At 71.6% G+C, this 114613-nt stretch carries 100 protein-coding genes, 1 tRNA gene and 2 pseudogenes (2 of these 103 only partly in view); 44 read left to right on the top strand and 59 right to left on the bottom strand.

The window, feature by feature from the left end:
• The 11 genes from J3P30_RS14285 to J3P30_RS14335 form a co-directional block, all read right to left on the bottom strand.
• On the bottom strand, positions 1 to 410 hold the beginning of the coding sequence (locus J3P30_RS14285) for a glycosyltransferase (protein ID WP_210481668.1). The gene continues 658 nt to the left of window position 1, outside the view; only the first 410 of its 1068 coding nucleotides appear in the window; the start codon lies at positions 408 to 410; the stop codon falls past the left edge of the window.
• Complete coding sequence (gene ftsW, locus J3P30_RS14290; RefSeq protein WP_210481669.1) at positions 407 to 1660, bottom strand: putative lipid II flippase FtsW; 1254 nt, start codon at positions 1658 to 1660, stop codon at positions 407 to 409. Before ftsW ends, J3P30_RS14285 begins: the two co-directional genes overlap by 4 nt.
• Complete coding sequence (gene murD, locus J3P30_RS14295; protein ID WP_210481670.1) at positions 1632 to 3146, bottom strand: UDP-N-acetylmuramoyl-L-alanine--D-glutamate ligase; 1515 nt, start codon at positions 3144 to 3146, stop codon at positions 1632 to 1634. The genes ftsW and murD overlap by 29 nt, the downstream gene beginning before the upstream one ends.
• On the bottom strand, positions 3143 to 4240 hold the full coding sequence (gene mraY, locus J3P30_RS14300) for a phospho-N-acetylmuramoyl-pentapeptide-transferase (protein ID WP_210481671.1): 1098 nt from the start codon (positions 4238 to 4240) through the stop codon (positions 3143 to 3145). Before mraY ends, murD begins: the two co-directional genes overlap by 4 nt.
• The gene (gene murF / locus J3P30_RS14305) at positions 4225 to 5637 is read right to left on the bottom strand and encodes a UDP-N-acetylmuramoyl-tripeptide--D-alanyl-D-alanine ligase (protein ID WP_210481672.1); all 1413 of its coding nucleotides are present in this window, start codon (positions 5635 to 5637) and stop codon (positions 4225 to 4227) included. Before murF ends, mraY begins: the two co-directional genes overlap by 16 nt.
• Positions 5634 to 7112 (bottom strand): Mur ligase family protein, encoded by a 1479-nt coding sequence (locus tag J3P30_RS14310; protein WP_307807520.1) that lies wholly within the window; start codon positions 7110 to 7112, stop codon positions 5634 to 5636. Before J3P30_RS14310 ends, murF begins: the two co-directional genes overlap by 4 nt.
• Positions 7113 to 7191: 79 nt before the next feature.
• Entirely contained in the window at positions 7192 to 8946 is a 1755-nt protein-coding gene (locus tag J3P30_RS14315) for a penicillin-binding protein 2 (RefSeq protein ID WP_210481673.1), read from the bottom strand.
• 19 nt (positions 8947 to 8965) lie between these two features.
• Positions 8966 to 9577 carry a hypothetical protein gene (locus tag J3P30_RS14320; RefSeq protein WP_210481674.1) on the bottom strand — a complete coding sequence of 204 codons (612 nt, stop codon included), beginning with the start codon at positions 9575 to 9577 and terminating at the stop codon, positions 8966 to 8968.
• Positions 9574 to 10572 carry a 16S rRNA (cytosine(1402)-N(4))-methyltransferase RsmH gene (gene rsmH, locus J3P30_RS14325; RefSeq protein ID WP_210481675.1) on the bottom strand — a complete coding sequence of 333 codons (999 nt, stop codon included), beginning with the start codon at positions 10570 to 10572 and terminating at the stop codon, positions 9574 to 9576. The genes J3P30_RS14320 and rsmH overlap by 4 nt, the downstream gene beginning before the upstream one ends.
• A 125-nt stretch (positions 10573 to 10697) precedes the next feature.
• Complete coding sequence (mraZ, locus tag J3P30_RS14330) at positions 10698 to 11129, bottom strand: division/cell wall cluster transcriptional repressor MraZ (protein ID WP_210481676.1); 432 nt, start codon at positions 11127 to 11129, stop codon at positions 10698 to 10700.
• Positions 11130 to 11605: 476 nt separating this feature from the next.
• Positions 11606 to 11983, bottom strand: coding sequence for a DUF3040 domain-containing protein (locus tag J3P30_RS14335; RefSeq protein ID WP_210481677.1), 378 nt, complete (start codon positions 11981 to 11983; stop codon positions 11606 to 11608).
• 123 nt (positions 11984 to 12106) lie between these two features.
• On the opposite strand from J3P30_RS14335, the gene J3P30_RS14340 reads away from it, so the two are divergent.
• A complete protein-coding gene (locus J3P30_RS14340) occupies positions 12107 to 13162 on the top strand; it encodes a polyprenyl synthetase family protein (protein ID WP_246852784.1) in 1056 nt (351 codons plus the stop codon).
• Between the two features lie 58 nt (positions 13163 to 13220).
• On the opposite strand, the gene J3P30_RS14345 is transcribed toward J3P30_RS14340, so the two are convergent.
• Positions 13221 to 13586 (bottom strand): Rv2175c family DNA-binding protein, encoded by a 366-nt coding sequence (locus tag J3P30_RS14345; RefSeq protein ID WP_210482024.1) that lies wholly within the window; start codon positions 13584 to 13586, stop codon positions 13221 to 13223.
• Positions 13587 to 13821: 235 nt separating this feature from the next.
• On the opposite strand from J3P30_RS14345, the gene J3P30_RS14350 reads away from it, so the two are divergent.
• Together J3P30_RS14350 and pknB are read left to right on the top strand one after the other, a co-directional pair.
• Complete coding sequence (locus J3P30_RS14350; RefSeq protein ID WP_246852785.1) at positions 13822 to 14880, top strand: LysM peptidoglycan-binding domain-containing protein; 1059 nt, start codon at positions 13822 to 13824, stop codon at positions 14878 to 14880.
• A gap of 115 nt (positions 14881 to 14995) precedes the next feature.
• Positions 14996 to 16948: a Stk1 family PASTA domain-containing Ser/Thr kinase gene (pknB, locus tag J3P30_RS14355; RefSeq protein WP_210481679.1), complete on the top strand. Its 1953-nt coding sequence runs from the start codon at positions 14996 to 14998 to the stop codon at positions 16946 to 16948.
• Positions 16949 to 17102: 154 nt separating this feature from the next.
• Here pknB and J3P30_RS14360 read toward each other — a convergent pair whose 3' ends face one another.
• From J3P30_RS14360 to J3P30_RS14370, 3 genes are read right to left on the bottom strand one after another with little or no spacing between them, the layout of a single operon-like run.
• Positions 17103 to 18473: a class II 3-deoxy-7-phosphoheptulonate synthase gene (locus J3P30_RS14360; RefSeq protein WP_374058558.1), complete on the bottom strand. Its 1371-nt coding sequence runs from the start codon at positions 18471 to 18473 to the stop codon at positions 17103 to 17105.
• Between the two features lie 34 nt (positions 18474 to 18507).
• Complete coding sequence (locus tag J3P30_RS14365) at positions 18508 to 19206, bottom strand: 1-acyl-sn-glycerol-3-phosphate acyltransferase (protein WP_210481680.1); 699 nt, start codon at positions 19204 to 19206, stop codon at positions 18508 to 18510.
• A 12-nt stretch (positions 19207 to 19218) separates the two neighbouring features.
• Positions 19219 to 20211 (bottom strand): ROK family glucokinase, encoded by a 993-nt coding sequence (locus J3P30_RS14370; protein ID WP_210481681.1) that lies wholly within the window; start codon positions 20209 to 20211, stop codon positions 19219 to 19221.
• Between the two features lie 119 nt (positions 20212 to 20330).
• Here J3P30_RS14370 and J3P30_RS14375 point away from each other — a divergent pair, with 119 nt between their 5' ends.
• The gene (locus J3P30_RS14375; protein WP_210481682.1) at positions 20331 to 22157 is read left to right on the top strand and encodes a long-chain fatty acid--CoA ligase; all 1827 of its coding nucleotides are present in this window, start codon (positions 20331 to 20333) and stop codon (positions 22155 to 22157) included.
• A gap of 63 nt (positions 22158 to 22220) precedes the next feature.
• Here the strand turns inward: J3P30_RS14375 and def are convergent, their stop codons facing one another.
• The 3 genes from def to J3P30_RS14390 are packed head-to-tail and all read right to left on the bottom strand — an operon-like array spanning position 22221 to position 27766.
• Positions 22221 to 22712 carry a peptide deformylase gene (gene def / locus J3P30_RS14380; RefSeq protein WP_210481683.1) on the bottom strand — a complete coding sequence of 164 codons (492 nt, stop codon included), beginning with the start codon at positions 22710 to 22712 and terminating at the stop codon, positions 22221 to 22223.
• The gene (locus tag J3P30_RS15300) at positions 22705 to 24303 is read right to left on the bottom strand and encodes a MinD/ParA family protein (RefSeq protein WP_246852786.1); all 1599 of its coding nucleotides are present in this window, start codon (positions 24301 to 24303) and stop codon (positions 22705 to 22707) included. The genes def and J3P30_RS15300 overlap by 8 nt, the downstream gene beginning before the upstream one ends.
• Positions 24304 to 24361: 58 nt before the next feature.
• Complete coding sequence (locus J3P30_RS14390) at positions 24362 to 27766, bottom strand: pyruvate carboxylase (RefSeq protein ID WP_210481684.1); 3405 nt, start codon at positions 27764 to 27766, stop codon at positions 24362 to 24364.
• 77 nt (positions 27767 to 27843) lie between these two features.
• Between J3P30_RS14390 and J3P30_RS14395 the strand changes: the two genes are divergently transcribed.
• Complete coding sequence (locus J3P30_RS14395) at positions 27844 to 28677, top strand: ParA family protein (protein ID WP_210481685.1); 834 nt, start codon at positions 27844 to 27846, stop codon at positions 28675 to 28677.
• Between the two features lie 22 nt (positions 28678 to 28699).
• On the opposite strand, the gene J3P30_RS14400 is transcribed toward J3P30_RS14395, so the two are convergent.
• The 7 genes from J3P30_RS14400 to J3P30_RS14430 all read right to left on the bottom strand — a co-directional run bounded on the left by J3P30_RS14400 (position 28700) and on the right by J3P30_RS14430 (position 34644).
• Complete coding sequence (locus J3P30_RS14400; protein WP_307807521.1) at positions 28700 to 29611, bottom strand: cyclase family protein; 912 nt, start codon at positions 29609 to 29611, stop codon at positions 28700 to 28702.
• Between the two features lie 93 nt (positions 29612 to 29704).
• On the bottom strand, positions 29705 to 30250 hold the full coding sequence (locus J3P30_RS14405) for a MerR family transcriptional regulator (RefSeq protein WP_210481686.1): 546 nt from the start codon (positions 30248 to 30250) through the stop codon (positions 29705 to 29707).
• A 97-nt stretch (positions 30251 to 30347) separates the two neighbouring features.
• Positions 30348 to 31049, bottom strand: coding sequence for a MerR family transcriptional regulator (locus J3P30_RS14410; protein ID WP_210481687.1), 702 nt, complete (start codon positions 31047 to 31049; stop codon positions 30348 to 30350).
• A 2-nt stretch (positions 31050 to 31051) separates the two neighbouring features.
• On the bottom strand, positions 31052 to 31555 hold the full coding sequence (locus tag J3P30_RS14415; protein WP_210481688.1) for an FHA domain-containing protein: 504 nt from the start codon (positions 31553 to 31555) through the stop codon (positions 31052 to 31054).
• Positions 31556 to 31570: 15 nt separating this feature from the next.
• Entirely contained in the window at positions 31571 to 32206 is a 636-nt protein-coding gene (locus J3P30_RS14420) for a CDP-alcohol phosphatidyltransferase family protein (protein WP_307807522.1), read from the bottom strand.
• 52 nt (positions 32207 to 32258) lie between these two features.
• A complete protein-coding gene (locus J3P30_RS14425; protein ID WP_210481689.1) occupies positions 32259 to 32840 on the bottom strand; it encodes a hypothetical protein in 582 nt (193 codons plus the stop codon).
• Between the two features lie 154 nt (positions 32841 to 32994).
• A complete protein-coding gene (locus J3P30_RS14430) occupies positions 32995 to 34644 on the bottom strand; it encodes a S1C family serine protease (RefSeq protein ID WP_210481690.1) in 1650 nt (549 codons plus the stop codon).
• A gap of 155 nt (positions 34645 to 34799) precedes the next feature.
• Between J3P30_RS14430 and J3P30_RS14435 the strand changes: the two genes are divergently transcribed.
• The 3 genes from J3P30_RS14435 to J3P30_RS14445 are packed head-to-tail and all read left to right on the top strand — an operon-like array spanning position 34800 to position 36584.
• Positions 34800 to 35846 (top strand): M4 family metallopeptidase, encoded by a 1047-nt coding sequence (locus J3P30_RS14435; RefSeq protein ID WP_210481691.1) that lies wholly within the window; start codon positions 34800 to 34802, stop codon positions 35844 to 35846.
• Positions 35843 to 36088 carry a protealysin inhibitor emfourin gene (locus tag J3P30_RS14440; protein ID WP_210481692.1) on the top strand — a complete coding sequence of 82 codons (246 nt, stop codon included), beginning with the start codon at positions 35843 to 35845 and terminating at the stop codon, positions 36086 to 36088. The genes J3P30_RS14435 and J3P30_RS14440 overlap by 4 nt, the downstream gene beginning before the upstream one ends.
• Before the next feature lie 55 nt (positions 36089 to 36143).
• The gene (locus tag J3P30_RS14445) at positions 36144 to 36584 is read left to right on the top strand and encodes a hypothetical protein (RefSeq protein ID WP_210481693.1); all 441 of its coding nucleotides are present in this window, start codon (positions 36144 to 36146) and stop codon (positions 36582 to 36584) included.
• Between the two features lie 3 nt (positions 36585 to 36587).
• On the opposite strand, the gene J3P30_RS14450 is transcribed toward J3P30_RS14445, so the two are convergent.
• From J3P30_RS14450 to J3P30_RS14465, 4 genes are all read right to left on the bottom strand, one after another.
• Positions 36588 to 37481 (bottom strand): NUDIX domain-containing protein, encoded by an 894-nt coding sequence (locus J3P30_RS14450; protein ID WP_210481694.1) that lies wholly within the window; start codon positions 37479 to 37481, stop codon positions 36588 to 36590.
• Between the two features lie 59 nt (positions 37482 to 37540).
• Positions 37541 to 40228 (bottom strand): BTAD domain-containing putative transcriptional regulator, encoded by a 2688-nt coding sequence (locus J3P30_RS14455; protein WP_210481695.1) that lies wholly within the window; start codon positions 40226 to 40228, stop codon positions 37541 to 37543.
• A 137-nt stretch (positions 40229 to 40365) separates the two neighbouring features.
• Positions 40366 to 43128, bottom strand: a complete 2763-nt coding sequence (locus tag J3P30_RS14460) for a BTAD domain-containing putative transcriptional regulator (RefSeq protein ID WP_210481696.1) — start codon at positions 43126 to 43128, stop codon at positions 40366 to 40368.
• Positions 43129 to 43180: 52 nt separating this feature from the next.
• Entirely contained in the window at positions 43181 to 43570 is a 390-nt protein-coding gene (locus J3P30_RS14465) for a hypothetical protein (RefSeq protein WP_210481697.1), read from the bottom strand.
• 100 nt (positions 43571 to 43670) lie between these two features.
• Here J3P30_RS14465 and J3P30_RS14470 point away from each other — a divergent pair, with 100 nt between their 5' ends.
• The 3 genes from J3P30_RS14470 to J3P30_RS14480 are packed head-to-tail and all read left to right on the top strand — an operon-like array spanning position 43671 to position 47249.
• Entirely contained in the window at positions 43671 to 45194 is a 1524-nt protein-coding gene (locus tag J3P30_RS14470; RefSeq protein ID WP_307807523.1) for an MmgE/PrpD family protein, read from the top strand.
• Positions 45194 to 46105 (top strand): methylisocitrate lyase, encoded by a 912-nt coding sequence (gene prpB / locus J3P30_RS14475; protein ID WP_210481699.1) that lies wholly within the window; start codon positions 45194 to 45196, stop codon positions 46103 to 46105. The genes J3P30_RS14470 and prpB overlap by 1 nt, the downstream gene beginning before the upstream one ends.
• A 19-nt stretch (positions 46106 to 46124) precedes the next feature.
• On the top strand, positions 46125 to 47249 hold the full coding sequence (locus J3P30_RS14480) for a bifunctional 2-methylcitrate synthase/citrate synthase (RefSeq protein ID WP_210481700.1): 1125 nt from the start codon (positions 46125 to 46127) through the stop codon (positions 47247 to 47249).
• 20 nt (positions 47250 to 47269) lie between these two features.
• Here the strand turns inward: J3P30_RS14480 and J3P30_RS14485 are convergent, their stop codons facing one another.
• Together J3P30_RS14485 and J3P30_RS14490 are read right to left on the bottom strand one after the other, a co-directional pair.
• Complete coding sequence (locus J3P30_RS14485; protein WP_307807524.1) at positions 47270 to 49291, bottom strand: cytochrome c oxidase assembly protein; 2022 nt, start codon at positions 49289 to 49291, stop codon at positions 47270 to 47272.
• Between the two features lie 35 nt (positions 49292 to 49326).
• On the bottom strand, positions 49327 to 49590 hold the full coding sequence (locus J3P30_RS14490; protein WP_210481702.1) for a hypothetical protein: 264 nt from the start codon (positions 49588 to 49590) through the stop codon (positions 49327 to 49329).
• A gap of 132 nt (positions 49591 to 49722) precedes the next feature.
• Here J3P30_RS14490 and J3P30_RS14495 point away from each other — a divergent pair, with 132 nt between their 5' ends.
• Complete coding sequence (locus J3P30_RS14495) at positions 49723 to 50463, top strand: Pr6Pr family membrane protein (RefSeq protein ID WP_210481703.1); 741 nt, start codon at positions 49723 to 49725, stop codon at positions 50461 to 50463.
• On the opposite strand, the gene J3P30_RS14500 is transcribed toward J3P30_RS14495, so the two are convergent.
• The gene (locus J3P30_RS14500; protein WP_210481704.1) at positions 50414 to 51826 is read right to left on the bottom strand and encodes an NAD(P)/FAD-dependent oxidoreductase; all 1413 of its coding nucleotides are present in this window, start codon (positions 51824 to 51826) and stop codon (positions 50414 to 50416) included. The genes J3P30_RS14495 and J3P30_RS14500 overlap by 50 nt on opposite strands.
• A gap of 46 nt (positions 51827 to 51872) precedes the next feature.
• Between J3P30_RS14500 and J3P30_RS14505 the strand changes: the two genes are divergently transcribed.
• Positions 51873 to 52643, top strand: a complete 771-nt coding sequence (locus J3P30_RS14505; RefSeq protein WP_210481705.1) for a putative protein N(5)-glutamine methyltransferase — start codon at positions 51873 to 51875, stop codon at positions 52641 to 52643.
• Between the two features lie 78 nt (positions 52644 to 52721).
• A complete protein-coding gene (locus tag J3P30_RS14510; protein WP_210481706.1) occupies positions 52722 to 53699 on the top strand; it encodes an FKBP-type peptidyl-prolyl cis-trans isomerase in 978 nt (325 codons plus the stop codon).
• A gap of 66 nt (positions 53700 to 53765) precedes the next feature.
• Here the strand turns inward: J3P30_RS14510 and J3P30_RS14515 are convergent, their stop codons facing one another.
• A complete protein-coding gene (locus J3P30_RS14515) occupies positions 53766 to 54659 on the bottom strand; it encodes an FHA domain-containing protein (protein WP_210481707.1) in 894 nt (297 codons plus the stop codon).
• A gap of 322 nt (positions 54660 to 54981) precedes the next feature.
• On the opposite strand from J3P30_RS14515, the gene J3P30_RS14520 reads away from it, so the two are divergent.
• Positions 54982 to 55188, top strand: a complete 207-nt coding sequence (locus tag J3P30_RS14520; protein WP_210481708.1) for a cold-shock protein — start codon at positions 54982 to 54984, stop codon at positions 55186 to 55188.
• A gap of 58 nt (positions 55189 to 55246) precedes the next feature.
• Here the strand turns inward: J3P30_RS14520 and J3P30_RS14525 are convergent, their stop codons facing one another.
• Positions 55247 to 56128 carry a manganese catalase family protein gene (locus J3P30_RS14525; RefSeq protein ID WP_210481709.1) on the bottom strand — a complete coding sequence of 294 codons (882 nt, stop codon included), beginning with the start codon at positions 56126 to 56128 and terminating at the stop codon, positions 55247 to 55249.
• 72 nt (positions 56129 to 56200) lie between these two features.
• Here J3P30_RS14525 and J3P30_RS14530 point away from each other — a divergent pair, with 72 nt between their 5' ends.
• Both J3P30_RS14530 and J3P30_RS14535 read left to right on the top strand, forming a co-directional pair.
• On the top strand, positions 56201 to 56989 hold the full coding sequence (locus J3P30_RS14530; RefSeq protein WP_210481710.1) for a glycosyltransferase family 2 protein: 789 nt from the start codon (positions 56201 to 56203) through the stop codon (positions 56987 to 56989).
• A 28-nt stretch (positions 56990 to 57017) separates the two neighbouring features.
• A complete protein-coding gene (locus J3P30_RS14535; RefSeq protein ID WP_210481711.1) occupies positions 57018 to 57458 on the top strand; it encodes a nitroreductase family deazaflavin-dependent oxidoreductase in 441 nt (146 codons plus the stop codon).
• Between the two features lie 36 nt (positions 57459 to 57494).
• On the opposite strand, the gene J3P30_RS14540 is transcribed toward J3P30_RS14535, so the two are convergent.
• Positions 57495 to 58874 carry a protein kinase gene (locus tag J3P30_RS14540; protein ID WP_246852788.1) on the bottom strand — a complete coding sequence of 460 codons (1380 nt, stop codon included), beginning with the start codon at positions 58872 to 58874 and terminating at the stop codon, positions 57495 to 57497.
• Between the two features lie 101 nt (positions 58875 to 58975).
• On the opposite strand from J3P30_RS14540, the gene J3P30_RS14545 reads away from it, so the two are divergent.
• On the top strand, positions 58976 to 60253 hold the full coding sequence (locus J3P30_RS14545) for an APC family permease (RefSeq protein WP_307807555.1): 1278 nt from the start codon (positions 58976 to 58978) through the stop codon (positions 60251 to 60253).
• Between the two features lie 117 nt (positions 60254 to 60370).
• Entirely contained in the window at positions 60371 to 60619 is a 249-nt protein-coding gene (locus J3P30_RS14550; RefSeq protein ID WP_210481712.1) for a hypothetical protein, read from the top strand.
• A 66-nt stretch (positions 60620 to 60685) separates the two neighbouring features.
• Here J3P30_RS14550 and J3P30_RS14555 read toward each other — a convergent pair whose 3' ends face one another.
• Both J3P30_RS14555 and J3P30_RS14560 read right to left on the bottom strand, forming a co-directional pair.
• Positions 60686 to 60904 (bottom strand): hypothetical protein, encoded by a 219-nt coding sequence (locus J3P30_RS14555; RefSeq protein WP_210481713.1) that lies wholly within the window; start codon positions 60902 to 60904, stop codon positions 60686 to 60688.
• Entirely contained in the window at positions 60897 to 61235 is a 339-nt protein-coding gene (locus J3P30_RS14560; RefSeq protein ID WP_210481714.1) for an ATP-dependent DNA ligase, read from the bottom strand. Before J3P30_RS14560 ends, J3P30_RS14555 begins: the two co-directional genes overlap by 8 nt.
• A 100-nt stretch (positions 61236 to 61335) precedes the next feature.
• Between J3P30_RS14560 and J3P30_RS14565 the strand changes: the two genes are divergently transcribed.
• Positions 61336 to 61662 (top strand): hypothetical protein, encoded by a 327-nt coding sequence (locus J3P30_RS14565; protein WP_210481715.1) that lies wholly within the window; start codon positions 61336 to 61338, stop codon positions 61660 to 61662.
• Positions 61663 to 61674: 12 nt separating this feature from the next.
• Here the strand turns inward: J3P30_RS14565 and J3P30_RS14570 are convergent, their stop codons facing one another.
• On the bottom strand, positions 61675 to 61950 hold the full coding sequence (locus tag J3P30_RS14570) for a hypothetical protein (protein WP_210481716.1): 276 nt from the start codon (positions 61948 to 61950) through the stop codon (positions 61675 to 61677).
• Positions 61951 to 62086: 136 nt separating this feature from the next.
• Here J3P30_RS14570 and J3P30_RS14575 point away from each other — a divergent pair, with 136 nt between their 5' ends.
• The gene (locus tag J3P30_RS14575) at positions 62087 to 62782 is read left to right on the top strand and encodes an alpha/beta hydrolase (protein ID WP_210481717.1); all 696 of its coding nucleotides are present in this window, start codon (positions 62087 to 62089) and stop codon (positions 62780 to 62782) included.
• Between the two features lie 3 nt (positions 62783 to 62785).
• On the opposite strand, the gene J3P30_RS14580 is transcribed toward J3P30_RS14575, so the two are convergent.
• From J3P30_RS14580 to J3P30_RS14590, 3 genes are read right to left on the bottom strand one after another with little or no spacing between them, the layout of a single operon-like run.
• Entirely contained in the window at positions 62786 to 63754 is a 969-nt protein-coding gene (locus tag J3P30_RS14580; protein ID WP_210481718.1) for an NAD-dependent epimerase/dehydratase family protein, read from the bottom strand.
• Entirely contained in the window at positions 63751 to 66366 is a 2616-nt protein-coding gene (locus J3P30_RS14585; RefSeq protein ID WP_307807525.1) for an alpha/beta fold hydrolase, read from the bottom strand. Before J3P30_RS14585 ends, J3P30_RS14580 begins: the two co-directional genes overlap by 4 nt.
• Complete coding sequence (locus J3P30_RS14590) at positions 66363 to 67385, bottom strand: 3-oxoacyl-ACP synthase III (RefSeq protein ID WP_210481719.1); 1023 nt, start codon at positions 67383 to 67385, stop codon at positions 66363 to 66365. The genes J3P30_RS14585 and J3P30_RS14590 overlap by 4 nt, the downstream gene beginning before the upstream one ends.
• Before the next feature lie 157 nt (positions 67386 to 67542).
• Here J3P30_RS14590 and J3P30_RS14595 point away from each other — a divergent pair, with 157 nt between their 5' ends.
• On the top strand, positions 67543 to 67905 hold the full coding sequence (locus J3P30_RS14595; RefSeq protein ID WP_210481720.1) for an RNA-binding S4 domain-containing protein: 363 nt from the start codon (positions 67543 to 67545) through the stop codon (positions 67903 to 67905).
• Between the two features lie 12 nt (positions 67906 to 67917).
• On the opposite strand, the gene J3P30_RS14600 is transcribed toward J3P30_RS14595, so the two are convergent.
• Positions 67918 to 68931: a putative zinc-binding metallopeptidase gene (locus tag J3P30_RS14600; protein WP_210481721.1), complete on the bottom strand. Its 1014-nt coding sequence runs from the start codon at positions 68929 to 68931 to the stop codon at positions 67918 to 67920.
• A gap of 158 nt (positions 68932 to 69089) precedes the next feature.
• On the opposite strand from J3P30_RS14600, the gene J3P30_RS15305 reads away from it, so the two are divergent.
• From J3P30_RS15305 to J3P30_RS14615, 3 genes are all read left to right on the top strand, one after another.
• Positions 69090 to 69890 (top strand): DUF4097 family beta strand repeat-containing protein, encoded by an 801-nt coding sequence (locus J3P30_RS15305; RefSeq protein ID WP_210481722.1) that lies wholly within the window; start codon positions 69090 to 69092, stop codon positions 69888 to 69890.
• 279 nt (positions 69891 to 70169) lie between these two features.
• Entirely contained in the window at positions 70170 to 70337 is a 168-nt protein-coding gene (locus J3P30_RS14610; protein ID WP_210481723.1) for a hypothetical protein, read from the top strand.
• Positions 70338 to 70450: 113 nt separating this feature from the next.
• A complete protein-coding gene (locus tag J3P30_RS14615) occupies positions 70451 to 72274 on the top strand; it encodes a helicase HerA-like domain-containing protein (RefSeq protein WP_210481724.1) in 1824 nt (607 codons plus the stop codon).
• Here the strand turns inward: J3P30_RS14615 and J3P30_RS14620 are convergent.
• Complete coding sequence (locus J3P30_RS14620; RefSeq protein ID WP_210481725.1) at positions 72179 to 72955, bottom strand: hypothetical protein; 777 nt, start codon at positions 72953 to 72955, stop codon at positions 72179 to 72181. The genes J3P30_RS14615 and J3P30_RS14620 overlap by 96 nt on opposite strands.
• A 328-nt stretch (positions 72956 to 73283) precedes the next feature.
• On the opposite strand from J3P30_RS14620, the gene J3P30_RS14625 reads away from it, so the two are divergent.
• On the top strand, positions 73284 to 73427 hold the full coding sequence (locus J3P30_RS14625; RefSeq protein ID WP_210481726.1) for a hypothetical protein: 144 nt from the start codon (positions 73284 to 73286) through the stop codon (positions 73425 to 73427).
• A gap of 652 nt (positions 73428 to 74079) precedes the next feature.
• Here J3P30_RS14625 and J3P30_RS14630 read toward each other — a convergent pair.
• Positions 74080 to 74436 carry a DUF5997 family protein gene (locus J3P30_RS14630; protein WP_210482033.1) on the bottom strand — a complete coding sequence of 119 codons (357 nt, stop codon included), beginning with the start codon at positions 74434 to 74436 and terminating at the stop codon, positions 74080 to 74082.
• A gap of 41 nt (positions 74437 to 74477) precedes the next feature.
• On the opposite strand from J3P30_RS14630, the gene J3P30_RS14635 reads away from it, so the two are divergent.
• A complete protein-coding gene (locus tag J3P30_RS14635) occupies positions 74478 to 75125 on the top strand; it encodes a LysR family transcriptional regulator substrate-binding protein (protein ID WP_210481727.1) in 648 nt (215 codons plus the stop codon).
• A 6-nt stretch (positions 75126 to 75131) separates the two neighbouring features.
• On the opposite strand, the gene J3P30_RS14640 is transcribed toward J3P30_RS14635, so the two are convergent.
• Positions 75132 to 76067, bottom strand: a complete 936-nt coding sequence (locus J3P30_RS14640) for a 5'-3' exonuclease (protein WP_210482034.1) — start codon at positions 76065 to 76067, stop codon at positions 75132 to 75134.
• Between the two features lie 155 nt (positions 76068 to 76222).
• Between J3P30_RS14640 and J3P30_RS14645 the strand changes: the two genes are divergently transcribed.
• Both J3P30_RS14645 and J3P30_RS14650 read left to right on the top strand, forming a co-directional pair.
• A complete protein-coding gene (locus tag J3P30_RS14645; protein WP_210481728.1) occupies positions 76223 to 76480 on the top strand; it encodes a hypothetical protein in 258 nt (85 codons plus the stop codon).
• The gene (locus J3P30_RS14650) at positions 76477 to 77025 is read left to right on the top strand and encodes an AAA family ATPase (RefSeq protein WP_210481729.1); all 549 of its coding nucleotides are present in this window, start codon (positions 76477 to 76479) and stop codon (positions 77023 to 77025) included. Before J3P30_RS14645 ends, J3P30_RS14650 begins: the two co-directional genes overlap by 4 nt.
• 45 nt (positions 77026 to 77070) lie before the next feature.
• Here the strand turns inward: J3P30_RS14650 and J3P30_RS14655 are convergent, their stop codons facing one another.
• The 4 genes from J3P30_RS14655 to J3P30_RS14670 form a co-directional block, all read right to left on the bottom strand.
• Positions 77071 to 77265 carry a DUF1918 domain-containing protein gene (locus J3P30_RS14655; RefSeq protein ID WP_210481730.1) on the bottom strand — a complete coding sequence of 65 codons (195 nt, stop codon included), beginning with the start codon at positions 77263 to 77265 and terminating at the stop codon, positions 77071 to 77073.
• Between the two features lie 149 nt (positions 77266 to 77414).
• On the bottom strand, positions 77415 to 77582 hold the full coding sequence (locus tag J3P30_RS14660; protein ID WP_210481731.1) for a methionine/alanine import family NSS transporter small subunit: 168 nt from the start codon (positions 77580 to 77582) through the stop codon (positions 77415 to 77417).
• A complete protein-coding gene (locus J3P30_RS14665) occupies positions 77579 to 79171 on the bottom strand; it encodes a sodium-dependent transporter (RefSeq protein WP_210481732.1) in 1593 nt (530 codons plus the stop codon). The genes J3P30_RS14660 and J3P30_RS14665 overlap by 4 nt, the downstream gene beginning before the upstream one ends.
• Before the next feature lie 72 nt (positions 79172 to 79243).
• Positions 79244 to 79540, bottom strand: coding sequence for a hypothetical protein (locus tag J3P30_RS14670; protein ID WP_210481733.1), 297 nt, complete (start codon positions 79538 to 79540; stop codon positions 79244 to 79246).
• A 201-nt stretch (positions 79541 to 79741) separates the two neighbouring features.
• Here J3P30_RS14670 and J3P30_RS14675 point away from each other — a divergent pair, with 201 nt between their 5' ends.
• Positions 79742 to 80632 (top strand): TerC family protein, encoded by an 891-nt coding sequence (locus J3P30_RS14675; protein ID WP_210481734.1) that lies wholly within the window; start codon positions 79742 to 79744, stop codon positions 80630 to 80632.
• 154 nt (positions 80633 to 80786) lie between these two features.
• Entirely contained in the window at positions 80787 to 81311 is a 525-nt protein-coding gene (locus tag J3P30_RS14680; RefSeq protein WP_210481735.1) for a hypothetical protein, read from the top strand.
• A 61-nt stretch (positions 81312 to 81372) separates the two neighbouring features.
• Here the strand turns inward: J3P30_RS14680 and J3P30_RS14685 are convergent, their stop codons facing one another.
• The gene (locus tag J3P30_RS14685) at positions 81373 to 81807 is read right to left on the bottom strand and encodes an SRPBCC family protein (protein WP_210481736.1); all 435 of its coding nucleotides are present in this window, start codon (positions 81805 to 81807) and stop codon (positions 81373 to 81375) included.
• A 280-nt stretch (positions 81808 to 82087) separates the two neighbouring features.
• Here J3P30_RS14685 and J3P30_RS14690 point away from each other — a divergent pair, with 280 nt between their 5' ends.
• Positions 82088 to 83116 carry a glycosyltransferase gene (locus J3P30_RS14690; protein ID WP_210481737.1) on the top strand — a complete coding sequence of 343 codons (1029 nt, stop codon included), beginning with the start codon at positions 82088 to 82090 and terminating at the stop codon, positions 83114 to 83116.
• 67 nt (positions 83117 to 83183) lie between these two features.
• Here the strand turns inward: J3P30_RS14690 and J3P30_RS14695 are convergent, their stop codons facing one another.
• Positions 83184 to 85196: a glycosyltransferase family 2 protein gene (locus J3P30_RS14695; protein ID WP_246853465.1), complete on the bottom strand. Its 2013-nt coding sequence runs from the start codon at positions 85194 to 85196 to the stop codon at positions 83184 to 83186.
• Between the two features lie 224 nt (positions 85197 to 85420).
• Here J3P30_RS14695 and J3P30_RS14700 point away from each other — a divergent pair, with 224 nt between their 5' ends.
• Both J3P30_RS14700 and J3P30_RS14705 read left to right on the top strand, forming a co-directional pair.
• Positions 85421 to 88042, top strand: a complete 2622-nt coding sequence (locus tag J3P30_RS14700) for a PEP/pyruvate-binding domain-containing protein (protein ID WP_210481738.1) — start codon at positions 85421 to 85423, stop codon at positions 88040 to 88042.
• 90 nt (positions 88043 to 88132) lie between these two features.
• Positions 88133 to 88816: a hemerythrin domain-containing protein gene (locus J3P30_RS14705; protein WP_210481739.1), complete on the top strand. Its 684-nt coding sequence runs from the start codon at positions 88133 to 88135 to the stop codon at positions 88814 to 88816.
• A gap of 133 nt (positions 88817 to 88949) precedes the next feature.
• On the opposite strand, the gene J3P30_RS14710 is transcribed toward J3P30_RS14705, so the two are convergent.
• Positions 88950 to 89732: an SRPBCC family protein gene (locus J3P30_RS14710; RefSeq protein WP_210481740.1), complete on the bottom strand. Its 783-nt coding sequence runs from the start codon at positions 89730 to 89732 to the stop codon at positions 88950 to 88952.
• A 435-nt stretch (positions 89733 to 90167) separates the two neighbouring features.
• On the opposite strand from J3P30_RS14710, the gene J3P30_RS14715 reads away from it, so the two are divergent.
• The 3 genes from J3P30_RS14715 (at position 90168) to J3P30_RS14725 (ending at position 97941) form a co-directional block, all read left to right on the top strand.
• Positions 90168 to 90593: a CHRD domain-containing protein gene (locus tag J3P30_RS14715; RefSeq protein WP_210481741.1), complete on the top strand. Its 426-nt coding sequence runs from the start codon at positions 90168 to 90170 to the stop codon at positions 90591 to 90593.
• A gap of 1804 nt (positions 90594 to 92397) precedes the next feature.
• Positions 92398 to 97074: a tetratricopeptide repeat protein gene (locus tag J3P30_RS15670; RefSeq protein WP_210481742.1), complete on the top strand. Its 4677-nt coding sequence runs from the start codon at positions 92398 to 92400 to the stop codon at positions 97072 to 97074.
• 327 nt (positions 97075 to 97401) lie between these two features.
• Positions 97402 to 97941 (top strand): hypothetical protein, encoded by a 540-nt coding sequence (locus J3P30_RS14725; RefSeq protein WP_210481743.1) that lies wholly within the window; start codon positions 97402 to 97404, stop codon positions 97939 to 97941.
• Between the two features lie 369 nt (positions 97942 to 98310).
• Here the strand turns inward: J3P30_RS14725 and J3P30_RS14730 are convergent.
• Positions 98311 to 99474 (bottom strand): annotated as a pseudogene (locus tag J3P30_RS14730) (IS3 family transposase); the annotation flags it as partial.
• 306 nt (positions 99475 to 99780) lie between these two features.
• Between J3P30_RS14730 and J3P30_RS14735 the strand changes: the two are divergent.
• The 3 genes and pseudogenes from J3P30_RS14735 (at position 99781) to istB (ending at position 105269) form a co-directional block, all read left to right on the top strand.
• Positions 99781 to 100902, top strand: a complete 1122-nt coding sequence (locus J3P30_RS14735; protein ID WP_210481744.1) for a glycosyltransferase family 2 protein — start codon at positions 99781 to 99783, stop codon at positions 100900 to 100902.
• Positions 100903 to 102617: 1715 nt separating this feature from the next.
• Positions 102618 to 103854 (top strand): annotated as a pseudogene (istA, locus tag J3P30_RS14745) (IS21 family transposase).
• Positions 103854 to 105269 (top strand): IS21-like element helper ATPase IstB, encoded by a 1416-nt coding sequence (istB, locus tag J3P30_RS15725; protein ID WP_374058559.1) that lies wholly within the window; start codon positions 103854 to 103856, stop codon positions 105267 to 105269. The pseudogene istA and the gene istB overlap by 1 nt, the downstream one beginning before the upstream one ends.
• A 311-nt stretch (positions 105270 to 105580) precedes the next feature.
• Here the strand turns inward: istB and J3P30_RS14755 are convergent.
• Positions 105581 to 105654 (bottom strand) — tRNA-Pro (locus J3P30_RS14755).
• 286 nt (positions 105655 to 105940) lie between these two features.
• On the opposite strand from J3P30_RS14755, the gene J3P30_RS14760 reads away from it, so the two are divergent.
• Together J3P30_RS14760 and J3P30_RS14765 are read left to right on the top strand one after the other, a co-directional pair.
• Complete coding sequence (locus J3P30_RS14760; protein WP_210481745.1) at positions 105941 to 106462, top strand: sigma-70 family RNA polymerase sigma factor; 522 nt, start codon at positions 105941 to 105943, stop codon at positions 106460 to 106462.
• A gap of 43 nt (positions 106463 to 106505) precedes the next feature.
• Positions 106506 to 107303 carry a hypothetical protein gene (locus J3P30_RS14765; protein WP_210481746.1) on the top strand — a complete coding sequence of 266 codons (798 nt, stop codon included), beginning with the start codon at positions 106506 to 106508 and terminating at the stop codon, positions 107301 to 107303.
• A gap of 126 nt (positions 107304 to 107429) precedes the next feature.
• On the opposite strand, the gene J3P30_RS14770 is transcribed toward J3P30_RS14765, so the two are convergent.
• The 5 genes from J3P30_RS14770 to J3P30_RS14790 all read right to left on the bottom strand — a co-directional run bounded on the left by J3P30_RS14770 (position 107430) and on the right by J3P30_RS14790 (position 112708).
• Positions 107430 to 108542 (bottom strand): acyl-CoA desaturase, encoded by a 1113-nt coding sequence (locus J3P30_RS14770; protein WP_210481747.1) that lies wholly within the window; start codon positions 108540 to 108542, stop codon positions 107430 to 107432.
• A gap of 90 nt (positions 108543 to 108632) precedes the next feature.
• Entirely contained in the window at positions 108633 to 109298 is a 666-nt protein-coding gene (locus tag J3P30_RS14775; RefSeq protein WP_210481748.1) for a response regulator transcription factor, read from the bottom strand.
• On the bottom strand, positions 109295 to 110551 hold the full coding sequence (locus J3P30_RS14780; RefSeq protein ID WP_210481749.1) for a sensor histidine kinase: 1257 nt from the start codon (positions 110549 to 110551) through the stop codon (positions 109295 to 109297). The genes J3P30_RS14775 and J3P30_RS14780 overlap by 4 nt, the downstream gene beginning before the upstream one ends.
• Before the next feature lie 53 nt (positions 110552 to 110604).
• The gene (gene trxA / locus J3P30_RS14785) at positions 110605 to 110979 is read right to left on the bottom strand and encodes a thioredoxin (protein ID WP_210482036.1); all 375 of its coding nucleotides are present in this window, start codon (positions 110977 to 110979) and stop codon (positions 110605 to 110607) included.
• Between the two features lie 124 nt (positions 110980 to 111103).
• Positions 111104 to 112708: a succinic semialdehyde dehydrogenase gene (locus J3P30_RS14790; protein ID WP_210481750.1), complete on the bottom strand. Its 1605-nt coding sequence runs from the start codon at positions 112706 to 112708 to the stop codon at positions 111104 to 111106.
• 77 nt (positions 112709 to 112785) lie between these two features.
• Between J3P30_RS14790 and J3P30_RS14795 the strand changes: the two genes are divergently transcribed.
• Together J3P30_RS14795 and J3P30_RS14800 are read left to right on the top strand one after the other, a co-directional pair.
• Complete coding sequence (locus tag J3P30_RS14795) at positions 112786 to 113586, top strand: LamB/YcsF family protein (RefSeq protein WP_210481751.1); 801 nt, start codon at positions 112786 to 112788, stop codon at positions 113584 to 113586.
• Positions 113583 to 114613, top strand: partial view of an urea amidolyase family protein gene (locus J3P30_RS14800; protein WP_307807526.1) — the 5' portion only. Its footprint extends 532 nt past the window's final position; only the first 1031 of its 1563 coding nucleotides appear in the window; it begins with the start codon at positions 113583 to 113585; the stop codon falls past the right edge of the window. Before J3P30_RS14795 ends, J3P30_RS14800 begins: the two co-directional genes overlap by 4 nt.

Raw genomic sequence — 114613 nt, forward strand, 5'->3', positions numbered from 1 at the left:
CGCGCGCCGAGGCGGTTCGCCATCCCGGGCTTCGCGTTCGCCTCGTGCAGCGCGAGGTCGACGCGGGCGCGGCGCGCGGCGAGGTAGGCGGGAGCGGCCGCGTAGCCGCCGAAGCCGACGACGCCGTCGATGCCGCGCTCCCGGAGAGTCTCGGCGATGCCGCTCACCGTGCGCGCGAAGGCGGGCCCGAAGGACAGCGCGGCGCGATTCGGCCGACGCGGGAACGGCAGCCGCGGGATGGTGATGAGCTCGTAGCCGCGCGCGGGGACCAGGCGCGCCTCGAGGCCCTCGGCCGTGCCGAGCACGGCGACGGAGTCCTCGGGCCGGCGGCGCCGGATGGCGTCGGCGACGGCGAGCAGAGGGTTCACGTGACCGGCGGTGCCTCCGCCGGCGAGCAGCCAGGAGGTCACGCGACCACGTTCCGTCCGGGACGGCGCGAGGGCCGGACGGGCGGCGGCGCGTCGTCGAGCGACGGCGACGTGGACGCGCGCGCGACCGACAGCACGACGCCGATCGCGACCAGTGTCGTGATGAGCGAGGAGCCGCCGGACGAGATGAGCGGGAGCGGGACCCCGAGGACCGGCAGGACGCCGAGGATCACGGCGATGTTCACGAAGGCCTGGACGAGCACCCACACCATGATGGCGCTCGTCACGGTTCGCGAGAACCGGTCGGGGGCCGTGTTGAGGATCCGGATGAACGCGAAGCCGAGCACGACGAACAGCAGGAGCACGACGACGGCGCCGAGGAGGCCGAGCTCCTCGCCGATGACGGCGAAGATGAAGTCGTTGTCCGCCTCCGGCAGCCAGGACCACTTCGCCTTCGAGTTGCCGAGCCCGACGCCGAACACGCCCCCGGCGGCGAGGGCCCACGTGCCGTGCTTGATCTGCCAGCAGGTGTCGAGGTAGTCGGTCTCGCATCCGCTCAGCCACGCGTTGATGCGGTCCACGCGCGACGCGCTCATGCGCGACACGAGGATCCCCGCCACCGCGGCGACGGCGCCGGCGAGTGCCAGGTAGCGCAGCCGCACGCCGGCGAAGAACAGGGCGCCGAAGACGATGGACGCCATCACGATGACGGTCCCGAGGTCGCGGCCGACCAGGACGAGCCCGATCAGCACCGTCGCGACCGGCACGACGAGCCCGAACAGGCGCTTGCCGTCGTCGAGCAGGTGGTGGCGCGTGGACACCACCTGGCCCAGCCAGAGGACGAGCGCGAGCTTGGCGAGCTCCGACGGCTGGATGTTGACGAAGCCGAGGTCGAGCCAGTTGCGGTTGCCGCCGTACCCGTAGCCGAGCGGAGTGAAGACGAGCAGCTGCAGCACCACGGCGGCGAAGAGCACCGGCACCGTGATCCGCTGCCAGAAGCGCAGCGGGGCGCGCGACAGGATCAGCATGACCGGCAGTCCGATCACCGCCCAGCCGCCCTGCGTGAGGAAGGCGGAGAAGGGGTTCCGGTCGTCGACGAACGACTCGATCGAGGACGACGAGAGCACCATCACGAGGCCGAAGGCGACGAGGAACACCGTGGTCCCGAGCAGAAGGAAGTAGCTGCCGGACTCGGCCGAGAACGCCCGGCCGAGCCGGATCCGGGCGGCCATGCCGGCGGACGGGCTCCCCGGTGCGGCGGGCTCAGCCGGCGGGAGGGTGGTCCTCGTCATCGTCGCCGCCTCCCAGCAGGTCTCGGACCGCCGCCGCGAACGAGCGGCCGCGGTGGGCGTAGTCGTCGAACTGGTCCATCGACGCCGCAGCCGGGGCCAGGAGCACCACGTCGCCGGGGTGGGCGGCCGCGGCGGCGAGGCGCGCGGCCACCGTCATGACCTCTTCAGTCTTCCGCTCCTCGACGGGGTGGACGGGCACCCCCGGGGCGTGTCGCGCGAACGCGTCGAGGACGGGGGCGCGGTCGGCGCCGATGACGATGGCGGCGCGCAGCCGGTCCACGCGGCGCTCGATGAGCCCGCCGATGTCGACGCCCTTCAGCAGGCCGCCGACGATCCAGACCACCGAGGGGAAGGCGCCGAGGGAGGCGTCGGCGGCATGCGGGTTGGTCGCCTTGGAGTCGTCGACCCAGCGGACGCCGTCCGCCTCGGCCACGACCTCGATCCGATGCGGGTCGAGCCGGAAGGACCGGAGGGCGTCGCGGATGACGGCGGGCGGAACGTCGAGGGAGCGGGCGAGCGCCGCGGCGGCCAGGACGTTCGCGACGACGTGCGGTGCGGACAGGCCCGCCGCGTGGAGCTCCTCGACGGTCGTGAGCTCGAGCGCGCTCGTGCGGCGCTCCTCGAGGAACGCGCGGTCGCAGAGGATGCCGTCGACGATCCCGAGGTCGCTCGGGCCGGGGACGCCGAGGCCGAAGCCGATGGCCCGGGCGCCCTCGACGACGTCGGCCTCGCGCACGAGCTCCTCGGTCACCGGGTCGTCGAGGTTGTAGACGCAGGCGACCTTGGTGCGCTCGTAGACGCGCCCCTTCGCGGTCCGGTACGCGGCGGCTGAGCCGTGCCAGTCGAGGTGGTCGTCCGCGATGTTGAGGCACGCGCTCGCCCACGGCGACACGAGCTCCATCCAGTGCAGCTGGTAGCTGGAGAGCTCCACCACCAGCACGTCGAACCCGGTGGGGTCGCGGACGGCGTCGAGGACAGGCGTGCCGATGTTCCCGCAGGCCATCGCACGCCGCCCGTCGGCCTGGAGCATGGCGGTGACGAGGCGGGTCGTGGTCGTCTTGCCGTTCGTCCCGGTGATCGTCACCCACTCGGCCGGGGTGCCGGTCTTGTCCCGGACCCGCCAGGCGAGGTCGATGTCGCCCCAGATCGGGATGCCGGACTGCGCGGCCGCGGCGAGCAGCGGGTGATCCGGGTGGTACCCCGGAGACACCACGACGAAGTCGGGCGCGAACTCGGCGAGGGCCCGGGTCTGGGCGGCCGGGTCGCCGCCCTCGACGAGGCGGCCGCCGAGGACGTCCAGCAGCTCCGCCTTGTCGGCCGGGGCCCGGTCGGCGACCACCAGCACCGAGACGCCGAGCTCGATCAGGGTGTCCGCTGCCGCGAAGCCGGTGACCCCGAGCCCGAGCACGAGTGCCTTGCGGCCCCGCCAGTCGGCGTGCCAGCTCGTGAGACCGTCGAGCCCCTTCCCCGTGATCGCGTCCGTCATCGGGACAGCCACTCGAGGTAGAAGGCGCCGACCCCGGCCGCCACGAGGAGCCCGCCGATGATCCAGAACCGGACCACCACGGTGACCTCCGCCCACCCCTTCAGCTCGAAGTGGTGGTGCAGCGGGCTCATGAGGAAGATCCGCTTGCCATGCGTGATCTTGAAGTAGGCGCGCTGCAGGATCACCGAGCCGGCCACGATGACGAACAGGCCGCCGATGAGGACCAGCAGCAGCTCGGTGCGGCTGAGCACGCCGAGCGCCGCGAGGGCGCCGCCGATCGCGAGCGAGCCGGTGTCTCCGAGGAAGATCTGCGCCGGCGAGGTGTTGTACCAGAGGAACCCGACGAGGGCGCCGACGATCGCCGTGGCGACGATGGCGAGGTCCAGCGGATCGCGCACGTAGTACGCCTTGTACGCCACGTCGGGATCGAGGCCCACGGCGAACGCGTACTGGTTGTTCTGCCAGAACCCGATGATGATGTACGCCCCGATCGCGAAGATCGAGGACCCGGTGGCGAGACCGTCCAGCCCGTCCGCGACGTTCACGCCGTTCGAGGTGCTCGCGACGATGAGCGAGACCCAGACGACGTAGACGATGATCCCGCCGATCGCGCCGAACAGGAGCACGAAGTCGAATCGGGTGTCGCGGAACAGCGACACCGCGGTGGTCGCGGGCGTCAGGCCGTGGTTGTTCGGGAACTGGAGGGCGAGCAGCGCGAACGCCACCGAGACGATGACCTGGCCGAGGATCTTCGCCCAGCCGCCGAGACCGAGGCTGCGCTGGTTCCGGGTCTTGAGGTAGTCGTCCAGGAAGCCGACCGCGCCGAGCCCCACGAACATGAACAGCACCAGCAGGGCGCTGATCTGGATCGGCTCGCCGGCGGAGAGGATCCCGACGAAGTAGCCGATCAGGGTCGCCGCGATGACGACGAGACCGCCCATGGTCGGGGTGCCGCGCTTCGCATGGTGGGTGACGGGACCGTCGTCCCGGATGAACTGTCCCCACTGCAGGCGCCGGAAGAGCCGGATGAAGAGAGGGGTCAGGAACAGCGAGAAGGCGAGGGAGACCGCCCCCGCAGTCAGAAGCGCCTGCACGAGACCAATTCTCCCAGCCGGTCGCCCAGGAACCGGAGCCGCGCCGAGTTCGACGACTTCACGAGCACCGTGTCCCCCGGTCGGAGCAGTCCGGCGACGAGCTCCTCGGCGCCGTCGAGGTCGTCCACGTAGACGCTCTCGCCGTCCCACGAGCCCTCAAGACCCGCCGCGAGGTGGATGCGGCGGGCGCCCGGGCCCACGACGACGAGCTGACCGATGTTGAGCCGGACGGCCAGGCGCCCGATCCGGTCGTGCTCCTCGTCCGCGAACTCCCCCAGCTCGCTCATCTGCCCGAGGACGGCGACCGTGCGCCCCGGGGCGATCTGGGCGAGCGTCTTGAGGGCGGCGGCCATCGAGTCGGGGCTCGCGTTGTAGGCGTCGTTGATGACCGTCACGTCCTGACCGGGCAGGACCTCCATGCGCCACCGCTCGGCGCGCGTGACGCTCTCGAGTCCCGCGACGATGTCCCCGGCCGGGACGCCGAGCGCGGAGCTCGCGGCCGCCGCGGCCAGCGCGTTCATCACGTGGTGCTCGCCGATGACCGCGAACCGCACGGGCTGCGGCTCCTCCCCCGGGAGATGGAGCGTGAAGCTCGTGCCGGTCGCCTCGACCCGCACGTCCGCCGCTCGCACGTCGCCGCCGGCGAGGCCGAACCAGAGCACCCGCGCCCGGGTGAGCTCGGCCATCCCCGCCACGCGAAAGTCGTCCGCGTTGAGGACGGCGACGTCCTCGGGCAGGAGGTCGCGCACCATCTCCGACTTCGCCTCGACGGTGCGCTCGATCCCGCCGAACTCGCCGGCGTGCGCGAGGCCGACCTTGAGCACGATCCCCACGTCCGGATGCGCCATGCGCACGAGCCGGGCGATCTCCCCGTGCCCGCTCGCGCCCATCTCGGCGACGAGGAACTCCGTGGTCTCGGTGACCCGCAGCATGGTGTGCGGCCCGCCGACCGCGTTGTTGAAGGACTCGCGAGCGGCGACCGTCTCGCCGCGCCGTCCGAGGATGGCGGCGAGGAGGTTCTTCGTCGTCGTCTTCCCGTTCGATCCGGTCACCGCGACGATCTTGAGCCGGCCGCGGGCCTTCACCCGGCGCACGACCTCCGTCGCCAGCGCGCCGAGGGCGACCACGGAGTCCTCGACGAGGATCTGCGGCACCGGCAGATCGAGGATCCGCTCGACGATCAGCAGGGCGGCACCCCGCTCCACGGCGGAGGGCGCGAACAGGTGGCCGTCGGTCGCGTCCCCCGGCTTCGCGACGAAGATGCCGCCGGGCACGATCTCGCGGGAGTCCGTCTCGACGGCTCCGCTCACGATCGTCTCGCCGGAGGCGCCGGGCGCGCCCGCGTGCAGCTGTCCCGAGACCGCGGAGGCGATCTCGGCGAGCGAGAGCGCGATCACGAGGCGACGCTCCAGCCGGCTTCCTGGAGGGCGAGCCGGGCGTCGTCCCGGGCGGTGTAGGCGTGTTTCACGTCGGAGGTCTCCTGGTGGTGCTGGTGTTCGGGCCCCGCGCGGAGCACGGAGTCGCCGGGTTCGGCGAGGGAGATCGCGAGCCGCAGCGCCTGCCGCGGGTCCGGGATCTCGTGCAGCAGGACGGTGCCCGCTGCTCCTCGGGCCGCCTCTTCGGCGGCGGAAGGCCGGGGGAAACCCGGCGGGAAGTCGGTGAGGACGACGACGTCGGCCTCCTCGGCGGCGGCTTCGGCGAGGGCGGCCGGATCGGGGGCCTCCGCCAGGGGGACGACCGCGAGAAGCCGCCCCGGGGTGGCCGCGCGCAGGGCCCGGAGGGTGGTGCGCAGCGCCCCTGCGCTGGCCGCGGCGTCGAGGTAGACGGCCGGCGACCCCTCCCCTGACACGCGCTCGGCTCGTCCCGGGACCGTGACCGGGATCCCGCCGTCCTGCTGGATCGCGTGCCCGATGGCCTCGAGCTCGAAGCCCGACTCCACGAGCATCACGATCGCGAGGGCGGCGTTCGTCGCCATGAAGCGGCCGACGAGCGGCACCCGGGCGGAGATGGACGTGCCCCCGGGGCCCACCAGGGTGAAGTCGCTGCCGAGCTGATCCTCGGCGTCCACCGTGACGGTCCAGTCGGCGACACCGGGGGTGGTGGCGACGCTGGCGACCGGGATGCGCGACTCGTCGGCCACCCGCCTGCCCCAGTCGCCGTCCACGTCCACGACCCCGCGCCGGGCGCGATCCGGGTCGAAGAGGTTCTGCTTGGCCGCGAGGTAGGCCTCCATGTCGGGGTAGTCCGAGAGCTGGTCGGCGGCGAGGTTCGTGAAGCCCACCACGTCGAACTCGAGCCCGGCGACCCGTCCGTCCGTGAGCGCCTGCGCCGACACCTCGATGGCCGCCGCCCGCACTCCGTTCTCCCGCATCCGCGCGAGGAGGGCGTGCAGCTGCGCGGCGTCCGGCTCGCCCTGACCCGCGGGCGATGCGTCGTCGCCGGCCCTGTGCTCCGCGGTGGAGCTGAACCCCGTGGGGACGCCGAGCTGGCCGAGGAGCGCGTCCAGGAGGTGCACGACGCTCGTCTTGCCGGTCGTCCCGGTGACGGCGAACAGCAGGGGCGGATGCTCGGTGGTCCGGTACACCCAGGCGGCGACGTCGCCGACGGCCTCCCGAGGCGCCGCGGTGACGAGCACAGGCAGGTCGTCGCCGGCCCGCTCCGCTCCCGCCGGATCCGTCAGGAGCGCGACCGCGCCGCGCTCTCGCAGCTCGGCGGTCGACACAGCGGCGCGGGGCCCGGCCACGTCGACGAAGAGGTCGCCCGCCTCGATGTCGCCCGGATCCGCGGCGACCCCGGTGACCTCGACGTCGTCGAACGCCCCGCGGGTCTCGAGCGCGAAGTCCTCGGCGAGCCGTGCCAGCGAGCGCGGCACGGGATGCTCAGGGCGGAGCGACGAGGACAGGTTGCGGTCCCTTCGTTCTGTGCGCCCCGCAGGGCCCCCGCAGTGCGGGTCAGTAGTTCGTCGCCAGGTCGGGCGAGCTCGTCCCCGACGGCACGACCGCGTACTGCTTGAGCACCTGCGTCATGATCTCGCGGAACACCGGCGCTGCGGCCCCCGACGTGTTCATCTTAACCGGGTCGGCGAGGGTCACCGAGACGACGTACTTCGGGTCGTCGGCGGGGGCCAGTCCGGCGAGCGAGACGATGTAGGTCGACGCGTAGCCGCCGGAGCCGTCCGCGTGCTGGGCCGTGCCGGTCTTGGTGGCGAGCCGGTAGCCCGGGATCTCGATCTGGCTGGCGAGCCAGCCCTTGCCTGCGACGTTCTCGAGCATGTCGACGGTCTGGCGCGCAGCCTGCTCCGAGATGACGCGCGTGCCCTCGGTCGGCGGGGCGTCGGTGATCGTCCCGTCGGGAGCGCGGCAGCCCTGGACGAGCGACACGGGCATCCGGACGCCCTCGTTGCCGATCGCCTGGTAGGCGCTCGCCATCTGCACCGCGGTCACCGTGAGGCCCTGCCCGAACATGGTCGTGAGGTTGGTCTGCGCATCCCAGGAGTCGGGCCCGCCGTTGAGGTCGCCGCCCTCCTCGCCGCCGAAGCCGACCTCGGTGCGCGCGCCGAACCCGAACCGCTGCATGTACTCGTACCGCTGCTGGCGGGTCATGAGCAGGCCGAGCTGGGCGAGACCGGTGTTGCTGGACTCCTTGAGGACGCCGGTCAGCGTGAGGTTCCAGGTCTCGTGCCGGGTGCTGTCGTTGACGTCGGCACCCTCGGGCGTCGTGAACCGGTAGGGCGCCACGACCTCGCTGTTCGGCGTGGCGAGGCCGGCGTCCAGGAGGGACGCCGCGGTGAGCGTCTTGAACGTCGAGCCCGGCTCGAAGGGCGCGGTGAACGCGCGGGACCCGAGGGACGACACGTCGACGTCGGCGGTGGCCGACACGTTGTTGGGATCGACCGTCGGATAGTCGGCGACCGCGAGGAGCCGGCCGGTCTCGACCTCCTGCACCACGACGGTGCCCCACGCCGCCTCCCACCGCTGGGCGTACGTGGCGAGCGTCTGCTGGGTGAACCACTGGAGGTCGCTGTCGATGGTGAGGACGATGTCGTCGCCGTTCACGGCCTCCTGCGTGACGATCGTGCTGCCGGGGATGCGCACGCCGTCCGCGCTGCGCTCGTAGACCTCGCTGCCGTCCTCGCCGGCGAGGCACTCGTCCTCCGAGAGCTCAATCCCGGCCTGTGCCTGGTTCTCGGAGCCGACGAAGCCGACGAGGTTGCCAGCCACCGCGCCGTTCGGGTACACCCGGGCCGGCTTCGCCTGGTAGTAGACCCACGGGATCTCGAGGTCCCGGATCTGCTCGAAGGCCGCCGCGTCGACGGCCTTCGACAGGTACGCGAAGTCCGAGTCGGGGTCCTTCTCGACGGCGCTCTGGATCGCCGCCACGAGCTCCTCCGGCTTCTGGCCGGTGATGGGCGCGATCTGCTCGGCCGCCTGCTGCGGCGTGACCTCCGACTTGACCGCGGTGCGCGGCGACGCCGTGATGTCGTAGCGGAGGACGCTCTGCGCGAGGAGCACGCCGGTCGAGTCGTAGATGTCGCCGCGGACGCCCATGATCGTCTGCGGGATCGACCGCTTGTCCTCGGCCTCGGCGTTCAGCGAGTCCGCGTGGACGACCTGGATGTCGATGAGGCGGACGAGGAACACCGCGAGGACGGCGAGGAGGGCGAGGGCGCTTGCCGCGATGCGGCGGCGGGAGCGTCGTCTCGTCACGAAGATCCTCTCGTTCCGCCTAGCGCGTGGTGGGCGCCGCCAGCAACGGTAGCTCCGCGGGCGCGGTCGTCCCGGCAGCCTGCTCCGGCGTTGCGGGAGCCGGCGCGCCGAGCTGGCCCGGGAGCGCCTGCGCGCCCTCGGCGCCCGCGGCGGGAACCGTGACGAGGGGCACACCGGTCAGCAGGTCGTTCGCGACCTGCGAGCCGGAGGCGGCGAGCACGCCCGCACCCGCGGCGGGCGCCGGCGTGCCGATCACCGCGCCGTCCGACATCCGCAGCCACACCGGGTTCGTGTTCTGCACCATGCCGAGCGCCTCCGCATTGGCGGCGAGGTTCTGCGGGGAGGACAGCCGGCCGAGGTCCTCGGTGAGCTGCTGGACGGCACGGGCCTGCTCCTTGCGCTCGGTCTGCAGAGCGTCGATCGTGTACGCGCCGTCCGACAGGGCGATGCTCAGCAGGAGCTGCGACAGCATGAGGGCGCCGAGACCCCCGACGACGACGCCCGCGTAGAGGACGCGCGGGCGGGCGCGCCGGCCCGCTGCGGGCGGGACGAGCTCGATGTGCGGCGCCGGCTCGAGCGACGGGCCGGCCGGCGTGGCCGGACGGCGGAGTGCAGCGGTGGCGAGGCTCATGGTGTTCCTTGTCGGGTGTCTCGGGTGGCGGTGCTCCGCCCGGAGGCGGAGGCTCGGAGCCGCTCGGCCGCGCGCAGGCGTACGGGTGTCGCGCGAGGATTTGCGGCGATCTCCTCCTCGGTCGCGCGGCCGGCGCCGCGGACGAGGAGGCGGAACTCGGGACGGTGCTCCGGCAGCTCGACGGGCAGGCCGGCCGGGGCGGTGGACGTCGAGCGGCGGGCGAACTCCCGCTTGACGAGCCGGTCCTCGAGGGACTGGTAGGCGAGCACGACGATGCGCCCGCCGACGACGAGGGAGTCGAGGGCGGCGGGGAGGGCGCGCTCGAGTGCGGCGAGCTCCCCGTTCACCTCGATCCGCAGGGCCTGGAACACGCGCTTCGCCGGATGACCGGCGCGCTGGACCGCGGCCGGAGTGGCCGCGGTGATGAGGGCGACGAGCTCGCTCGACCGGCGCAGGGGCGCCGACTCGCGGGCCTCGACGATGCGCTTCGCGTACCGCGGGGCGAGCTTCTCCTCGCCGTACTCGTAGAAGATGCGGCGGAGCTCCGCCTCGGAGTACTCGGCGAGGACCTTCTCCGCCGTCAGCGGCGACGTGGCGTCCATCCGCATGTCGAGCGGCGCGTCCTTCGAGTAGGAGAACCCGCGCTCCTCGCGGTCGAGCTGGAGGGAGGAGACGCCGAGGTCGAGGAGGATCGCGTCGACGCCGCCCGGCGCGTGCTCGTCGGCGATCTCGCCGATCCGGTCGTAGACGGAGTGGACGAGGACGGCGCGGTCGCCGAAGCGGGCGAGGCGGCGGCCCGCGATGCCGAGGGCGTCCTGGTCGCGGTCGATGCCGATCAGGCGAAGGCCGGGAAAGCGCTCGAGCAGGGCCTCCGAGTGGCCGCCCATGCCGAGCGTGCCGTCGATCGCGACGGCGCCCTCCTTGTCGAGGGCAGGTGCGAGAAGCTCGATGCTGCGCTCCAGCAGCACCGGCTGGTGGATGGCGTTCTCTTCCATGATGTGCCGGTTCCGGCCCGCCGCCCGATCCCCATCCGTCCGAGTCGACCTGGCACCGGGGAAGTGTGCCAGGGAGACAAGACGGCTGGGAGTCGCACGGCGGGCTGAGCCGCGATGCTCGCGGCTTAGAAGAGTCCCGGGATCACCTCCTCCGCGGTGTTCGCGAAGTCGTCCTCGTTCTCGGACACGTAGGCGTTCCATGCCTCGGCATCCCAGATCTCGGCACGGCTGCCCGCCCCGATCACCACCAGGTCGCGGTCGAGACCGGCCCAGCCGCGCAGGGTCGACGGGATCGTCACCCGGTGCTGCTTGTCCGGCGTCTCCGCGTGCGCGCCCGAGAGCAGGAGACGCACGTAGTCGCGCGCCTGCTTGCTCGTGACGGGAGCCTGCCGGATGCGGCCTACCACCTCCTCGAACTCGCGATTGCTGAAGACGTAGATGCAGCGCTCCTGGCCCCGGGTCAGCACGACGCCGCCCGCGAGCTCGTCCCAGAACTTGGCCGGGAGGATGATCCGCCCCTTCTCGTCGAGCTTGGGCGTGTAGGTGCCGAGGAACACGGCATTGCCACCACCCTTCCCGTCCGATCCAGTTCCCTCCACTTTACTCCACTCCCCTCCCCTCACCAATCCCCGAACGGGGGTGGAGGACCCTTCACGGCGAGTTGCCAGGTGCTCCTCGCCGCGGAAATACGCGGAAGTCACGGCGGGGAGAGAGGTGGAGGGGAAGACGCCGCGGAGGGCGTCGAGTGACGGCGATCGGCCGGCTTCGGCGGGTGCCGGAGGCCCTGCTGCCGCCGCTCAGGGGCACGGTGCGCGCGGCGGGGAGGGAAGTGGAGGTCGCCGGGGAGGAAAGTGGAGCGCGGGGAGGGCCGTGGAGGGAGGAGGGGCGACCGATCTCGGGAACAGCGGAAGGATGGGAGCGCGGACGGATCCGAGCGCACGGCGAGGCACCGAGCGCCTTCCCCCACCCCACTTCCCGCGGGCACGAAAAAAGCCGACCCGAAGGTCGGCTTCTTCGTTCCCTGGAGGGAGGTCTAGCGGCCCATGCCGTCCTGGCGGCGGTCCCAGCGGGCGTTCATGCGATCCATGAACGAGGAGCGGGAGCCGCGGCCGGCGCTGGTCGGGCTGGAGGGCGAGGGCATGGAGGAGCTGCGGCGGGGCGAGCCGACGGCGAGGAGGACCCCCGCGAACATCAGCACGAAGCCGCCGACACCGATCAGCGGCTGGCGTAGGACCACGCCAGACACCAGTACGGCGACACCGAGCACTGCGACGAGGACACCGGCCACGAGGGCCGTGTAGTTGAGCCGGCCTCTGCTCCCGCCGACGGTCGCGACGAAGTCGGCGTCGTTCTGATAGAGGCTGCGTTCCATCTCGTCGAGGAGGCGCTGTTCTTGCTCCGAGAGCGGCATTTCCTTCTCCTCACCTCGGCTCGTTGTTCGGGCCGGGCCCGTGGTAGGGCAAATGATAACCGTACGCCGGTAGCTAGGCTAGGCGATGTGACACAGGGGGCTCGTCTGGTCGATCTCGTCCAAATGAGGCTCGATCGGCTGGTTGATGAGCGTGCCTCCATTCTCGCGACCATCGCGGAGGAGGCGGCCCCGTTCGCGGAGTTCTCGCGGCAATTTCTCAGAGGCGGGAAGCGCTTCCGCGCCCTCTTCTGCTGGGAGGGGTGGCGCGCCGTCACCGCGGACCCGAGAGCCGCGTCCCTGGGGGCCGTCGAGGGGGTCGTCGCGGTCGCCGGAGCCCTCGAGCTGTTCCACGCCGCGGCCCTCGTGCACGACGACATCATCGACCGATCGGACACCCGCCGGGGCGGCCCATCCGCTCACCGGCGCTTCGAGAAGCTGCACTCCGAGAGGGGCTACGCCGGCGACCCCGCCTCCTTCGGCCAGGCGGGAGCGGTGCTGCTCGGGGACATGCTGCAGAGCTGGAGCGACGACCTCCTGACCGAGGGACTGCGGGGGGTCGACGAGGCGTCGGCCCGATCCGCGCGAACCGAGTTCGAGCGGATGCGGCTCGATGTGACCGCCGGACAGTACCTGGACCTCGTCGAGGAGCGCGCCTGGCGGGTGGTCCCCGAGGACGACGCCCTGCTCCGCGCCCAGCGGGTCATCCTCTACAAGTCCGCGAAGTACTCGGTCGAGGCCCCGATCGTCATCGGCGCCCGGATGGGCGGCGCCGGGGACGACGAGATCGCGGCCCTGCGCGACTTCGGCGTCCCGCTCGGCGTCGCCTTCCAGCTGCGGGACGATCTCCTCGGGGTCTTCGGCGACCCGGCCGTGACCGGGAAGCCCGCCGGGGACGACCTCGCCGAGGGCAAGCGGACCGTGCTCATCGCGATCGCCCGCTCGCTCATGCCGTCGGGATCGCGTCGACTGCTCGACGAGCTCCTCGGCGACCCGGACCTCTCCCCCGACCAGGTCGCGCTCCTGCAGCGCACCATCCGCGAGAGCGGGGCCGTCGACCGCGTCGAGGAGATGATCGAGGACAACGCGTCCCGCGCACGCGCCGCGCTCGCCGCCGCTCCGGTGGCGTACCGGGAGGGGCTGGCCGCGCTCGTCGGCCCCCTCACTCAGCGCACGAGCTGACGCGCGCCGAGACGCGCGCGGACGCGACGGAGAGCGTCCGCGGCAGGTGGGGAGGAGCTCAGAAGGCGAGGGCCTGCGCGACCCGGCGGACCTCGGCCTTGCGGCCGGCGCGAAGAGCGTCGATGGGCCGCGCCCCGAGCACCTCGTCGGTGCCGAGCAGCCACTCGACGGCCTCCTCGTCGGTATAGCCGTTGTCGCCGAGGAGGATGAGCGTCCCGCGCAGGTCATGAAGGGGATGGCTCCCCTCGATGAACTCGGCGGGGACCTTCAGGACGCCGTCCACGCGGATCGCGACCAGGTAGCGATCCTCGAGGAGACGGCGGACCTTCCCCAGGGGCAACCCGAACCGCTCGGCCAGGTCGGGGATCGTCAGCCACTCGTTCACGTCGGGCGCAGCCACGCACCTAGGATGCCACCCCGGCATCCCCGCGCGCACGACCCTCCTCCCGGCGTGCCGTCCTCCCTGCTCCCGCCACCCGTCCCCTCTATTGGGGGGAATTGGCGTCGCGAGTACGAGCTTTTCGCTCGCCTTTTGTTTGCGTCGGATAAATCGGTTTCACATTGATAACTCTGATTGACTCCGGTCTCCTCATATGACAGCGTTTTCAGCGCCTCGGGGGAAAAAGGGGCGCAAGAAAAAGACCAGGGATGGGGAAACGATGACGACGGCGCTCGATCGGCTCAGAGGCGGACGGCGGCCGTCCGCCGCGCGAGGCAGGCTCCTCACGGCGCTGCCCATGGTGCTGGCCGGCACCCTCACCCTCGGAGTCGGAGCATCGCCGGCCGAGGCGACGACCAAGCGCCCCGCCAAGAACAAGCTCACCCGGCCCGCCGTGCCCGACGTCGAGGTCGTCCCGGCCTCCGTCGAGCACTCCGCCGACGCCCGGACGATCGCGCTCGCCGCCACGGGACCTGCGCAGAGTCTGGCCCCCCGCGAGTACACCGTCGTCGAGGGCGACACCGTGAGCGACATCGCGGCCCGCTTCGGACTCTCCACCGCCTCCGTGCTCGCCCTCAACGGGCTCAGCTGGAAGTCGCTCATCTTCCCGGGCCAGGTGCTCAGCCTCAACACCGCGTCCACCGCGCCCGTGTACGTCGACACCCCGCTCTCCCGGTACACGATCGTCGCGGGCGACACGATCAGCGGCATCGCGGCGGCTCACGGGATCGACACCGACGCCGTCCTGCTCGCGAACGGCCTGGGGAGGGACAGCATCATCTTCCCGGGGCAGAGCATCGTGCTCCCGATCGAGACGCCCGCGGCGCAGCAGGACAGCGGGGCCGTCGAGCCGGCCTCGCCCAGCTCCATCGTCGCCCTCTCGGACACCATGCGCGGCAACGCGGCCACCATCGTCCGGATCGGCCGCCAGCTCGGCGTGCCCGACCGCGGCATCGTGATCGCCCTGGTGGCCGCCGCCCAGGAGTCCGCGCTGCACAATCTCGACTGGGGTCACCTCGACTCGCTGGGCCTCTTCCAGCAGCGACCCAGCATGGGCTGGGGCACGCCGGAGCAGATCATGGACCCCCAGCACTCGGTGCGCGCCTTCTTCGGCGGGCGGCACAACCCCAACCCCGACACCCGCGGGCTGCTCGACATCCGAGGCTGGCAGTCGATGACGATCGCGGAGGCGGCGCAGGCCGTGCAGGTGTCCGCGTATCCGGACGCCTACACGAAGTGGGAGGCCTCGGCGGTCTCCTGGCTGGCCCAGCTCGGCTGAGGCTCGGCGAGGCGGGCCGACTCCCCTGAGAGCGAGGACCGACTCCGGTCCTCCTTTTCCCGGACGCGCCGACCGGAGGACCGGCACCCCTCCCGACCGTTCGTACACTCGAACGGTGAGCCCGAGCCAGACCGACCCCATGGTCGGCCGTCTGTTGGACGGACGCTATCAAGTGCGTGCGCGCATCGCGCGCGGCGGAATGGCGACCGTCTACCTCGCGACCGATCTGCGGCTCGAGCGACGTGTCGCGATCAAGGTCATGCACGGTCACCTGGCCGACGACGCCGCGTTCCGGGAGCGCTTCATCCAGGAGGCGCGGTCCGCCGCGCGGCTGGCCCATCCCAACGTGGTCAACGTCTTCGACCAGGGGCAGGACTCCGACATGGCGTACCTCGTCATGGAGTACCTGCAGGGCATCACCCTGCGCGACCTCCTCAAGGAGTACGGCAAGCTCACGCCCGAGCAGACCATGGACATCATGGAGGCCGTCCTCGCGGGCCTCGCGGCCGCGCACAAGGCGGGCATCGTCCACCGCGACCTCAAGCCCGAGAACGTCCTGCTCGCCGACGACGGGCGCATCAAGATCGGCGACTTCGGCCTCGCCCGCGCCGCCACCGCGAACACCGCGTCCGGCCAGGCGCTGCTCGGCACGATCGCCTACCTCTCCCCCGAGCTCGTGACCCGCGGCATCGCGGACACCCGCAGCGACATCTACGCGGTCGGCATCATGATGTACGAGATGCTCGTCGGCGATCAGCCGTTCAAGGGCGACCAGCCGGTGCAGATCGCGTACCAGCACGCGAACGACCAGGTGCCGCCGCCGAGCAGCAAGAACCCGGCCGTCCCCGTCGCGCTCGACGAGCTCGTGCTGTGGGCGACCGCCCGGGATCCGGAGCAGCGGCCGCGGGACGCCCGCGCGATGCTCGACCAGCTCTTCGAGACGCAGAACCTGATCCGCGAGGGCCTCGGCGGCGTCTCGACCGCGACGCACCGCACGATGGTCATGCCCGCCGCGACGCCCGCGACGCTCGTGCACCACTCCGGCGAGACGCAGGTGATCAACCGGCAGGCGCGCACCGGCCCGGTGACGCTCGAGACGGCGAACCAGCTGTCGGCGCTCTCCCAGCGCCGCAGACGCCGGGGCTTCTGGCTCTTCGGCCTGGTGGTGATCCTCGCGGCGATCGCGGGCGGCACCGGCTGGTACTTCGGATCCGGACCGGGCGCGCAGGCGAGCGTCCCGTCGGTGGCGGGCAAGAGCGTGGCCGACGCCGAGCGGATGCTGCAGGCGGCCGGGTTCCGAGTCGCCGGCACCGAGGAGGTCTTCGACTGGAAGACGGAGACGGGCCTCGTCTCGTCCACCGATCCGGACGCGGGCGACCTCGTCCTCCGCGACACGCCCGTCACGCTTCTGGTGTCCAAGGGGGCCGAGCCGCTGCCCGTGCCGGCCCTGGCCGGGCGCACCGCGGAGGACGCCACGGCGGCGATCACCGAGGCGGGCTTCGTCGTCGCCGATCCCGTGCCGCCCCGGGAGTTCAACGCCGACGTGCCGGCCGGCACCGTGCTGCGCGCGCTGGGCGCCGACGGGCTCGAGCTCGCCGAGGGCGCGACGTACTTCGAGCGGCAGCCGATCGCCCTCGTCGTGTCCGCCGGGCCCGTGCCCGCGGTCGTCGACGTCCCGCTGGCCGAGGCCACCGCGGCGCTCGAGGCCGCCGGCCTGGAGGTCGTCCAGGGCGAGTCCGAGTTCGACAACTCGGGCAAGGTCGAGGAGGGCAACGTCCTGCGGATGGACGCCCTCGAGGACGCGAACGGCGCGGAGCGGGCCTACGTGGTGGGTGACACGGTCACGATCCACGTCTCGAAGGGGCAGGACCTCGTCGCGGTGCCGAACGTCGTCGGCGTCTCGTGGGCCACCGCGAAGCAGACCCTCATCGACGCGGGACTCGAGCCGGAGTACAACCCGGCCGCCGATCTCCTGCCCGGCGTCGCCGTCGCCTCAACGGATCCGGCGGCCGGCGCCCTGCTCGTCCGCGGGGCCACGGTGGCGGTGACCCTCACCGCCACGCTCTAGCCTCGACGGCGCCGTCTCCACGCCCCGCTAGGAGTCGGCGACTGCCGTCGTCCCTGGCGCTCAACAGGCGGAACGGCACTTCAGCAGGCGAAGGAAGCGGTTTCCCGCCTGTCTGCCGCGATTCCGCCTGTTGAGCGCAAGAACCGGGGCGGCGTCAGCGGGCGGAGAGCTCCTCGGCCACCAGGAACGAGAGCTCCAGCGACTGCATGTGGTTCAGGCGCGGGTCGCAGAGGGACTCGTAGCGGGTCGCCAGGGTCGCCTCGTCGATCTGCTCCGAGCCGCCCAGGCACTCGGTCACGTCGTCGCCCGTCAGCTCGACGTGGATGCCGCCCGGGTGCGTGCCCGCGGCGCGGTGCGCCTCGAAGAAGCCCTTCACCTCGTCCACCACGTCGTCGAAGCGCCGCGTCTTGTAACCGGTCGGCGTCGTGATGCCGTTGCCGTGCATCGGATCCGTGACCCACAGCGGGTTCGCGTCGAGGGTCTTCACGTGCTCGAGCAGCGGCGGCAGCGCGTCGCGGATCTTCCCGGCGCCCATGCGCGTGATGAACGTCAGGCGGCCCGGCTCCCGGTTCGGGTCGAGCTTGTCGATCAGCGCCTCCATGACCTCCGGGGTCGTGGACGGGCCGAGCTTCACGCCGATGGGGTTCCGGATGCGCGAGAAGTAGTCGACGTGCGCACCGTCGAGGTCGCGCGTGCGCTCCCCGATCCACAGGAAGTGCGCGCTCGTCGCCACCGGCGTGCCGTTGCGGGAGTCGATGCGCGTCAGCGGCCGCTCGTAGTCCATGAGCAGGCCCTCGTGGCCCGTGTAGAACTCGACGCGCCGCAGCTCGTCGAAGTCGGCGCCCGCCGCCTCCATGAACCGGATGGCGCGGTCGATCTCCCGGGCGAGGCCCTCGTAGCGGGCGTTCGCGGGGTTCTGCGCGAACCCGCGGTTCCAGCTGTGGACCTCCTTGAGGCTCGCGAAGCCGCCCTGCGTGAAGGCGCGCACGAGGTTCAGGGTGGACGCCGCCGTGTGGTAGCCCTGCACCAGCCGGTTGGAGTCCGGCCGGCGGGACTCCGGCGTGAAGTCGTAGCCGTTGACGATGTCGCCGCGGTAGGCGGGCAATGTGACGTCGCCACGGGTCTCGGTGTCGCTCGAGCGGGGCTTGGCGAACTGGCCCGCCATGCGGCCCATCTTCACGACCGGCATGGATGCCCCGTAGGTGAGGACGACCGCCATCTGCAGCAGCGTCTTCACCCGCGAGCGGATCTGGTCGGCGGTGGCGCCGGAGAACGTCTCGGCGCAGTCGCCGCCCTGGAGGACGAACGCCTCGCCCCGGGCCGCCTTCGCCAGCCGGTCGCGCAGCTGGTCGATCTCGCCCGCGAACACGAGCGGCGGGAGGGTGGCGAGCTGCGCGGACGCCGCCTCCACGGCAGTGGGGTCCGGCCAGTCGGGCTGCTGCTTGATGTCCAGCATCCGCCAGTGGTCGAGCCCCGCCACCACGTCGGGGCTGGCGGCGATGACGGGCTCGTTGAGATCGACCACGGGGAATCCTCGGGGGTTGCGGAACGGTGCAGGGTCAGCGGACGGCTCGAGCGGCCGCCCCCTTCACCGAAGACGCGTAGACATCCACGTATTCCTGGCCGCTCAGTTTCGCGAGCTCGTACATGATCTCGTCGGTGATCGAGCGGAGGATGAAGCGGTCGCCTTCCAGACCGGCGAACCGTGAGAAATCTAACGGCTTGCCGATGACGATGCCAATCCGCCGGATCTTGGGCATCCGGCTGCCGATCGGCATCGCCTTCTCGGTGTCGATCATGGCGACGGGGATCACGGGCACGTGCCCCTCGAGGACCATGCGCGCGATGCCCGTCCTGCCCCGGTACAGGCGGCCGTCGGAGCTGCGGGTGCCCTCCGGGTAGATCCCGAGCAGCTCGCCCCGCCGCAGGACGGCGAGGCCCGTGTTGAGGGCCGCCTCCGACGCCTTGCCGCCGGAGCGGTCGATCGGCAGCTGACCGGTCGCGAGCATGAAGGTGCGGACGGCCCAGCCCTTGAGTCCCTTGCCGGTGAAGTACTCCGCCTTCGCGAGGAAGGACACCCTCCGGTCGAGCTCGACCGGAAGGATCACCGAGTCGATGAAGGACAGGTGGTTGCTCGCGAGGATCGCGGCGCCCTTCTTCGGCACGTTCTCCTTGCCGGTCACCCACGGGCGGAAGACGCGGTGGAGGAACGGCCCGACGAAGAGGTGCTTGAGGACCCAGTAGATGACGACGTGCACGAGGACCTCGACCTAGCTCCGGGGACGTTCGGCGGACGCCAGGTAGCTGTCCGGGTCGCCGGCCGAACGGAAGTGGATGCGGGCGAGGTCGGCTGCGCCGACGACGCCGGCGTCGCCCGCGAACTCCGCGACCCGGAACTCGGGCTCCGGGTGGTAGCCGCGGGCGGGCAGGGCGTCGAGGAAGGCGGTTCGGATGGGCTCGAGCAGCACGTCACCGGCGCTGGAGACGCCGCCGCCGAACACGAACAGCTGCGGGTCGAGGACGGCGGCGAGGCTCGCGCACGCCTCCCCGAGGTGGTGGCCGAGCTCGCGCAGGGCGGAGAGCGCGCCCGGGTCGCCCTCCCCGATGAGCGCACCGACGTGCGCGCCGGTGAGCCCGCCGTCCCTCTCGCGGGCCTCGGCGAGGGCGTTGCCGATGCCGCCCGCGTCCGCGATCTCGTTGGCCATGCGCAGCAGGGCCCGCCCGGAGCCGTACTGCTCGATGCAGCCGCGGGCACCGCATCCGCAGGGCAGTCCGCCGGGGACCACGCGCAGGTGTCCGAGCTCGGCGCCGGCGCCGAAGCCGCCGCGGAACAGCGTGTCGTTGTGCACGATGGCGCCGCCGACCCCGGTGCCGATCGTGATCATCACCATGTCGCTGAACAGACGGCCGGTGCCGAAGCGGAACTCGGCCCAGCCGGCCGCGTTCGCGTCGTTCTCGATGAGGATGGGCAGCCCGAGGCGGTCCTCGAGCTCCTCGCGCAGCGGCTCGTTCCGCCAGGCGACGTTCGGCGTGTAGTACACGACGGACTGCGCCGCGTCGATGAAGCCGGGGGCGGCGACGCCGACCGCCGCGATCTCCTCGCCGTCCGCGAGCTGCTGGACCATCTCGACGACCGCCGCCTTCAGCTGGTCGCTGTCCCCGGCGGGGGTGGGGCGACGGGCCTCCCTGGTGATGGCGCCGAGATCGTCGACGAGCCCGCCCGCGATCTTCGTGCCGCCGATGTCGATCCCGATCGCGTGCACGGGTCGACTCTAGTGCGCGGGGGCGTCCGGCCGAGGCCCGTCCCCCGAGCAGGGCGGGGAAACGGGGGCGCGAGCCCCGTAGACTGGAGGCCACCGCACCCGGTACCGAAGGAGTTGCCGTGCACCAGATCGACGCGCCCGTTGTGGTCGAACCGACCCCGGACGCCAACGCCACCGACCTCCTGCTGGAGCGCGTGGCGATCACCCCCGACGCGCCCCTCTTCGGGCGTCAGGTCGGCGAGCAGTGGATCGAGATCACCGCGCGGGACTACCTGGAGCAGGTGCGAGCGCTCGCCAAGGGGTTCATCGCCTCGGGCATCCAGCCCGGCGAGAAGATCGGCCTGATGGCGAAGACCCGCTACGAGTGGACGCTCATCGACTTCGCCGCTTGGTTCGCCGGCGCCATCCTCGTGCCCATCTACGAGACGTCGGCGCCCAGCCAGGTGCAGTGGATCCTGGCCGACTCCGGCGCTCACGCCATGATCGCCGAGGGGCCGGACCAGTTCGCCAAGTTCGACGAGGTCCACCCCGACCTCCCCGACGTCCGGCTCGTCTGGCAGATCGAGCGCGGCGACCTCGGGAAGCTCGTCGCCGCGGGCGCGAGCGTCACCGACGAGGAGCTCGAGCGCCGGCGCACCCTCGCGAACGAGGAGGACGTGGCGACGATCATCTACACGTCCGGGACGACGGGCAGGCCGAAGGGCTGCGTCCTGACCCACAGGAACTTCGTGGAGCTCTGCCGCAACACCGCCGCGGCGATCCCCGAGGTGATCCACCCCGGCATGTCGACGCTGCTGTTCATCCCGACCGCGCACATCTTCGCGCGCTTCATCGCCGTCCTCTGCGTGTACGGGGGCGTGAAGATCGGCCACCAGCCGGACACGACGAAGCTGCTGCCCTCGCTCGCCTCGTTCCGGCCGACCTTCCTGCTGGCCGTGCCGCGCGTGTTCGAGAAGGTCTACAACTCGAGCGAGCAGAAGGCCGAGGCGGCCGGCAAGGGCAAGATCTTCCGCAAGGCCGCGGAGGTCGCCGTCGAGCACTCGAAGGCGATCGACGCCGGGCGCATCCCGCTCGGGCTCAAGCTCCAGTTCGCCGTGTTCGACAAGCTCGTGTACGGCAAGCTGCGGCACGCCCTCGGCGGCCGGGTCAAGTACGCGGTCTCGGGCTCCGCCCCGCTCGGGGAGCGCCTCGGCCACTTCTACCGCAGCCTCGGCATCGCGATCCTCGAGGGCTACGGCCTCACCGAGACGACCGCGCCGATGACGGTGACGCGTCCCAGCTCGTTCAAGATCGGCACCGTCGGTCCCGCGCTCCCCGGGGTGTCGATCCGCATCGCCGAGGACGGCGAGATCGAGACCAAGGGCATCAACCTCTTCCGCGAGTACTGGAAGAACCCGGAGGCGACCGCGGCGTCCTTCCACGGCGACTGGTTCCGCACCGGCGACATCGGCGAGTTCGACGAGGACGGGTTCCTGCGGATCACCGGCCGCAAGAAGGAGCTCATCGTGACCGCGGGCGGTAAGAACGTCTCGCCGGCCGCGCTCGAGGACCCCATCCGGGCGAACCCCATCGTCGGCCAGGTGGTCGTCGTCGGCGACAAGAAGCCGTTCATCGCCGCCCTGGTCACCCTCGACACCGAGATGCTCCCGGTCTGGCTCAAGAACAACGACCAGGACCCGGACATCACCCTCGAGCAGGCCGCGACCCACCCGGTCGTGGTCGCGGAGGTGCAGCGCGCGGTCGACGCGGCCAACGCCCTGGTGTCCCGGGCCGAGTCCATCCGCAAGTTCGTGATCCTCCCGACGGAGTTCACCGAGGCGAGCGGTCACCTCACGCCCAAGCTGAGCATCAAGCGCCACGTGATCCTGCAGGACTTCGCGGAGGAGATCGAGCGGCTCTACTCCGGCACGCCAGCCGAGCGACCCGACGCGGTCGCCGCCGGCTGAGCCCCGTCACTCCCGCTGAGCAGCAACCCCGGTCCTCCTGCTGAGCGAGAGGGAGGCGGCGGGCTAGAACCAGCGGGACTCGCGGATGCGGCGCATCGCCTCGCGGCGCTGGTCCTTCTCGAGGCGGTCCAGGTACAGGAGGCCGTCGAGGTGGTCGACCTCGTGCTGGAGCGCCTGCGCCAGCACTCCCGTGCCCTCGACCACGACGGTCCGGCCGTCCAGATCCATGCCCTCGGCGCGCGCGTACGGCGCCCGCTTCACCGGGTACCAGAGCTCGGGCACCGACAGGCAGCCCTCGTCCACGGGGACCGGCTCGCCGCGCAGCTCGACGATGCGCGGATTGAGGAGGTAGCCCACCTGGCCGTCCACGTTGTAGCTGAACGCGCGCAGGTTCACCCCGATCTGCGACGCGGCGACGCCGGCGCGGCCGGGGACGGCGACCGAGTCCAGCAGGTCCGCGACGAGCCCGCGCACGCGCTCGTCGACCTCCTCGATCGGCGCGGACGGCGTCTTGAGGACCGGATCGCCGAACAGCCGGATCTGACGCTCAGGCACCGCGGCGCACGGGGAGGCCGTCGACCACGAGGGCTGCGAGCCGCCGGGCCGCGTCCTTCGTGACCTGCCTCAGGTCCTTGTAGCTGACGACGCTGCCGGCCGCCAGCACCGGGTCGTAGGGGATGCGCACGGTGTCCCGGACGCGGGACTTGAAGTGCGCCTCGATCTCGTCGAGCTTCACCAGGTTCGTGCCCTGCGTGGCGGTGTTGAGTGCGACGATCGCGTTGCGGACGAGGTCCACGTAGCCGTTGGCCTCGAGCCAGGTCAGGGTCTCGGAGGCGAGACGGGCCTCGTCGACGCTGCCGCCCGAGACGATGACGACGGAGTCCGCGCGGTTCAGGGTCGCGCGCATCACGGAGTGCACGATGCCCGTGCCGCAGTCCGTGAGGACGATCGAGTAGAAGCGCGCGGTGAGGTCGGCGACGACGTTGTAGTCGTTCTCGTCGAACGCCTCGGACAGCAGCGGATCGGTGTCGGACGCGAGGATGTCCAGCCGCGTCTCGTCCCGTGACACGAGCTGCGAGAAGTCGGTGAAGCCCGTGATCGTCGGCGCCTTGTGCACGACGTCCCGCACCGTCGCCCGGGTCTGCTTCGCCACGCGCTCGGACAGCGTGCCGCGGTCCGGGTTGGCGTCGATCGCGATGATCCGGTCCTCGCGGGTCGTCGCGAGGGCCATGCCGAGGAGGGTCGTCACGGTCGTCTTGCCGACGCCGCCCTTGCGGGTCAGGATCGGCACGAAGCGGGTGCCGCCCTCGAACTGCTTGTCGATGCGCGCGTCGAGCTCCTTGCGCGCGCGCTCCGCCGGGGAGTCGCCGAGGTTCAGCCGGCGGAAGGTCGCGGCGTACACGAACCGGTTCCAGCCGCCGGTGGGCGGCGTGCGGTTCCGGTGCCCCTCGATGAGCCGGTCGGCGGTGAGCATCGCGGAGGTCTCGGGCACCTCGCTGCGCTGCCCGTCGAGCCGCTGGCGGCGCGTGAGGCTGGTGCCGCCCGGCGGCGTGACGGGCTCCACTCGCGGCGCCTCGCCCGTCAGTCGCGGCACCTCGCCGGTGTAGCGGGGCGCCTCCCCAGTGTACCGGGGCACCTCGCCCGTGTAGCGCGGCACCTCCCCCGTCAGCCGCGGCGCCTCGCCGGTCACTCGGGGGAGCTCTCCGGTGGAGTAGCGCGGGAGCCCGCCCGTCGGGATCGACGAGAGGCTGCGGCTGCCGAGCAGCGCGTCGTACGCGCTGCCGGTGCGGCGGTACGGGGTGCGCGGCGCCGGCTCCTCCGCCTGCGGACGGATCTCGCCGAGCGAGATCTCGCCGGTGCGGGATCCCGGCACGGCGGTGGCGGGAACGGCGATGTCGTCGATGCGGACAGCCGCCTCGTCCTCCGGGAGGCCGGGAGCGGGCGCCGGCGGGAGGTCGATCGCGATCGTCAGGCTCTCGGGGAGGCTGCTCGCGAGCTTCTCCCCCGGCTCCTCGACCAGCTCGCCGTTGTACTCCTCGATCTCCTCGTGGTCCGCCTCGACGGCACGCTCGATCACCTGCGCGGGCGACTTCTTGCGCTTGTTCGGCACAGGCTCGGTCTTCCGTCCCGTTCTCGGCACACTCATGGCAGGGGAAGCCTATGCAGGCGGACGCCCTCGCCGGGGTTGCCGCGCGGGCGACCGGTCAGACCGGTTCCACCTCCACGAGGAGGTCGCCCGCCTCGACCTGCTGCGTCGCCGCCGTCGCCAGCCGCTTCACCGTTCCGGACACCGGCGTCGTGATCGCGGCCTCCATCTTCATCGCCTCGATGGATGCGATCGCCTGGCCGGCCTCGACCCGGTCGCCCGCCTCGACCTTCACGGTCACGACGCCCGAGAACGGCGCCGGCACGTGGCCAGGCTTGCCCGGGTCGGCCTTCTCCGCGGACTTCACCTCGACGGCGATGCTGCGATCCCGCACCGGGATCGGGCGCATCTGGCCGTTGAGCGTGGTCATGACGTTGCGCATGCCCTTCTCGTCGGCCTCGCCAATGGCCTCGAGGCCCACGTAGAGCTGCACGCCGCGGCCGATGCGCACCGTGTGCTCCGTGCCCGGCTGGAGACCGTAGAGGTAGTCCGCGGTGTCCACCACGGACAGGTCGCCGTACAGGTCCCGCACCTGCTCGAACGACCGGGTCGGTCCCGGGAAGAGCAGGCGGTTGAGCGTCGACCGCCGCGTGGCGCTGTCGCCGTCGAGCGCGTCGCTGTCCGCGGGCGCGAGGTCCTGCACCGACACGTCGACGGTCCGCCCCTCGAGCACCTTCGAGCGGAACGGCTCGGGCCAGCCGCCGGGCAGATCGCCCAGCTCACCCGCCATGAACGCGATCACGGAGTCGGGGATGTCGTACTTCTGCGGGTTCGCCTCGAACTCGGCGGGGTCGGCGCCGACGGCCGCGAGGTGCAGAGCGAGGTCGCCCACCACCTTCGACGACGGCGTGACCTTGGGGATGCGGCCGAGGATGCGGTTGGCCGCGGCGTAGAGGTCCTCGATGAGCTCGAAGCGGTCGGCGAGTCCGAGCGCGATCGCCTGCTGGCGCAGGTTCGAGAGCTGGCCGCCCGGGATCTCGTGGTGGTACACCCGACCGGTCGGGCCGGGCAGGCCGGACTCGAACGGGCGGTAGAGGGCGCGGACCGCCTCCCAGTAGGGCTCGAAGTCGGCCACCGCCTGCAGCGACAGGCCCGTGTCCCGGTCGGTGTCGGCGAGGGCCGCGACCAGCGCGGAGGCCGACACCTGGCTCGTGGTGCCCGCCATCGCGGCGCTGGCGACGTCCACCGCGTCGACGCCCGCCTCGCTCGCGGCGAGGAGCGTGGCCAGCTGCCCGCCCGCGGTGTCGTGGGTGTGCAGGTGCACGGGCAGGTCGAACCGCTCGCGCAGGGCCGAGACGAGCTTCGCCGCCGCGTAGGGACGCAGCAGCCCGGCCATGTCCTTGATGGCGAGGATGTGCGCGCCGGCGTCGACGATCCGCTCAGCGAGCCGGAGGTAGTAGTCGAGGGTGTAGAGGTCCTCGGCCGGGTCGAGCAGGTTGCCGGTGTAGCAGACCGCGACCTCGGCGACGGTGCTGCCCGTCGCGCGGACAGCGTCGATGGCGGGACGCATCTGGTCGACGTCGTTCAGGGCGTCGAAGATGCGGAAGATGTCGACGCCCGTGTCGGCGGCCTCGCGGACGAACGCGTCCGTCACCTTCGTCGGGTAGGGCGTGTAGCCGACCGTGTTGCGGCCCCGCAGGAGCATCTGGATCGCGATGTTCGGCATCGCCTCCCGGAGGACGGCGAGGCGCTCCCACGGGTCCTCGCCGAGGAAGCGGAGGGCCACGTCGTAGGTCGCGCCGCCCCAGGCCTCGACGGACAGGAGTCCGGGGATGGACCGGGCGTAGTGGGGGCCGACCGCCGCGAGGTCGCGCGTGCGGACCCGGGTCGCGAGCAGCGACTGGTGGGCGTCGCGGAAGGTCGTGTCGGTGACCGCGAGGGCGGTCTGGGCGCGCAGCGCGGACGCGAACCCCTCGGGCCCGAGCTCGAGGAGCCGCTGCCGCGATCCCTCGGGCGCGGGCGCCAGCAGGTCGAGCGCGGGCAGCTTCGCCGCGGGGTGGGCGCCGCGCGGGCGGGGGCCCCACGGCTGGTTGACCGTGACCTCGGCGAGCCAGGTCATGATCTTGGTGCCGCGGTCCTTCGAGGGGTTCGGCTGGATCAGGTGCGGCCGCTCGTCGATGAAGGACGTGGCGAGGTCGCCCGCCACGAACGAGGGGTCCTCGAGCACCGCCTGCAGGAACGGGATGTTCGTCGACACGCCCCGGATGCGGAACTCGGCGAGGGCGCGCTTGGCGCGGGCCACCGCAGACGGGAAGTCGCGGGCCCGGCACGTGAGCTTCGCGAGCATCGAGTCGAAGTGCGGGCTGATCTGCGCGCCCTGCGCGACCGTTCCGCCGTCCAGACGGATGCCGGCGCCGCCCGGCGACCGGTACGTCGTGATCTTGCCGGTGTCCGGGCGGAAGCCCTGCGACGGGTCCTCCGTGGTGATGCGGCACTGGAGGGCGGCGCCGCGCAGCTGCAGCCGGTCCTGTGTGAGGCCGAGGTCCTGGAGCGTCTCCCCCGCTGCGATCCGCATCTGGCTCTGCACGAGGTCGACGTCCGTGACCTCCTCGGTGACGGTGTGCTCGACCTGGATGCGCGGGTTCATCTCGATGAACACGTGCTGGCCGGCCCGCTCCCCCACGGTGTCGAGGAGGAACTCGACGGTCCCGGCGTTGGCGTAGCCGATCGACTCCGCGAAGGCGACGGCGTCCCGGTAGAGCGCCTCGCGGACCGACTGGTCCAGGTTGGGCGCCGGGGCGATCTCGATCACCTTCTGGTGGCGCCGCTGCACCGAGCAGTCGCGCTCGAAGAGGTGCACCGTGGTCCCCTGCTCGTCGGCGAGGATCTGCACCTCGATGTGCCGGGGTCGCAGCACCGCCTGCTCGAGGAACATCGTGGGATCGCCGAACGCGCTGTCGGCCTCGCGCATGGCGGCCGTGAGGGCGTCCCGCAGCTCGGCCTTGGAGTTGACGCGGCGCATCCCGCGTCCGCCGCCGCCGGCGACCGCCTTCGCGAAGACGGGGAAGCCGATCTCGTCTGCGGCGGCCATGAGCTCGTCGAGGTCCGCGGACGGCTCGCTCGACTTGAGGACGGGGACGCCGGCCTTGATCGCGTGCTCCTTCGCCGCCACCTTGTTGCCGGCCATGCGCAGCACCTCGGGCGGCGGGCCGATGAACGCGATGCCCGCCGCACGCGCGGCCTCGGCGAGCTCCGGGTTCTCGCTGAGGAAGCCGTAGCCCGGGTAGATGGCGTCGGCACCCGACTCGCGGGCGACGCGGATGATCTCCGACACGTCGAGGTATGCCCGGACGGGGTGGCCCGGTTCGCCGATCTGGTAGGCCTCGTCCGCCTTGAGGCGGTGCATCGAGTTGCGGTCCTCGTAGGGGAAGACCGCCACGGTCTTCGCTCCGAGCTCGTACGCCGCGCGGAATGCGCGGATGGCGATCTCGCCGCGGTTGGCCACCAGAATCTTCGTGAACACGCGTGCCTTTCCCCGGCGTCGGCGCCGATCCGTCCGTCGTTTGGGCTCTCCAAGACTAGTGAAGGTAACGTGGTGCCGTGCACGTGCTGAGCGTCAGCTCCCTGAAGGGAGGGGTGGGCAAGACCACCGTCACCCTCGGTCTCGCATCCGCCGCCTTCGCGAAGGGCCTCACGACGCTGGTGGTCGATCTCGACCCGCAGTCGGATGTCTCGACCGGCATGGACGTGCAGGTGCAGGGCCACCTCAATGTGGCGGACGTCCTCGCGTCGCCCAAGGAGAAGGTCGTGCGCGCGGCGATCGCCCCCAGCGGGTGGACCCGCGGCCGGACCGGCACCATCGACGTGATGGTGGGCAGCCCCTCCGCGATCAACTTCGACGGCCCGCACCCGAGCATCCGGGACATCTGGAAGCTCGAGGAGGCGCTCGCCAGCGTCGAGCACGACTACGACCTCGTCCTCATCGACTGCGCTCCGTCGCTGAACGCGCTGACCCGCACCGCGTGGGCCGCGAGCGACCGCGTCGCCGTCGTCACCGAGCCGGGTCTGTTCTCGGTCGCGGCCGCCGACCGCGCGCTCCGGGCGATCGAGGAGATCCGCCGCGGCCTCAGCCCGCGCCTGCAGCCCCTCGGCATCATCGTCAACCGGGCCCGGATGCAGTCCCTCGAGCACCAGTTCCGCATCAAGGAGCTGCGCGACATGTTCGGCCCGCTCGTGCTGAGCCCCCACCTGCCGGAGCGCACGTCGCTGCAGCAGGCGCAGGGCGCCGCGAAGCCGCTGCACATCTGGCCGGGCGAGAGCGCTCAGGAGATGGCGCGCATGTTCGACCAGCTCCTCGACCGCGTGCTGCGCACCGGCCGCGTCGGCGAGTACGCGGACCTCGAGGCCCGCACCGCCCCCACCCCGACCGTCTGACCGGCCGGCTGCGCTTCGCGCGCTAGGGCAGGACGGCGAACGCGCGCACCGGGAACGTGCCGAAGCGCTCGACCTTCGGCGGCACGGCCGTGAAGGTGGCGCCGCTCGGCGGGACCTGGTCGAGGTTCGTGAGGTGCTCGACGATCGGGATCCCGGCCCGCAGCAGCAGGGAGTGCGCCGGCCGGGCGCCCCGCGCGTCGGGCGACGTGTCGTCGATGTTCACGGAGTCGATGCCGACCAGGGCGACGCCCTGCTCGACGAGGAAGCGGGCGCCCTCCTCGGTGAGGAACGGCGCCGGGGCTCCGTACTGCTCGCTGCCGAAGTGCCGATCCCAGCCGGTGTGCAGGAGCACCGCGGCGCCGCGCAGCTCCCGGTCGGCGAAGACCGCGGCCGGGATGCCCCGGTCCTCGGCGTCGGTGAGACGGAACACCTCGGCGCGGAGGCCGACGAGCTGATCGAGGGTCAGCGCGGCGAGGTCCGCCCCGTCCGCGTACCGGTGGAACGGGCTGTCGAGGTAGGTCCCGGTGTTGCCCACCATGGTGATGGTGTCGATCCCGAACTCGGTGCCCTCGGCGTACCGCTCGCGCGACGCCTCGCGGGTGAGGTGGGGAGTGATCGTCGGCGCGGGCAGGCCGGGGTACGTGACGAGCCCCTCCCGGATCGCGTGGCTCAGGTCCACGAGCGGGGACGCCGCCGAGACCGGCTGCGCCGCGAGCACGGAGCGGCTGCCCTTGTGCTGCTCCTCGACGATCCGGAGGCCGTGCAGCGCGACGTCCGCGACCATCGCGAGGCCGAGATGCCGGACGAACAGCATCTCGACCTCGTCCTCGCTGAGGTCCGGCGACGGCAGATCGAGCCGGAACCCCTCGGCGGTCATCCCTCCCCCGTTGGCGAACCGGACGGAGGCATCGAAGACTGCACGGTACTCGGTCACGTCCCGAGCCTAGGGACTGCCGCGGGTCGACGTGCCGGACGGGGCCTCGCCGACCAGGGACGCGGCCGCCTCGGGCGCCCGCTCAGCCGGTGATCAGCCGGCGACGCGGGCGGCGCGGCGAGCGGCGAGCTCGTCCTGCGGGTCCTGCGCCTGGGTGTCCAGCTCGACGAGGCTCGACTCGACCTCGCGGAGGACCTTGCCGACCGCGATGCCGAAGACGCCCTGCCCGCGGCTCACGAGGTCGATGACCTCGTCGTTCGAGGTGCACATGTAGACGCTGGCGCCGTCGCTCATGAGCGTGGTCTGCGCCAGGTCGCTGACGCCGGCCTCGCGGAGCTGGTTGACCGCGGTGCGGATCTGCTGCAGCGAGATGCCGGTGTCGAGGAGGCGCTTGACGAGCTTGAGGACGAGGATGTCGCGGAACCCGTAGAGGCGCTGCGATCCGGAGCCGGCGGCGCCGCGGATGGTGGGCTCGACGAGGCCGGTGCGGGCCCAGTAGTCGAGCTGGCGGTAGCTGATGCCGGCGGCGCGGGCGGCGATGGTGCCGCGGAAGCCCTCGTTCTCCTCGAGGTCCGGCATGCCGTCCGTGAACAGCAGGCCGAGTTCGTAGCGGTCGTCGCTACGGCTGAGTTCGCTCATCAGGCCTGCCTACCGTTCATCTCAGGGACTTCTCCACGGTACCCACCCGGAAGGCTCGCGGCAATTACATCCGTGTATCCCCGGTCGGCGTGTCGCGTCAGGCGCCGAGCCGATCGAGTGCGCCCCGGATCAGGGCGGACCGGACGACGTCGAGCTGCGCCGCGAGCTCGAGCGCGAGCTCCGCTCCCCGCGCCCGGCTGGCGCCGTCGCGCCGGCGGATCACCGGGAGCACGGCGCTCTCGAGCAGTCCCGCCTCCCGCTCCGCCGCGGCCCGGAAGCCGCGGAGGTGCCGGGGCTCGATGCCGACCCGGCGCAGCTCGGCCAGGGCCTTGAGAACTCCGAGGGCGTCGTCGCCGAACGTGTCGGCCGGCTGCAGGAGGGACGCGCTGATCGCCTCCTCGAGGAGCGAGGCGGGGCAGGACGCCTCCCGCAGCAGCTCCTCGCGCGTGTACCGGCGCTCCGAGCTCAGCATCGACGGCGCGGGCGGCGTGGTCGCCCCCGGCCACGCCGGGTTGCGGCCCGCGTCGAGCTCGGCGAGGTAGGAGCGGATGACCTTCAGCGGCAGGTAGTGGTCCCGCTGCATCGTGAGCACGAGACGCAGCCGCTCGAGGTCGCGGGGCGAGAACTTGCGGTAGCCGGACTCGGTGCGCGCCGGCGACACCAGGCGCTGCTCCTCGAGGAAGCGCAGCTTGGACGGCGAGAGGTCGGGGAACTCGGGCTTCAGCTTCGCGAGGACCTGGCCGATGTTCAGCAGGGTCGGAGCACCGACCCCCTGCATCCGGGCGACCGAGGTCGACATGCTCAGCGGGCGCCCGCGTGGGCCAGGTCGTGACGGGAGGCGTAGAAGGTGAGCCGGAACTTGCCGATCTGCACCTCGGCACCGTCGGTGAGCAGGGCGTTGTCGATGCGGACGCCGTCGTAGTAGGTGCCGTTGAGGCTGCCGAGGTCCTTGACCTCGAACGCGGTGCCGCGCCGGATGAACTGCGCGTGCTTGCGGGACACCGTGACGTCGTCGAGGAAGATGTCCGAGCTCGGGTGCCGGCCCGCCGTGGTGACGTCGGAATCGAGCAGGAACCGGGCGCCGCTGTTCGGGCCCCTCCGCACGACGAGGAGCGCCGATCCGGATGGAAGAGCCGCGATCGCCGCCTGCTCCTCGGAGTTGGTCCGGGTGTCGAGCGCCGCCACCTGACCCAGGAAGTCCTCGCCGAACGACGCGGTCGTGTCGGCACTCAGCGGGGAGTCCGGGACGCGCGGGTTCCGCGGATCGCCGGGACGACCCTGAGCACCGTCTCGCGAATCGACCATCCGGGACTACCTCCTTCAGCCCAACACCCTAGCGGATGGAGCGCTGCCGTCATCCCGTGGGATGCGCACCACCCTCGCCGTCTCGATCGCGTAGACGATCCCGGCCCACCAGTAGAGGAACGCCCCCCACGCCGCTGCCGCCCATCCTGCCGGATGCGCGAGGAACTCGGTGGCGGGCACCGCCTGGGCGAGGACGAGCAGGGGAAGCGCGTAGAAGAGGCAGAAGGTCGCCACCTTGCCGAGGTGGTGCACCGGAAGCGGCCCGTAGCCGTGGTTCGCGAGCACGACCCCGAGGACGAGCAGGAAGACGTCGCGGCCGACGATCGCGATCACGAGCCACCACGGGACCACCTCCCGGGCGGCGAGGCCGAGAAGCGTCGCGAAGATGAACAGGCGGTCCGCAGCCGGGTCGAGCAGCTGCCCGAGACGGCTGACCTGGCCGAGCCGGCGGGCGAGGTAGCCGTCGAGGAAGTCGGTGAGCGTGGCTCCGACGAGCACGATGAGCGCCACGACGTCCATCCCGAGGAGCAGGAGGACGAGGAATACGGGGACGAGCGACAGCCGGACGAAGCTCAGCAGGTTGGGCAGGGTCAGGATCCGCTGGGACACCTCGAACCGCCCTGAGCTGGGGGGCTGCGGGGGGCCGCTCACGCCGCCAGCCTAGCCGCCCGGCCGCCGGGCGCCCCGGACGGCCGGGCCGGCATCACGCGGCCCACACCTCGAGCGCGTCGCGGAGGCTCGTGGTCGTGACGAGGACGTCCTCGGCAGCGCCGGTGCAGTCCGGGGTGGCCTCCCAGTCGCACTCGGCGTCGGTCCAGGCGCCGGTCGCGGTGGCGGCCGCAGCGGCGGCCTCCTGCACGGGGGCGAGGGCGTCGAGCTCGTCGGCGGTGAAGCCCTGGTCCTCGACGCTCGCGAACAGCTCGTCGATGGTCGCGGACACCATCGCGGCGGACGTGAGGGCGCCGGTGCAGACGCCCTTCCCGTCGATCGCGGCCTCGACCGAGCACGCCTCGGCGTCCCACTCGCCGAGCGTCGCCTGCAGCGAGTCGGCGAAGCCGGTCAGCCCGGACAGCCAGAGCTCGGCGACGCCCGAGGGCACCTCCTCCGGGTCCTCGACGGGCTCGTCGGGAGCCTCCTCGACGGGGACCTCGACCGGGACGACCGGTTCGTCGGCGACGGGATCGGCGGCCCGTCCCGGCGTGGAGCAGGCGGACAGCAGGAGGGCGGCGCCGGCGATCGCGGCGACGGCGAGGAGGCGGGGGCGAGGAGCTGCGGTGGTGTTCATGTCCTCGACGCTACGGAGCCGCGCGGTTTTCGTGAGCGAGTGCTCCTGCGGTGCAATCGCGATGCAATCAGGGGAAACGCGTCGGAACGGCGAACGGCCGGGGCTCGGAACGAGCCCCGGCCGCTGCCGTTCGGGTGCGTGGGTGAGGTGCTGATCAGAACTGGGCGAAGAAGCTGCCCACGGCCCGGTTCATGGCGTCGACGTCCGCCTCCGTGAGCATCGTGAAGGTGAGCGTCACGAGGTAGGACCCGTCCTTGGCGTAGCCGGAGAGGACCAGGAGGTCCGCCGCTCCACCGCAGCCGGTGTAGTACCGGTAGGTGGCGTCGTGGTAGCCGTCGTCGAAGACGTCCTCCGAGTCGAGCACGCAGCCGGAGCTGTCGGCGAGGTCCTGGTAGGCCGCGAACCACTCGTCGGGCGAGGCGCCGGGGGCGCTGGACGCGACCAGCGACATGCCGGGGACGTCCCAGGTGGAGGCGTACGCGGCCAGGTCGGGGCTCGCCTCGACCCGGGCGTACGAGGCGCCGTCGAAGGCCTGGAAGGCGCTCGTGTCGAGCTGCCAGCTGTCGTCCACATCAACCTGCAGCGACCCCGAGTCGTCCACGACGGTCGAGAACGTGCCGGTCGAGCTGCCGCCGCCGCTGCTTGTGCCGCCCCCGGCCTGCGGGACGCTGACCGCCTCGAGCGGGTCGCCGTTCATCTGGCCCCGGTAGTAGATGTCCTCCGACGGGCGGTAGACGTCGACCGCGAGGGTCGCGTCCTGGCCGCGGGTGCGCAGCACGTCGCAGTAGTCGGCCATGGTGCCGTCAGTGCCGAGGCTGACGCCCTCCATGCGGGTGAGCAGGTCGCCCGGCTCGACGCCGGCTTCGTCGGCGATGCCGCCCGAGGCGACCGAGTTCACCCAGATGCCGAGGCCGTTGCCCTCGCCGTCGGTGATCGCGGTGCCGTTGATGCCGAGGCTCAGCACGTTCTCGCCGGCCGCCAGCTGCTCGACGACCTCGCGGACCTCCTCGGTCGCGATGGCGAGGTTCTGGTCGTGCTGGTCGTTGCCCGCGTAGTTCACGCCGAGGACGCGTCCCTTGGTGTCGACCAGAGGACCGCCCGAGTTGCCGCCGCGGATCCGGGCGTCGTGCTCGATGACATGGTCGATCGAGGCCCACTGGGTGTCCATCGCGGTGTCCGCCTTGGAGACGATGCCCTTGGTCATGTTGAACGTCGGGTCCCCGAGCGGGAAGCCCGCCGTGTAGACGTCGGTGGCGACCTTCACGTCACCCTCGTACCAGCCGAGGGTCGGGTAGCCGTCACCGCTGAGGTCGATCACCGCGAGGTCCAGACACTCGCTCGAGCCGAGGATCTTGGCGTTGAGGGTCTCGGACTGGTCGCCGCCGCGCCACACCTTGAGGGTGCCCGCACCGACGACGACGTGGTTGTTCGTGACGGCGAGACCGCTCTCGTCGATGATGAAGCCGGAGCCCCGGCCGGCTGCCTCGAAGGCGCCCTCGGGAGAGACGAAGGTGCCGACCGCCTCGATCTGGATGGTGGCCGACTGGACGCCGTCGAAGCCGACCGCGCCGCTGTCCTCGCCTCCGCCGCCGCCGCTGCCGCCGGCGGCGGGAGCGAAGGGGTTCGCGAAGCAGGAGGAGAGCATGAGCGCGGCGACGGGGGCCGCGATCAGGGAGGCCGCGCCACGACGCACCCGTGCGGAACGGGAGGAGCGGCGCTGCCCGGCCGGGACGGCCGAGACGGACGAGGCGCCGTGCCCGGCGCGGACGGAGTCGGCCGGAGCCGGGGTGGTGTGGTTGGTCATGAGGACGAACGTAGGGATCCGCGCACAGGCGTCTGGGATCGATTCCTCACCTGCAATAGGACTGCAATCCACGCGGCGCTTCCATTGCACAGCGGGCGGCGGAGGTTGCAGCGGGCGCCCTGGACGGGCGTCGGGACGACCGGGAGAATCGACGGATGCGCTGCGCGATCGTCCCGCCGTACCTGCTGGCCCGGATCGCCGCCGGCGCGGAGGAGCAGCACCGGCCGGTGGTCGCCCAGGCCGCGCGCCGCGCGCTCGCCGAGACGGATGCCGTGCACTTCCGCCGGCAGTCCGTCCAGCCCTTCCGCGGCCAGGACTTCGGGGCCGCCCCGCGCTCGCCGCGGCGCACGATCTTCGACGCCGAGTCGACGGAGACGCTGCCGGGCATCCCGGTGCGGCGCGAGGGGGACCCGCCGGAGGGGGACCCGGCCGTCGACGAGGCGTACGACGGCCTGGGATCGGTCTACGACCTGCTCCTCGCCGAGTACGGCCGCGACTCGGTCGACGGCGGCGGGATGCCGCTGCTCGCGACCGTCCACTACGGCGAGGAGTACGACAACGCCTTCTGGGACGGCGAGCGGATGGTCTTCGGCGACGGCGACGGCGAGGTCTTCCGCCGCTTCACGGTCTCGCTGTCGGTGATCGGGCACGAGGTCGGCCACGGGGTCACCCAGCACGCCGCCGAGCTGCGGTACGAGGGCCAGTCGGGAGCGGTGAACGAATCGCTGTCGGATGTGTTCGGCGCACTGGTCGAGCAGCACCGCCTGCGCCAGGAGGCGTCCGCCGCGAGCTGGCTCATCGGGGCGGGCCTCTTCCTCGAGCAGGTCAACGGCGTCGCGCTGCGGTCCATGGTCGCTCCGGGGACGGCGTACGACGACCCCCTGCTCGGCGCCGACCCGCAGCCGGCTCATATGGCGGACTACGTCCACACCGACGAGGACGACGGCGGCGTGCACATCAACTCCGGCATCCCCAACCGCGCCTTCAGCCTCGCGGCCGTGGCGATCGGCGGCTACGCGTGGGAGGGCACGGGGGCCGCCTGGTACGACGCCCTCACCTCGGGCGCCCTTCCCCGTGACTGCGACTTCGCGACGTTCGCGGCGGCGACGGTGTCCGCGGCATCGGGCCGCTGGGGACGGGCCTCGGCCGAGCGCGAGGCGATCCTCGACGCCTGGCGCACCGTGGGGGTCGAGCCGGCGTGATCGTCGTCACCGTGAGCCGCAGCGGCGGCATCGCGGGCATCACCCGGCGGTGGACGGTGTCCCTCGGCGAGGCCGACTGGGAGGACCTGCTCTCCCGGGCGGGCACGGATCCCGCCGGGCGCGACCGGTTCGTGTACCGGGTCACCGACGGCCGCCGCTCCGCCGTGATCCCCGACTCCCGCCTCGACGCGCGGCTCCGCCGGCTGCTGTCCGGGCTCGGCGAGGCCGGCGACGAGGACTGACGCCGAGCGCGCGCGTCCTCGCCGGCGCGCCGGGCGGCTGACGTAGCGTTGGCGCATGTCCTGCATCCGCTTCAACACCCCGGCGCAGCGCCGTCAGATGCGGGAGGGCGCGCTGAACCTGGCCGAGGGCGAGGTCGCCCTGCTGCACCTCTCCCCCGCGGTGACCGACAGCAAGATCGAGCGGCTCCGCCTCCTGGCCCGCCACGACAACCCGAAGATCCGGGAGAGCGTCGCGAGCAGCCGGAACACCCCCGAGGACCTGCTCCGCGTCCTGGCCGAGGATCCCGACGAGGGCGTGCGCTCGTGCATCGCGCGGAACGAGAGCACGCCGTGCGACGTGCTGAGCGCGCTCGCCTCCGACCGGTCCGAGAAGGTCCGCGCCTGGGTGGCGCTCAACTGGTTCGTGCCGGAGGACGCCATGGCGGCCCTCGCGCAGGACCGCAGCCGGGTCGTGCGCGGCCTGGTCAGCTGGAAGGCGTCGATCGCCGAGCGCTGAGCGTCAGCTCCGCGCGGCGTCGATCAGCTCCCACAGGCGGCCGGGACCGAGCACCCGGGCACCCAGCTCCGCGACCGACCGGCGCAGCTCGCGGTCGGCGGTCACGACCGTGACGCGGTCCGGGCTCGGGGAGGATCCGACCGCCGCCACGATCGCGCTGTCGCCGTCCTGCTCCGCGCGGATCACCTCGACCGGGTGGGCGTCGGGGGCCGCCGTCGCCGCCCCCTCCAGCACGGCCACCGCCCTGGGCCACCACCGGCGTCCGGGGAGGTCGAGGTCCGGCGCGGGCACTCCTCGGCCGGCGAGCCGGCCGATGCCCTCGAGGAGCCGCTCGGCGGCTCCGGGCCTGTCGCGCCACCAGCCGTCGGGCCGGGAGCCCATCACGTTCGCGGCGTCGACGAGGAGCGTGGGCTCCACCGGCAGCAGCTCCCGCAGCTCCGGCCAGGCCTCGCCGAAGCCCGGGTGCAGCGGCAGCGTCTCGACCTCGGCGACCGGCACCCAGCGCAGCTCGACGCTCTCCGCGTCGCCGATGACGGGCTCGAACGCCCGGTCGACGGTCGCGGCCACGGTCGTGTAGCTCCAGCCCTCCAGCTCGAGCCGACTCGAGAACCGCAGCCGCAGTGCGGCGCCCGGCACCCCGGCCTCCTCCTCGGCCTCGCGGGCCGCGGCGTCGACCGCGCTCTCGCCCTCGTGGCGGGCGCCGCCCGGCAGTCCCCAGGTGCCGCCGAAGTGGCTGTAGCCGGCCCGGTGCTGGAGGAGGATGCCCTCGGGACTGCGGACGAGGAGGCCGGCCGCGCCGAAGCGGCCCCAGAAGCGCCGCCCGTCGGAGAGGTGGACCCACTCGTCGCCGGACCCGAGCGGCCGCCGTGGCAGCCCGTTCTCGGTCCCGCTGTGCACCTCTCCAGCCTCTCACGCCCGGGGCGGTGCACTCGGCGCCGATCCGGGGCGAGCTCCGCTCAGAAGGACTGGGCGCGGCGCACGAGGTCGCGGAAGGAGAGGGCGGCGCCGCGGCCGCGGGCCTCCTCCCACTCCGGCGCCGTGAGGGCCTCGCGGAGGCGCTCCCGGTAGACCGGGAAGAACTCCTCGTGCACGGGCGCGTAGCCGAAGCGCTTGCCGATCTCCTCCACTCCCGCGAACAGCTCCGCGCCGAGCTCGGACCGATCGAGGAGGTGCCCGGCGCAGGCGATCACCGCGATGGCGGAGAGCGCGCTCACCCAGTCCTCGGTCTCGATGCTGCGCGCGAGCCGCAGCCGGAGCACCTGGATGGCCTCGCGGGGCTTCCGCAGGCCGAGCAGGACCTTGCCCGTGACGTAGGCGGCCGACTTCACCCCGTAGACGTCGCCCGCGGCCTCCGACTCGCGGTGCGCCTGGCTCAGGACCGCGAGCGCCTGGGCCGGGCGGCCGAGAGCGTTGAGGGCGTCGCCGCGGTTCACGAGCACGTCGTGCCGTCCCCAGCCGCGGACCGAGTCCATGACGCCGTCCAGCTCGGCGAGGATCTCGTCCGCCGCCGCGGCGTCGCCGCTGCGGGCGGCCCGCTGTACGTCGCCGACCCGGGCGAGCGCGCGCAGGGACGGGTCCTCGACCTTCTCGACCATCGCGGCCATCTCGAGGGAGTAGCGGATCGCGCCGCGCCGGTCGCCCCCGAGGTAGCACGCGCACACGCACGCGTAGAGCGCGATGGTCTCGTCCTCGGCCGACGCCTCGCCGGGGATCGCCCGTGCGGCCTCGACGACCTGGATGCAGTCGGCGAAGGACGTGCGCTCGAACAGCCACCACGCGCTGCCCGCCGCGATCTGCATCGCCGCCGCGCGGTCGCCCAGCCGGGTCGCCGTGCGCTGGGCGAGGAGGATGTCGCCGCGCACCGAGTGCAGCGCCGCGCGGGCCCGCTTGTAGCCGGTCGACCGGACCTCGCGGCCCTGCCGGTGCACGAAGCGCCGGGTGCCCTGCAGGTGGCGGGCGTGCCACGCCTCGGGATCCGCGACGGGGTGACGGTTGCGAACGAACCGGCGGACCGAGTCGAGCAGCCGGAAGCGGCGGACGCCCGTGTCGTTCGCCTGGACCGAGACGAGGGACTTCCGGACGAGCCCCACGGCGAGCTCGCGCTCGCCGCCGCCCTCGACGAGGCAGATGTCGGCCACCGCGTCGAGGCTGAACGAGGCGGGGAACAGCGCGAGCTGGCTGAGCAGCTCGAGCTCGCGGGTGTCCAGGAGACGGGTGCTCCAGGCGATCGCGTTCTCGAGGCTGGCGTGGCGGCCCCGGCGGCGGAGCCCGGAGTCCGTCGACCCCTCCTCCAGGGAGGCTGCGACCTCCTCGAGGCTGAGGACGTCGAGCCGTGCGGCCGCGAGCTCGATCGCGAGCGGGATGCCCTCGAGCCTCCGGCAAAGGTCCGCGATCAGGTCCCGCTCCTCGTCCGTCCACGACGCGGCGCCCATGTCGGCCGCGCGCTGGAGGAACAGCTCGACCGCGTCGCCCGCCGTGGCTCCGGCGAACGGCTCGACCGAGATGACCCGCTCCCCCGCCGTGCGCAGCGCCTCGCGGCTCGTGACGATCACGCCGAGACCCTCGCATCGGGACAGGAGCTCGGCGACGAGCGCCGCGACCGCGCCGATGAGGTGCTCGGCGTTGTCCACGAGGAGGAGGCCGCGGCGCCCGGAGATGCGTGCGGCGACCGCGTCGAAGTCGTGGGACGGCGCGCTCACGGCGGACGCGAGCGCCCGCGCGACGTCCTCGGGCTCCGCGATCGCCGAGAGGTCCACGAGCCACTGGACGTCGTCCACGGTGGCGGGGGTGCGGCGGGCCGACTCGATCGCGAGCCGGGTCTTGCCGACGCCCGCGGGGCCGACGAGGGTGAGCAGCCGGGACTCCGAGCGGCCGCGCGCGATGAGCTCGAGCTCCGCCTCGCGCCCGACCAGCCGCGTGAGCGGGATCGGGATGCCGTTGCGGGTGACGGTGCCCTCCTGGGCGCCGGCGACCGAGACGATGGCCGGGTCCTGCCGGACGATGCCCTGCCGCAGCTCGGCGAGCCGGCGGGGAAGGTCGCCGCGGTCGGCGGCGGCGAGCCGGGCGGCGTACTTGTCGATCGCCTCGAGCGCGTCGCTCGTGCGGCCGGAGCGGGCGAGGGCGCGGGCGAGGAGCGCCACGGGACCCTCGTCGAACGGCCGGTCCTGAGCGAGGTCGGTCATGGTGAGGACGACCTTCGCCTCCTCCCGGCGGCCGAGGCGCAGCTCGGCGAGGCGCTCCATGCCGGGCACCCGCCACCGCTCGAGCTCCTGGACGGCCGATGCGGTGAAGGGGAACTCGCCGAGGCCGGCGAAGGGATCGCCGCTCCAGACGACCTCCGCCTCGCCGAGCGTCTCGAACGCGCGGGCGTCGTCGTCCTCGCGGAGGGCGGCGTCGACGAGCTCGCGGAAGCGCAGGACGTCGACGTCGGCGGGGTCCACGTCGAGGGTGTAGCCGCCGCGGCCGCTGCCGAGCACCTCGCCGAACCCGCTGCCGCGGAGCCGCGAGATGTGCGCGCGGAGGCTCGAGAGCACCGTCTCGGGCGGCTCGGCCCACAGGTCGGCGATGAGATCGTCGGCGGGGACCGGCGTGCCGGCGTCCCAGGCGAGGCGGGCGACGATCGCGCGGGGGATGTCGCCGCGCACGACGACCGGGCCTTCCCCGTTAGTCGCCGCCAACGAGCCGAAGAGCCGTACCCGCACTGTGAAGTTCCTCCCGACCTCTGCGCCGCCAGTGTAAGGGGATTGCCAGGTCGGGCGTGGTATGTCTCCCCATCCGTTGGTTAATTCGCAGTAACGAGTTCCCGGGAGCGCTGGGGCAGGGCGTCGACGAGCTCGAAGAGGTCGGGGATCTCGAGGGCGGCGCCGTCGGCGTAGGCCCGCTCGAACTCCGAGGCGGTCAGGCCCTGCGCGACGTGCTCGCGCAGGCGCCGGGTCTCCTCGCCCTCGGCGACGACGGGGTTGTAGTTGTAGCGCACGCCGATGCGGTCGACGGCGCCGAGGATCCGGGCGCCCTCCTCGTGCCGCTCGACCAGCGCGCAGGCGCCCGCGATCTGGTGGAACCCGGCCAGGGTCGAGGCGTGGTCCTCGGCGGCGAGAGCCTGGAGGGACGCCCGGCGCAGCTCCGCGATGGCCTCGCGGCCGCGACGCTGGTCGGTCAGCACCTTCCCGGCGATGTAGCTCGCCGAGCACATCATCCAGGCGTACCCCGCCGACGTCGCGACCTCGTACGCCTCGTCGAGGGACTCGAGCGCCTCGTCGGAGGCGCCGAGAGCGCGCAGCGTCTGCCCGCGGCACATGAGCACCTCGGCCCGCGCCCACGCCGGCGCCGCCTCGGCGAACTGCGCGGCCTGTCCCATGAGCTCGCGCGCCTCGTCGGCGTCGCCGAGCAGCAGCGAGCGGCCGTACGCCGTGCGGGCGAGCGCGACGGCCGGGATCGCGGCGTCGCCGGCCGCCATCGCGAGTTCGAAGGCCCGCGCGATGGTCTGGAACGCACGCTCGGCGTCCCCGGTCTGATACGCCAGCACGGTGAGGCCGAGCAGGGCGTGCGCCTCGACGAGCGGCGGGACCTCCCCCGGGACCGCCAGCGCGCGCTCGATGTTGCGGACCCCCTCTAGCAGGAGGCCGCGGCTGAACCAGTGGTGCGCCTGGCTGCCGGCGATCCGGAGCGCGCAGAGCCGGTCCTCCGCCTCGACGGCGTGGTCGAGCGCGGCGCGGAGGTCCGCGCGAAGGAGGTCGAGGGTCGCATTCGCGACCCGGGCGTCCGCGGTCCGGGTCACCGGCCCGATCCGCTCGGCGAAGTCGGCCATCCACCGCCGGTGACGGTCGTACCACTCGGGGTCGGGGTCGTCGATCGCGGCGGCCGCCCGGCGCACCGAGTCGAGGAGGCGGTACCGGCGCTGCCCGGCGTCGCCGTGCGACACCGACACGAGCGACTTGTCCACGAGTCGCGCGAGGACGCGCTCGGGCTCGTCGTCGTCGCAGTCGCAGATGCCGAGCGCGGCCTCCTCGGTGAAGCTGCCGGCGAAGCGGGAGAGCTGGGTCAGGAGCTGCTGCTGGGCGGGCGTCAGGAGGTCGATGCTCCATCGCACCGCGTTCTCGACGCTGTCGTGCCGCGCGGATCCGGAGCCGCGCTCGTCGGGGCCGGCGCCGTCGTGCACGGCCTCGAGGAGCTCGGCCGAGCTCAGCACGTCGAGCCGGGCCGCCGTGAGCTCGAGGGCGAGCGGGATGCCCTCGAGGGCCTCGCAGATCGCGTCGATCGCGTCCTCGTCCTCGGCCGCGAGGACGCCGCCGCGGGCGTCCGCGGCGCGCTCGCCGAACACCACGCGAGCGTCCGGCAGCGCCATCGGGGCGACCGGGATCACGTGCTCGCCCGGCAGCCGGAGCGGCTCGCGACTGGTGACGAGGAGGGAGGTCGAGGGACCGCGGGAGAGCAGCCCGGAAGCGACCGCGGCCACGGCGCCGATGACGTGCTCGGCGTTGTCGAAGACGAGGAGCGTCCGCCGCTCGGCGATGCGGGGAGTGATGTGCTCGAGCGTGTGCCCCGCCGCGCCCACCGTGTCGGCCACGAGCGGGAGGACCTGGTCCGGCTCGCGGACCGACGCCAGGTCGACGAACCACTGCTCGTCGTCGTCCCCGGTCGAACGGGCGGCCTCGATGGCGATCCGCGTCTTTCCGACGCCACCGGGTCCGACCAGGGTCACCAGCCGGTGACCGGCGCGTGCCGAGGCGACGGCCGCCAGCTCCTCGCGACGCCCGATGAAGCGCGTGAGGGGGTGCGGGAGCCCGGTGCGGGCGACCTGGCGCACGGAGCGGCCGAGGACCTCGGGGTCGTGGCGGACGATCGACTGGCGCAGCTCCAGGATGCGGGCGGGCGGCTCGAGCCCGCGCCAGGCGGCGAGCCGGGCGCCGAAGGCGTCGATCGCCTCGAGGGCGTCGCTGACGCGGCCCGACCGGGCGAGGGCGAGCGCCAGCAGGCGGGTCGGCTTCTCGTCGTACGGGTACTCCTCGACGGCGGACGTCATCGACACGACGGCCGCGGCGTGGTCGCCGCGCGCGAGGCGGAGCTCCGCGTGCCGCTCCACGACGCCCCGCCGCTCCTCCCGGATGCGCAGGCGCGCGGGTGCGACGAAGGGGGCGTCGATGCCGGCGAAGGGCTCGGCGGCGGAGAGCCGCACGAGCGCGGCCGCGAGCTCGAGCGCCTCGTCGCTGCCGCCCAGGCGGCCGAGCGAGGCGAGACCCGCGCGGAACCGATGCAGGTCGACCGCCTCGGCAGGGACGTCGAGAGAGTAGCCGCTGCGGCTGCCCTGGAGCAGCCCCTCGAAGCCCGCCGCTCGCAGCCGGGACAGGTAGGCCCGGAGACTCGACAGGGCGCCGTCGCCCGGCTCCTGCCACACGTCGCCGACGAGGCGGTCCGCGTCGACCGTCTCGCCGGCATCCAGCGCGAGCCGGGCCAGGATCGCCCGGGGCAGCTCGCCGGGCACCGGCAGCACCCTCCCGTCCCGCCGGACGGTGAGGGGGCCGAAGACCTCGAACTCGACGCTCATGGGATCGAGACTACGAACGACCGGGCGCTCCCCCCTGGGGGCGCCTCCGGCTTTAAGGCTCCTGCAATTCCTCGCCGGGACCGGGCGGAGGGGGCCAGATCGAGAGCTCCAGTGTCCACGCCTCGCCGCCGGAGACGATCCGCGCGCACGCGAGGGCGCGGGGGTCGTCGTCGGCCCACGGATGCGACGAGGCGGTCCGGGAGAACGTCAGCGAGCGCACGAGCGGGAGGGAGAGCAGCCGGCCGGACAGCCGCAGCAGCCCCTCCTCGTCGAGGGGCGAGGACAGCCGGAGGTCCGCGGTGAGCAGCCGCGAGCGCATCCAGCCCTGCGCGTAGCTGCCGCCGACCGAGACCATGCCGGCGTCGAGGAAGAGCATCGGCAGGCCGAGGCGGTCGAGCAGGGCGGTCGCCTCGTCGTAGAGGAGAGCGGGAGCTGTGGTCATGCGGACACGGTAGGCGCGGCCCGGCCGGCGGGACCGGCCGCGGCGGGGGATGCAATCGAGGTGCAACGCCTCCGGCCCGGGGACGCGCCAGAATGACTGGGTGCGATCCGTCCGCGTCCGCGTGTCCCGCAGCGAGGAGCTGCTCGCCCGGGAGGACCAGCTCGCCTGGCGGATCGCCGAGGTGGCCGCGGATCCGGTGCCCGTCGACGGGGACGTCGCCGACATGATCGTCAACCGCGTCATCGACAACGCCGCGGTGGCGGCCGCCGCCCTCCCCCGCCGGCCCGTCGCGTCCGCCCGCTCCCAGGCCCTCGCCCACCCGCCGAGCAGCGGCGGCGCCGGGGCGACGGTGTTCGGGATGCCGGAGGAGCGCCGGGTGTCGCCGGAGTGGGCCGCCTGGGCGAACGGCGTGGCCGTCCGCGAGCTCGACTTCCACGACACCTTCCTCGCCGCCGAGTACTCCCATCCGGCCGACAACATCCCGCCCCTCGTCGCCGTCGCCCAGCACGCCGGGCGGGGCGGGGCCGAGCTGGTGCGGGGCATCGCGACGGGGTACGAGATCCAGATCGACCTGGCCCGCGCGATCAGCCTGCACCGGCACAAGATCGACCACGTGGCTCATCTCGGGCCGTCGGCGGCCGCCGGCATCGGCACGCTCCTCGGGCTCGACGTGCCCGTCGTGTTCCAGGCCGTCGGCCAGGCCCTGCACACGACGACCGCGACCCGCCAGTCGCGCAAGGGCGAGATCTCCACGTGGAAGGCGCACGCCCCGGCCTTCGCGGGGAAGATGGCCGTCGAGGCGGTCGACCGCGCCATGCGGGGCGAGACGAGCCCGACGCCGATCTACGAGGGCGAGGACGGCGTCATCGCCTGGCTCCTCGACGGTCCGGAGGCCGCCTACGACGTGCCTCTGCCCGAGTCCGGCGAGCGCAAGCGCGCCATCCTCGACAGCTACACCAAGGAGCACTCGGCGGAGTACCAGGCCCAGGCGCTCATCGACCTCGCCCGGCGGCTGCACCGCGAGCATCCGGAGGTCGCCGACCCCGCGCGGGTGGAGTCGATCCTCCTCGCGACGTCGCACCACACGCACCACGTGATCGGATCGGGCGCCAACGACCCGCAGAAGTACGACCCGCGAGCGAGCCGGGAGACCCTCGACCACTCGATCCCCTACATCTTCGCGGTCGCCCTCCAGGACGGCGAGTGGCACCACGTGCGCAGCTACGCCCCCGAGCGGGCGTCGCGGCCGGACACGGTGGCGCTCTGGCAGAAGGTCCGCACCGCGGAGGACCCGGAGTGGACCCGGCGCTACCACTCCCCGGATCCGGCCGAGCGGGCGTTCGGCGGCCGGGTCGTCGTGACGCTGACCGACGGCACCGTGATCGCCGACGAGCTCGCCGTCGCGGACGCCCACCCCCTCGGCGCCCGGCCCTTCGGGCGCGCCGACTACGTGGCGAAGTTCCGCACCCTCGCCGAGGACGTCCTCGAGCCGGCCGAGATCGAGCGCTTCCTCGACGTCGCGCAGCGGCTCCCCGAGCTGCCCCCCGCCGAGCTGGGCGGCCTGACGATCACCGCCCGGCCGGGCCTCCTCGAGTCCGCGCCCGCTCCGAAGGGTCTCTTCTGATGCTGCACTCCCCCGTCTCCGCCGCGGACAAGCGCGCCGCGTTCCGCAGGCGGCTGGCCGCGGGCGAGCTGCTGCAGCTGCCGGGCGCCTTCAACCCGCTCTCGGCACGCCTCATCGAGCGGAAGGGCTTCGACGGCGTCTACGTCTCCGGCGCCGTGATCTCGGCGGACCTCGGGCTGCCCGACATCGGGCTCACGACGCTCTCGGAGGTCGCCGGCCGGGCCGGGCAGATCGCGCGGGTCACCTCGCTGCCGACCCTCGTAGACGCGGACACCGGGTTCGGCGAGCCGATGAACGCCGCTCGCACGGTGCAGGTGCTCGAGGACGCCGGCGTTGCCGGCCTGCACATCGAGGACCAGGTGAACCCGAAGCGCTGCGGCCACCTCGACGGCAAGCAGGTGGTCGACCGCGACACCGCGGTGCAGCGGATCCGCGCCGCGGTCTCGGCCCGGCGGGATCCGGAGCTGCTGATCATGGCGAGGACGGACATCCGGGCCATCGAGGGCCTGCCCGCGGCCCTCGATCGGGCGAGGGAGCTCGTCGACGCGGGCGCCGACGCGATCTTCCCGGAGGCGATGCACGACCTCGGGGAGTACGAGGCAGTGCGCGAGGCCGCCGGCGTCCCCGTGCTCGCGAACATGACGGAGTTCGGCAAGAGCGACCTGTTCACGCGCGACCAGCTCGCGAGCGCCGGGGTGTCGATCGCGATCTACCCGGTCTCCCTGCTGCGCCTCGCGATGGGCGCCGCCATGCGGGGTCTCGACGTCCTGCGGGCCGAGGGCACGCTCGCCCCCGTCGTTTCGGAGATGCAGACCCGCGCGGAGCTCTACGACCTGCTGGACTACGCGGAGTACAACCGGTTCGACGACGGCATCTTCGACTTCAGCCTCGAGGGGCACCGCCACAGCTGACACTCGCGAAGGAGCGGACATGAGCGACACGACGGAGATCCGGAAGGGCCTCGCCGGGGTGACCGTGGACGTCACGGCCATCTCCAAGGTGAACCCCGAGACGAACTCGCTCCTCTACCGCGGGTATCCCGTGCAGGAGCTCGCGGCGAGCACGAGCTTCGAGGAGGTGGCCTGGCTGCTCTGGCACGGCGACCTGCCGACCCGGAGCGAGCTCGCGGGTCTCGTCGAGCGGGAGCGCGCGCACCGCCGGCTGGAGCCCGAGATCCGCGCGATCGTCGACACGCTGCCGACCACGGCCCATCCAATGGACGTCGTCCGGACGGCGGTGAGCGTGATGGGAGCCGTGGACCCGGCGACGGAGGACTCCTCCCCCGAGTCGGACCTCGCGAAGTCGGAGCGGCTGTGGGCGAAGCTGCCCGCCGTCATCGCCTGGGACCAGCGCCGGCGCCGGGGGCTCGACCCGGTCGAGCCGGATGACGACCTCGACTACTCGTCGAACTTCCTCTGGATGACGTTCGGGAGGCGGCCGGACCCCGTCGAGGTCGACGCGTTCCGGGTGTCGATGGTCCTCTACGCCGAGCACTCCTTCAACGCGTCCACGTTCACCGCCCGGGTGGTCACCTCCACGCTGTCCGACCTCTACTCCGCGGTGACCGGTGCGATCGGCGCCCTCAAGGGTCCGCTGCACGGCGGCGCGAACGAGGCGGTGCTGCACACCTTCGACGAGATCGGGCTCGGGCCGGGTGCTCCTGACCGCGCGGTGCGCTGGCTGGACGAGGCGCTCGCTCAGAAGCGGAAGATCATGGGATTCGGGCACCGCGTCTACAAGCGCGGGGATTCGCGCGTTCCCACGATGCGGGCCGCGCTCGAGCGCCTCGTCGAGCACTACGACCGTCCCGACGTCATCGAGCTCTACACCGCGCTCGAGCAGGCCATGACCGAGCGGAAGGGCATCCTGCCCAACCTCGACTATCCCTCCGGCCCCGCCTACTCCCTCCTCGGCTTCGACACGCCGACGCTGACGCCGCTGTTCGTGGCGTCCCGGGTCACGGGCTGGACCGCGCACATCATGGAGCAGCGCGCCGCCAACGCGCTCATCCGGCCCCTCTCGGAGTACGTCGGGCCGGACGAGCGGCACCTCTGACGCCCGAGCACGCTCCGCGCTCAGCCGCGGCGGTCGCGGTCCGCGAGGGACGCGAGGCGGGCGTTGTAGGCGTTCAGCTCGGCGTCGCCGTCGCGCTCCGCCGCGCGGTCGGAGCGCTTCGCCACCCGGGCCTCGGAGCGCACCCACTGGCGGACGACGATCATGGCCGCGAGCACGCCCGGCACCTCGCCGGCCCCCCATGCGAACCCGCCGCCCGCGCGCTGGTCCTCCAGCAGGGCCGCGTCGTCGGTGTAGCCGAGCGCGTGCCACCAGTCGAGGGCGAGCACCTCCTCCTGCGTCATGAGCGCGAGGCCGAAGAACGCGTGCGCGGCGAGCGTCATCAGGAGCACGAGCAGCCGCAGCGGCGGGCTCGCCCGCTTCGGCCCCGGATCCTCGCCAATGAGGACCCAGAAGAAGAGGTATCCGCCGAGCAGGAAGTGCAGGACCATCAGCACGTGGCCCTGGTGCTCCGACAGGGAGAACGGGAACCACCCGCTGTAGTAGAACGCGGGCAGGCTTCCGGCGAAGATCACGGCGGCCACGACGGGGTTCGAGACGATGCCGGCGACGCGCGAATGAACCAGGACGAGCATCCACTCGCGGATGCCGCGGCTCCCGTCCTGCCGGGCGGGCAGCGCCCGCAGGGCGAGCAGGACGGGCGCACCGAGGACCAGCAGAGGCGGCACCAGCATCATCAGGCCCATGTGCTGGATCATGTGCGTGCTGAAGCTGACCGGGCCGTACACGCCGGGCCCGCCGCTCGTCACGTACACGAGGGCGAGGCAGCCGAGCAGGAACGGGACGGTGCGCCGGAGCGGCCAGGCGTCGCCGCGGGCCCGCAGCCGGCGGACCCCCACGACGTAGGTGGTGGCGAGGACGCCGGCGAGCAGGAGGAACGCGAGGTCCGGGTGCCACTCGGTGAGCATCCGGAGCGGGGTGACGGGCGGCGGCTCGGGGTAGCCGACCAGTCCGAGGAACGCCTCCGCGGGCTCCTCGCCGACCGGCGGGGCCGCACGCGACAGGGCGACCGACAGCCCCATCGCCACCGCCATCAGCAGCACCTCGCCCGCCGCGAGCCGGAGGAACGCCCGCCTGCTGCCGGGAGCCTGCCGCAGCCTCGGAAGGAGCGCGCGGCGGTGGCGGATGCCCGCCAGGCCGAGGGCGACGAGCAGGACCGTCTTCGCGAGGACGAGGAGCCCGTACTCCGTGAGCAGGTTCGCGGGCGAGCCCAGGCGGAGGTACGCGTTGACCGTCCCGGACAGGACCACGGCGAAGAACGCCCAGCCGGCCAGCACCGAGTAGCGCCCGGCGACGACCCCGAGGTCGTCCCCCACCCGGCGGCGCAGGAGCAGCAGGGCGACGAGGCCGCCCAGCCAGGCGGTGACGGCGACGAGGTGGATCGCCATGCTGCTGACGGCGTTGCCGTGCTCGGTCGCGCCGGCGGCGTGCCCGGAGAGGGCCAGCGGGAGCAGCGCGGCGACGGCGAGCGCGGTGGCGACGGCCACCCACGCGATCCTGCGCGCGAGCAGACTCGCGACGAGTGCCCCCGCCGCGAGGAGCACGGACACGAGCAGCTGCTGACCGAGCTCGAGCCCGGTCGCGAAGTACCACAGCTGGTCGCGGAGGAGCTCGCTGCCGAGCGGCGCCCCCATGACGTCGGCGGCGGTGAGCACGAGCACGGCCGACCCCGAGAGGACCCAGACGCCGGCGGCGATCGCCGCCCAGCGGACGGCGCTCCACTGGCTGAAGCTGACGACGCCGGGCACCTCCCGCTGGCCCGGAAGGGCGAACGTGGCGAGGATGAGCAGGCCGATCGTCACGGCGGCGGACCCGTCCGCGAGAAGCCGGGCGACGGGGAGCCCCGCCGTCACCGCGAGACCAGGGTCCCCGATCGGCCGCGGGAGCAGGGCGCCGGTCAGCGCCAGGCCGGCCAGGAGCGCCGCCGCGGCGAGCGGGATGCCGGCGAGCAGCACCGCGCCGATCGCGTCGGCGGAGCGGGCCGGAGCCTCGCGCTCCTGCCGCACGTCCTCCGCGGTGCTCACCGCTCCACAGTAATCCGCGCCGCCGAGGAGCCCGCTCAGTCGTAGACCCGCACGACCTGCCACCCGGTCTCGGACTCGACGATCTCGAACATCAGCGACTGGCCGCCCGCCGTGGTGCCCTGGAACCGCCAGCCGACGATCCGGCGGGCGGCATGGGTGAGCGCCGGGCACCACTCGTCCTCCGTGAGAGCGGTCGGGGTGTCCGTGACCCGGTAGCGGACCCGCTCCCAGACGAGCCGCGCGGGGATCCCGTTCACCAGCCAGACGGCGACCTCGGCGGGCGCGGCGAGCATGGTCATCGATCCTCCATTCGAAACTGTGTTCGAGTGCGTCGAGACTACGTCGCGCCGTCGCGACACGCCAAGGGCGCCCCCCGCCTCCCCTCGGGGTGGCCCGGAGCCCGCCGCCGGTTTCGGTATCGTCGGGGGATCATGGCCTGGCGCACCGTCATCGGTCTCGTGCGTCTCGCCGCCGCCACAGCCGGGATCGTCGCCCTCGTCGCCCGCTTCCTCTACGGCGCGAGCTTCCGCAGCTTCGTCTCGACCGACTTCTTCGGGTACCTCACGGTGCAGAGCAATCTCGCCGCGGTCGGGGTCCACCTGTTCGCCGGCATGCTGGCTCTGCGCGGTCAGGCGGAGTCGCGGCGCTTCACCGAGCTCCGGGCCGCCGTCACCTGCTTCCTCCTGGTCGCCGGGATCGTGTTCGGGATCCTCGCGAGCCAGGCGCCGAGCCAGGGCTACCGGCTCGACGTGCCCTGGTCCGACCAGGTGCTGCACTTCTTCCTGCCCACGTACGCGCTGGTCGACTGGCTCGTGTTCCCCGGACGGCAGCGGGTGCGCTGGCGCACCCTGCTCTGGATGCTCGCCTACCCGGTGGCGTGGGGCCTCGTCACGATCGTGCGCGGCCAGCTCGTGGGCTGGTACCCCTACTTCTTCCTCGACCCGGCGCAGGCCGGCTACCCGCTCTCGTTCCTCCTCTACTCGGCGGGGGCGCTCGGGCTGTTCCTGGCGATCGGCGTCGGCCTGACCGCGGCGACCCGCACGCCGCCGCTCGCCGAGCAGGACCTGCGGCGGCCGATCACCGACCACGGTCCCGGACGGCTCGCGCGAGCGGTGCTCGCCCTCACTCCCCCGCCGCGGCGAACGGCGCGAGGCTCGACACCACGGCGGTGAGCAGGGCGTCGTCCTCCAGCTCGGCGAGGCTCTCGGCGGCCTCGGCGCCGACCAGCCCGACGAGCACGGGATCGCCCGTGAGGGGGCGGAGGTTGACCCAGTCGGCGATCGGCAGGCCTCCCCCGAGGACGGACCAGAGGACGGCGTCGCTGTCCCAGAAGGCCTCGTCGAAACGGACCCAGACGAGGTCCGCGACCCCGACCCCCAGCTCGGCCACGGCCGTGCGCTGCGCGAACGGGAGCGCGGGGTCGAACGTGAGCCCCTGGTTCTGCAGGACTCCGAGCGGCACGGTGACGACGGCACGGTCCACGCTGACCGCCTCGCCCGTCCCGAGGCGCAGGCTCACGCCCTCCTCGCTGTAGCTCACGGTCGTCACGGGCGTCGAGAGCCACACGTCGAGCCCGTCGACCAGGTCGGCGACGAGCCGATCGAAGCCGCCGAGCACGAGCCGTCCACCGGTGCCCGGGGAATCCAGGGAGGCGTACCACGAGGAGAGGTCGGCGGTGGACGCGCCGAGCGGAAGGGCGACGCGCTCCCGGAGGTACGCCGCGAGCCGGTCCTCCTGCGACGGCTGCCCGTCGCCCGACAGCTCGCCCGCACCGGACTCGCGGAGGGCGTCCTCGAGCGACACGTCGGTGGGCCTGCCCGCCGCCCACTCGAGGGCGGTCCGCACCGCCTGCTCGCCCACGGGATCCGGCTCGGCGCCCTCGCCGTCCGATGTCACGAGCAGCGGCACGGGAGGGACGTCGCGCGCGTCGACCTCGAGCCGGTCGAGCACGGCCGAGAGGCTCTCCGCACCGCGCCCGCGGACCCACGCCGCTCCCAGCTCGACCGGCACGGGCCACTCGTCGCTCGACACGGTCGAGATGCGGCCGCCGATCCGGTCCCGGGCCTCGATCAGGGTCACCGTGTGCCCGTACTCCGCGAGCCTCCGTGCGGCCGTCGCCCCGGCGGCACCGGCGCCGATCACGGCGACGCGCTCCGGACCCGCGGTCGCCGCCTGCACCTCCGCGGCCGCCCGGACGCCGGACTCGATGGCCCCGCCGACCGTGCCGGGGTCGTCGTCCGAGGTCGCCTCGCCGGCGAAGAACACGCGCTCGCCCACCGGCGTGCGCAGGGCGGCCCGCTGCTCGGGCGACGAGCCGACGGCGACGTAGCTGTACGCCCCGCGCGCGAACTGGTCGCTCCCCCACCGGCTGCGGACGAGGGCCGCGGGCGCCGGCACTCCCGACATCGGGGATGGCGTCGGCGTGGGGGTGGGCGTGGGGGTCGGCCCCGGATCCTGGGGCGTGCACGCCGACAGGACCAGCACCGAGAGGCCGGACGCGGCCCCGGTGAGGAAAGTCCGTCGCGTGAAGCTCATCCTGGCGCTCAGCCTAGTCAGCGGCGCCCCCGGTCCCGGCTAGGGTGTGCCCGTGCGCCACGAGCCCGCGGTCGTCGCCCGGCTCCGCGCCGCGGGCTCCGTCTTCGCCGAGGAGGAGGCGGCGCTCCTGACCGCCGAGGCCGCGGACGACGCCGAGCTCGCGGTCCTCCTCGAGCGCCGGACCGCCGGCGAGCCCCTCGAGGTCGTCCTCGGCTGGGCGCTCTTCCGCGGCCTGCGCATCGCCGTCGAGCCGGGGGTGTTCGTGCCGCGCCGGCGCACCGAGCTGCTCGCGCGGGAGGCGGTGCGGGCGGCCTCGGCCGGCGCCGTCGTGGTGGACCTCTGCTGCGGCACGGGCGCGGTCGCGGCGGCCGTCCTCGCGGCGGTGCCCGGCGCCGAGGTCCATGCGGCCGACGTGGATCCCGCCGCCACGCGGTGCGCCCGCCGGAACCTCGGCGGCGCCGCCGCGGTCCACACCGGGGATCTCTACGACGCGCTGCCGGCGTCCCTCCGCGGCCGGGTCGGCGTGCTCGCGGCCAACGCCCCGTACGTGCCCACGGCCGCCGTCGGCACCATGCCGAGGGAGGCCCGCGAGCACGAGGCGCTCGTGGCGCTCGACGGCGGCGCCGACGGACTCGATCTGCACCGCCGGATCGCATCGGGCGCGGCGTCGTGGCTCGCGCCCGGCGGTCGGGTGATGATCGAGACCAGCAGGAGCCAGGCCGCCGGCACCGCCGCACTGCTGCGGGGCGCCGGCCTGCGGACCCGGATCGTGCACTCGTCGGCGCTGGACGGGACCGTCGCTCTCGGCCGGCGCTGAGGCTCCGCAGGGCCAACCCGAAGGCCGGACGGGGTAGCGTGACGGGGTTTGCATCCGCTCCCCCGGAAGTCGGTCCCCGTGCCCCGTCGCCTCCTGCCCCTCCTCTCCTCGGCCGCGCTCCTCGCCGCCCTCACGGCGTGCAGCTCGGACGCCCCCGCCCCGTCCGCGTCGACCCCGACGGCCGACGCCGCCGTCGACGTGTGCTCGGCCACGTCGGGCGCGGCGTCCGAGGCCGTCGCGGTGACGGGCGAGCTCGGGACGGCGCCCACGGTGACGTTCGAGGCGGGCATCGACGCCGGCACGACCGAGCGCACGACGGTGATCGAGGGCGGCGGCGACGAGGTCACCGCCGGCTCCAGCGCGACCGTGGCCTACAGCATCTACAACGGCGGCACCGGCGAGCTCATCGAGACCTACGGGTATGCCGACGACCAGCCGGTGACCTTCGCCGCCGACGCCACCAAGCTCCTGCCCGGGCTCGCCAAGACGATCGGCTGCGCCACCGTCGGCTCCCGGATCGCGTCCGTCATCCCCGCCGCCGAGGCGTGGGGCGCCGAGGGCAACGAGCAGGTCGGCGTCGCGGCCGGGGCCTCCCTGGTGGCCGTCATCGACATCGAGTCCGTGGTGCCGACCCGCGCCTGGGGCGAGGAGCAGCCCGCACCCGAGGGGCTGCCGACGGTCACGCTGGCCGACGACGGCGCCCCGACGGTTGCCGTGCCGAGCACGGACCCGCCCGCGGAGCTCCAGGTTGCGGTCCTCAAGAAGGGCGACGGCGAGGTCGTGCCGGACACGGCCACGGTGACGGTCCAGTACCAGGGCGTGCAGTGGGACACCGGCGAGGTCTTCGACCAGAGCTGGGGATCGGGACCGACGTCGTTCTCCCTCGATCAGGTCGTCCCGGGCTTCTCGCAGGCGATCGCCGGGCAGACCGTCGGCTCACAGGTGCTCGCGGTGATCCCGCCGGCCCTCGCCTACGGCGAGGCGTCGGGCGAGAACGCCCACGAGCTCGCGGGCAAGACGCTGATCTTCGTGATCGACATCCTCGCCATCAACTGATCCGCGGCGGACGACAGCGAGCCCCGGCGGTGCTTCCGCCGGGGCTCGCTTCTCGTCCGTGCTGTGTCAGACGGCCTCGACCTCGACGACCGCGGAGCCGCCCAGGTTGAGCGAGTCGCCGGGCAGGAGCCGGATCGCCTCGTCGCTCGGGACCAGGCGCGGCGACCCGGCGCGGGTCAGGACCGTCCCGTTGGTGGAGGCGAGGTCGAGGGCGACGACCGCCTCGCCCTCGATGCGGATCTCGAGGTGGTTCCGCGAGATGTCGGTGAGCACCGGGTCGAGCGCGACGTGCTCGGCCCCGGGCTCGTCGGCCCGGAGCGACGGGCTGCGTCCGAGGACCACGGTGTGGTCGGCGACGATCCGGCGGCCGTCCTCGAGGACGAGCGCCACCGCGAGGTGTCCCTCGGGGGACTCGTCCTCGGCGTCGGGCGACTCGGGCTCCGCGGAGCCGGCGCTTCCGCGGACGAAGCCGGGGACGCGGTTGGTCTCGCCCAGCTCGTCCGTGTCGACCGACTCCGCAGCGGCCTCCTGGGTGTCGCCGAGCTCGAGGAGGGACTCGAAGAGGTCGTCCGCGTCGTCCTGGGTCGCCTCGAGGGCCGGGACCGGCGCCTCGCCCGCGACCGCGGCCGGGGCCGCCTCGCTCCCGTCGTGACGCCCGACGAGGAGCGGGAGGGCGTCGTCGATCTCCTGTCCCTCGGTGCCGGCGCGCACCTCCCTGCCGTCGGGGTCCTGGGCGACGAGGCCGCCCTGGGAGAAGACACGGAATCCGTCGCCGTTGCGGACGACGAGCACGAACTCGGCGGCGGCGTCGAGCGCGGCGAGCGCGGGGATCCTGTCCTCGGCCTCGGCGGAGCGCTCGTGCTCGCGCTGGCGACGACGGGACGGGAGAGCGTCCATGGGCTGCGGGGCGACGAGACGGACGTCCGTGCCCTCGTCGAGGGTGAGCGGTGTCGCGGTCATGTGATGCCACCTTCTTTCGGGATGAGGCCGACGCTCGGCAGTGTGCCCCGCTCGGGGACCCCCACAGCGCGGCACGCTCGGCGTGTCGCCATCCCGGAGGGCGCCGCGCCCCCGAATCCGCCCTCTCGCGGGGGCGTCGAGCAGCCTCGCAGGTCACAGACATGGCGTTGCACAGGAACTGGCGTTACCGTGGCCTACGTAGTTGTGTTGTGAGCTTGCATTTCTCGGCTGCCGGTGACGGCATCCTCGGGGATCGGATCGACAGCGTGACATCGGCGTCGCGGAATCGCCGCGGCGCCCCGAGGAAGAGAAAGAGAAAGACATGCCGACTGGCACCGTCAAGTGGTTCAACGCAGAGAAGGGTTTCGGCTTCATCGCTCCGGATGACGGAGGGGCCGACGTGTTCGCCCACCACTCCGCCATCGACGCGCGCGGCTTCCGCTCGCTCGACGAGAACCAGCGCGTGGAGTTCGAGATCGTCGCCGGCGCGAAGGGCCCGCAGGCCTCGAACATCCGCGTCCTGTCCTGACCCACTCCCAGCGCCACGAAGGGGGTCCCGCCGATCGGCGGGGCCCCCTTCTGCGTCCTCACTTCTTCTCGACCGCGTCCTTGACGATCCCCATCGTCTTCTCGACGAGGTTCGGCTTCGCCGTCGTCCCGTAGAGCCGACCGTCGGGCTGAGTGGCCGGCGGCATCGGGGCGCTCGTCCCCGGTCCTTCGCGGTAGCTGAACTGGCCTTTGCCGTCCGGTGTGGGGCCACTCGCCCATGAGCCCTCGGCGGCGGCCGCGCCGTCCGAGAAGTTGATGTACTCGTAGGAGACGCTGCGCTCCTCCTTCGACAGCGGGAAGTTGCTCGGCACCGGCAGGTCCTCGTGCCCCTCCTCGCGGAGCTCCATAGCCGCCCGGATCCACTGGTTCTGGTGCATGGTGTCCCGAGCGAGCAGGAACGACAGCAGGTCGCGGACGCCGTGGTCGTCGGTCATGTGGTACAGCCGCGCCACCTGGAGCCGGCCCTGCATCTCGGCGTTCGCGTTCGCGGTGAAGTCGGCGAGCAGGTTGCCGCTCGCCGTGATGTACGACCCCTGCCAGGGATTCCCGTTGCTGTCCACGGCCCGCGCTCCGGCGCCGGCCACGATGGCGTGCTGCACGTCCATGCCGCCGATGACCGCTCCCAGGGCGGGATCCGCGTCGGCCGTGTCCTCGGCCCCCTGCACGGGCGTCTTCTCCAGCAGCTGCGCGATCATCACGGCGAGCATCTCGACGTGACCGAGCTCCTCCGCCCCGATGCCGAACAGCAGATCGCGGTACTTGCCCGGGAGGTGGGAGTTCCAGGCCTGGAACCCGTACTGCAGGGCGACGGTGATCTCCCCGTACTGCCCGCCGAGCACCTCCTGCAGGCGCCGGGCGAAGATCGGGTCGGGCTGGGAGGGCTTGGCCTTGAACTGGAGCTCTTGTCGATGGAAGTACATGTGCGTCCAATCTGTCGGGGTTACCCCTCGACGCTAAGAAGCGCCCCGGCGCCCGTGATAGGACCTTGACTCATGACGGGAGCGCGGACGAGCCTGGAAAGGCCGGGCCAGGCTCCCCGAGGAATCCTCACGGTCGCGGTCGTCATCCCGGTGAAGGACGACGCCCCGCTCCTCGCGCGATGCCTGCGGGATCTCCGCCGGCAGACACGCCCGGCGGACGAGGTGATCGTCGTCGACAACGGCAGCGCCGACGAATCCGCCGCCGTCGCGGCGGCCGCCGGAGCGCGCGTGGTGCCGGAACCGGTGCCGGGCATCCCGGCGGCCGCGTCCACCGGCTACGACGCCGCCACGGCGGACGTCCTCCTGCGCTGCGACGCCGACAGCAGGCTGCCCCCGGACTGGATCGAGCGGATGCTCCACAGCCTCAACGGCGTCGACGCGGTGACGGGCCCCGCCGTCTTCTACGACCTGCCTCCCCGCCTGCGGCCGCTGCGCCGGATCCTCGCCGACGTCTACCTCGGCGCCTACGCCGCGACCGGTCGCCTGGCTCTCGGGCACGCACCGCTCTTCGGGTCGAACCTCGGCATGCGGCGCGCCGCCTGGCTCGAGGTCCGGTCCTCGGTGCACCGCAGCGGGACAGAGCTGCACGACGACCTCGACCTCAGCGTTCACCTCGGCGTCGGGCGCCGCATCCGGTGGAACCGCCGGCTCGTCGTGGGCATCTCCAGCCGCCCTTTCCGCGATCGCGCCGCGCTGTCGCGCCGCTTCCGGCGGGGGATGCGGACGATCCGCATGCATTGGCCCGAGGAGTACCCGCCCTACCGGTGGGCGCGACGACTCCGGGGGCCGCATCGGGAATGAGGCGGGCACCGGTGCGGTTGTCGCCGGTATGCCACTGAGCGGAGAGTACGCACCCAGCACAGCCGATCACGCCCGCGAGCAGGCGGAGCTCTACGAGCGGACGGGAGGCGCCGAGGGCGGGACCCTGCGCGGGCGGCCCGTGATCGTGCTCACCACGGTCGGCGCGAAGACGGGCAAGCTGCGCAAGACCGCGCTCATGCGCGTCGAGCACGAGGGCGAGTACGCGGTGGTCGCCTCGATGGGCGGCTCGGACCGGCACCCGGTGTGGTACTGGAACATCCTCGCCCACCCCCACGTGGAGCTGCAGGACGGCCCCGTCAAGAAGGACTACCTGGCCCGGCAGGTGCACGGCGCCGAGCGCGAGGAGTGGTGGCGCCGGGCCGCCGAGGTCTGGCCCGACTACGACGTCTACACGACGCGCACCGATCGGGAGATCCCCGTCTTCGTGCTCACGCCGATCGAGGACTGACGCTCGGGGACCCCGGCCGACGCCGTCCCCTCCCGCTCAGAGGGAGGGGATGGTGTGCTGCGCCCCGGCCGCGCGGAGGTCCAGCTCGTTCATCGCGATCGCGGCGAGATCCTGCAGCGTGGCCACGTCGTCCTCGGTGATCCGCCGCGGCTCGAAGTCGAGCACGCACAGCGTGCCGAGGCTGTGCCCGTCGGACGTCCGCAGCGGCACGCCCGCGTAGAACTGCAGGCCGAAGTCGCCCGCCACCAGCGGGTTCTCCTTGGCGCGCGGGTCGCGGCGCGCGTCCTCGATGATCCACGGCCCGTCCTGGAGCACGGCCGACGCGCACAGGCCCGGGTCCCGGTCGATCTCGGTGAGCTCCAGCCCGTGGTGCGACTTGAACCAGATCCGGTCGTGGTCGACGACGCTGACGATCGACACCGGAGCCTTCATCACGCGGGCGGCGAGGGCCGTGAGCCGGTCGAAGGACGGCTCCGGCATCGTGTCGAGCAGGCCGTACCGGCGCACGGCGGCGAGGCGCGCCGCCTCGTTCGCGGGGACCACGCCGGGGGCCACCGGGCGCTGCGGCACGCCGCTCTCGGCGATCGCGAGCTGGCGCAGCGTCAGCACCAGGTCCTCGATCGCCGGACGGTCGCCGGCCTCCCTCGCGGTCATCGCGACCAGCAGGTCCCGCCACCCGGGCGGCACCGCCTCGGGCACGACGGGGTCCTCGGTCAGGCGGCGCAGCGCGGACTCCACGAGGCCGCCCGGGAACACCACCTGTCCCGTGAAGCACTCGAGCAGCACCAAGCCGAGCGAGTAGATGTCGCTCGCGCCGGTCACCGGCTCGCGCCGCACCTGCTCGGGGCTGAGGTACGCGGCCGTGCCGGTCGTGACCTCGCTCTCGTCCGGGACCCGTCCCTCGAGGTCCGCGATGCCGAAGTCGGTGAGCTTGGCCCGGATCAGGCGGCCGCTGCCCGGCTCCTCCAGCAGGATGTTCGCCGGCTTCACGTCGTGGTGCACGACGCCGACGCCGTGCATGTACTCCAGGCCCTCGGCGAGGTCGTAGCCGAGCTGCGCGACCTCGAGCGGGGTGAGCGGCCCCTCGGCGAGGCGGGCTCGGAGGTTGGACCCCTTCACGAGCTCCATGACAAGGTAGATCCGGGGCAGACCGGACTCGGTGATGTCCACGCCGGCGTCGAGGAGGGTGACGACGCTGTGGTGGCTGAGGGAGGCGAGCATCTTCACCTCGGACCGCTGGCGGCGGATCTCTTCGTCGTCCGCCAGGCCCGGCCGGAAGAGCTTGATCGCGACGTCCCGCCCGAGCAGCTCGTCCCGCGCCTCGTAGACGGAGGCCATGCCGCCGCGGCCGAGAACGTCGCCGATGCGGTACCGCCCGCGGAGCGACTCGGTCGTGTCGGCCGTGGCTGTGCTCAACGAGCCCCCCTTCGTCGGTTCAGTGTAAGCGAGGACCCGCGCGCGGGGCCGGGCGGGTCGACGGGCCGTCCGCGCCTCGGGCAGACTTCCCTCCTGTGAGCATCCCGGCCGACCCCGTGCCCGGCCCCGTGACCTCCGCTCCTCTCGCCCGGCGGCTCGGGACCGTGGACGCCGTCGTGCTCGGGCTCGCCTCGATGATCGGCGCCGGGGTCTTCACCGCGTTCGCGCCGGCGGCCGCCGCCGCGGGCACCGGCCTGCTCGCGGGACTCGCCCTCGCCGCGGTCGTCGCGTTCTGCAACGCCACCTCCACGGCCCAGCTCGCGGCCGCGCATCCGGTCTCCGGCGGCGTCTACACCTTCGGCCGCCTCGAGCTCGGCCCCTGGTGGGGGTTCCTCGCCGGCTGGGGCTTTGTGATCGGCAAGACCGCGAGCATCGGCGCGATGGGGCTGACGGTCGCCGCCTATCTCGCTCCCGAGGGGTGGGCGCGGCCGGCCGCGATCCTCGCGGTGCTCGCCGTCACCGCGGTGAACCTGCTCGGCGTGACGCGGACGGCCGCGGCGGCCCGGGTCCTCGTCGCCGTCGCGCTGGCGGGGCTCGCGATCGCCGTGGCGGCCGCCCTCGGCTCGGCGGATCCGGCCCGGCTCTCGGCGGAGCCGGGACCCGACGGCGGGCTCTACGGGATCCTGCAGTCGGCCGCTCTCCTGTTCTTCGCGTTCGCGGGCTACGCCCGGATCGCCACCCTCGGCGAGGAGGTGCGGGATCCGTCCCGGACGATCCCGCGGGCGATCGTCGGGGCGCTCCTGCTGACGATGCTGATCTACGGCACCGTGGCCGCCGGGCTGCTCCTCGCGCTGGGCCCGGAGCTGCTGGCGCGATCGCCCGCGCCGCTGGCGCGTGCGGCTGAGGAGGCCGGCTGGGCATGGGCGGTGCCGCTGATCGGGATCGCCGCCGGCCTCGCGTCGCTCGGCGCGCTCCTCGCCCTCAGCGCGGGGATCGGCCGGACCGTGCTCGCGATGGCGCGGAAGCGCGACCTTCCGCCGGCGCTCGCCGCGGTCCACCCCGGGTCCTCGGTCCCCCGGCGGGCGCAGCTCGCGGTCGCCCTGGCCGCGTGCCTCCTGCTCGCGGTCGCCGACCTGCGCACGGCGATCGGCTTCTCGTCCTTCGGCGTGCTGCTCTACTACCTCGTCGCCAATCTCGCGGCTCTCCGCCAGGCGGAAGGCTCCCGCCGCTACCCGCGCCCCCTCCAGGTGGTGGGCGCGGCGGGATGCGCGCTTCTCGCCCTCACGGTCCCGCCCGCCTCGCTCGCGGCCGGGGCGGCCGTGCTGGCCGCCGGTCTGGTCTACCGGGCGGTCCGGCTCCGGATGGCCGCCCGTCGCTGAGGGGCGCCGAGGCAAGGGACCAAGGTCCGCCTGTTCGCTTTGCGGATAGCCGAACTGCATCGGGCGCGGATTGTCAAGTCCCTATGGCGCGGGAGGTGCCGCTGGTTTGCTGTCCGCATGACGCTCCACATGGACGCCGACCTGCTCGAGATCACGCCCCTCAGCTCCTCGGAGTGGCGCGTGTGCGACGGCCGGCTCCCCGCCGGCGACGCCCGCCGGCTGATCGCGCGCGTGGAGCGCGCGCCCCACTACGTGATGGTCCACTGGGTGGCGCCGCACCAGGGCTGGGCGGCGTTCCCGTCCCTCGAGTCCGCCCTGCGGGCCCTGCGGCTCACCTGCGCCGCGCGTCCGCTCGCCGCCGCCTGACCCGCGTCAGCCCCGGACCCGTCCGGTCCGAACGGCTCCTGCGCCATTCCTCGGACGGCTCCTGCTCTATTCCTCGGACTCGATGTCCTGGTGCAGGGCGATCGGAACGCCGCGGGCGATCATGATCCGGGCGAGGCTGGGCCTGCCCTCCCCGTAGTTGACCTCGAGCCAGACGGACCTCCCCTCCTCGAGCACCGCGTCGATCTCCTTCTGGACGTCGTCGATCGAGCGCCCGGCGATGGTGTACCTGTGGCTGTCGTAGTGGACGTAGACGCGCTTAGCCACTCTCACCGTCTCCCTGGTCGTCGCGGTGGCGCTGTTCCGGCGGCTCGGGGACGATGCGCAGACCGGCGGACGAGTTCGCCGTCGCCATGAGGTCCTCGATCCACGCACGATTGATCGCCGGGGGTCGGCCCCCGTGGAACTTGTACACGATCGAGATCGACGGATGCAGCCACACGACCGAGCGGCCGTTGCCCACCGCCGAATCGTCCCGCCAGGAGAAATAGAGCGACTCGTTGCGTCGCAGCTTGGCCCCGATCACGATCTGCAGGTGCGCGAGCACCCGGTCGTCGAAATCGACCACGAGCGTCGAGTCGTACGTGAATTTGCCCATCGCCCCATTCCGTCGCCTCCCACGGTCCTCCCCCGCAGGGGTCCAGTCAATCCCCTTACGGACGCCGGCGAACAGGAGCATCGTCACCACCGTGCGGCGGGTGTATTACGCAGGCAGCTACGTGCTGACGAGCGACAGGGTGTGCAAGGCGCTTCTGCGATTCGCTCGCGCGCTCGCCGAGGCGAACCAGTCCGATGTCGTGAGCGTCCCCGTGGTCGCCGAAGGGGGCGGACGGGTCTACGCGCACTTCCTGGTCGGCCCCGCGAGCGAGATCTACTCCGTGCCGGTCGAGAACAGCCCGGACGAGCCGTTCGACGAGGACGTCGTGCGGGACCTCGAGGAGCGCACACGGGTCCTGCATCCCAGCGCCCCGCTGTGGCCGGACGAGATGACCGACGTGCAGGACCTGGACCTCGACCTCCTCTGATCACGGCTCGCCTCAGCGGCCGTTCGGAGGGCCCCCGTACACGCCCTTCCGGTAGACGGCGGGCGGCCGGTAGAGCACCGAGCGGTCCGCGGCCTCGAGCGACGTGTAGCGGCCGAGCAGCCGTCGCTTCGCCGGGTCCACGTCGAAGGAGACGACGCGGTAGTGCTCGTGAGGGCCCCCGCGATCGATCAGCCTCACGATCGCCGCCGGGATGCGCTCGTCGTCGCGCATGAGCACCCACTCGTCGCGGCCGATCCGGATCGGACCGGTGCCGAGCCACCGGGTCACGCCGTGCCTCCTCCCCCGAAGAAGCGCCCGGCCGCGCGGAAGCGATCGTACCGGCCGTCCCTGACAGCGGTGAGGGTGCTCGGCGACCTAGGCCGGAGCGGACGACCCACGTAGGGTCGGACGGAGGAGGTGCGCGATGGCGGCGGCGACCGGAGCACACAAGCTGGGCCGGCTCCGCGCGCAGCCGGGCCTGCCGACCCGGGATCCGCTGCGGCCCGGCCTCCACGGGCTCGCGGGGCCCGGCGGGGACCACGTGCTGCTCGTCCCCGAGCAGAGCCCCGACACGCCGATCCCCCTCGTCGTGTTCCTGCACGGCTCGGGCGGCAGCCCGGTCCGGTCCCTCGCCTATCTGCAGGAGGAGGCCGAGCGGCTCGAGTTCCTGCTGCTCGTCCCCAAGTCCTTCCACTACACGTGGGACGTGATCCTGGGCGGCTTCGGTCCGGACGTCGAATCCCTCGACCGCGTGCTGACGGAGGTGTTCGAGCACTTCCCGGTCGATCCTGAGCGGGTGCTGCTGTCCGGGTTCTCGGACGGCGCCTCATACGCGCTGACGCTGGGCCTGCTCAACGGGCAGCTGTTCCGGCGAATCCTCGCCTACTCCCCGGGTTTCGTGGTCCCCGGACCTCGGACGGGGCGCCCGGCGGTCTTCGTCTCCCACGGCACCGACGATCCGGTGCTTCCGATCGACCGGTGCAGCCGGGTCATCGTGCCGCGGCTGCGCGCCGAGGGGTACGAGGTCGACTACCGCGAGTTCCCGGACGGGCACGTCGTCCCGCCGGCCGTGGTGGCCGCCTCGCTCGAGCCCCTCGGGGAGCCGCTCGACGGCAGGTGAGGGTCAGCGCCCGAAGGACGCGGCGAGCCGGCGGAGCCCCTCGTCGAGCGGGACCTCCGGGGTCCAGCGGAGCTCCGTGCGCGTGCGGCGCTGGTCGAACCAGTGCGCCGTCGACAGCTGCTCCGCGAGGAACCTCGTCATCGGCGGCTCGTCGGCGCCCGGCCGGGCCCGCCACACGGCCTCCACGACCGTGCCCGCGGTCCGGGCGAGGGCCGCGGGAACACGCCAGGACGGGACGGGCGCGCCGGCCGCGGCGCAGATCCCGCCGAGGAGCTCCGCCACCGGTCGCGGCTCGCCGTTCGTGACGACGTAGGCGCGCCCGTGGACGTCGTCCGCGCGGGCGAGCGCCGCGGCGAGGGCCGATGCGGCGTTGTCGATGTAGGTGCTGTCGATGAGCGCGGCGCCTGAGCCGAGGAGCGGCAGCCGCCCGGCCCGCGCCCTCGCCACGATGCGGGCGACGAGCTGGGTGTCCCCGGGACCCCACACGAGGTGCGGCCGCACGGCGACCACCCGGAGGTCGCGCGAGTCGGCGGCGAGGGCCAGCTCCTCCCCCAGCGCCTTGGTGCGGGCGTACTCGCCCCGCGCGTGGGCGGGGTCCGCCCGCTCCGCGTCCCTGCCGACGATCGACGCTCCGGTGTGCGCCACCGACGGGGAGGAGACCTGGACGAAGCGGTGCACGCCCGCCTCGCGTGCGGCCTCCAGGAGGTTGCGGGTTCCGGCGACGTTGACGGCCATGAAGTCCCGCGGATCGCCGGCGAGGGACACCTTCGCCGCGAGATGGACGACGGCGTCCATCCCGTCCACCGCCCGGGCGATGGGCGCCCGGTCCGGAAGGGCTCCCCGCACCTCGTCCACGCCGTCGATGCCCGACGGCCCCCGCTGGAACGTGCGCACCTGGTGCCCGTCCCTCCGGAGGGCGCCGACGGTGGCGCGGCCGAGGAGGCCGCTCGCGCCGGTCACGAGGACCCTCACGGCGTCCCCATCCGGCCTCCGGCGAGGACCTCCTCGGCCCAGTGCGACAGCCGCGTTCGGTCCACCTTCGAGTTGTGGCGGATGTCGGTGGGCAGACGGGGGACGACGAGGACCGCGGCGAGCGGGATCCCGGCGGCCGCGCGCACCCGGGCCGCGAGGGCCGCATCGGCGAGCCGAGGGCGCCGGGCGGGCGGATCAGTCTCCACGACGGCGACGGGCTGCTGGGTGCCCCGCGGGCCGACGCCGGCGAGTCCCGCTCGGGCGATCCCAGCGAGTGCGCCGATGCGCTGCTCGCGCCCCACGGGGGTCACGACGCCGTCCGCGGTGACGAGAACGTGCACGAGCCGCCCCTCGACCCAGAGGCGCCCCTGCTCGTCGAGGTGCCCGACGTCCCCCATCCGGTGCCAGCGCGACCCGTCCGGGTCGCGCCAGTCGGCCTCGCGCTGCGTGAGCCACAGCCGGTCGTAGCCGTCGCGGACGTGCGGCGCGGACACCACGATCTCGCCCGTGATGCCCGCCGCATCGCCCGGTGTCCCGGTCGCGGCGCCGGTCTCGTCGAGGGCCGCGATCCGCACGCGCACGCCCTCGACCGGGACGCCGACGCACACCCCTTCCGCGCCGGCGTCGGCGGCGCGGAGCAGGTCGAGGTCCGCGGCGGTCAGGAGCAGGCCCTCGGTCGCTCCGTAGGGGGTGGACGGCGTGGCGTTCGGCAGTAGGGCCGCGATGCCCTCGAGCAGCTCCCGGGCGACGGGCGCCCCGGCCGACAGGACGGTCCGCACTCCGGTGAGGGCCGTCCGCTGCTCGGGCGTGAGCGCATCCGCGGTGGCGACCACGTTGCGCACCGCCGCGGGTGAGAGGAAGACCGCCGTGCCCTGCACCGCGGCGACCGCATCCGCCACCGCGGCGGCCGTCAGCGTGGCGGGCGAGGTCACGTCCATGTCGGGGCTCGCCGAGCGGGCGCCGAGGGCGGGGCCGAGCAGCGCGAACGGCGCGAAGCCCGCGACGAGGCCCGTGCCCACCCCGATGCCGTAGTGCCGCGCCAGGGCGTCGCGAAGCGCCTGCAGCTGGGCGTGCGTGTACACGACGCCCTTGGCGGGTCCCGTGGACCCGGAGGTGAACAGGACCGCGGCGGTCGCCGAGGGCTCTGGCTCCGGCGGCAGTCGGCGATCCCGGCCGAGCTCTGCGAGGTCGGGGAACGACGTCTCGACCCGGAGCGCGCGGGAGAGGCTCGCCGGGAGCCGGCGGACGGCGATCCGCCGCCCGGGCCAGCCGAGCAGCCGGGACGCCGCGAGGCCGGGGAGGGCGCCGATCACCCACTCGGGTCGCGCGCTGGTCACCGCCCTGCTGAGGCCCCGCAGGCCGAGCCCGGCGTCGGCGACGACGACGACGGCGCCGATCCGCAGGCACGCGTAGAGGGCCGCGGTGAGGTCCGCTCCCGGCTGCACGAGCAGCGAGACGCGATCGCCGGCCGACACTCCCGAGCGGGACAGGCCCGCCGCCAGCTCCTCGACGCGACGGGCGAGCAGACGCCAGCTGATCGTGCGCGGTCCCTTTCCGCCCGGCGGCGCGAGCTCCACCAGCGCCGGCTCGCCGCTGTCCCGCATCCGGTCGAGCACGGACCAGAGGGGCTCTCTGGCCTCGCCGTCGGGCGGGGCCTGCTCGGCCGGTGCGGCGCCGAGAGCCTCGTCGAGCCAGGTGAGGATCGGACCCGCGAGGTCGACGTCCTCCGACACGAGGTGCCCGGCGCGCGGGAACCGGTGGATCCGCGGCGAGCGCAGCCGCCCGGCGAGGTCGTCCAGGTAGCGGTCCCGGAACACCGGGTCGCGCGCGCCCCAGAGGATCAGGGACGGGACGTCGAGGACCCGCACGCCGTCCGCGATGCGGTCGAGCTCGGGCCGGCTGGGATGCGCCGGCGTGGCGGGGATGTCGGCGACGAAGTCCCGGATGCCGAGGCGTCGCTGCGGAGTGCGGTACGGGGCGCGGAAGGCGGCCGCGACCTCGGGCGCGAGCGGCGGCGAGGCGAGGGCGAGGGTGGTCGCGAGGAAGGCGGGGGTCCCCGCGGTCGCGGGGGTGAGGAGCGCGGGGTGGAGGGCGAGCCGGAGCGGCGCCGGGACCTCGGCCCCCTCCGGCTGGTGCACGGCGGTGTTGAGCGCGACGATGCCGGCGAGCCGGTCGCGGTGATCGACGGCCCAGCCGAGGACGACCGCGCCGCCCCAGTCGTGGCCGACCGCGACCACCGGGCCGTCGAGGCCGAGGGCGTCCGTCAGCCGGCCGAGGTCCTCCACCCGCCGCGCGAGCCGCCGGGTCTCGCCGGTCCGCTCGGAGAACCCCATCTCGAGCTGGTCCGGCGCGACCACCCGCCACGCGGGCCCTCCGGCCTCCGCCGCCGCGGTCGCCTCCCGCACCAGGTGCCGCCAGAGATACGACCACGTCGGATTGCCGTGCACGCAGAGGAGGGTGCCGCGGACGGGCACCCCCAGCTCGGCGAGGCGCGGCCCGTTGTCGAGCACGTGCCAGGTCCCGTCGCCGGGGACGGTGACGAGGCGGGAGAGCGCGGGGTCCAGCCCGGCCAGTCCCGCAGGTGGCAGGACGGCGGGCGCCCGCCCGCTCACCAGGCGAGTTCCAGCATCGAGGTGTTGAGGCCCGAGCCGACTCCCATCAGGAGGACTCGGTTGCCGCGCTGCAGGTTCGGCGCCTCGTCGACGAGGGTCATCGGGATCGACGCGGGCCCGACGTTGCCGTACTTCGGATAGGTGAGCGGCACTCGGGCACGGTCGAGGCCGACCGCCTTGATGAACGCGTTCGTGTGCACGTTCGACACCTGGTGCAGGATGTACCGGTCCATCCCCTGCCAGCTCCACTCCCGGGTGGCCTCCCGCCATGCGGACACGACGAGGTCCATCCCGCCCTTGAGCAGGGCCTTCGCGTCGGTGAACATCCCGTCGACGCTGCCGACGCAGACGTTGTGGAACTGGGTCGCGGCGCGCGTGATGCCGCCGAGCATCCGGTGTCCGCTCGGGTGGGCGTCGGCGGGACCGATCACCGCTGCCGCCGCTCCGGAGCCGAGCGTGAGGCTCGCGAACTCGCTCATGAAGTCGGCCCGTTTGATGCCCGGTCGGGTGAGGCGCTCGATCGTGTTGACCTGAATCTCGTCGGCGTCCTCGCCGTCGATGATGACGGCGTAGCGGATCTGGCCCGAGTCGATCATCTGCGCCGCGAGGCTCATCCCGTTGACGAAGCCGAGGCACGCGTTCGCGATGTCGAAGTTGATGGCCGAGGAGGGCAGGCCGAGCCCGTGGTGGAGCCGGACCGCCACCGACGGCTCGAGGTGCGGCCGCGTGACCGAGGTGTTGATGAGCAGCCCGACCTCGTCCGGCCGCACGCCGGCCTCGGCGAGCGCGCGCGTCCCGGCCTCGATGGCCGCCTGGTCGAACGTGGCCGCGCCGCCCCAGTTGCGGCGCTCGTGGATGCCGGCGACGCGCTGCAGGAGCCCCTCCGGCAGGCGCAGGCGCTTGAGGGCCGGACGGAGGCGGTCGTCGATCTGCTCGGAGGTGGTGACGTGTGGAGCGACCGTGCTCGCCACCGACAGCAGAGACACGTTCCGATGCCTCCACGTTGCGTTTCCGTCCAACGAAGGCTCCCTGCACCCTTATCCACTTGCCCGCGCGCGGGGGCGCGCACCTCCATTGTCGCGCGCCGGAGTGTCGGCTCGAACCGCGCCCCCGTGCACTCGTCTCGCGGCGGGACGTGCGGTATAAGCGCCGACACGCCGGAGGTAGGGTCGGAGCGTGGCGGAGTCGGTACGGGTGGACGTGTGGCTCTGGGCGGTGCGGATGTACAAGACGCGCTCGCTCGCCACGGCGGCGTGCCGGGCCGGCCACGTGCGGGTGAACGGCGAGCGGGCGAAGCCTGCGCAGCCCGTCCGGGTCGGCGACGAGGTCGTCGCGCGCACCGACCGGGACCACATCCTGGGCGTCCGCGCGCTGCTGGTCAAGCGCGTCGGGGCGCCGGTCGCCCGCGAGGCGGTCGACGACCGCACTCCCCCGCCGCCGCCCCGGACCGAGGCGCCGATCCCCATCCTCCGCGAGCGCGGAGCCGGACGGCCGACGAAGCGCGACCGGCGCGACATCGATCGGCTCCGGGTCCGGTAGCGGCTCGCCGGGTCAGGCGGCCCGGACGAGCTCATGCACGTACGCGAGCTTCTCGGCCACCGACGGCGTGATGACGAACGGGTAGAGGTCGGGCTCCCCCATCGACCGGCTCAGCGCGTTGGCGGCGATCGCGAACCCGTGCCAGTGCCCCAGGATCTCGGCCATCGTGAGGTCCTCGAGCCGGAGCACGCCGACCGATCGGAGGGTGCCCGCGAGCGGCGCGGAGACGCCCGTGGGGCCGTCGACGGTGATCCCCACGGCCGCGGTCGTCTCGAGCCCGTCGGCGATGTGGAGGTAGTGCGCGAACGTCTCCGCGAAGTCCTCCCACGGGTGCATGGTCGCGTAGTCGGTGATGTGCTCGCCGGACTCCTGGCCGTCGCCGTCCTCGTCGCCGTAGTGCGAGTCGAGCGATGCGGAGTAGTCCTGGCGCTCGTCGCCGAAGAGGGACCGGAAGATCGCCTGCGACGGCGCCCCGTCCACGAGCACCTGCCAGTAGTAGTGGCCGATCTCGTGACGCATGTGGCCGAGCATCGTCCGGTAGGGCTCGCCCAGGCTGATGCGCAGCGCCTCCCGGTGGGCGTCGTCGGCCTCGGTCAGGTTGATCGTGATCAGCCCGTCGGCGTGGCCCGTCAGCACCTGCTCGCCCGCGGCCGGGCTCTTGAGCGCGAACCCCAGGCCCCGATCGTCCCGCCGCGGCTCCACCGGCAGCCCGAGGTGAAGCAGCTGGCGCAGCAGGCGGCGCTTCCCCTGCTCCGCGATGGAGAGCTGCGTCACGGCGACCTCGTCCTCGAGGTCCGGCCGCTCGACGGTCAGCCGGCATGCCGCGCAGCTGCCGTCCGCCTCGGGGTCCGGGTCGGCGACCCAGTTGCAGGAGAGGAGCGGGCGGTAGCGGCACTTCAGGCCGGGCACCGAGCGGACGATGAGGTCCCGGTCGGGCGCGTACGAGAGGTGGGTGTCGCAGGCGAGGCAGATGCGGTCCTCGAACTCGACCCAGGACCCGCAGTTCGGGCACGCGAACACGCGCATGTGCGCTCCTGACGGAGAGGTGATGGGGAGGCCCGGGCGACGACGCCGCGGACAGGGACCACGCTAGCGGCCGTGGAGGGACCTTCGGCCCTGATCGGCGGAGACCCCCGCGACCAGGGTGGCGCCGACAGCCGCGCGGTGCGGCTGCGGAGGTTCTCGTGGTCCGAACCGCTCCACCCGAGCATCGGCGGCTCCCGGTCGCGGCGAAGCTCGTGCTGTTCGTGCTGCTCCCGCTCGTGATCGTGGTCGCCCTCGTCGCCGCGGTGGCCTCCGCCGTGCCGCTGCTCGTCGCCGCCCCCGTGTCCCTCGACCTGCGCGCCGAGGCGGGGGCGGTGGTCCGGGTCGAGGTGCCGGACGCCCGCATCGACGTGGAGGCGGGATCCGCCGACGAGGTCGCCGTCGAGGTGACGGGGACCTACTCGGGGCCGGAGCCCGATCTCGAGGTCGAGACGGTCGGCGACGAGACGCGCGTCGAGGGCGGCTGCCCGCCCGCCCCCTTCTCGCGCTGCGCGCTGCAGCTGCAGGTGTCGGTCCCGGAGTCGAGCGAGCTCATCGTGCGGGGCACGAACGGACAGGTGACCGTCACGGGCCTGAGCGGCGCCGTCGACGTGGAGACGAGGAACGGGCGGCTCGACGTCGACGACGCGTCGGGGCCGCTGACCCTGACGACGACGAACGGCGCGATCCGGCTGACCGACGGAGCATCGGAGCGCGTGACGGCCCGCACGACGAACGGGGGCGTCGAGCTCGACTTCATGGAGGCGCCCGGCGTCGTCGAGGCGGAGACCACGAACGGCGGGATCACCGTTCGCGTGCCGGACGACGGCGAGGACTACTTCGTCGACGCCCGCACGACGAACGGATCGGTCGACGACGCCGGCGTCCCGAGCGATCGCACCGCCGAGAGGACGATCACCGCGAGGACGACGAACGGCGGCATCACCGTCGAGCGGCGCTAGCCGTTCCCGGGGCGCAGCACTCCCCACAGCACGCTCCCCGGGAGGGGTCTCGAACAGGCCCTCGCGGTGAGAGCGCCCTCCCCGCCGATGCCCGGAGGCTCTCCCGCCGAGAGGGTCCCGCGGGCCCCGCGGCGCGCCCCCGGAATGGCTCCGCGAGGGCTACCGCGCCCCCGTTTCCTGGGCATACGATGTGCGCAACCCAGCAGTGCACGCCGGGTGGCGGCGGCTTCCTGGGTATTGCCGGATTCGTTTTCGAAGAAGAGAGAAGGTGGTACTTCAGTGAACAACACGCTGCTCATCGTCATCGGCGTCATCGCGCTCATCCTGCTGCTGGTCGGAGGCTTCAACCAGGCCCTCCAGTTCCTGCTCTGGGTGGGGCTGATCCTGCTGATCGTCGCGGTGGTCCTGTTCATCGTGCGCATGGTCGGCGGACGCCGAGGCGTCTGACGCGATCCAGCCGAGCGGCGCGGGTTCCGTCCGGGGCCCGCGCCGCTCGCATGTCCGCCCCGGAAAGTCCTCCCGCGCGGCACCGCGCCCCGGCGCCGCTCTAGGCTTCCGCCATGACGCCGGACGCCCCCTCGGATCCCGTTGCCGAAGCCCGTGCCAGGGCCGACGCCGCCCTCGCGGCACTGCGCCAGGCGCAGGAGGAGGCGGAGGCCGCCGTCCGGCTGGCCGAGGAGGCCGCCCGGGCGAGCGCGCGGGACACGGCACGATCCGCCGCGCGAGAGCCGGCGACGAGGACGGAGGACCTGACCGGCCCCCTCGATGCCGAGCGCATCGAAGCAATCCGCTCGGGCTACACCTTCGACGGTCCGGCGCTCGAGCTCGGGGCCCTCGTCAACGGCGACGCCCTGCCCGACGTCCCCGTCCGCATCCCGCTCGGCATGACGAACCGCCACGGCCTCGTGGCCGGGGCGACCGGCACCGGCAAGACCCGCACGCTGCAGCTGCTCGCCGAGCAGCTGTCGGCCCACGGCGTCCCGGTGTTCGCCCCCGACGTGAAAGGCGACCTCTCGGGCGTCGCGACGCCCGGGACCTCGAGCGACCGCCTCGCGGAGCGGACGGCGGGCATCGGCCAGCGATGGGAGGCGGCGGCGTTCCCCACCGAGTTCTTCTCGCTCGGCGGCCACGGCCGCGGCGTCCCCATCCGCGCGACGGTCGCCGGGTTCGGTCCGTTGCTGCTCGCGAAGGTGCTCGGCCTCAACGACACCCAGGAGTCGAGCCTCGGCCTCGTGTTCCACTGGGCGGAGCTCGAGGGGCTCCCGCTGCTCGACCTCCAGGACCTGCGGGCGGTGCTCGCCTACCTGACGAGCGACGAGGGCAAGGAGGAGCTCGAGGGGCTCGGCGGCCTGTCGAAGGCGACGGCCGGCGTGATCCTCCGGAAGCTCCTCGCGTTCGCGGACCAGGGCGCCGACGCCTTCTTCGGGGAGCCGGAGCTCGACACCGCCGACCTCCTGCGCACCACCGCGGACGGGCGAGGCGTGATCAGCCTCCTCGAGCTCCCCGGCGTCCAGGACCAGCCCCGGCTCTACTCGACGTTCCTCATGTGGCTGCTGGCGGACCTCTACAACGACCTTCCGGAGGTCGGGGACCTCGACAAGCCGAAGCTCGTCTTCTTCTTCGACGAGGCGCACCTCCTCTTCGCGGACGCGTCCAAGGAGTTCCTCGCCTCGATCGTGCAGACCGTGCGCCTCATCCGGTCGAAGGGCGTGGGCGTCTTCTTCGTGACCCAGACCCCGAAGGATCTCCCGAGCGACGTCCTGGCGCAGCTGGGATCCCGGATCCAGCACCAGCTGCGCGCGTTCACGCCCGAGGACGCGAAGGCGCTGCGTGCGAGCGTCTCCACCTACCCCCTCTCCGGCTACGACCTCGAGGAGGTGCTGACGATCCTCGGCACGGGAGAGGCCATCGTGACGGTGATGAACGAGCGGGGCGCGCCGAGCCCGGTCGCCTGGACCCGGCTGCGCGCGCCGCAGGGGTCCATGTCGCCGACTCCGGACGAGGCGGTGGACGCCGCCGTGGCATCGTCGCCGCTGCTCGCCCGCTACGGGACCGCCCTCGACCGCGACTCGGCGCGCGAGCTCCTCACCGAGAAGCTCGAGAGCGCCCGGCGCGAGGCGGAGGCGGCTGCGGCGAGGGCGGACGCCGAGGAGGAGCTGCGCCGGCAGCAGGAGGCCATGGAGGAGCAGCGGGAGCGCCAGGAGCGGAGGGAGCGCGCGGACTACGAGCGGCCGGCGCCGCGCAGCCGGACCTCACGCCGCCGCACGCCTCGACCGCAGGCGGAGCGCTCACCGCTCGAGGAGATCCTCCGCTCCCCCGTCACCAAGACGATCCTGACGGGGGTCGTCACCGGCATCTTCGGGACCCGGCGCCGGCGCCGCTAGCGGGGCGTCGCCCTGCGTCGCCACGTAGCCCGGCTCGCGCAGGCGGACGACCCAGCCGGGCATCGCGGCCCCGGGAAGGAGGTTCCGGCCCGCGTCGAAGCGGAGGCGCGGCGAGTCCGGCGCGCCGGGCAGCGCGACGAGCTCGAGGACGGCGAACCGCCGCCACCTGCTCCGCGCCGTCGCCCAGTAGAGGTCGAGGATCCAGGGCCGGCGATCCCGGGCGAAGTCCTCGAAGTGGGTGGGGAGATCGGCCGGCGTTCGCGTTCGGGCGCCGATCAGCACTGGGCCCCGGGCGCCCCGATACGGCAGGAGCGTCCCGAGCCAGGCTCGCTCCGGACGGCGGTGCGGGCGGAGGAGGAAGCGGCCGGGCACCCCGATCCCCGTGCTCGCGAGCTCCAGGTCGGACCGCCCCTGCGCGCTGTCGAATCGGAGGGCCAGGCCGAGGATGTCGGGCAGGGCGGCCGGGAACCCGACCGAGCGGGACACGCGCGCGATCCCGGACTGGACGCCGCCCGGTGGCGGGTCGTCGATCCAGCCGATGCCCGACCGTGATCGCCCGGTCCAGCGCACGGTCGCGGTGAACAGGGCGCCCGTGGGATGCACCGGACGCGGGGAGCGGAACAGCTGGAGCAGGCGGAAGAACACGGCCAGCAGGGCGCCGCCGATCGCGGACGGTCTCATGGTGCGATGTTCCCCCCGGCGATCCGGCGCCCGTTTCCGGGCAGGGAGTTCCAGGCCTGGAAGGTGTGAGACCTGGAACTCCGGGCAGAGAGACAGATGCTCCGGGACACCCGATCAACACAACCGGAGCTCCCTCGTGCCACCTTTCCGCACGGTAGTCGAGCGATGTCCCCTCCAAGAGGGGGTACATGTGGCAACGTGCTCAGGAGTACGGTCCCGCCGCACCGCCTCGCACGCGGATTCCTCCTCATCCCGATGCCTCATGTTTCGGGCGGATTGCCTGTCAATGCATAGCGTGTCCATCGGCCGAGGCGACAAGCTTTCCCGCATGGACGACGGGGTGGTCGACGCGAGCGAGCTCATCGATGCGAATGCGCCGCCCTGCCCGTCCTGTCGCCAGCCCATGGACATGGTGATCGCATCCTGGTGGTGCCTCGACTGCCAGCAGGCGGTCCACTTCGACCCCGTCTGACGGAGCCGCGCCGTTCCAGAGCATCCCGTCGTGCCGAGGAACAACCGGGAACGACGGAGCCCCCTCTACGCTGGGGTGGGCGCGAGGGGGCTTGTCGTTCAGGCGAGGGCGTGCCGGTCTTAGGGGGAGACCTCGGGTGGCCGCTTCCACTGGGGATGGGGGGGAACCAGTGGATCCTCGCTCTGTACGTGTTACAGCATGCCGTGTCCGCATAGTGGAGGACAAGCTCTGTCCCCTACCCAGTTCGGGGGCGGCCGGATCCCGCTCCAGGAAGGGGCTCGATCGCCCGTGCGCCGGATTCCCCCGGGGTCCGCGTTCCCGCGTCATTCCAATCGCGTTATCCGAACCGTTATCTGGCCGGGACCTCAGCCGATTCCGCCGGTCTTTCGCCGAGCGTACTATCCCGCACACGATGCGAAAGGAGGCGACGATGCCATCGCAGAGAGTGCAATCCCGGAAAGCGTCACCCGCGACCGTGCCGATGTGCGCGACGCACTGGGAGACCCTGACGAAGACGACCGCGGGCTGGGTGTGTCCGCAGTGCCAGAACGCCTCGTCGCTGCACTGAGGCCCGCTGGCCCGAGGCGCACTGCAGCGAGGCGCTCCGCAGCGGGGCGCGCTGCCTAGGGGCGCGCTGCCTGGAGACGAGTCGCTATCGCGCGCCCTCGGCGCGGGCCTTCTTGACCCGAGCCTTCTCGGCGCGCACGTCCGCCTGGACGGCTCGCTCGCGCACCAGCCACTCGGGCATCTCCCGCAGCAAGTCCTGGATCTGGTCGGTCGTGAGCGGCTCCGTCACGCCCGCGCGCGCGAGCCCCGAAGCGGACACCCCGAGCTTCGCGGCGACCACCTGCCGGGGGTGGGGCCCGTTGCGCCGCAGCTCGACCAGCCACTCCGGCGGGTCCTCCTGCAGCGCGATCAGCTGGGACCGGCTCACCGGCCCGGCGCGGAACTCCTCGGGGGTCGCCGCGAGCAGCACGCCGAGCTTCTTCGCCGCCGTCTCCGGCTTCATGGTCTGATCCTGCGGCACGGGCCAAGGCTACCCTTGGGCCCGTGGCGGAGGCACTTCGGATCGGCGTCGTCCCCGGGGTGAGCGCGGACAAGTGGGTGCGCGTGTGGCGCGAGCGGATGCGGCACGTGCCGCTCGACGTCGTCCCGGTGGCCGAGGAGGACGCCGCCGCCGCGCTCGAGGGCGAGGCCGACATGGTGTTCGCCCGGCTTCCGATCGCCGACCCCGACCTCCACGTCATCCCGCTGTGGACCGAGACGCCCATGGTCGTCGCCGCGAAGGACCATCCGATCAAGGTCTTCGACTCGGTGACACTGGCGGACCTCGCGGACGAGGAGCTCTACCCCGGCTCCGACGACGCCACCCTGGACATCGTCGCGGCCGGCCACGGCATCGCCCGCATGCCGCAGTCGGTCTTCCGGGCGACCGGGCGGCGCGATCTCGTCGCGCGCGAGGTGAGCGACGCGGAGCCGACCCGGGTCGCCCTGGTGTGGCGAGCGGGCGGCGAGCTGGTCGACGAGTTCATCGGGATCGTCCGCGGGAGGACGGCCAACAGCTCGCGCGGAGCCGCCGCACCGCCGGCTTCGCCGCCGGCCGCGTCCCCTCCGGGGCCCGCTTCCACTCCCGCCCGGCGCAGGGCGACGCCGAGCGGCCGAGGGAGGAAGGGCGGCGGCCGAGGACGACGGCGGTAGGGACGCCTACTCGGTCTGGCGCGACGCCTCCGCGGCCGCTCGGTCGAGCGCGGTCACGACGCGGGACACGGACTCGCCGAGGCCCCAGACGGAGCCGAGGCGCGCGATCTCCTCGTGCCCGCCGTCCGGGATCCCGATCCGGGCGTCGACGGCCGGGAGCTCGAGGTCACGGGCGACCGCGACCACCGCGGGCGCCCTCGTGAGGTAGTCCGCTGCCGTCCTGAGCTTCAGCCGCACCGACGCGGACAGCCGGACCCGGAGGTCGTTCGCGGCGGCCACGATGCCGTCGAGGTCGCCGAACTCGGCGAGCAGCAGCGCCGCGGTCTTCTCCCCCACGCCCGGAACGCCCGGCAGCCCGTCGGACGCGTCCCCGCGCATCGCGGCGAAGTCGGCGTACTGCGCGGCGCGCACCCCGTACTTGGCCTGCACCACCGCATCCGTCACGATCTCGAGCTTGCTCATGCCCCGGGCGGTGTAGATCACCCGCACGTCGCGGGCGTCGTCGACCACCTGGAACAGGTCGCGGTCCCCCGTCACCACGTCGACCGGGGTCGTCGCGGTGGCGGCGAGCGTGCCGATGATGTCGTCCGCCTCGTAGCCGGGCTTGCCGACGATCGGGATCCCGAGCGCCGTCAGCGTGTCGACGATGATCGGCACCTGCACGCTGAGCGGGTCCGGCACGACCTCGACGTCCGGTCCGGCGTCGACGACCTCGGCGACGCGATGCGTCTTGTAGCTCGGGATGAGGTCGACCCGCCACTGCGGGCGCCAGTCGTCGTCCCAGCACGCGATGAGCTCGGTGGGCCGGAAGTCGGTGACGAGGCGGGCGATCATGTCGAGCAGGCCGCGCACGGCGTTGACCGGGGTGCCGTCGGGCGCCCTCAGGGAGTCCGGGAGGCCGTAGAAGGCGCGGAAGTAGAGGGCCGCCGTGTCCAGCAGCATCAGGCGGCCGTCGCTCACGCGTCCAGTGTGCCCGATCGACCCGCGACCCGGGCGCACCGCGGCTGCCGCGTGTGGGAATTGGCCCGCCGATCAGGGAAAGAGGGAACAGGAGGCGCCCTTCCCGTGTTGTATCGAGGACAGCACGAGGAGGAATTGTGAAGGGTGACCGGGTTGAGGTCGTCGTCGACACCGGCGGCGCGACCAGCACGTACGAGATCGAGGCGACGCGCGCGGGCCGGCGGGTGGACATCACCAGCGGCCGGGGCCTCGTCGAGGTGACCGAGGTGACGCGGGGCGGCACCCCCGTCCGCACCGCCCGGTTCATGGCGAACCGAGTGATCGCGCTGGTCGAGCACCCCGCGCAGCAGGAGCCGGGCGTCTCCGAGGTCGTGACGCTGCGCCGCACGGCGTGACCGCCACCGCCCTCGAGGGCTCCGCGGCGCCGATCCCGTCCCTGCCGGCGGATGCCGTGGTGGTGCTCGTCGGAGCGGCGGCATCCGGCAAGACGACGTTCCGCCGTGCCCTTCTCGCCGCGGACGCCGCGCCGCGCGCGGTGCTGAGCCTCGACGACGAGCGGCTGGCGCTGCGCGAGCGGGACTCGGACACGGGACGGGAGCCCCGCCCCCTGCAGGACTACTCACGACCGGCCGTGCTCCGCTGCGAGGCGGCCGCCCAGAAGCTCCTCTCCCAGCGACGCGGCTACCTCGCCGACGCGACGCATCTGCGGCGCCGGGAGCGCATCCCGCACGTCCGCGCCGCCCACGAGGCGGGACTGCCGGCGATCGCGGTGCTTCTGCCCGCCGTCGGCATCGACGTGCTCCGCGAGCGCAACGGAGCGCGCCCGGAGCTTCACCGCGTCCCCGACGAGATCCTCGAGCGCCACGAGCACCGGCGGAGCCTGCTGAGCCGGGAGCTGCTCCTCGAGGAGGGCTTCGACGAGGTCGTCGAGGTCCGCTAGGAGGGCCCGCTCGCGGCGGTCACCGCGCCCGGTGCCCGCCGCCGGTCAGCGTGCGGACTCCCCCGCCCGCTCGATGACGAAGTCGGTCCCGGGGTAGACGAGAGTCGTGTGGCCGTCGTCGAAGCGCACGAAGTACGGCGGTCCTCCGTCCGCTCCTCGCACCTCGGTGATCTCTCCGTGCCGATCCGGAGACTCCACGGTCCTGCCGCGGATGATGATGCGGTCGCCCGGGCTCGCCATTGCACCCACCTCCAAGGTCAGAGGGTACGACCGTCACCGCGCGAGCGGAACGGTCCGGAGTCCCGAGCGTCCCGATCAGCGGCGCAGCGTCGCGCCGCACCATGCGCTCGCCGCGGGCTTCCCGTCCGCGTCCGGGGCTGAGGGCATGTTCAGGTGTCCCGGATGGCCGGGGCGTCGTCCTCGCGGTGGTCGTCGACAGCGCCCGGAGGGTAGTCCGTGCGCTCGGGACGGCGCGCGAGGAACACGGTGCTCGCGGCGAAGCCGCCCCACACGACGAGGATGGCGAGGACGAGGAAGACGATCGCGACCGGGCTCATCGCCGGCCTCCTTCAGGCTCGGGCGATCTCGCCGGGGAGCGGGAGTCGCGCACGTAGGGCGGCCAGGCGGTGAAGGGCTCCGTATGGGAGCGCCAGGGCAGCACCGTGAGGACGACCGCCGCGGCCAGGATGAGCCCGATCGTGCCCCACCCGAACACGCCCAGGTACCCGGCGGGATAGCCGGCGTACCCCTCGACGAGGAGCGTGACGACGCGGGACAGCACCATGTAGCCGAGCAGCACGGGCACCAGGACGCCCACGAGGAGGACCCAGGCGCGGCCGACCCGAAATGTCGAGACGGCGTTGAGGTGGTACTGGAGCTCCGGTCCCTTCCGGAGGACCCAGATCACCAGGACGGTCGTCAGCACCGCTGAGGCGACGATCCCGATGTTGTTCGCCCAGTTGTCCACGACGTCCAGGGCGAGGAGCCCGGTCGTGGTCGAGAACAGGAGCACCGAGAGGACGGCCGCGATGCCGCCGATGCCGAGCGTCGCCTTCACGCGGCTGAGCCCGAACTTCTCCTGCACTCCGGCGGAGACCACCTGGAGCACCGAGATCAGGGAGGTGAAGCCGGCGAGCGTGAGCGAGCCGAAGAAGAGGGCGCCGAACAGCGGCCCGCCGGGCATCTGCGACACGATCGCGGGGAAGGTGACGAAGGACAGGCCCACTCCGGTGAGACCTTCCAGCTCGCCCACGGCCACGCCCTGCTGAACGGCGAAGAAGCCGAGGGTCGCGAACACGCCGATGCCGGCGAGGATCTCGAAGGACGAGTTCGCGAAGGCGACGACGAGACCGGGGCCGGTCAGGTTGGCGCGCCGCTGTCGGTAGGAGGCGTACGTGATCATGATGCCGAAGGCGATGGACAGCGAGAAGAAGATCTGGCTGTAGGCGGCCAGCCAGACGTTCGGGTCCGCGAGCGCGGCGAAGTCCGGGGTGAACAGCGCGTTGAGGCCGACCCCCGCGCCCTCGAGGAAGAGGGCGCGCACCACGAGCACCAGGAAGGCGACCACGAGGAGCGGCAGGAAGACCACGTTGGCGCGCTCGAGTCCCTTCGCCACCCCGGCGCTCAGGACGGCGAGGGTCAGGATCCACACGAGCACGAGCGGGATCAGCACCCCGGGGACGAACTGCATGCTGATGCCCGGGTCGCTCACCTGCAGGTAGTCCCCCTGCAGGAAGCCGGCCGGGTCGTCGCCCCAGCGCAGGTCGAACGAGAACAAGAAGTAGCTGAGCGCCCAGGCGACGACGGCGGTGTAGTAGAGCGAGATCACGAACGCGATCGCGACCTGGAACCAGCCGAGCGCCTCGAGCGGCTTGCCGCCGAGACGGCGCAGGCTGAGCGGCGCGGAGCCGCGGAAGCGGTGCCCGATCGCGTAGTCGAGGAACAGGATCGGGATCCCGGCGGTGAGGAGGGCGACGATGTACGGGATGAGGAACGCCCCGCCGCCGTTCTCGTAGGCGACGCCGGGGAAGCGCCAGATGTTGCCGAGCCCGACGGCCGACCCGATGGCCGACAGGATGAACCCGACCTGGCCGCTCCACTGCTCCCTCGGCGGACGACGCACGGCGGCGCCCCTCCATCTCGCCATGCGGTACTCCTTCGACACCGACGCGTACGCGTGATCCAGTCGAACGGTAGCAGTGGCGGCACCGGCGCGGAGTCAGACGAACCCGAGCACCCTGCGGCTGCGGGCCGGGCCGGTGGACTTGGTCCAGACAAGCCCGTACTTCGGGACCGCGCACCTTCCCAGCAGGCCCGCCTGCTGCAGCTCGGCCACCGGGATGCTGAGGGGCGAGAAGGAGGATCCCTCGCACTCGTACGTCACCGCCGGGATCGTGTGCCAGGGGTTCCCGCAGAACCCGGCGATCTCCCTGCTCTTCGACATGCAGGCGGGGCAGGTGTAGCGCTCCCACCAGTCCTGCAGGACCGGGGTGGTCATCTGCTTCAGGTCGTTCATCGGTGCCTCGATGCTGTCGGTGCTCTGGTGCTGCTGCTCACCACGTCTTCGGCGCCACCGAGCGGAGGGTTTCCACCGGGATCAGCATGCGCAGGAACCGCTCAGATTCGGGGCGCGACCGGGCTTTCTGCTTCTGCTGCTCGCCACGAGCGGGTGTTCCGGCCCGGATTGACGTGCGCCCTCCCCTAGGCTCTTGCCTCGATGGATCTGTCGCTGGAATTCACCCCGGACCTCATCGTCGCCTTCCTCACGCTCTTCATCCTGGAGATCGTCCTCGGCGTCGACAACGTGGTCTTCATCTCGATCCTGGCCAGCAAGCTGCCGGTGGAGCAGCAGGCGAAGGCGCGCAACCTCGGCCTGTCGCTGGCGATGATCATCCGGATCGGACTGCTGTTCGCGGCCGCGTGGATCATCACGCTGACCACCGACCTGTTCGAGCTGTTCGGGATGGGCTTCTCCGGGCGCGACCTGATCCTGATCCTGGGCGGCCTGTTCCTGGTCTACAAGGCCGTCACCGAGATCCACGAGAAGCTCGAGGGTGCCGAGTCCCACGGCTCCGGCCACGTGGCGACGGCGACGTTCGGCGCGGTGCTCGTGCAGATCCTGCTGCTCGACATCGTGTTCTCGTTCGACTCGGTCATCACCGCCGTCGGCATGGTGGACAACCTGCTCGTCATCATCGTCGCCGTCGTGCTGTCGTTCGGCATCATGCTCTTCTCGTCGAAGTACATCTTCGCGTTCGTCAACCGCCATCCCACGGTGAAGATGCTGGCGCTGGCGTTCCTTGTGCTGATCGGCGCGTTCCTCATCGCGGACGGGTTCGAGGTGCACGTCGACAAGGCGCTCATCTACGGTCCGATGGCGTTCGCCGTGGCCGTCGAGACGCTCAACCTGATCTACCGTCGCCGGCAGGCGCGCCGGACGGGCAAGGAGATCGAGCCGGTCCACCTGCGGCACGCCTACACCAAGGCAGACGACCGCGACGCGGTCGCCGCCGCCACCTCCACCGCCCCCACGGCGGGCGCGGTCACGCTCTCGCGGAAGCCGGTCAGCGGCGAGCGCAGCAGCGACCACGCGACCGGGCTGGGCTAGCGGCGCGGGCGCGGGTCTCCCCCGGGAGGCGCGCGCCGCGCGTGCTGGCACCGGCCCGTCACCGCGGGCGCCAGGGTCCTAAGCCTCTGACCAGGTGCCCTGCACAGCGGACGATTGGAGCGTCCCTGTCCTCTCACCTCCAGCGGAGTGCGCCATGCGAGCCGCCACCATCGGAGCTGCCGTCCTCGCCGGGGCCGCAGCGGCGGTCACGGTCGCCGCTCCCGCTCAGGCTGCTCCGCCGTCCATCATCGACTACTCCTACTCCGTCACCGAGGTGTACGACTGCCCGGGCGGCACCTACCAGGGCGAGTCCAGGACGGACTACCGTCTCGTCGAGCTGCTGACCTACCCGGGCCGTGCGCACCTGACGATCAGGACGACCGAGACGTACACCGACGACACCGGCGCTCTCATCGCCACCGCGACCAGCCGCGAGGCCGTCGTTCTGGTGCACCCCGAGCTGCAGTCGGACCCGTACTACTGGGAGGCGACCTTCGTGATCCCCACCACCTCCGTCGTCCGGTCCGCCGATGGCGAGGTCGTCGCGAAGGAAGCCGGAGTCGTCCGATACCGCCTCTGGGAGTCCGCCGAGGGGTTCGGCGTCCTCGACTACAAGGAGGCCGGGCAGCATCACCTGCGCACGAGGTGCGACCTGCTCGACTCCCTCGCCGCGTCCTGACTCGGCGGAAGGACTCCCACGGAGGCCTGGACGCTCGCCCGGATCCCCATCGGATCGGAGGTCACCTCGCCTCGAGGTACGCCTTCAGCTTCTGCAGGTGGTCCCCGTCCTCCTTCCTAAGGATGGCCGAGACCACGGGAAGCATCAGCCTGCGCAGGCGACCGGTCTCCAGCTGGCAGGTCCACGTCAGCCGCGTTCCCTCCCCGTCCGGGACGAGGCGATAGTCGTAGGTCACCCTGATGCCTTCGGCCTCGGTGCTGATGCCGATGTGGGTGTCGGGTTCGTAGACGCTCACGACCAGGTCGGCGGTGGCCTCTCTGCCGTTCACGACCCGGGTCTCGCGGAACGCGGTCCCCACCGAGATCGGTCCGTCGGTGAGCCGTCTGCTCTCCTTGATGTTGTCGAGGAAGACTGTGGCGCGGGTCGGGTCCGCCAGCACGTCGAAGACATCCTTCGGAGGCCGCGCGATGTGCTCCTCCAACGTGAAACCGCTCATGGTCGACGAACTCCCTTCGCTCCACCCGTCGCAGGGATCACAGGATTCACACCTACCTGCTCCGCGGGCACCGGTCTGCTTGCGGCTGCCGTCGACCGATGATCTCGTCCACGAGTCGCGCTCCGCAGTGCCTCAGGTCCCGTACGCCGGCGTCGACAGGCGTGGCGAATGCCTCCGCGCGGCTCCACCCGGCGCGAGCCGGCCGGTGCATCGAGCGAGTGGGATCACCGGGCGGACGCCATGAACCGGACGCCTCATCTGCGGGGAGGATTGAAGGGTCATGAGAGCCGGCACCGCACCTTCGCGACCCCTCGTCGTCCTGCAGTCCTTCCCCGAGCCGCGGGCGACGACCAACCCCTATGTGGTCATGCTGCGGGACGTCCTGGACCGGACCCCGGGTGTCCACGTCCTCACGTTCTCCTGGCGCCGAGCCCTGACCGCTCGCTACGACGTATTCCATGCGCACTGGCCGGAGATCCTCGTGAGCGGTCAGAGCCCGCTGAAGAAGCTCCTCCGGCAGGGTCTGTTCGTCCTCCTGCTGCTCCGGCTGCGACTGCTGCGGGTACCGCTGGTGCGAACGGTGCACAACCTCGGATTCCCCGAGGGCATCTCCCGCCGGGAGGTCGTCCTGCTGCGCTGGGCGGAGCGTGTGACCGCGCTGCGGATAAGGATCAACGAGGTCACCGAGGTCGACAGCAGCACGCCTGTCGAGACGGTGCTTCACGGGCACTACCGCGACTGGTACGCCCCTCACTCCAGACGGCAGCGGCGCGCCGGTCGGCTCGCCTTCGTCGGGCAGGTGCGCCGGTACAAGGGCGTCGACCGGCTCATCGGCGCCTTCAGCGGAACCGCGGACGAGGGGCTGAGCCTGCGCATCGCGGGCAGGCCGACGAGCGACGACGTGGCCGAGCAGTTGCGAGCGGCGGCGGCCGGGGACCCGCGCATCAGCCTTTCCCTCGCCTTCCTTTCCGACAGCGACCTAGTCGCCGAAGTCACCGAGGCCGAACTCGTCGTCCTCCCGTACCGGGAGATGCACAACTCCGGTGGGGTCCTGGCCGCGCTGTCATTGAGCACGCCGGTGCTCGTGCCGGACAACGAGGTCAACCGGCGCCTTGCCGACGAGGTCGGGCCGGGCTGGATACATACCTTCCTGCCCCCGCTCTCCGCAACGGATCTGACCGGAGCTCTCGCAGCGGTGCGTGCGGAACCACCGGCGGGTGAGCCGGACCTGTCCCGGCGCGAGTGGACAGAAGTCGGCACCGCGCACCTCAGGGCCTACAAGCGCGCCCGCACCGCCGTACGACGCTGAGTCACTCCCCCAGCCGACCACATTCAGCTTCCGGCGGGACGAACGGCGGCAGGCCACGGCCGATGAGTCAGCGCGTCCTGATGCCGCCGATCCGCCAGCGGCGGCCGTCCCGGGCGTATTCCTCGTACACCACGCCGAGACCGGCCCCGATCATGCCGATACCGCGGAAGATGGAGCGAGCCCCTCCTGCCTGGTGTCCTTCAGACCCGGTAGCCAGGCCCAGCACCCAGCGGGCCCCGCCCCCGCCGAGCCGCAGCAGGCCGCGCAGCACGCTCTGGATCCGGATGCGAAGCCGCGCAGCCGCGGCCGCGGTCAGCCGAAGCTCGGTCAGCACGGCGGCGTTTCCATGGCTCCACGCTCGGGTGAGCACCCACCGGCGGGTGAGCCGCCCGACTGGGACGAGGTCTACCGCTGCCGATTCGTCGCACCAGACCATGCGCGCGCCGGCGTGCACGAGCGAGCGGCTGAACAGCGTGTCCTCTCCCGCCGCCAGTCCCAGAGCGGCATCGAAGCGTGTGCCCGCGGCGCGGACCTGAGCCAGATCGAGGAGCAGGTTGCCGGCTGCGGCGACGTCGATCTCGGTCCCGGTCGGCATGCGGCGGCGCACGAAGAAATCTCCGGCGAGGATCCACGGGTCGACCGGGCCGGTGTAGTCGGGGAGGATCCGTCCCGACACAGCGGCAGCGCCGGAGCCGGCCCACGTGCGCAGCAGGGCGGCCAGCCAGTCTATGCAAGGCCACTCGTCGTCGTCGATGAAGGCGAGCAGCCGGGAAGCCGCCGCCTCATCGAGCGCCCGGTTGCGCACAGCAGCGATCCCTGGCGTCGCCTCCACCACATAGCGCACTTCCGAAACGGCCGCCGCCACGGCGGCGGCCGAGCGAGCCGGGTCATTGTCGACGACCAGGATCTCGGCGGTGTACTGACCCCCGGCCGTCACCTCGGCCACCTGATCCAGCAGCTGCGGCAGCAGATCGCGCAACTCATTCGGACGGCCGAAGGTTGGCACGGCGACGGTCACCCTCACCGGGCCGGCATCGGGCGAACGGCGAGCCGATGGCAGCGCGGCTCGTTCCGTCGCGCCTTGAATCAAATCGCCGCGAGCGGGCGCGTGTTGCACGCGGACGGAGCGGGATGCAGTCTGCCGGACCAGCGCCACGAGGGCGATGCCGAGTCCCTCCAAGCTCCCACGCACGGCCGCCACCAGCGGCTTGGGCGAGTGCAGGAGCTGACGCCGTCCGCCACGCAGCAGGATCTCCCAGCTGACGCGGGGGGTGCGGACGATCCACTTGAGCAGCTGGCGGCGGGGAAGGTTGCGCGCGGCGAAGAGCAGGCGGTTGCGGCAGTTGTAGCGGTAGTAGAGGTCCGACTTCGCGCCGCCCTCCCGCGTCCCCTGCGTGCCGCCCTCGTCGTGAACGGCGACGAGATCTGAGCGGACGACGAGAGATCCTCCGGCCGCGAGCGCACGGTGACTCAGATCCACGTCCTCCCAGTAGAGGAAGTACCCCTCGTCGTAGCCGCCGTCCAGCCGGTCGATCATCTCCGCGGATACGACCAGGCAGGCGCCCGTCAACCATTCCTCCACAGGGCCGCGCGATCGGGTGGGACTGTGAGGCGCAGCCGTCCGGCCGTCGTCCAGGCCCAGGGTCGACCCTTCAAACACCGTCACGCCCGCGGAATTGACGATCCGCGGCGCGATGACGGCGAGCGGGTCGGCCAAGCTCGCGAGTCGAAGCTCCTCGAGCACATCGGGAGGCACCGAGGCATCGGGATTGAGGCAGCAGAATGTCGCGCATCCCAGCTCCCGTGCCCGAGCGAACCCCGCGTTGGTCGCCGCGCCGAAACCACGGTTGTCCGGCAGCGTCACCAGGTCCCAGCCCTGCTCGGCGGCCAGAGCGGTGACCTCCCCGCGCTCCTCGACGGTGCTGCGGTTGTCCACCACGACGACGCGCACGTGGGCGCCCAGCTCACTCGCGGCTGCAAGATACTGCCGCAGCAGGGGGCTGGAGCCGTAGTTCACGACGACCAAACCCATGTCGTGAGTGCCATCGTGCTCGGCCTCGCCTCGGTTGGGCGGGGACATCACGCCGACACGCTAACGACATCGACAGGGTTCTCTGTGCTCTCGTCCACAGTACGCAGGAGGTACACCGGATGGAGACCTGGTCCAGGACGGGCTTCCGGCCGACAATGCTCCCGGGACGTCCAGGTGCCCGCGGCGGGGTCGCGGTCTTGCGGAGGCATCCCCGCGGTGCGATCCTGCACTCGACTCCCCAGCTGTGGATCCTCCGGTCAGGAGAGTGGCAGATGGTCACACCCGGCCCAGCGGTACCTCTCGACGCCCCGGACGCACTCGTCCTCGAGCTCCCGCAGCTGTCGGCTCGGGACATCGCCCTCGTCGGCGGCAAGGCGGCGAACCTCGGCGAGCTGATCCGTGCCGGGTTCGACGTGCCGCCCGGCTTCTGCATCACCACGAAGGCCTACCGGAGCGCGGTGCGGGGAACGGCGGTCGAGGCGGGGAGCAGCGTGGACGCGTCGGCCGCGCGCGCAGCAGTGCTCGGCGCAGCCTTCCCCCGGGCGGTGGCCGACGCCGTGCGCGACGCGTACGCCCGCCTGGTGTCCGGCGGCGACGGCCGGGTCGCGGTGCGCTCGTCGGCCACCGCGGAAGACCTCCCCGGCGCGAGCTTCGCCGGGCAGCAGGACACGTACCTCGACGTGACCGGCATCGACGATGTGCTCGACGCCGTGCAGCGCTGCTGGGCCTCGCTCTGGACCGACCGCGCGGTCTCCTATCGCGCCGCCCAGGGCATCGACGGCGCCGGGGTCGCGCTGGCCGTGGTCGTGCAGCGCATGGTGGACGCCCAGTCCGCGGGGGTGCTCTTCACGGCCGATCCCGTGACGGGCCGCCGGCGACAGGCCGTGATCGACGCGGCGCGCGGACTCGGCGACGCCGTGGTGTCCGGCGCCGTCGATCCCGACCACTTCGTCGTCGACACCGGAAGCGGACGGATCCTCGACCGGCGACGTGGCGGCTCCGGCGACGAGCCGGCCAGCTTGACGGACGCGCAGGTGCGAGCTCTGGCGTCGCTCGGCGACCGCGTCGAGAAGGCCTTCGGCAGCCCGCAGGACATCGAGTGGGCGGTGGACGCGGACGGGCACATCTGGCTGACGCAGTCCCGGCCGATCACCACGCTGTTCCCGGTCCCGGTGCGAACGGCGCCGCTGCCCGCCGACGACATCCGCGTCTACTTCTGCATCAGCCTCGCGCAGGGCCTCCACCGGCCCATCACGCCCATGGGGATCGCGGCCTTCCGGCTGATCGGGTCCGGATTCCTGGATCTCGTCGGTCGCGCGCCCGCTCCGATCACCGACGGCCCGGACGGCTTCGCGGTCGGGGGCGAGCGGATCTTCATCGACGCGACGCCCGTGGTGCGTTCAGCGGTAGGCCGGGAGATCCTGCCCAGGGCGCTGGACGTGATGGAGGCACGGTCGGCCGTCGTGCTTCGACGGCTCTTCACGAACAGCCGCTTCTCGGTGCAGCCGGGGTCCCGGCGCCGTCTCGTGCGACCCGCGCTGCGGCTCGCCGCGCGGATCCGGCTGCCGTTCGTCGTCGGACAGGCACTTCTCAACCCGGCGGCTGCTCAGCGCCGGGTCCGGCGGCTCGCGGAGGAGGTCCGGAGCAGCAGGGTTCCGGCGCAGGGCGACATCCCGGCGCGAGTCGACGCGGTCGTCGACCTGCTCGTCCGCTCGGTGCCGCTCGCACCGCGCGCCCTTCCCGGTGCGGCAGTGGGCTTCGCCCTGCTCGGGCTCGCCGCCCGCCTGCTGCGAGGCTCGACGAGGTCCGGCGACCTGCAGACCGTGCTCCGCAGCGTGCCCGACAACGTGACCACGGAGATGGATCTGGACCTGTGGCGCGTCGCGGTGCGCGTGCGGAAGGACCCGGAGTCGGCGTCCGCGCTCGCCTCGCGGACCCCTCGCGGGCTCGCCGACGACTATCGAACGGGCCTTCTTCCGGCCGTTCTGCACCGGGGCATGACGGGGTTCCTGGGTCGCTACGGTCAGCGCGCCGTCGCGGAGATCGACCTCGGCGTGCCCCGGTGGTCGGAGGATCCCGCGCACCTCTTCGGTGTGCTGTCCGGCTACCTTCGGCTGCCCCCGGACGCGGCCACGCCGGAACAGCACTTCGAGGACGGCGCGCGCGACGCCACCGCCATGATCGCCACCCTGGTCCGCCGCGCTCGGCGGCGCGGCCGCCTTCGTGCCGCTGCCGTCCGGTTCTGTCTGCGGCGCGCCCGCGCGCTCGTCGGGATCCGAGAGATGCCGAAGTTCCTCATCATCACCGTTCTCAGCCGGGCGCGTGCGGCGCTGCTCGAGATCGGTGGCCGGCTGGCGGACGACGGCCGCATGGCTCAGGCGGAGGACGTCTTCTTCCTGGATTTCGACGAGGTGAAGCGCGCGGCCGAGGGGGCGGACCTCCGTCCGACCGTGAGCGAGCGGAGGGACCGCTACGACGCCGAGCTGCGGCGTCGGCACGTGCCGCGTGTCCTGCTGTCCGATGGGACGGAGCTCGAGGCCCTCGGATCCGCCGCCGAGGCCGAGGCAGGGGCGCTTCGCGGGACGCCCGCGTCGACCGGGACCGTCACCGCGCCGGCGCGCGTCGTCCTGGACCCGGTCGGCGCTCGCCTGGAGCCCGGCGAGATCCTGGTCGCTCCCTCCACCGACCCCGGCTGGACGCCGCTCTTCCTCACGGCCGGCGGGCTCGTGATGGAGATGGGCGGCGCCAACAGCCACGGCGCGGTCGTCGCTCGCGAGTACGGCATCCCCGCGGTGGTGGGAGTGCCGGGCGCGACCGAGTCCATCACGACCGGCGACGAGGTGACCGTCGACGGAGCCGGCGGCGTTGTCACCCTTGCTGCCGGCGCCGGCTGACCGGCGTCTTCCACAGGACCATCGGCACTACCCGGCAGGCTCGGTGGTCGGCTTCCGTCGACCGCAGGTTGTGTCCGAGAGGGGTCGAGTATGTCGCAGGAGCCCGATGCGGGGAGCACCTCCGGAGCCGGCTGCGACACGTCGGACATGATCCTGGTGCACGGCCTGCTCCGTCACGTCTACCAGGCAGCCCCCGAGCTCATCGCACAGGTTCCGGACGGGGACACGGTCCGAGCCGGGGCCGTGGCCGATCACCTGGAATTCCTGAACCGATTCCTGCACAACCATCACCGGTCGGAGGACCTCGTGCTGTGGGACGAGCTCGCAGCGAGGAGTCCGGGGTGCGCTCTCCACGTCGGGCTGATGAAGCGGCAGCACGAGGGGGTCGCGGACGTGATCGGCCGGATGGAGCCTGTGATCGCGAGCTGGCGTTCGAGCGGATCGACCGCGGACCGGGAACGCATCGGCGAGCTCCTGCAGGAGCTGAACGGCCTCCTCTTCCACCATCTCGGTGACGAGGAGACGAGGATCCTCCCGGTGATCTCGGCCACCTGGACGCAGGAGGAGTGGGAGCGACTCGGCAAACATGCGCAGAAGGGCATGCAGCCGAAGCAGCTCATGGTCGTGATCGGCTTCATGCTCGAATCGATGACGCCGGAGCAGCGGGACGAACTGCTCCGCAGCGCGCCCAAGGTGATGCGCGTCGTCTATCGCCTGTACGGTCGGCGCGTGTTCCGCTCCTATCGGTCACGCGCTTACGGGCTCACCTCCTGAGCGGGAGGCCGAGATCGCGGCCGCGGAGCCGCGAGCGCCGGGATTGCGTTGATTCGACGGGGGGCGGCACGAGGACCCCTCGCAGCGCGAGAGGCCCTCGTGGGGATGCCTCGATCGGCCCCAGCCGCCCGACTCAGTAGCGGTCGGGGCTGTCGCCTCGCAGTGTCGGATCGACGTCAGGGTCGCGGACATCCGTCATGAGAGGCTCGTCGACCGAGCCCGGCGTGCCTGCCGCCCCGGTGATGTCCTCCTCCGCCACCGTCACGGTGTCGACCGGTGTGGTGAGCTCGACGTCGGTCTCGACCACCTCGGCGTCCTCCGACTTCTTGCCGGTGGCCGCAGCAGCGACGCCGACGGCGGCAGCGGCAGCGGCGACGCCCGCGGCGACGACCTTGCCGGACACGCCCGCCTTGCCCGAGTCGCCGCGAGACGCGTCCGCCTCCTCGACCCCGGGAGTGCCGGGGACGCCTTCGATCGTCCCGCGCCACGCCCCGGAGGCGTACCCCTCAGCCTCGATCAGCTCCTTGAAGCGCTCGAGGTCGTTCTTGGTCTGACGCTCGACCACGTTCAGCTTGTCACCGATCTTCTCGACGAGACCCTCGGGCTCGTACTCGAGGATGAGCCGCACACTGGTCTGCCCGCCGCCGAGGTCCTCGAACGTCACCTCGCCGGCGTTCGTCGCTCCCTCGGTCGCCGCCCAGGACACCTTCTTGTCCGGGATCTGCTCGAGGATCTTCGCCTCCCACTTGCGGCGGACCCCGGCGATGTCGGCCACCCACTCCAGCCGGTCGTCGCTCAACTGGGTGACCTTCTTGATGCCGTTCATGAAGTGCGGGAAGTCCTCGAACTGGGTCCACTGGTTGTAGGCCACGCTGACCGGGACGTTCACCAGGATCCTGTGTTCGACCTTCGTCATGCTGTCTCCCTCGAACTCGTCGGAAATCGGCGGCACATGCCGCCACCGCTTCCGCACGCTACGCCGGAGGGCGCCCTGCGTCAGCCCCTTGCGCCGCGGGGCAGGCGCGATCCCGAACGCGTAGAGCCGAAAGGCGGCTGCCGGCACGGCTCGGTGCTACTGGTTATGGAGCTTGCTGAGACGCCCGAGCTCGGCGCGCTCCTCCGAGGTTCCTCTCATGGTCTCTTCGCCCCTTGCTGGAGCTGTGGCGGAAGCGGATACTCACTGGCAGTGAGGCGCCGACCGGTGAGGTCTGCGAGGCACTTGTGGCGGCACCCGTGAGAAGTGCCGCGAATCTGCTTACCCAGACCGATACCTTTCCCCGAGCGCGCGCCGAACAACCCTCATCGCCGGAACACCGAAAGGACCGTCATGCGCGCACGAACTCTGGCAGCAATGGCTTCTTCACTTGGCGTGGTAGTGGCACTCCTCGTCCCGACGGCGGCGAATGCCGAGTCGCGGGCGGACTTCCTGCCCTTCTCGTTCACCCGCCTGACCGGTGCCGCGGAAGTCCCAGGTCCCGGCGACCCGGACGGCCGCGGCTTCGCGTTCGTTCGGTGGAACACCGACAACGGGATGATCTGCTACAACCTCTTCGTCCGGCGGATCGCACCGGCGACTGCGGCACATATCCACGTCGGCGATGAGAACACGGCGGGTCCTGTCGTGCAGGAGCTGGAGGCCCCTACCGATGGCTACTCGTCCGGCTGCGTGGACAACGACGCGCTCGCCGCAGCGCTCGACGCGAACCCGGACAACTACTACGTCAATGTCCACAACGCCGAGTACCCGGCAGGGGCGGTACGCGGACAGCTCGACTGACGCCTACCGGCCCCGATGGGCGGGAAGCGGTCCTCGGGCAGGAGCCGAAGGACCGCCAGGACGACGACGGAACCCGGACCCCGGGTCCACCGCTCGTCGTGACGGTCGCTCCCAGGATCGCGAGGACACTGAGCGCGCCATCTGCAACACCGTCAACTCATCGAGGATGTTGCATTGACCGCTCGAACCCGCCGCCGGTTCACGTCCCACAACCTCGAAGGTCCCGGAAACCCTTGAGTTTCCGGGACCTCTTGTCGGGCTGACAGGATTTGAACCTGCGACCCCTTGGAGAAATCGGGTTGTGACCAGGAGTTGCGATCGTTCCGGATTCGCTCAGGTTTCCTCTGATTGACAGGGAAGCAGGCGATGCGCCTGGTCCGAATGTACCCGGTCCTGGCTGGTCCTTCACGGGCGATTGCGATGGGTAAACGATGACCTTCTGGCTGAGTGGAGGTGCTGCAACGAGCGGTCTCGGGTCACGAGTGGCGTCGGTGCAGCCTGGACCTGATGCAGTACGGCTGCGTGGGCCCGCCGCACACACTGACCCGAGGCCGTGACGTCGTTTCTCCGTGTCGGGGTACGAGGTCGCACCTCTGGGGATCGGGAAGTCAGCAGACGAGATGCCGACGTACAACGACCGGGTGGCCGGTGCCACGGAAGCGCGCGAAGCAGTGCGTGCCCTCGCGCACGCGAGCCGGGCCTTCGCCGATCCTGCCGACACCGGGACTTCTCCAGGAGACGACAACGGTGCAGTAGTGGTGAGGATGAAACCCCCAGCGGTTGTGACGTTGCGCATCCCTGAGCAAGCCGCTCGGCGCCACGCCGCTTGCTCAGGGATGGGCACCTGCGGACAGCGGCGGCAGGCAGAGCGAGACAACGTGACCATGTCCAGATGGGTCGATGCAGATCAGCCAGAGTGAGCGACTGGAACCGGATACGTTCACACTAAAGTGAGCCAGAACAACTGGCGCAGTTGTATGGTCCGCTCGCCTTCCTTGTTCTCGAAGGCCAGGAGTCGTTCCGGGACCTCCTGCGCACTCTCGGCAGGACGTCGGTCTTCCCGACAGATCGGGCCCTAACCGACGCAGAATTGGAGTTCTGGCTCTTCTGGGTCGACACCGATCTCATGCCTCGAAATGAACGGATACAGGAACTGCTGTCGAACAACGCGCATCTGATTCACGGCGGCTCTATGCCACTCTCGTACCAGCGCTTCATTGAGCATTACCATGCCTGGCGCGTCCGACATCTGCGGTGGAAGCTCCACGGCGTGAGTTACTCGTGGCACTCGAGCACCAATTACCCGAGTGATGAACTGGAACGCGACGCAACTGGACGGCGGCCGCCAATCACCATTCGCACGGCTGAGTCCATCGGCGGCATCCTAAAGCAACTTGACCCTGGCGACACGCCCACGGCTCGCTACGCCTACTACGTGTAGACAGTCGCGTACGAAGTGAGCGTCATCGGTCCTCGAGTCCCGTTCCCCGTGAGAACGGCAGGTTCCTGCATGAAGCAGCAGCACGCCCTACCGCGGAGCCACTTTCCACTGCGACCCCTTCGAAACGGTTGTCTAGTCAGGTAATACGGTTTGTCCCGACTACTCGCGAGTTCCCTTGTGTTGACAGGGAAGCAGGCGGAGCACGCTGCCGGGGACCAGGCGCAATGCGATTTTTGTGGTTCCCGTCAGCTGCAGTCCCGCTCGGTTCTGGGGTCGCCGGCTCACCATTTCGGTTGACGCGGGCGCCGGACGAGGAGACGATCGAGTTTGTCAGGCGAGGTGTCTTCGGTGAGGGGGGCTTCGGTGGCTGACTGGGCAGGGGCCTTCCTCGGCGTCGGTGTGAGCTCCTATGCCTCTGCTGAGTTGCCGGAGTTGCCGCGTGCAGTGGCCGATGTTGAGGCGGTGGCGGAAGCGCTGCCTGAGGAATTTGCCCGCGTGGTACTTCGAAATCCAGACAGATTGTCCGTTGGTACCGAGTTGGAGCACCTCGCTGACCTCGTCTCCGCGGCAGGCGCCCGAGCCTTGGTGGTGATGTGGAGCGGCCACGCTTACCCCTCAAGAGTCGGGGGCCTCCGATTGTTGACATCGGACTCGCGCAACCTGGTGCTTGGTGGTGTGTCGGCTGCGGAGGTGATGGGCGCCGCGGCACTAAGCGGGGCTGAACAGGTTCTGCTGCTGCTGGATGCTTCCTACTCGGGGGAGGCGGTTGATGCGACGCTGGCTGGTGCCGAGTTGCTGCGGAACCGACTCCCGGAGGCGTCGCAGACGTGGTTTGGCGTGTTGACCTCATGTTCGCCATCGGAAGTGGCCCGTGACGGGCTTTTCGGGCAAGTGGTGTTGCGGTTGCTGCGTCAGGGCCCCACTGATGCGCAGTTGAAGTTGCGGTGGTCTCGGCACAACCGGTGGCTGCGCGGGGATGACTTTTGTGACGCCGTGTTGAAGGAGTGGCCGTCGAACGTGCAGTCGCCCAGCTTCCAGGGCTGGGGCAGTGCCGGGTTCTTGTTGCCGAATCCCTTGTGGCTGCCGGGGGCACCCGTCTCGGTCGTGGAGCATCTGCTGCTGGCAGCTCGAGGTGGGGCGACTGTGAACGAAGCGTCGGCGTTCACCGGGCGGGTGGCCGAGGTCGACACGGTCGTCTCCTGGGTGCGGGCGGGCGAGCCGGGGATCCAGGTCGTGACCGGGTCCGACGGGACGGGCAAGTCGGCAATCTTGGGCCGGGTGGTGTCGTTGGCCGACCCTGGCGAGCGGGCACGGCTGATCGAGCAGAGTGGGCCGGAACTCGGCCACGCCGACCCCGGTGTTGGGTCGGTGCACGCCCACGTGTACGCGCGAGGGTTGACCGCGGATCGCATGGCTGAACTCGTCGGTGAGCAGTTAACCGCGGCCGGGGTGCTTCGCCCGGTTGTCGGCGCCCGCAATGCGCTGCTCTTGGTTCGGGAGCTGCAGCAACGCGCCACCTCCGGTCGGGGGTGGCCGTTGCCAGTGCTGGTTGTGGACGGGTTGGACGAGGCGAGCGGCGAAGCTTCCACCATCGTGCACCAGCTGCTTGCCCGGCTGGCGCACTACGCCACGGTGATCGTGGCTACGCGGGACGTGCTTTTCCCGGAGGGGCCCTCTTTGGTGGCTCGGCTCACGCCGGAAGGTCCGGGCGTGGATTTGGATGATCCAGCCGTTGCCGCCCGTGGGCTGGTGGACCTGCGTGAGTATGTCATTCGCCGACTGGAGGGCGTTGTCGCACTGATGGATCCCGCCGCGGTCGCGGAACGGTTGGTGGAGTCTCTTCAGGGTGAGCAGCCGTTCTTGTTGGCCCGGATCGTCACCGCCCAGTTGCGGGCCCGGCCCCTGGATACAACCGCGGCGGGCTGGGAGAGGGAGTTAGCAGGGTCGGTAGAGCAAGCGTTCAACGCCGACCTGGCCGACGTCCGGGCGCCCACGCACCGGCCGCTGCCGGAAGGGGCGGATGCGGCGGAGCTAGCCCGTGCACTGCTGGCAGCGTTGCCATGGGCGTACGGTGCGGGGTTTCCAGACGACGAGTGGATCACTGTGGCCGCTGCCCGCGCCCCCGACCTGGGCCTCAGGCGTGAGGACCTTACTTGGGTGCTCGAGCAGGCTGGGCGGTACGTTGTCCAGGACGGCGAGGGCGGGCAGGCGGTGTACCGGCTGCTCCACCAGTCCCTGGCCGAGTTGCTGCGGCCCCGCCACAACGCAACGGTGCAGCAACCGTTCGATCCACGAGCATCCCTGGTCGCCCAGGCACTGCTGGACCGCTACCGGCACCTCATCGAGACAGGAGTGGACCCGGAGAATGCGGGCTACCTACGGCGGTGGGTGTGGCGACACGTCGCAGAGGCGGGTCAGCTGCTTCTCGAGGACATGCGCCGCCTCGTCGAGCACGCTCCCCAACTGCGCCCCGATGTGGCGATAGCTGACCTCAAGGTCGCTGGTGTCTTGGCCTCGCAGGGCCCCGACCAGGATGCGGTAACTCTTACGCTGGAAGCCGTCGATCTGTACCGCGAGCTGGCGGCAACCAACCCCGCCTACCAACCCGACCTCGCCGCCGCCCTGACCAACCTCGGCGTCCGGTTGAGCGAGGTGGGCCGATATGCCGACGCGCTCGGTCCCAGCCAGGAAGCAATCGATCTTTACCGTGAGCTGGCCGCCACCAACCCCGCCTACCAACCCGACCTCGCCAGCGCCCTGAACAACCTCGGCATCGAGCTGAGCCAGGTGGGCCGACGAACCGATGCGCTGACCATCACCCAGCAAGCGGTGGACCTCTACCGGGAGCTGGCCGCCACCAACCCCGCCTACCAACCCGACCTCGCCAGCGCCCTGAACAACCTCGGCGTCCGGTTGAGCGAGGTGGGCCGATATGCCGACGCGTTTGCTCCCAGCCAGGAAGCAACCGATCTTTACCGGAAGCTGGCGGCCACTAACCCCGCCTACCAACCTCACCACGCCAGGGCCCTGAACAACCTCGGCATCCAGCTGAGCCAGGTGGGCCGACGAACCGACGCGCTTGCCGTCGCCCAGCAAGCGGCCGACCTCTACCGGGACCTGGCCGCCACCAACCCCGCCTACCAACCCCACCTCGCCAGCGCCCTGACCAACCTCGGCATCCGGCTGAGCGAGGTCGGCCGCAGCGCCGACGCGCTGGCTCCCACGCTGGAAGCGGCGGACTTGCTCCGTGAGCTGGCCGCCACCAACCCCGCCTACCAACCCCACCTCGCCAGCGCGCTGAACAACCTGGGTGCCCGCCTGAGCCAGGTCGGCCGTATCGACGATGCGCTGGCCGTCACCCAGGAGGCGGCTGGACTGTACCGGCGGTTGGCCGCCACCAACCCCGCCTTCCGACCCGACCTTGCCAGCGCCCTGACCAACCTCGGCATCCAGCTGAGCGAAGTCGGTTGGCCCACCGAGGCGCGTCTCGCCACTGAGGAAGCGGTCAAGCTCTACCGGGAGCTTGCCGCCACCAACCCCGCGTTCCACCCCGACCTCGCGAGCGCCCTCAACAATCTCGGCATTCAGCTGAGCGAGGTCGGTCGGCCCACCGAGGCGGGAGCCGCGACTGAGGAAGCGGTTGCGCTCTACAGGGAGCTGGCCGTGACCAACCCCGCTTTCCAACCTAACCTCGCCAGCGCGCTGAACAACCTCGCTTCACGTCTGAGCGAGGTCGGTCGGTCCGCGGACGCGCTAGCCGCCATGAAGGAAGCTGTCGAGCTGTACCCGGATGTGGCGGCCAACAATCCGGCATTGTTGCTCGGCCTCGCCGCCGCCTTCAACAAGCTGCAGTCGTTAGGGTCAGAGGCGCAAGACCGGCTGGAGGCAAGCGTCCTCTGGGAAACCGCACTCAGCCGCTTGGATCAGCATTCCCGTGCAGTCCTTCTGCTCGCCCGCTCACGCGACGCTGGTGCCGGTGACCCGGCAGGGATCGAGTCGACCCGCCGCGGGCTGTCCCTGGTCGACGGAGAGCGCGAACTGACGGCCGCACTGCGCGACGAGGCGCGCCGCCACTTCCGAGCCGACCCGACGAGCTTCAACCAGCTCGTGAGTGAGCACCCCCCGGCGTGGTTGGCGCTTTCGGAGGAGCAGCTCGAGCTCGCAAGAGGGTGGTTAGCGACGGAGAACTATCAGCACGAGCGTGACTACCTCCTCGCTCACCCCGAATTGCTTCACGCACAGTTTGACGCGGCCATCGACGAAGCCCTCCTAACCGTTCCGGAGGACGAGGCGGAGCGCTACCGGGCAATACGGGCCGAGGCCCGCAACAAGGGAGTGGATGAGGCCTACCGGCCACTCCTGACCGCAGTGCTGGCGGCGCAGTTCATCCGCAGTGATCCTGAGCAACAACGCACCCTGCTGACGGAGAACCGCCACGAGCTGCTTAGTGACGACATCGCCGCCTTCCTCACCACCTTGGCCTCGCCCGCCGGCGCGCCGGGCTGGTCGCGTGGCGAGGGCGTGGGTCGGACATCGGATACCGAACGAGCATGGGCCCGCCAGGTGCTGCGGGCCCACAACCTACTCACCCTGGCCAGGGCCGGCCTCGACGGTCCAGTCCTCGAGGCTATGGAAGACCCGGACCGGTTCGCCGCCATCTTCTCAGAGATCGCCGCTTCTCAGGAAAATTTCCTTCTGCCCGCGGCCTCCCTGGCATCCGAGGTGGCGCAAGCCAACGGTGACAGCACCCTTGCCGCCGAAAGTTTGTTCCACGAGGCGATCGGGTACGCCCTCACCGGCGAACCGAACGTCGCGATGCAAACTATCGAGTTTGCCAGGCAAGCGGCCGGCGACACATCACCCGCCACGTGGATGACCAGGCTGCTGCAACTCGCCACCGCCCACCCAGCAGAGCTTCTGCCGCTAGCCCTCGCGCTTCTTCAGTCGCCGAACCGCCGGGTCGAGGTTCCGCCCATGCAACGCGCCACGCCGACGCCGGGACCATCCGCGCCGCGCTCCGATTCATTCTCTAAGCCATGAAGCCGTACCGGCGGCTTGCCGCCGAAAACCTCCAACATGCGGCCACCCTCGTACAGGCGCTGAACAACGCGGGTGCCGTGACCGGTGCACTATGGCTAGTCCACGGACGATACCAGGCCACCAGCGAGGTTTTGGACTTGCGCCGGAGAGTTGCCCCAACCGAGCGAACCGTCCCGGAGGCGTCGTCGGCAACAAACTCCACCTGCGAACTCGGAAAGCGCTGGTACGAGCACAGCCGATTCGCAGTGGCCGCCCCTGTGAGCAGATTCGGCCGGGCTGGACAGGACGCACGACTTGAGACGATCACGCTCCACCAGGGTGAGCCAAATGTCTGATCCTGATGACGTCGAGCTCCAGATACTCTTGAAGGTACTGGAACTTCTCGATCGCAAATCCCAGCAGAAGGGAGTCCGTTCCGCGCCGCCAACGACTCCAGGTTACCAGGCGAATGTTGTCAATACATTCATCGCTTCTTCTCCCACATTATCCTATATCGCATCGACGGAAGGAATCGCCATGGGCGATAACTATACGGTGGGCCAGGCTGGGGCAGTTGGTCCCAACTCCTCTGCTCAGAACATTTCCTTTTCCCAAGTATGGAACCAATCAGCAGGAAATATCGACCTGCCAGCCCTGGCCTCGGAGTTGCAGAAATTGCGGATGACGATGCTCGAGGCGGCGAACGGGGAGCCGGATCGGTATTTAGCTGTCGCCTCGGTCGCCGAAGCAGAGAAATCTGCGGCAGCTAACGATGGTCCGAAAGTGATGGAACATCTCAAGAAGGCAGGGACGTGGGCGCTTGACGTCGCCAAGTCAATAAGCGCGGGCGTTGCGGTAGCGGCTATAAAAGCGGCGATCGGTTTCTGAGGCTGAACGTTGCGCCCGAACTTCGAGTTGTACCCAGCCGCCAGGTTCGTTGCACTCGAGTAAGTGGCGGGTGGCCTCCGATGATTGAGTGTCGGTCACTGTATGAGAGCACCGGGTGAAGTTTGGCGTTCCGTCCGCGCGTGCACGTACCGGTTGCCAGCGCAATCCGCGCCCACATGACTGCATAGTGACTGAGGACGCCGAAGCCGTGAAGTACGACGCGCCGAAAGCGGGCCCCTCGTCGCATCGCGGACAGGGCCCTACTCGTCCAGGCGTGTCACCATCTGGGCCGAAAGACATGTTAGTAACCGTGCCGGGCGACTCGGACCCATTGGGGACTGCTGAAGACTTCGTTGACTCGTTCTCCTGAGCCGCTGGCGCGACTTCTGTTCTGAGTATTGCTTCGAATTCGATTGGTGTCAGTCGGCCGAGGGGACGCTGCCGTCGACGCCGGTGGTAGGTCCGCTCGATCCAGGTCACGATCGCCAACCGGAGTTGCTGCCGAGTCGCCCACCGTTGGCGGTCGAGGACGTTCTTCTGCAGGAGGGCGAAGAAGCTCTCCATGGCGGCGTTGTCGCCGCAGGCCCCGACCCGGCCCATCGACCCACGAAGGCCGGCGTCCTCGATTGCGCGGACGAAGCGCCTGGATCGGAATTGACTGCCCCTGTCGGAGTGGACCACCGTTCCGGCCGGTTCGCGGCGTTGCACGGCCATCTGCAGTGCTGAGACGGCCAGCGACGCCTTCATCCGGGAGTCGATCGAGTAGCCGACGATCCGGTTCGAGCAGACGTCTTTGATCGCGCAGAGGTAGAGCTTGCCCTCACCAGTGTGATGTTCGGTGATGTCGGTCAACCAGACCTTGTCGATGTCCGGCGCCGTGAAGGCCCGTTGCACCCTGTCCTCATGCACCGGCGGGCCGGCCTTCCGGTTCAAGCCGCGCTTCTTCGAGAACGAGGACCAGAGGCCCTGCTGCGAGCAGAGCCGCCAGATCCGCCGCTCTGACGCCATCAGCCCGGTCTCGCGGATTTCGTCGGCGATGAACCGGTAGCCGAACGTCGGATCGTCTCGATGCGCGTCGATCGCGGCGTTAGTCAGGTTGCGCGTCGTCCCAGTCGCGCTGGGACACCGGGGATGCCCTCCAGGCATAGAACGCCTGCTTCGAGAAGCCCAGCACCCGGCAGGTCACCGCGACGGGGATGCCGTCGTCGGCGAGTTCAAGGACCAGCGGGTAGGTCATTTTGGGAGCGACGACTGCGACAGATACGCCGCCGCGCGACGGAGGATCTCGTTCTCCTGCTCCAGCAGCCGGATCCGCTTCTTGGCTTCTCGCAGCTAGACGCTCTCGCTCGAGCCGCCCGGCTTCGCTGGCGCCGCTCCATCGTCTCGGTCGGCGATTCGCAGCCAGCGCTGCAGACACGTCTCCGAAATCCCGAAGTCCTTCGCGACCTGCCGGATCGATGCCTCACCCTTCCGGGCGACCGCGATCACGTCGCGACGGAACTCCTCCGGATACGCCTTCACCACAAGGTCCATCCTCCCCGGCAGATGCGCACATGCACCTACCCGTCAGGAGTCAACCGAACCTTCAGCAGTCCCGAGGGTCCAACGGGCTGGGTGAACGATCTGAATCCGGGGATGACCCAGTGCCCTAGGTATGCCAAGGTGGGAGCAGACGGATAGGCGTGTGCAATGGGCGGTGCCAATGCAGCTCAGTCTTTTCAGGCTTGAAGAGCGAGTGGCGAGCGGCCCCGTCAAGTGCGTGTCGCCGCGACCGATTGCGCCTGAGGGTCGAGCGTTGCACCCGGCAGGAATCCCTCTCGGCGCTGAGTCCATCGACAAATGACTAAGTTGTCGGTGTTCACCGCCGCTGATCGAACTCAGTTCCTCGACGACTGCTACACCTCGCTTCGGTATCAATCTATTGAAGAGTGGGAGTGGGTTGTCCTCCTCAATCGAGGAGCCGGACCGTGGCAGCCACGGGCAATCGATCCACGGGTGCGAATCTACCGTGGCGCTCCTTCCATCCGTTGCGTGGGTGCCGCGAAGGCGGAGGCAGTTGCCAATACAAGTGGCTCGATTCTTGTCGAGTTGGACAGCGACGACGTCCTGCTCCCGGATTGTTTGGAACGCGTGGAGGGCGCGTTTCTGCAACATCCAGAGTCGTCCCTAGTGTATTCCGACTGGACACACGTGAGTTCAACTCTCGGCCCAAGCGATCTCAAGTTCGACCCCGGAGCCGGCTGGAAACACTACTGGCGCACGTTCTTTGGCCAGCGATATCTGTGCTGGCAGGCCATGACTGCTACACCACACAACGTGGGGTACATTTGGTATGCACCGAATCACGTCCGCGCCTTCAGCAGGTGGGCCTACGAGACAGCAGGCGGATACGACCGACACATTGCACTCCTGGACGATCAAGATCTGATGGTCCGATTGTTCCCACTAGGAACCTTCACTCAAATCCCGGAGTGTCTGTACATGCAGCGGTTTCACAATCTCAATCTACAATCGATCGAGAACAGTGCGATACAAGTAAAGACCGTCTCCTATTACAAGCGACACATTTCCAACCTTGCCACTGCCTGGAGTGAGCGACTCGGACTCCGCATCCTCCTAGGCAAGCAAACAACGCCCTCGAGGTCTGCCATGGAATGGCGAGCAACAGGCTCACCACGCAGCGCACAGCCGAACTCCGTTGGTTTCGTGCAACTCGACATTTCATCGGCAGTCTCTCTGACGGAGGACCTGCTCCAAACATGCTGGGATGCGCTTGCGCACGGCGGAATCGTCGCCCTACGTCAATACACTGGTCGTCCGATAGCGACCACGATCGACGTTGCACCCAACTTCCAACTCGGTTATATCCAGGAAAGACCACCGAGTTTCAACGGCCGAAAATCCCTACTGGCCGTGCTCGTGGCCAATAAAGGCGGCGCTCGTCAGGGCGGACGGATCTGAGAGTCGCGCCTATGGAACCTCCACCCTCCACCCACTCTCCGTCTTCACGGTTAGAGCTGCACCGCTACCCCTCAGCACGACGAGACCAGGCGGAGCACCAATACCGCCGTATTGCACATCGTTAGGAATAGGCTTCTTTCGGCTGGCCAGAAGTGCGTCCAGATCCACGCCAACCATGGGCCCGGCACCACCGAGGGGGCCATCACCGGGCACTGGATCAGTTACAAGGTCCGCGGGACGAGTTACAAACCCGCTACCGACGATATAGTTCTCCGCCAGCATCGGATCATAGTCCGGAGCAAGCTTGAGAAGGAGGCTCTCCATATAATGCAAGTCTTGAAACGGGATCCCAGACTCTTCCGGGTTAGGCATTGTTACGCCACTTCCGGAGCCCGCGGCACCTCCCTGGCCCTGGTCCCCCTGGTTGCCCTGAGGTCCCTGATTCCCCTGGGAACCCTGATTCCCCTGCGACCCCTGGGAACCCTGATTTCCCTGCGACCCCTGTGAACCCTGATTCCCCTGGGACCCCTGGTTACCCTGGGAACCCTGGTTGCCCGCGCCACCCTGAACGCCTTGCCCCGTGGCTGGCTTGTCGGTGAGGATTTCGATGCAAGCGCGTCTAGAAAATTCTCCCGCCATCGCCCCAGCGAAGCCCGCGGCCAGGACTAGAACGAGGCTCGATCCCCCCGTGGGCGCGGCCGCGCCCGCAGCCGCCGCTTTGATGCCCCACGTAGTGGCGCCACCGACGACTGCTCCAACTCCCTTGCAGATTACGCCAGCTGATTCGGTATCCATCCCGACTTGCTCCGGCGAATTCGCGCGTGTGGAGAACTCCAACGCAGCTGCGACAGGACCAGCTTTGATCGTGTCGGTCAGGGTGCCATGAGCGGTCAGCACGTCGACCGGCAGGAAACTTATTAGCGCATCACGCGGCGAAAGAAGAGTCACCCCTCCTAACCCGCTCCCGACTGGGGACTGGAAGCCATACTGTTCAACTAACTCCGCGGCCTTATTGAAGTGCGCGTCTCGCGCGCCCTGACCTGACCACATCATGGAGGTTAGGAGCATGGATTCCAGGCCGGCCGCGCTCTGCGTTCTCCCGATATGCTTCAAGAGCGACTCCACCATGGCCGTTCTAGCCGTTTCGTTCGCAACGAGAAACGAGCCAAGTACGTAGCCGAGAGTCTCTGCATACGCGCGCCCCGCGTTCTCAGAACGTAGCTCCCTAGCCACAACTACTGGGTCCCATCGAACTGCGCCCACCGCTCGGAGATGCAGTTCCATCAACCGCACCCATGCCTTCTCATGATCGTAAAGAACCAGTGCCGACATCGGCGGCGTGGCCCTCGCCGGAGGCGTCACATGCCGCGTCCGCCAACTCGGGTCTAGCCATTCGGCGATGTTCGCCAGTAGGGACGCGGTCCCACGCCGAAGTCGGCGCGGCAACGTCAATGCAGTGAGGTCAGTCAAGGTCCCCCTAAGTCACGCGACACATTGGGTGGCGCAACGCTAGCGTCTACCCCTGCTTCGGCGGAACCTTCAGAGGTCCCTTGAAGGGATCCCTCTGGTGCTCGCGCTCGAGACGCCAGCCGTCGGCTCGCGGCACACGTCCCTCACCGGTCCCGCTCGAAGCGGGACCTTCGTGTCGACGCTCCTGGAAAAGTAGACCAGTAGCGCTCTTCGAAAAGTGGACCACCTGACCAGAGATTGGCTGGGTGATCAAGGTGCAGGAGTGGGCGGAGATCCGTCATCTTCACTTCGCGGAGGGGCTGTCCGAGCGCGCGGAGGGGCTGTCCGAGCGGGTGATCGTTGACCGGCTCGGGATGGCTCGGGAAACGGTGCGGCGGGCGATCGCCGCCGAGGCACCGCCGACCTATTCGCGACCACCGGCGCCGTCGGCGTTCGACACGTTCGAGCCTCGCGTGCGGGCGCTGCTGGCCTCGTTCCCGACGATGCCCTCGAGCGTGCTGGCGGAGCGGGTCGGCTGGGAAGGATCGGAGTCCTGGTTCCGGAAGCGGGTCGCGCTGCTGCGGCCCAGTATGCGCCAAAGGACCCCGCCGACCGGCTCCAGCATGCCGCCGGGGATCAGGCGCAATGCGATCTGTGGTTCCCGCCGACACCGATCCCGCTTGGAGCCGGGGTCACTGGGTCGCCGCCGGTGCTGGTCGTGGTGGCCTCGTTCTCCCGGTTCATCGCCGCCCGGATGCTTCCCTCCCGGACGACACCGGATCTGCCGGCCGGGATGTGGTCGCTGCTGTCCGAGCAGCTGGGCGCCGTTCCGAAGCGCCTGCTCTGGGACAACGAGACCGGCATCGGCCGCCATGGTCGCCTCGCCGATGGCGTCGCCGGTTTCACCGGGACGCTGGCGACGAGGCTGGTCCAGCTCAAGCCGTTCGATCCCAAGTCCAAGGGCGTGGTCGAGCGGGTGAACGACTTCTTCGAGACCTCGTTCCTCCCCCGCCGCTCATTCACCTCACCGGCGGACTTCAACGCGCAGCTGCTCGACTGGCTCCCTCGGGCGAACCGGCGCCGGTCCGCTCGCTGCGCGCCCGGCCGGTCGACCTGCTCGAGGCGGACCGGGCGGCGATGCTCCCGCTGCCGCCGGTCGCTCCGCAGGTCGGACACCGGTCCCGGATCCGGCTCGGCCGGGACTACTTCGTCCGCATCACCGGCAGCGACTACTCCGTCCACCCGATCATAATCGGCCGGATGGTCGAGGCCAGCGCCGACCTCGACCGGGTCACCATCACTGGCGAGGGCCGCCCGGTCGGCGCTCATCGCCGATCATGGCTCTCCGCCGCGACGGTCATCGACCCGGCCCATGTCGAGGCCGCCGCTCGGCTGCGGGCCGCGTTCCAGCAGCCGAAGCCGGGTGAGGACCCGCTGCGTCGCGATCTCGCCGAATACGGCCGCGCGCTCGGGATCGTGCTCGATGACGGGCGGGTCGCCTGATGCCCGGCGACGCCAGCAGCCAGATCGCCTATCTCGCCTCGGCGCTGAAGGCGCCCCGGGAGACCGCCGCGCGGCTGACCGAGCAGGCCCGGCAGGCCGGCTGGTCGCACGAGGACTACCTCGCCGCGGTCCTCGACCGGGAAGTCGCGGCGAGGAACGCCTCCGGCGCCGAGCTGCGCATCCGCGCCGCCGGGTTCCCGGCCCGGAAGAGGCTGGACGAGTTCGTGTTCGAGCACCAGCCCGGCATCCGCCGCGACGGGATCGCGCCGCTTGCCACCGGCCACTACCTGATCGAGGCCCGCAACATCGTCCTGCTCGGCCCCCCAACCGGCAAGACCCACCTGGCCACCGCGCTCGGCATCGCCGCCTGCCACGCCGGCCACCGGGTCCTGTTCGCCACCGCGACCGGCTGGGTCACCCGCCTCCAGGAAGCCCACCAGCGCGGGCGGCTCTCCGCGGAGCTAGTGAAGCTGCGCCTACACGGGCTGATCATCATCGACGAGGTCGGCTATCTACCCTTCGAGCAGGACGCCGCGAACCTGTTCTTCCAGCTGGTGTCATCCCGGTACGAGCACGCCTCGCTGATCCTCACCTCGAACCTGCCCTTCGCCCGCTGGGGCGATGTCTTCGGTGACCAGACCGTCGCCGCAGCGATGATCGACCGGATCGTCCACCACGCCGAGGTGCACACCCTCAAGGGAGCCAGCTACCGACTCAAGCACCTCGCCGAGGACACCCTGCCCAGCGTCCACAGCGAGCAGGCAACACCCGCGATGAGGTTCCCACCCCGACCGCTGCACTGTCGGCGATGTCCGAGGCGATTCGCATATTCCGCAACAACCTCTGAACGCAGGGAGGGGTTCTCGATGAAGAACCCGATTGCGCTGGTACAAGACCATCCGGCCGTAGTAACGGGAGGGTCAGTCTTGCTCGTCGGCGCTCACTTCGCGCTGACCCAGTACGCGGGCCTCTACGACGTCTGGGCGAGCGTGAGAACGGCGGAGCTCGAGATCGTCGTGACGCTCTACCTCTCGCTTCTCGGTCCCGCTGCGATCGTCGCAGGGTTCGCCGGAGTCGTGATCGTCTTCGGGCTTTCGAGCGACTCGCCTCGGTTCCGAAAGTTCCGTCTGGCGGCGAAGGAGAGTCTGACACGCAACTGGTCATCTACAGCCTTGAGCGGATTCGAAGCGGCCGGTGCCAGCGCCCTCGCTGCTATCCTCGCGATCTCGAGCTTCACGTTCTGGGCTCCCTGGGTCTTCGAGCTCGCGCTGTTCTGGTTGGTGCACGGGACCGTGCGCCTTGTCTGGATCCTGCGGGGATTGACTCGGACCGTCCGGGTGGGCGACGTTGATCATGAGCGAAAGTCAAGTGAGAAGTCGCTCGACTCATTCGGCTTCCGAAAACCGGCCGCGTGAGAGACGGCGCAGTCGTCCCTCAGACGACGCAATTTTCGCTCAGAGCCTGCGTCGGGCGTTCGTTCTAGACGACAACGCCTATTCGCCCACCCTCCATCGATTAGGGCTGCGCGCCTACTCGACGATCGAGCCTCTCGAGTGCTGATCGCCGACGGGACCGGCCGACATCACACACGCCTCCGGCCGACTCGCGGCCCTCTCCACCCCTTATGCGCCCACCAGTGTCGGGCGACTGCCGGAAACCAGCACGGCTCTTCAAGTCTCACAACCTCGAAGGTCCCGGAAACCCTTGAGTTTCCGGGACCTCTCGGTCGGGCTGACAGGATTTGAACCTGCGACCCCTTGACCCCCAGTCAAGTGCGCTACCAAGCTGCGCCACAGCCCGTGGCGGTTCTCCGGCGCCGCCGGAGGACCTCGGATAGCTTACCGGCATCCGGCGGTCGTGGCGTCCGAGGGGGGTGGGGAGGGCGAGGACTTCCGCAACCGGGGCCGGTCCGGTCGATCCGGGTCGGCGTGCCAGCCCGGATTCGCCGCTTCGGCCCGGAGTGTGAGGGAACATCCCGCCGCGACCCGGATCCCGACGCGCCCCAACGTTCTGCGCCCGCCGTGCGTTTCCTCTGTAGGAACAATGTGCTGACGCGGAACCGCCGCGCAGGGTCAACGGGAGCAGCATGAACGGCAGTGCCCCCTCGGGCTGGCAGCAGGTCGCCGCCACGCTCGTCGAGGAGCGCGGCGACGCGCTCCTCCGCTACGCCTACCTCCTGTGCGGGAGCCGCGACGACGCGGCGGACCTCGTGCAGGACGCGCTCGTGCGCACCTTCGGGCGGACGCGCGGCGACTTCACGCTGCCCGCCGCCGAGGCGTATGTGCGCCGGGCGGTGCTCAACGGGTTCCTCGACGGCACGCGCCGCAGCACGAAGTGGCGGTCCGTGCAGCACCTCGCCGCCCGGGACGAGGACGCGCACCCTTCCTCCGCCGACGATCGCCTCGACCTGGAGGGCGGACTGCGGCACCTCAGCCCCCGCGAGCGCGCCTGCGTCGTCCTCCGCTACTACGAGGACCTCAAGGTCGACGACATCGCCGACCGCCTCGGCATCAGCCCGGGCGCCGTCAAACGGTACCTCAGCGACGCCCTCGGCAAGCTCGCCGCGACGATGAACCCCGGCGAGCCGACGCTCGACCACCGGAGCTGAAACTCGGGGCCCGACCCAGTCCGGCAGAAGAAGGAGAACAGCGATGAACGACTCCACCCCGCGTCCCGCAGCCGAGGACGCCGTGCGCGGCATGCTGCGCTCGGCCGCGAAGGGCGCGCCCACCGCGGCGGCGCTCGACGTGCCCCGCGTGGTCGCGAAGTCCCGGCGGCGCCGCCGGACGCAGCGCCTCGTGACAGCCGGTGTGGGGGCCGCGGTCGTCGCCGCGTCGGGCGCGACCGTGCTGGCCGTCGCCACTCTGCCGAGCGGGTCCGGTCAGGTCGTCACCGTCCCGACGGACAGCGCAGCGGGGAACCCGGCGGCGGGCGGCGATCCAGCTGGCGGGGACGCCTCGAGCGGGATCTCGCTCGCTCCCGTCGAGAAGGTGAACGGGTGCGGCGGGCCGCTCTCCGAGCTCGCGCCCGTCGAGTCAGGGCTGGTGGCGACGCCGCGCTTCCCTGAGAGCGCGCCGGCGACCGGCGCCGAGGTGCAGGGCGTCGTCGTGCTCACCAACACCGGGACGGAGCGCGCGGTCGGGTGGACGCAGGCCCGTCCCGCGGTCACGGTGTCCGAGAACGGGATCACGGTGTGGCACTCGAACGGCCCCATGATCCAGGTCGCCGTCGAGATCGACCTCGACCCCGGCGAGTCCATGGAGCTGCCCGCCAGCCTCTCCCCCGTGCGATGCGACACGGTTGACGAGGAGAGCGAGTCCTTCCGGGAGGACCTGCCGCCGCTGGCGCCCGGAACCTACGGCGTCTCCGCGATCGTCCCGTTCTACCCGGAGGACAGCAGCGCACCGCAGTACGCCGGCGGCCCGCTCACGAGCATCACGCTGCAGTGATCCGGCGCGGGTGATGCGGACACCGGCACCCCCCTACCCGCTCGGGGCGTGTCCGCAGCAGCACCGCAGACAGCGACGACCGGCCGAGTCGAGGACCCGGCCGGTCGTTGAGCAGTGCGGAAGGCGTCAGAGCGCGGGCGCCCGGTACGTCGCCGCGAGCGGGCACTCGAACGGGTCGGCGCTCTTGATGCCCACCTTGTGGATGTAGCGGACGACGATCCCCCACGACTTCAGCAGGCTCGTCTCGGTGTAGGGGACGCCGAGGTCCGCGCAGTACCGCTTCACGATCGGGCGCGCCTTCTTCAGGTTCACGCTCGGCATGTTCGGGAAGAGGTGGTGCTCGACCTGGTAGTTGAGGCCGCCCATGGCGGTCGGGATGACCCAGTCGCCCGTGATGTTGCGGGAGGTGAGCACCTGACGGCGGAGGAAGTCGACCTTGTCGTGCTCGTCGATGATCGGCATGCCCTTGTGGTTCGGGGCGAAGCTGCCTGCCATGTAGAAGCCGAAGGTGAAGAGCTGCACGAGCATGAACGCGGTGCCGAGCACGGGCCCGAGCGCGAGGAACACGAGGACGGGGAAGCCGATCAGCCGGACCGCGAGCAGCGCGGCTTCGACGAAGCGGTGCTTGATCGGCTCGGCGCCGAGCACCGACTTGAGCGCGTTGATGTGCAGGTCGATGCCGGCCAGGAGCAGGATCGGGAAGAAGAACCAGCCCTGCTTGGACATGATCCGCGCGGAGAGTCCGGTCCGCTTCGCGGCGTCCTCCTGGGTGAAGACGATGGCACCGGGACGGATGTCGCCGTCCTTCGTCATCGTGTTCGGGTTGGCGTGGTGCCTCGAGTGCTTCGTCATCCACCAGCCGTAGCTGAGGCCGACGGTGAGGTTGCCGACGATGCGGGAGAACCACTCGTTGCGCTTGCCGGACTCGAACACCTGCCGGTGCGCGCTGTCGTGCGACAGGAACGCGACCTGGGTGAAGACGATGGAGAAGTAGACGGCGACGAGGAGCTGCCACCAGGTCTGCCCGAGGGTGAACAGGAGCACGAAGCCGAAGGCCAGAGCGGCCGCGAGCACGAAGCACCGTGCGGCGTACCAGAGCGGGCGCCGCTTCAGCAGCCCCGCGGCCTTGATCTCGTTCGCGAGGGCGGTGTAGTCGCTCGCGTGGGCGGCCTGAGCCGTCCCGGCCTTGGCCCGCCTCGTGGATGTGGAACGGTAGGAGGGAGGCGCTGTGGTGGTCACAGGACCACGCTACGGAGCGGCGTCGGGACCCGCGTCCCTCCCCGGAGGGGTTCGCGTGATACTCCGGTAGGGGGTCGCTGGATAGGGACCTTAGTCCTGAGGTCGAGCGACCACGAGACCGCTCTCGTAGGCCGCGACGACGGCCTGTGCGCGGTCGCGGACGCCGAGCTTCCCGAGCACCCGGCTCACGTGCGTCTTCACCGTCTGCTCGGCGATGTAGAGGGCCTTGGCGATCTCGCCGTTCGTGCGCCCACGAGCGACCTGGACCAGCACCTCGCGCTCCCGATCCGTGAGCCCGGCGATCTCAGTGCGGGCGGACCTCGTGGGCTCGGGAGCGGCCGCGAAGCGCTCGATGACGCGCCGGGTCACGCTCGGCGCGAGCAGCGCATCCCCTGCCGCGACGACACGGACGGCGGCGACGAGCTCCTCCGGCAGGGCGTCCTTCAGCAGGAAGCCGCTCGCGCCGGCGCGGATCGCCTCGAACACGTACTCGTCGATGTCGAACGTGGTGAGCATGACGACCCGGACGTGCTGATCCGCCTCGACGATGCGCCGGGTGGCCTCGATCCCGTTCATGACCGGCATCCGGACGTCCATCAGGACCACGTCCGGATGCCGGTCCTCCACCATCGCGACGGCCTCCTCGCCGTTCGCCGCCTCGCCGACCACCTCGAAGTCGTCCTGCGCCGCGAGCAGGGCCGCGAAGCCCGCCCGCACCATCGCCTGGTCGTCGGCGATCATCACCCGCGTGCTCATCGCTCTCCCCCGGTCCCCTCGCCCCGCACCGGCAGGGCCGCCCGCACGAGGAACCCGCCGTCCGCCGTGGGCGCAGCGCTGACGAAGCCCCCGACGCTCGCGGCGCGCTCCGCCATCCCGATCAGCCCCAGACGGGATCCGCCGCTCGCGCGGAGGGAGATCCCGGGCCCGTTCTGCACCGAGACGCTGAGCGAGTCCCCGTCGCGGATGCAGGCGACGACGGCGGGAGCACCGGGAGCGTGCCGAAGCGCGTTGGTGAGCGCCTCCTGGACGATCCGGTAGGCGGTGAGCCCCACGACCGAGGACACGTCGTCGTGCTCGGGCACGGGCGCCGCGAGCCGGACGTCCATGCCGGCGCGCTGCGCCTGTTCGACCAGCTCGGGGATGTCGGAGAGTCCCGGCTGCGGGGACAGCTCCCCGCCGACGTCGTCCGCCCGGAGGACTCCGAGCAGGCCGCGCATCTCGCTGAGCGCCTGGCGCGAGGCCGTCGCGATCTCGTCGAACTCGCCGACGGCGGCGCCGTTGAGCTGAGGATTGCGGTAGCGCGCAGTGCTGGCCTGGATGTTGATGAGGGACATGCTGTGCGCCACGACGTCGTGGAGCTCGCGGGCGATGCGCGCGCGGTCCTCGGCGAGGACGCGACGGGAGTACTCCTCGGCGCTCACCTGGCGCGCCCGGAGCAGCTGCCCCCGGATGCGCTGCCACTGGGCGAGCACGATGCCGCCGATCAGAACGCCGCCCGAGATCGACACGAAGATGACCTGGTTGCGGGACACGCCGTCGGTGGCGGCCTTCCCCAGGATCCCGGCGACGAGGCTCGAGGACCCGACGGCGAGGGTCCAGCCGGCGACCGCGAACGGCCACCGGGTCCGGACGGCCACCACGAACACGAGGAGCGTGTGCGTCACGATCAGGACCGGCCACCACGGCCAGACCCCGTTCTCGGGATGCGCGCCGAGGAACTGCAGCGCCGCGCTCGCGGCTGCCGCGAGGATCGAGGCGACGAGCGGGTGCGCGACCGCGAGCGGCAGGGCCCCGGCGTGCACCACGGCCAGCGGAAACGCCAGCACGAGCGGGAGCCCGTAGCGGGTGACGGCGATCGGAGTCTCCACGGCGATCAGGGTGATCGCCGCGAGGATCGCGAGCATGACCAGCGCTGCGGTGGGGTCCACCCGTGCGGCGACGCGGACGAGCGGCAGCATCGCTCCGCGGAGGCGCCCGCGGAGGGAGTTCGCCCTCGCGCTCTCGCTCATCGGCCCCATTATCCCGCTGCCGCGGGTTCCCGACCGGGGACGGGGGCGACGCCTCAGGAGGCGGAGGCCTGCGCCTTCGCCTCGGCGTAGCGCTCGCGGACGTCGTCCATGTCGAGCGCCCGGACCTGAGTGATGAGGTCCTCGAGCGCGTGCCCCGGGAGCGCGCCGGGCTGGCCGAAGATCGGGATGCCGTCGCGGTACACGACCAGGGTCGGGATGGACCGGATGCCGTAGTCGGCGGCGAGCTCCTGCTCGGCGTCGGTGTCCACCTTCGCGAAGGTCACGTCGGTGTGCGTCTCGCTCGCCTTCTCGAAGATCGGGCCGAACTGGCGGCAGGGACCGCACCAGGCGGCCCAGAAGTCGATGAGGACGATGCCCTCGGCGACGGTCTCGTCGTGGGTGTCCTTGGTCATGGTGGTGGTGGCCATGAGGGGTCCAACCGGCGGACCCTCGCCGTTGTTCCCGACCGGACGGCCGCGTGCGTGCTCGCGGAGCAGCCGGTTCGCCTGCCACCGTCCGGGCGCCGACGTCCAGCGCGTCCCTCTCATCCCGCTACTCGAGGAACGGGAGCCGCTTGAGGACCCGGGAGGCGCCGACCCAGATGCGGGCGAACTGCTGCTGCGACATGCCGCCGGCCGGCGCGAGCGGCACCAGGCGCTGCTCCGCGACGGTCTGCGCCTCCGTGTACTTGAGGATCCCCTCCGCGCCGTGCCGGCGGCCGAGTCCGGACGCCTTCATGCCGCCCATGGGTGCGTCGTGCGAGGCCCACGCCGCCCCGTACCCGTCGTTGATGTTCACGGTGCCCGCGCGGAGGGCCGCGGCGACCGGGCGGGCGGCGGAGGCGGATCCCCAGACGCTCGCGTTGAGCCCGTAGTCGGAGTCGTTGGCGCGGGCGATCGCCTCCGCCGTGTCGCGGGCCCGGTACAGGGCGACGACGGGGCCGAACGTCTCCTCCCGCGCCAGCGCCATGCCCTCCTTCACGCCTTCGAGCACGGTGGGCTCGAAGAACAGCGGGCCGACGTCCGTCCGCGCCTTGCCGCCGGCGAGGAGGCGGGCACCGCGGGCGACCGCGTCGTCGACGTGCGACTGCACGGTCTCGACCTGCTCCCGGGTGATGAGCGAGCCCATGTCCGCCTCCCACTCGAGTGCCCGGGACAGGCGGAGCGCGCGCACGCGGTCGAGGAACGCGGCGACGAACCGGTCGTACAGCTCGTCGACCACGAAGATGCGCTCGATGCTGATGCAGAGCTGGCCGGAGTTGGAGAAGCAGGCCCGGACGGCCCCCTCGGCCGCCGTCTGGGGGTCGGCGTCCGGCAGCACGATGAGCGGGTTCTTGCCGCCCAGCTCCCCCGAGAAGCCGATCAGCCGGCGCCCGCACTGCTCGGCGAGGACCCGGCCCGTCGCCGTCGAGCCGGTGAACATCACGTAGTCGACCGCGTCGACGAGCGGACGGCCGAGCTCGCTCCCCGACCCGCAGACGACCCGGAAGAGGTCGCGCGGGAGTCCCGCCTCGTACAGGAGGTCGACCGCGGCGAGCGCGGTGAGCGGCGTCTCCGTCGCGGGCTTGAGCAGGATCGCGTTCCCGGCGAGCAGCGCGGGCGCCGCATCGGAGGTCGCGAGCGTCAGCGGGTAGTTCCAGGGGCTGATGACGCCGACGAGTCCCTTCGGGCGCGCGTGCTCGACCGTCCGCGTCACGACCGGCAGGACGCCCTGCCGACGGCGGGAGCGGAGGTGCCGCGCGGCGCTGTGGGCGTAGTGTCGCGCGGTCAGAGCGGCGTCCACGAGCTCGGCGAACGCGTCGATGCGCGCCTTGCCCGTCTCGAGCTGGACGATGTCGAGCAGCCGCTCCTGGTGGTCGAGCAGGAGGTCGTGGAACCGGAGGAAGATGGCCCCCCGCTCGGCGAGCGGGACCTGCTGCCACTCCTCCTGCGCCCGGCGCGCCTGAGCCGCGGCGGCGGCGACGTCCTCCGCCGTGCAGATCGGGACCTCGCCGAGGACCGACCCGTCGAACGGCGCGTTCGAGGCTCTCCGCGGGCGGCCGGGTGCCGCCGCCACCAGGGCGGCGAGCCGCCGTGCGACCTCGGGGCTCAGGGATCCGCGCGGATCCAGAGGGAGCGAGGCGTCCCCGGGAGGCGCCACGACGGCGGTGTCGGTCATGCCGCCACGCTACCCGCGGCGTCTGGGTGGGGCATCCGGCGCGACAATAGGCTCGTCCCGACCGGGAAGGAGTCCGCGTGAGCGCCACCGACGCCGCCCGCGACGAGCCTGCGCTCTCGATCGACGTCAACAGCGACCTCGGCGAGGGCTACGGCGCCTGGTCGTTCGGGGACGACGCCGCCATGCTCGCCCTCGTCACGAGCGCGAACATCGCGTGCGGCTTCCACGCCGGCGATCCGGCCACGATTCTCCGCACGCTGCAGGCGGCGGCCGCTCGGTCGGTCGTGGTCGGCGCGCACCTCGCCTACCCCGACCTCGCGGGCTTCGGCCGCCGCTTCGTCGACGTCGGCCCCGCGGACCTCTTCGCGGACAGCGCCTACCAGCTCGGCGCCCTGATCGCGCTGGCCCGGGTGGCGGGGACGGAGGTCCGCTACGTCAAGCCGCACGGAGCCCTCTACAACCGGATCGTCGTCGACCCCGTGCAGAGCGACGCCGTCGCGGACGCCGTCGCGGCCGTCGACCCGGGGCTGGCGGTGCTCGGGCTCGGCGGCGAGATCGAGCGCTCGTGCCGCGAGCGCGGACTGCGGTTCGAGCGCGAGGCCTTCCCGGACCGCGGATACCTGCCCGACGGCACCTTGGCGCCGCGCGCGGCTGCGGGAGCGCTCGTCACCGATCCCGCGGAGGTGGCGGAGCGGGCTGTGGCCATGGCGCGCGGCGTCGTGGTCTGCATCGACGGGTCGGTGCTCCCGGTGGCCCCCGCATCCCTGTGCCTGCACGGCGACTCCCCCTCGGCGGTCGCGAGCGGTCGCGCGGTGCGGGCGGCGCTCGCCGACGGGGGCGTCGAGGTCCGGCCGTTCCTTCCGATGGGCTCGGGGTGACGACCGGCCTGCGACCGGCGCTCGCGATCCGGCCGATGGGCGACCGGGCCCTCCTCGTCGAGCTCGAGAGCCTCGACGACGTGGTCGCGCTGTCGGCGGCGCTGCGGCGCGAACCCGCCCCGCATCAGCTCGACGTCGTCCCCGCGGCGCGCACGGTGCTCGTCCGTCTGGGCCCGGACGCGTCCCACGCCTCGGCCGCAGCGCACGTCCGGAATCTCGACGTGGCAGGCGCCTCCGAGCACGGCGTCCGGCGGCACGAGCTGCGCGTGCTCTACGACGGACCCGACCTGGCGGACGTCGCGGCGCTGCTCGGCGTCACCGAGGACGGGTTCGTCGCCCGCCACGCCTCCGTCGTGTGGACGGTCGCCTTCACGGGGTTCGCGCCCGGCTTCGCCTACCTCGTCTCCCCCGGCCTCGGCATCCGGGTGCCCCGGCGCCCCTCGCCCCGCACCTCGGTGCCCGCCGGGTCGGTCGCGCTCGCCGACGAGTTCAGCGGCGTGTACCCGCGCGACTCTCCCGGCGGCTGGCAGCTCGTGGGCCGCACGGACGCCGTCCTGTGGGACGCGGACCGCGAGCGGCCCGCGCTCCTCGCGCCCGGCGACACGGTCGCCTTCCGTCCCGTTCGGGAGCTCGTCGTCGCCGCCGCGCCGGAGCCCTCCGCCGATCCGCCGTCCCGTCCCGCCGGGCTGACCGTCCTGGACCCCGGCCTCGCGACGACCGTGCAGGATCGCGGCCGCCTCGGGTGGGCGTCGCTCGGGGTGAGCACGTCCGGGGCGGCGGATCGCCGGTCCTACGACGCCGCCAACCGGGCGGTGGGGAACGTCCCGGGCGCAGCCGCGCTGGAGTCGACGCTCGGCGGCCTGAGCCTCCGGGCGGAGCGAGAGCTCGTCGTCGCGGTGACCGGTGCGCGGGCTCCCCTGCACACTGTCGGCGCGACCGGCGCCCGGCGGACGAGGACGCTCGGCCGGCCCTTCGCGCTCCGGCTCGGCGAGGTCCTCGAGCTCGGCCTCGCGGAATCGGGACTGCG

It is taken from the genome of Naasia sp. SYSU D00948 (assembly GCF_017916515.1).
Classification (GTDB): Bacteria; Actinomycetota; Actinomycetes; order Actinomycetales; family Microbacteriaceae; genus Naasia.

Bases quoted from the DNA above. Each gene is read 5' to 3' on its own strand.
- ftsW (WP_210481669.1), bottom strand. From the start codon at position 1,660: ATGACGAGGACCACCCTCCCGCCGGCTGAGCCCGCCGCACCGGGGAGC.
- murD (WP_210481670.1), bottom strand. From the start codon at position 3,146: ATGACGGACGCGATCACGGGGAAGGGGCTCGACGGTCTCACGAGCTGG.
- J3P30_RS14320 (WP_210481674.1), bottom strand. From the start codon at position 9,577: ATGAGCCTCGCCACCGCTGCACTCCGCCGTCCGGCCACGCCGGCCGGC.
- rsmH (WP_210481675.1), bottom strand. From the start codon at position 10,572: ATGGAAGAGAACGCCATCCACCAGCCGGTGCTGCTGGAGCGCAGCATC.
- J3P30_RS14335 (WP_210481677.1), bottom strand. From the start codon at position 11,983: ATGCCGCTCTCGGAGCAAGAACAGCGCCTCCTCGACGAGATGGAACGC.
- J3P30_RS14340 (WP_246852784.1), top strand. From the start codon at position 12,107: ATGAGGCTCGATCGGCTGGTTGATGAGCGTGCCTCCATTCTCGCGACC.
- J3P30_RS14345 (WP_210482024.1), bottom strand. From the start codon at position 13,586: ATGCCGGGGTGGCATCCTAGGTGCGTGGCTGCGCCCGACGTGAACGAG.
- J3P30_RS14350 (WP_246852785.1), top strand. From the start codon at position 13,822: ATGACGACGGCGCTCGATCGGCTCAGAGGCGGACGGCGGCCGTCCGCC.
- J3P30_RS15300 (WP_246852786.1), bottom strand. From the start codon at position 24,303: ATGAGTGTGCCGAGAACGGGACGGAAGACCGAGCCTGTGCCGAACAAG.
- J3P30_RS14405 (WP_210481686.1), bottom strand. From the start codon at position 30,250: ATGAGCGAACTCAGCCGTAGCGACGACCGCTACGAACTCGGCCTGCTG.
- J3P30_RS14410 (WP_210481687.1), bottom strand. From the start codon at position 31,049: ATGTCGACCTCGGTCGCCCGGATGCAGGGGGTCGGTGCTCCGACCCTG.
- J3P30_RS14415 (WP_210481688.1), bottom strand. From the start codon at position 31,555: ATGGTCGATTCGCGAGACGGTGCTCAGGGTCGTCCCGGCGATCCGCGG.
- J3P30_RS14425 (WP_210481689.1), bottom strand. From the start codon at position 32,840: ATGAACACCACCGCAGCTCCTCGCCCCCGCCTCCTCGCCGTCGCCGCG.
- J3P30_RS14430 (WP_210481690.1), bottom strand. From the start codon at position 34,644: ATGACCAACCACACCACCCCGGCTCCGGCCGACTCCGTCCGCGCCGGG.
- J3P30_RS14435 (WP_210481691.1), top strand. From the start codon at position 34,800: ATGCGCTGCGCGATCGTCCCGCCGTACCTGCTGGCCCGGATCGCCGCC.
- J3P30_RS14445 (WP_210481693.1), top strand. From the start codon at position 36,144: ATGTCCTGCATCCGCTTCAACACCCCGGCGCAGCGCCGTCAGATGCGG.
- J3P30_RS14460 (WP_210481696.1), bottom strand. From the start codon at position 43,128: ATGAGCGTCGAGTTCGAGGTCTTCGGCCCCCTCACCGTCCGGCGGGAC.
- J3P30_RS14465 (WP_210481697.1), bottom strand. From the start codon at position 43,570: ATGACCACAGCTCCCGCTCTCCTCTACGACGAGGCGACCGCCCTGCTC.
- prpB (WP_210481699.1), top strand. From the start codon at position 45,194: ATGCTGCACTCCCCCGTCTCCGCCGCGGACAAGCGCGCCGCGTTCCGC.
- J3P30_RS14480 (WP_210481700.1), top strand. From the start codon at position 46,125: ATGAGCGACACGACGGAGATCCGGAAGGGCCTCGCCGGGGTGACCGTG.
- J3P30_RS14490 (WP_210481702.1), bottom strand. From the start codon at position 49,590: ATGACCATGCTCGCCGCGCCCGCCGAGGTCGCCGTCTGGCTGGTGAAC.
- J3P30_RS14495 (WP_210481703.1), top strand. From the start codon at position 49,723: ATGGCCTGGCGCACCGTCATCGGTCTCGTGCGTCTCGCCGCCGCCACA.
- J3P30_RS14500 (WP_210481704.1), bottom strand. From the start codon at position 51,826: ATGAGCTTCACGCGACGGACTTTCCTCACCGGGGCCGCGTCCGGCCTC.
- J3P30_RS14515 (WP_210481707.1), bottom strand. From the start codon at position 54,659: ATGACCGCGACACCGCTCACCCTCGACGAGGGCACGGACGTCCGTCTC.
- J3P30_RS14520 (WP_210481708.1), top strand. From the start codon at position 54,982: ATGCCGACTGGCACCGTCAAGTGGTTCAACGCAGAGAAGGGTTTCGGC.
- J3P30_RS14525 (WP_210481709.1), bottom strand. From the start codon at position 56,128: ATGTACTTCCATCGACAAGAGCTCCAGTTCAAGGCCAAGCCCTCCCAG.
- J3P30_RS14530 (WP_210481710.1), top strand. From the start codon at position 56,201: ATGACGGGAGCGCGGACGAGCCTGGAAAGGCCGGGCCAGGCTCCCCGA.
- J3P30_RS14535 (WP_210481711.1), top strand. From the start codon at position 57,018: ATGCCACTGAGCGGAGAGTACGCACCCAGCACAGCCGATCACGCCCGC.
- J3P30_RS14550 (WP_210481712.1), top strand. From the start codon at position 60,371: ATGACGCTCCACATGGACGCCGACCTGCTCGAGATCACGCCCCTCAGC.
- J3P30_RS14560 (WP_210481714.1), bottom strand. From the start codon at position 61,235: ATGGGCAAATTCACGTACGACTCGACGCTCGTGGTCGATTTCGACGAC.
- J3P30_RS14575 (WP_210481717.1), top strand. From the start codon at position 62,087: ATGGCGGCGGCGACCGGAGCACACAAGCTGGGCCGGCTCCGCGCGCAG.
- J3P30_RS14600 (WP_210481721.1), bottom strand. From the start codon at position 68,931: ATGCGCGTGTTCGCGTGCCCGAACTGCGGGTCCTGGGTCGAGTTCGAG.
- J3P30_RS14615 (WP_210481724.1), top strand. From the start codon at position 70,451: ATGACGCCGGACGCCCCCTCGGATCCCGTTGCCGAAGCCCGTGCCAGG.
- J3P30_RS14620 (WP_210481725.1), bottom strand. From the start codon at position 72,955: ATGAGACCGTCCGCGATCGGCGGCGCCCTGCTGGCCGTGTTCTTCCGC.
- J3P30_RS14625 (WP_210481726.1), top strand. From the start codon at position 73,284: ATGGACGACGGGGTGGTCGACGCGAGCGAGCTCATCGATGCGAATGCG.
- J3P30_RS14630 (WP_210482033.1), bottom strand. From the start codon at position 74,436: ATGAAGCCGGAGACGGCGGCGAAGAAGCTCGGCGTGCTGCTCGCGGCG.
- J3P30_RS14640 (WP_210482034.1), bottom strand. From the start codon at position 76,067: ATGCTGCTGGACACGGCGGCCCTCTACTTCCGCGCCTTCTACGGCCTC.
- J3P30_RS14655 (WP_210481730.1), bottom strand. From the start codon at position 77,265: ATGGCGAGCCCGGGCGACCGCATCATCATCCGCGGCAGGACCGTGGAG.
- J3P30_RS14660 (WP_210481731.1), bottom strand. From the start codon at position 77,582: ATGAGCCCGGTCGCGATCGTCTTCCTCGTCCTCGCCATCCTCGTCGTG.
- J3P30_RS14665 (WP_210481732.1), bottom strand. From the start codon at position 79,171: ATGGCGAGATGGAGGGGCGCCGCCGTGCGTCGTCCGCCGAGGGAGCAG.
- J3P30_RS14670 (WP_210481733.1), bottom strand. From the start codon at position 79,540: ATGAACGACCTGAAGCAGATGACCACCCCGGTCCTGCAGGACTGGTGG.
- J3P30_RS14675 (WP_210481734.1), top strand. From the start codon at position 79,742: ATGGATCTGTCGCTGGAATTCACCCCGGACCTCATCGTCGCCTTCCTC.
- J3P30_RS14680 (WP_210481735.1), top strand. From the start codon at position 80,787: ATGCGAGCCGCCACCATCGGAGCTGCCGTCCTCGCCGGGGCCGCAGCG.
- J3P30_RS14685 (WP_210481736.1), bottom strand. From the start codon at position 81,807: ATGAGCGGTTTCACGTTGGAGGAGCACATCGCGCGGCCTCCGAAGGAT.
- J3P30_RS14690 (WP_210481737.1), top strand. From the start codon at position 82,088: ATGAGAGCCGGCACCGCACCTTCGCGACCCCTCGTCGTCCTGCAGTCC.
- J3P30_RS14695 (WP_246853465.1), bottom strand. From the start codon at position 85,196: ATGTCCCCGCCCAACCGAGGCGAGGCCGAGCACGATGGCACTCACGAC.
- J3P30_RS14700 (WP_210481738.1), top strand. From the start codon at position 85,421: ATGGTCACACCCGGCCCAGCGGTACCTCTCGACGCCCCGGACGCACTC.
- J3P30_RS14705 (WP_210481739.1), top strand. From the start codon at position 88,133: ATGTCGCAGGAGCCCGATGCGGGGAGCACCTCCGGAGCCGGCTGCGAC.
- J3P30_RS14710 (WP_210481740.1), bottom strand. From the start codon at position 89,732: ATGACGAAGGTCGAACACAGGATCCTGGTGAACGTCCCGGTCAGCGTG.
- J3P30_RS14715 (WP_210481741.1), top strand. From the start codon at position 90,168: ATGGCTTCTTCACTTGGCGTGGTAGTGGCACTCCTCGTCCCGACGGCG.
- J3P30_RS14725 (WP_210481743.1), top strand. From the start codon at position 97,402: ATGTCTGATCCTGATGACGTCGAGCTCCAGATACTCTTGAAGGTACTG.
- J3P30_RS14735 (WP_210481744.1), top strand. From the start codon at position 99,781: ATGACTAAGTTGTCGGTGTTCACCGCCGCTGATCGAACTCAGTTCCTC.
- istB (WP_374058559.1), top strand. From the start codon at position 103,854: ATGCCCGGCGACGCCAGCAGCCAGATCGCCTATCTCGCCTCGGCGCTG.
- J3P30_RS14760 (WP_210481745.1), top strand. From the start codon at position 105,941: ATGAACGGCAGTGCCCCCTCGGGCTGGCAGCAGGTCGCCGCCACGCTC.
- J3P30_RS14765 (WP_210481746.1), top strand. From the start codon at position 106,506: ATGAACGACTCCACCCCGCGTCCCGCAGCCGAGGACGCCGTGCGCGGC.
- J3P30_RS14775 (WP_210481748.1), bottom strand. From the start codon at position 109,298: ATGAGCACGCGGGTGATGATCGCCGACGACCAGGCGATGGTGCGGGCG.
- J3P30_RS14780 (WP_210481749.1), bottom strand. From the start codon at position 110,551: ATGAGCGAGAGCGCGAGGGCGAACTCCCTCCGCGGGCGCCTCCGCGGA.
- trxA (WP_210482036.1), bottom strand. From the start codon at position 110,979: ATGGCCACCACCACCATGACCAAGGACACCCACGACGAGACCGTCGCC.
- J3P30_RS14790 (WP_210481750.1), bottom strand. From the start codon at position 112,708: ATGACCGACACCGCCGTCGTGGCGCCTCCCGGGGACGCCTCGCTCCCT.